The organism is Janthinobacterium silvisoli (assembly GCF_014200725.1).
Classification (GTDB): Bacteria; Pseudomonadota; Gammaproteobacteria; order Burkholderiales; family Burkholderiaceae_D; genus Janthinobacterium.
The window spans coordinates 914813-1029805 of sequence record NZ_JACHCL010000001.1; the positions used below are offsets into that span (position 1 = coordinate 914813).

General features: G+C 60.3%; 110 protein-coding genes and 2 tRNA genes (2 of these 112 only partly in view). 32 read left to right on the forward strand and 80 right to left on the reverse strand.

All coding sequences use genetic code 11. From position 1 onward, the window contains the following. The 4 genes in view from HDE75_RS04110 to HDE75_RS04125 are tightly spaced (at most 17 nt apart) and all read left to right on the forward strand, a layout consistent with a single transcriptional unit that may run on beyond the window. Window positions 1-2709, forward strand: the 3' portion of a protein-coding gene (locus tag HDE75_RS04110; protein ID WP_183676097.1) for an efflux RND transporter permease subunit. The gene continues 462 nt to the left of window position 1, outside the view; only the last 2709 of its 3171 coding nucleotides appear in the window; its start codon lies beyond the left edge, outside the window; it ends in the stop codon at window positions 2707-2709. Further along, a complete protein-coding gene (locus HDE75_RS04115; RefSeq protein WP_183676096.1) occupies window positions 2706-4139 on the forward strand; it encodes an efflux transporter outer membrane subunit in 1434 nt (477 codons plus the stop codon). Before HDE75_RS04110 ends, HDE75_RS04115 begins: the two co-directional genes overlap by 4 nt. A gap of 17 nt (window positions 4140-4156) precedes the next feature. Continuing rightward, a complete protein-coding gene (locus tag HDE75_RS04120) occupies window positions 4157-4837 on the forward strand; it encodes a winged helix-turn-helix domain-containing protein (protein WP_183676095.1) in 681 nt (226 codons plus the stop codon). After that, window positions 4830-6245, forward strand: coding sequence for a sensor histidine kinase (locus tag HDE75_RS04125; RefSeq protein WP_183676094.1), 1416 nt, complete (start codon window positions 4830-4832; stop codon window positions 6243-6245). The genes HDE75_RS04120 and HDE75_RS04125 overlap by 8 nt, the downstream gene beginning before the upstream one ends. A 6-nt stretch (window positions 6246-6251) precedes the next feature. Here the strand turns inward: HDE75_RS04125 and ispF are convergent, their stop codons facing one another. The 26 genes from ispF to HDE75_RS04255 all read right to left on the reverse strand — a co-directional run bounded on the left by ispF (window position 6252) and on the right by HDE75_RS04255 (window position 28294). Then, entirely contained in the window at window positions 6252-6746 is a 495-nt protein-coding gene (gene ispF / locus HDE75_RS04130; protein ID WP_183676093.1) for a 2-C-methyl-D-erythritol 2,4-cyclodiphosphate synthase, read from the reverse strand. A 9-nt stretch (window positions 6747-6755) separates the two neighbouring features. Then, window positions 6756-7460: a 2-C-methyl-D-erythritol 4-phosphate cytidylyltransferase gene (gene ispD, locus HDE75_RS04135; protein ID WP_183676092.1), complete on the reverse strand. Its 705-nt coding sequence runs from the start codon at window positions 7458-7460 to the stop codon at window positions 6756-6758. A gap of 8 nt (window positions 7461-7468) precedes the next feature. After that, window positions 7469-8164, reverse strand: coding sequence for a hypothetical protein (locus tag HDE75_RS04140; protein WP_260173676.1), 696 nt, complete (start codon window positions 8162-8164; stop codon window positions 7469-7471). 8 nt (window positions 8165-8172) lie between these two features. Then, on the reverse strand, window positions 8173-8730 hold the full coding sequence (locus HDE75_RS04145) for an NUDIX domain-containing protein (protein WP_183676091.1): 558 nt from the start codon (window positions 8728-8730) through the stop codon (window positions 8173-8175). A 57-nt stretch (window positions 8731-8787) separates the two neighbouring features. After that, window positions 8788-9111 (reverse strand): DUF2818 family protein, encoded by a 324-nt coding sequence (locus HDE75_RS04150; RefSeq protein WP_183676090.1) that lies wholly within the window; start codon window positions 9109-9111, stop codon window positions 8788-8790. Between the two features lie 3 nt (window positions 9112-9114). Beyond that, window positions 9115-10617 carry an NADH-quinone oxidoreductase subunit NuoN gene (nuoN, locus tag HDE75_RS04155; protein ID WP_183676089.1) on the reverse strand — a complete coding sequence of 501 codons (1503 nt, stop codon included), beginning with the start codon at window positions 10615-10617 and terminating at the stop codon, window positions 9115-9117. 17 nt (window positions 10618-10634) lie between these two features. Then, window positions 10635-12134, reverse strand: coding sequence for an NADH-quinone oxidoreductase subunit M (locus HDE75_RS04160; protein WP_183676088.1), 1500 nt, complete (start codon window positions 12132-12134; stop codon window positions 10635-10637). A 29-nt stretch (window positions 12135-12163) separates the two neighbouring features. Then, on the reverse strand, window positions 12164-14275 hold the full coding sequence (gene nuoL / locus HDE75_RS04165) for an NADH-quinone oxidoreductase subunit L (protein ID WP_183676087.1): 2112 nt from the start codon (window positions 14273-14275) through the stop codon (window positions 12164-12166). Window positions 14276-14321: 46 nt separating this feature from the next. Beyond that, window positions 14322-14627: an NADH-quinone oxidoreductase subunit NuoK gene (gene nuoK, locus HDE75_RS04170; RefSeq protein ID WP_183676647.1), complete on the reverse strand. Its 306-nt coding sequence runs from the start codon at window positions 14625-14627 to the stop codon at window positions 14322-14324. Further along, window positions 14627-15259 (reverse strand): NADH-quinone oxidoreductase subunit J, encoded by a 633-nt coding sequence (locus tag HDE75_RS04175; protein ID WP_183676086.1) that lies wholly within the window; start codon window positions 15257-15259, stop codon window positions 14627-14629. The genes nuoK and HDE75_RS04175 overlap by 1 nt, the downstream gene beginning before the upstream one ends. Window positions 15260-15325: 66 nt before the next feature. Further along, window positions 15326-15814: an NADH-quinone oxidoreductase subunit NuoI gene (nuoI, locus tag HDE75_RS04180; protein WP_010399726.1), complete on the reverse strand. Its 489-nt coding sequence runs from the start codon at window positions 15812-15814 to the stop codon at window positions 15326-15328. Between the two features lie 14 nt (window positions 15815-15828). Then, window positions 15829-16911 carry an NADH-quinone oxidoreductase subunit NuoH gene (nuoH, locus tag HDE75_RS04185; RefSeq protein ID WP_183676085.1) on the reverse strand — a complete coding sequence of 361 codons (1083 nt, stop codon included), beginning with the start codon at window positions 16909-16911 and terminating at the stop codon, window positions 15829-15831. Next, entirely contained in the window at window positions 16911-19244 is a 2334-nt protein-coding gene (nuoG, locus tag HDE75_RS04190) for an NADH-quinone oxidoreductase subunit NuoG (RefSeq protein WP_183676084.1), read from the reverse strand. Before nuoG ends, nuoH begins: the two co-directional genes overlap by 1 nt. A gap of 22 nt (window positions 19245-19266) precedes the next feature. After that, complete coding sequence (nuoF, locus tag HDE75_RS04195; protein WP_183676083.1) at window positions 19267-20562, reverse strand: NADH-quinone oxidoreductase subunit NuoF; 1296 nt, start codon at window positions 20560-20562, stop codon at window positions 19267-19269. Then, window positions 20559-21038: an NADH-quinone oxidoreductase subunit NuoE gene (gene nuoE / locus HDE75_RS04200; protein WP_183676082.1), complete on the reverse strand. Its 480-nt coding sequence runs from the start codon at window positions 21036-21038 to the stop codon at window positions 20559-20561. Before nuoE ends, nuoF begins: the two co-directional genes overlap by 4 nt. A 19-nt stretch (window positions 21039-21057) precedes the next feature. Then, entirely contained in the window at window positions 21058-22311 is a 1254-nt protein-coding gene (locus HDE75_RS04205; RefSeq protein WP_183676081.1) for an NADH-quinone oxidoreductase subunit D, read from the reverse strand. Beyond that, entirely contained in the window at window positions 22311-22904 is a 594-nt protein-coding gene (locus tag HDE75_RS04210) for an NADH-quinone oxidoreductase subunit C (RefSeq protein ID WP_183676080.1), read from the reverse strand. Before HDE75_RS04210 ends, HDE75_RS04205 begins: the two co-directional genes overlap by 1 nt. Before the next feature lie 17 nt (window positions 22905-22921). Further along, window positions 22922-23398 carry a NuoB/complex I 20 kDa subunit family protein gene (locus tag HDE75_RS04215; RefSeq protein WP_010399733.1) on the reverse strand — a complete coding sequence of 159 codons (477 nt, stop codon included), beginning with the start codon at window positions 23396-23398 and terminating at the stop codon, window positions 22922-22924. A 3-nt stretch (window positions 23399-23401) separates the two neighbouring features. Beyond that, a complete protein-coding gene (locus tag HDE75_RS04220) occupies window positions 23402-23761 on the reverse strand; it encodes an NADH-quinone oxidoreductase subunit A (protein WP_071326314.1) in 360 nt (119 codons plus the stop codon). 177 nt (window positions 23762-23938) lie between these two features. Next, a tRNA-Leu gene (locus HDE75_RS04225) sits at window positions 23939-24023 on the reverse strand. A gap of 235 nt (window positions 24024-24258) precedes the next feature. Next, complete coding sequence (secG, locus tag HDE75_RS04230; RefSeq protein ID WP_183676079.1) at window positions 24259-24666, reverse strand: preprotein translocase subunit SecG; 408 nt, start codon at window positions 24664-24666, stop codon at window positions 24259-24261. A 28-nt stretch (window positions 24667-24694) separates the two neighbouring features. Further along, on the reverse strand, window positions 24695-25453 hold the full coding sequence (tpiA, locus tag HDE75_RS04235; protein ID WP_183676078.1) for a triose-phosphate isomerase: 759 nt from the start codon (window positions 25451-25453) through the stop codon (window positions 24695-24697). A 71-nt stretch (window positions 25454-25524) separates the two neighbouring features. Further along, complete coding sequence (locus HDE75_RS04240; RefSeq protein WP_183676077.1) at window positions 25525-26505, reverse strand: NAD(P)H-quinone oxidoreductase; 981 nt, start codon at window positions 26503-26505, stop codon at window positions 25525-25527. Window positions 26506-26573: 68 nt separating this feature from the next. Continuing rightward, the gene (locus HDE75_RS04245; RefSeq protein ID WP_183676076.1) at window positions 26574-27182 is read right to left on the reverse strand and encodes a tetratricopeptide repeat protein; all 609 of its coding nucleotides are present in this window, start codon (window positions 27180-27182) and stop codon (window positions 26574-26576) included. Between the two features lie 56 nt (window positions 27183-27238). After that, window positions 27239-28000, reverse strand: a complete 762-nt coding sequence (locus HDE75_RS04250) for a GIN domain-containing protein (protein WP_183676075.1) — start codon at window positions 27998-28000, stop codon at window positions 27239-27241. Between the two features lie 87 nt (window positions 28001-28087). Next, window positions 28088-28294, reverse strand: a complete 207-nt coding sequence (locus tag HDE75_RS04255; protein ID WP_183676074.1) for a hypothetical protein — start codon at window positions 28292-28294, stop codon at window positions 28088-28090. Window positions 28295-28498: 204 nt separating this feature from the next. On the opposite strand from HDE75_RS04255, the gene HDE75_RS04260 reads away from it, so the two are divergent. Further along, entirely contained in the window at window positions 28499-29560 is a 1062-nt protein-coding gene (locus tag HDE75_RS04260) for an NAD(P)/FAD-dependent oxidoreductase (protein WP_183676073.1), read from the forward strand. A gap of 73 nt (window positions 29561-29633) precedes the next feature. Here HDE75_RS04260 and pnp read toward each other — a convergent pair whose 3' ends face one another. Next, a complete protein-coding gene (gene pnp, locus HDE75_RS04265; RefSeq protein WP_183676072.1) occupies window positions 29634-31751 on the reverse strand; it encodes a polyribonucleotide nucleotidyltransferase in 2118 nt (705 codons plus the stop codon). A 240-nt stretch (window positions 31752-31991) separates the two neighbouring features. Further along, window positions 31992-32261 carry a 30S ribosomal protein S15 gene (gene rpsO / locus HDE75_RS04270; protein ID WP_010399743.1) on the reverse strand — a complete coding sequence of 90 codons (270 nt, stop codon included), beginning with the start codon at window positions 32259-32261 and terminating at the stop codon, window positions 31992-31994. Window positions 32262-32447: 186 nt separating this feature from the next. Here rpsO and bamE point away from each other — a divergent pair, with 186 nt between their 5' ends. From bamE to HDE75_RS04285, 3 genes are all read left to right on the forward strand, one after another. Then, complete coding sequence (bamE, locus tag HDE75_RS04275) at window positions 32448-32939, forward strand: outer membrane protein assembly factor BamE domain-containing protein (protein ID WP_183676071.1); 492 nt, start codon at window positions 32448-32450, stop codon at window positions 32937-32939. 133 nt (window positions 32940-33072) lie between these two features. Then, window positions 33073-35109, forward strand: coding sequence for an Ig-like domain-containing domain (locus HDE75_RS04280; RefSeq protein ID WP_183676070.1), 2037 nt, complete (start codon window positions 33073-33075; stop codon window positions 35107-35109). Between the two features lie 168 nt (window positions 35110-35277). Beyond that, window positions 35278-37356: an Ig-like domain-containing domain gene (locus HDE75_RS04285; protein WP_183676069.1), complete on the forward strand. Its 2079-nt coding sequence runs from the start codon at window positions 35278-35280 to the stop codon at window positions 37354-37356. 39 nt (window positions 37357-37395) lie between these two features. Here HDE75_RS04285 and HDE75_RS04290 read toward each other — a convergent pair whose 3' ends face one another. The 10 genes from HDE75_RS04290 to HDE75_RS04335 all read right to left on the reverse strand — a co-directional run bounded on the left by HDE75_RS04290 (window position 37396) and on the right by HDE75_RS04335 (window position 47603). Beyond that, a complete protein-coding gene (locus HDE75_RS04290; protein WP_183676068.1) occupies window positions 37396-38940 on the reverse strand; it encodes a 2-isopropylmalate synthase in 1545 nt (514 codons plus the stop codon). A 59-nt stretch (window positions 38941-38999) separates the two neighbouring features. Beyond that, window positions 39000-39845: a CDP-diacylglycerol--serine O-phosphatidyltransferase gene (pssA, locus tag HDE75_RS04295; RefSeq protein ID WP_183676067.1), complete on the reverse strand. Its 846-nt coding sequence runs from the start codon at window positions 39843-39845 to the stop codon at window positions 39000-39002. Window positions 39846-40024: 179 nt separating this feature from the next. Continuing rightward, window positions 40025-40783 carry an SIMPL domain-containing protein gene (locus HDE75_RS04300; RefSeq protein WP_183676066.1) on the reverse strand — a complete coding sequence of 253 codons (759 nt, stop codon included), beginning with the start codon at window positions 40781-40783 and terminating at the stop codon, window positions 40025-40027. Between the two features lie 116 nt (window positions 40784-40899). Next, window positions 40900-41655, reverse strand: coding sequence for an SIMPL domain-containing protein (locus HDE75_RS04305; RefSeq protein WP_183676065.1), 756 nt, complete (start codon window positions 41653-41655; stop codon window positions 40900-40902). Between the two features lie 201 nt (window positions 41656-41856). After that, window positions 41857-43053, reverse strand: a complete 1197-nt coding sequence (locus HDE75_RS04310; protein ID WP_311735091.1) for an MFS transporter — start codon at window positions 43051-43053, stop codon at window positions 41857-41859. A gap of 288 nt (window positions 43054-43341) precedes the next feature. Beyond that, window positions 43342-43752, reverse strand: a complete 411-nt coding sequence (locus tag HDE75_RS04315) for a hypothetical protein (RefSeq protein ID WP_183676063.1) — start codon at window positions 43750-43752, stop codon at window positions 43342-43344. Then, entirely contained in the window at window positions 43745-44140 is a 396-nt protein-coding gene (locus tag HDE75_RS04320; RefSeq protein ID WP_183676062.1) for a hypothetical protein, read from the reverse strand. Before HDE75_RS04320 ends, HDE75_RS04315 begins: the two co-directional genes overlap by 8 nt. A gap of 162 nt (window positions 44141-44302) precedes the next feature. After that, entirely contained in the window at window positions 44303-45319 is a 1017-nt protein-coding gene (gene ilvC, locus HDE75_RS04325) for a ketol-acid reductoisomerase (RefSeq protein ID WP_183676061.1), read from the reverse strand. A 62-nt stretch (window positions 45320-45381) separates the two neighbouring features. Continuing rightward, window positions 45382-45873, reverse strand: coding sequence for an acetolactate synthase small subunit (ilvN, locus tag HDE75_RS04330; protein ID WP_010399754.1), 492 nt, complete (start codon window positions 45871-45873; stop codon window positions 45382-45384). 2 nt (window positions 45874-45875) lie between these two features. Beyond that, the gene (locus HDE75_RS04335) at window positions 45876-47603 is read right to left on the reverse strand and encodes an acetolactate synthase 3 catalytic subunit (protein WP_183676060.1); all 1728 of its coding nucleotides are present in this window, start codon (window positions 47601-47603) and stop codon (window positions 45876-45878) included. Window positions 47604-48101: 498 nt separating this feature from the next. On the opposite strand from HDE75_RS04335, the gene HDE75_RS04340 reads away from it, so the two are divergent. The 6 genes from HDE75_RS04340 to HDE75_RS26920 all read left to right on the forward strand — a co-directional run bounded on the left by HDE75_RS04340 (window position 48102) and on the right by HDE75_RS26920 (window position 50861). Continuing rightward, window positions 48102-48671, forward strand: coding sequence for an RNA polymerase sigma factor (locus tag HDE75_RS04340; RefSeq protein WP_183676059.1), 570 nt, complete (start codon window positions 48102-48104; stop codon window positions 48669-48671). Beyond that, window positions 48668-49072, forward strand: a complete 405-nt coding sequence (locus HDE75_RS04345) for a DUF3619 family protein (protein WP_183676058.1) — start codon at window positions 48668-48670, stop codon at window positions 49070-49072. Before HDE75_RS04340 ends, HDE75_RS04345 begins: the two co-directional genes overlap by 4 nt. Before the next feature lie 2 nt (window positions 49073-49074). Further along, window positions 49075-49845 (forward strand): DUF3106 domain-containing protein, encoded by a 771-nt coding sequence (locus HDE75_RS04350; protein WP_183676057.1) that lies wholly within the window; start codon window positions 49075-49077, stop codon window positions 49843-49845. Then, window positions 49835-50371 carry an RDD family protein gene (locus HDE75_RS04355; RefSeq protein WP_183676056.1) on the forward strand — a complete coding sequence of 179 codons (537 nt, stop codon included), beginning with the start codon at window positions 49835-49837 and terminating at the stop codon, window positions 50369-50371. The genes HDE75_RS04350 and HDE75_RS04355 overlap by 11 nt, the downstream gene beginning before the upstream one ends. 71 nt (window positions 50372-50442) lie before the next feature. Further along, complete coding sequence (locus tag HDE75_RS04360) at window positions 50443-50730, forward strand: group III truncated hemoglobin (RefSeq protein WP_311735065.1); 288 nt, start codon at window positions 50443-50445, stop codon at window positions 50728-50730. Then, the gene (locus HDE75_RS26920; RefSeq protein ID WP_311735066.1) at window positions 50712-50861 is read left to right on the forward strand and encodes a globin family protein; all 150 of its coding nucleotides are present in this window, start codon (window positions 50712-50714) and stop codon (window positions 50859-50861) included. Before HDE75_RS04360 ends, HDE75_RS26920 begins: the two co-directional genes overlap by 19 nt. Here HDE75_RS26920 and HDE75_RS04365 read toward each other — a convergent pair. The 15 genes from HDE75_RS04365 to HDE75_RS04435 form a co-directional block, all read right to left on the reverse strand. Next, window positions 50858-51616 (reverse strand): rRNA pseudouridine synthase, encoded by a 759-nt coding sequence (locus HDE75_RS04365; protein ID WP_183676055.1) that lies wholly within the window; start codon window positions 51614-51616, stop codon window positions 50858-50860. The genes HDE75_RS26920 and HDE75_RS04365 overlap by 4 nt on opposite strands. A gap of 80 nt (window positions 51617-51696) precedes the next feature. Next, window positions 51697-52614, reverse strand: coding sequence for a class I SAM-dependent methyltransferase (locus HDE75_RS04370; protein ID WP_409254901.1), 918 nt, complete (start codon window positions 52612-52614; stop codon window positions 51697-51699). Beyond that, window positions 52601-52795, reverse strand: a complete 195-nt coding sequence (gene iscX / locus HDE75_RS04375; RefSeq protein ID WP_183676054.1) for a Fe-S cluster assembly protein IscX — start codon at window positions 52793-52795, stop codon at window positions 52601-52603. Before iscX ends, HDE75_RS04370 begins: the two co-directional genes overlap by 14 nt. A gap of 13 nt (window positions 52796-52808) precedes the next feature. After that, complete coding sequence (gene fdx / locus HDE75_RS04380) at window positions 52809-53150, reverse strand: ISC system 2Fe-2S type ferredoxin (RefSeq protein WP_183676053.1); 342 nt, start codon at window positions 53148-53150, stop codon at window positions 52809-52811. A 69-nt stretch (window positions 53151-53219) separates the two neighbouring features. Continuing rightward, the gene (hscA, locus tag HDE75_RS04385; protein WP_183676052.1) at window positions 53220-55100 is read right to left on the reverse strand and encodes a Fe-S protein assembly chaperone HscA; all 1881 of its coding nucleotides are present in this window, start codon (window positions 55098-55100) and stop codon (window positions 53220-53222) included. A gap of 105 nt (window positions 55101-55205) precedes the next feature. Next, window positions 55206-55721, reverse strand: a complete 516-nt coding sequence (gene hscB / locus HDE75_RS04390; protein WP_183676051.1) for a Fe-S protein assembly co-chaperone HscB — start codon at window positions 55719-55721, stop codon at window positions 55206-55208. A gap of 67 nt (window positions 55722-55788) precedes the next feature. Beyond that, on the reverse strand, window positions 55789-56109 hold the full coding sequence (gene iscA, locus HDE75_RS04395) for an iron-sulfur cluster assembly protein IscA (RefSeq protein WP_183676050.1): 321 nt from the start codon (window positions 56107-56109) through the stop codon (window positions 55789-55791). A 53-nt stretch (window positions 56110-56162) separates the two neighbouring features. Then, the gene (gene iscU / locus HDE75_RS04400; protein WP_183676049.1) at window positions 56163-56552 is read right to left on the reverse strand and encodes a Fe-S cluster assembly scaffold IscU; all 390 of its coding nucleotides are present in this window, start codon (window positions 56550-56552) and stop codon (window positions 56163-56165) included. A 173-nt stretch (window positions 56553-56725) separates the two neighbouring features. Next, window positions 56726-57982, reverse strand: coding sequence for an IscS subfamily cysteine desulfurase (locus HDE75_RS04405; RefSeq protein ID WP_183676048.1), 1257 nt, complete (start codon window positions 57980-57982; stop codon window positions 56726-56728). A 41-nt stretch (window positions 57983-58023) separates the two neighbouring features. Beyond that, window positions 58024-58500 carry a Fe-S cluster assembly transcriptional regulator IscR gene (gene iscR, locus HDE75_RS04410; protein WP_065310626.1) on the reverse strand — a complete coding sequence of 159 codons (477 nt, stop codon included), beginning with the start codon at window positions 58498-58500 and terminating at the stop codon, window positions 58024-58026. 228 nt (window positions 58501-58728) lie between these two features. Further along, entirely contained in the window at window positions 58729-59280 is a 552-nt protein-coding gene (locus tag HDE75_RS04415; protein ID WP_183676047.1) for an NADAR family protein, read from the reverse strand. Then, window positions 59267-60079, reverse strand: a complete 813-nt coding sequence (locus HDE75_RS04420; protein ID WP_183676046.1) for a uracil-DNA glycosylase family protein — start codon at window positions 60077-60079, stop codon at window positions 59267-59269. Before HDE75_RS04420 ends, HDE75_RS04415 begins: the two co-directional genes overlap by 14 nt. A 62-nt stretch (window positions 60080-60141) precedes the next feature. Next, window positions 60142-60786, reverse strand: coding sequence for a maleylacetoacetate isomerase (maiA, locus tag HDE75_RS04425; protein ID WP_183676045.1), 645 nt, complete (start codon window positions 60784-60786; stop codon window positions 60142-60144). Between the two features lie 12 nt (window positions 60787-60798). Continuing rightward, window positions 60799-61821, reverse strand: a complete 1023-nt coding sequence (locus HDE75_RS04430) for a fumarylacetoacetate hydrolase family protein (protein ID WP_183676044.1) — start codon at window positions 61819-61821, stop codon at window positions 60799-60801. A gap of 26 nt (window positions 61822-61847) precedes the next feature. After that, the gene (locus tag HDE75_RS04435; protein ID WP_183676043.1) at window positions 61848-62375 is read right to left on the reverse strand and encodes a VOC family protein; all 528 of its coding nucleotides are present in this window, start codon (window positions 62373-62375) and stop codon (window positions 61848-61850) included. A 99-nt stretch (window positions 62376-62474) separates the two neighbouring features. On the opposite strand from HDE75_RS04435, the gene HDE75_RS04440 reads away from it, so the two are divergent. The 6 genes from HDE75_RS04440 to HDE75_RS04465 all read left to right on the forward strand — a co-directional run bounded on the left by HDE75_RS04440 (window position 62475) and on the right by HDE75_RS04465 (window position 69749). After that, window positions 62475-63410 carry a LysR family transcriptional regulator gene (locus tag HDE75_RS04440; RefSeq protein ID WP_183676042.1) on the forward strand — a complete coding sequence of 312 codons (936 nt, stop codon included), beginning with the start codon at window positions 62475-62477 and terminating at the stop codon, window positions 63408-63410. Between the two features lie 61 nt (window positions 63411-63471). After that, window positions 63472-64047: a gamma-glutamylcyclotransferase gene (locus tag HDE75_RS04445; protein WP_183676645.1), complete on the forward strand. Its 576-nt coding sequence runs from the start codon at window positions 63472-63474 to the stop codon at window positions 64045-64047. Window positions 64048-64346: 299 nt separating this feature from the next. Beyond that, a complete protein-coding gene (locus tag HDE75_RS04450) occupies window positions 64347-65333 on the forward strand; it encodes a LacI family DNA-binding transcriptional regulator (RefSeq protein ID WP_260173678.1) in 987 nt (328 codons plus the stop codon). A 51-nt stretch (window positions 65334-65384) separates the two neighbouring features. Next, entirely contained in the window at window positions 65385-67751 is a 2367-nt protein-coding gene (locus HDE75_RS04455; RefSeq protein WP_183676041.1) for a glycoside hydrolase family 65 protein, read from the forward strand. 15 nt (window positions 67752-67766) lie between these two features. Next, window positions 67767-68417, forward strand: coding sequence for a beta-phosphoglucomutase (gene pgmB / locus HDE75_RS04460; protein ID WP_183676040.1), 651 nt, complete (start codon window positions 67767-67769; stop codon window positions 68415-68417). Window positions 68418-68495: 78 nt separating this feature from the next. After that, the gene (locus HDE75_RS04465; protein WP_183676039.1) at window positions 68496-69749 is read left to right on the forward strand and encodes an MFS transporter; all 1254 of its coding nucleotides are present in this window, start codon (window positions 68496-68498) and stop codon (window positions 69747-69749) included. Between the two features lie 77 nt (window positions 69750-69826). On the opposite strand, the gene HDE75_RS04470 is transcribed toward HDE75_RS04465, so the two are convergent. From HDE75_RS04470 to HDE75_RS04480, 3 genes are all read right to left on the reverse strand, one after another. Then, on the reverse strand, window positions 69827-70969 hold the full coding sequence (locus HDE75_RS04470) for a PA0069 family radical SAM protein (RefSeq protein ID WP_183676643.1): 1143 nt from the start codon (window positions 70967-70969) through the stop codon (window positions 69827-69829). Window positions 70970-71501: 532 nt separating this feature from the next. Further along, the gene (locus HDE75_RS04475) at window positions 71502-72134 is read right to left on the reverse strand and encodes a glycoside hydrolase family 25 protein (protein WP_183676038.1); all 633 of its coding nucleotides are present in this window, start codon (window positions 72132-72134) and stop codon (window positions 71502-71504) included. 117 nt (window positions 72135-72251) lie between these two features. After that, window positions 72252-73109 (reverse strand): hypothetical protein, encoded by an 858-nt coding sequence (locus tag HDE75_RS04480; protein ID WP_183676037.1) that lies wholly within the window; start codon window positions 73107-73109, stop codon window positions 72252-72254. Window positions 73110-73391: 282 nt separating this feature from the next. Here HDE75_RS04480 and HDE75_RS04485 point away from each other — a divergent pair, with 282 nt between their 5' ends. Together HDE75_RS04485 and HDE75_RS04490 are read left to right on the forward strand one after the other, a co-directional pair. After that, window positions 73392-76595, forward strand: coding sequence for an nSTAND1 domain-containing NTPase (locus HDE75_RS04485; RefSeq protein ID WP_183676036.1), 3204 nt, complete (start codon window positions 73392-73394; stop codon window positions 76593-76595). 8 nt (window positions 76596-76603) lie between these two features. After that, window positions 76604-77041 (forward strand): hypothetical protein, encoded by a 438-nt coding sequence (locus HDE75_RS04490; protein ID WP_183676035.1) that lies wholly within the window; start codon window positions 76604-76606, stop codon window positions 77039-77041. Window positions 77042-77095: 54 nt separating this feature from the next. On the opposite strand, the gene HDE75_RS04495 is transcribed toward HDE75_RS04490, so the two are convergent. The 12 genes from HDE75_RS04495 to HDE75_RS04550 form a co-directional block, all read right to left on the reverse strand. Continuing rightward, window positions 77096-80404, reverse strand: a complete 3309-nt coding sequence (locus HDE75_RS04495) for a Vps62-related protein (RefSeq protein WP_183676034.1) — start codon at window positions 80402-80404, stop codon at window positions 77096-77098. A gap of 24 nt (window positions 80405-80428) precedes the next feature. Further along, on the reverse strand, window positions 80429-82930 hold the full coding sequence (locus HDE75_RS04500; protein ID WP_183676033.1) for a beta/gamma crystallin-related protein: 2502 nt from the start codon (window positions 82928-82930) through the stop codon (window positions 80429-80431). A 331-nt stretch (window positions 82931-83261) separates the two neighbouring features. After that, window positions 83262-83897, reverse strand: a complete 636-nt coding sequence (locus HDE75_RS04505; RefSeq protein WP_183676032.1) for a tRNA-uridine aminocarboxypropyltransferase — start codon at window positions 83895-83897, stop codon at window positions 83262-83264. A gap of 98 nt (window positions 83898-83995) precedes the next feature. Next, complete coding sequence (locus HDE75_RS04510) at window positions 83996-85687, reverse strand: methyl-accepting chemotaxis protein (RefSeq protein WP_183676031.1); 1692 nt, start codon at window positions 85685-85687, stop codon at window positions 83996-83998. A 150-nt stretch (window positions 85688-85837) separates the two neighbouring features. Then, entirely contained in the window at window positions 85838-86350 is a 513-nt protein-coding gene (locus tag HDE75_RS04515) for a lipocalin family protein (RefSeq protein WP_183676030.1), read from the reverse strand. Window positions 86351-86389: 39 nt separating this feature from the next. Beyond that, a complete protein-coding gene (tssA, locus tag HDE75_RS04520) occupies window positions 86390-87421 on the reverse strand; it encodes a type VI secretion system protein TssA (protein ID WP_183676029.1) in 1032 nt (343 codons plus the stop codon). A gap of 15 nt (window positions 87422-87436) precedes the next feature. After that, window positions 87437-90070 carry a type VI secretion system ATPase TssH gene (gene tssH / locus HDE75_RS04525; protein WP_183676028.1) on the reverse strand — a complete coding sequence of 878 codons (2634 nt, stop codon included), beginning with the start codon at window positions 90068-90070 and terminating at the stop codon, window positions 87437-87439. Continuing rightward, window positions 90067-90555, reverse strand: a complete 489-nt coding sequence (gene tssE / locus HDE75_RS04530; RefSeq protein ID WP_183676642.1) for a type VI secretion system baseplate subunit TssE — start codon at window positions 90553-90555, stop codon at window positions 90067-90069. Before tssE ends, tssH begins: the two co-directional genes overlap by 4 nt. 77 nt (window positions 90556-90632) lie before the next feature. After that, window positions 90633-91124, reverse strand: a complete 492-nt coding sequence (locus HDE75_RS04535) for an Hcp family type VI secretion system effector (RefSeq protein ID WP_034750126.1) — start codon at window positions 91122-91124, stop codon at window positions 90633-90635. Window positions 91125-91160: 36 nt separating this feature from the next. Further along, entirely contained in the window at window positions 91161-92657 is a 1497-nt protein-coding gene (gene tssC, locus HDE75_RS04540; RefSeq protein ID WP_183676027.1) for a type VI secretion system contractile sheath large subunit, read from the reverse strand. Between the two features lies 1 nt (window position 92658). Further along, window positions 92659-93168, reverse strand: coding sequence for a type VI secretion system contractile sheath small subunit (gene tssB / locus HDE75_RS04545; RefSeq protein ID WP_183676026.1), 510 nt, complete (start codon window positions 93166-93168; stop codon window positions 92659-92661). A gap of 63 nt (window positions 93169-93231) precedes the next feature. Next, the gene (locus HDE75_RS04550) at window positions 93232-93849 is read right to left on the reverse strand and encodes a tetratricopeptide repeat protein (protein WP_183676025.1); all 618 of its coding nucleotides are present in this window, start codon (window positions 93847-93849) and stop codon (window positions 93232-93234) included. 332 nt (window positions 93850-94181) lie between these two features. Here HDE75_RS04550 and tssJ point away from each other — a divergent pair, with 332 nt between their 5' ends. The 3 genes from tssJ to icmH are packed head-to-tail and all read left to right on the forward strand — an operon-like array spanning window position 94182 to window position 96900. After that, window positions 94182-94745, forward strand: a complete 564-nt coding sequence (tssJ, locus tag HDE75_RS04555; RefSeq protein ID WP_183676024.1) for a type VI secretion system lipoprotein TssJ — start codon at window positions 94182-94184, stop codon at window positions 94743-94745. Between the two features lie 38 nt (window positions 94746-94783). Next, window positions 94784-96115, forward strand: coding sequence for a type VI secretion system baseplate subunit TssK (gene tssK / locus HDE75_RS04560; RefSeq protein ID WP_183676023.1), 1332 nt, complete (start codon window positions 94784-94786; stop codon window positions 96113-96115). Next, the gene (icmH, locus tag HDE75_RS04565; protein WP_183676022.1) at window positions 96112-96900 is read left to right on the forward strand and encodes a type IVB secretion system protein IcmH/DotU; all 789 of its coding nucleotides are present in this window, start codon (window positions 96112-96114) and stop codon (window positions 96898-96900) included. Before tssK ends, icmH begins: the two co-directional genes overlap by 4 nt. Here the strand turns inward: icmH and HDE75_RS04570 are convergent, their stop codons facing one another. The 4 genes from HDE75_RS04570 to HDE75_RS04585 all read right to left on the reverse strand — a co-directional run bounded on the left by HDE75_RS04570 (window position 96901) and on the right by HDE75_RS04585 (window position 103538). Then, entirely contained in the window at window positions 96901-97683 is a 783-nt protein-coding gene (locus tag HDE75_RS04570; RefSeq protein ID WP_183676021.1) for an OmpA family protein, read from the reverse strand. Window positions 97684-97692: 9 nt separating this feature from the next. Next, complete coding sequence (tagF, locus tag HDE75_RS04575; protein WP_183676020.1) at window positions 97693-98673, reverse strand: type VI secretion system-associated protein TagF; 981 nt, start codon at window positions 98671-98673, stop codon at window positions 97693-97695. Beyond that, window positions 98670-102467: a type VI secretion system membrane subunit TssM gene (gene tssM, locus HDE75_RS04580; protein ID WP_183676019.1), complete on the reverse strand. Its 3798-nt coding sequence runs from the start codon at window positions 102465-102467 to the stop codon at window positions 98670-98672. Before tssM ends, tagF begins: the two co-directional genes overlap by 4 nt. Before the next feature lie 231 nt (window positions 102468-102698). Further along, complete coding sequence (locus HDE75_RS04585) at window positions 102699-103538, reverse strand: M15 family metallopeptidase (RefSeq protein WP_183676641.1); 840 nt, start codon at window positions 103536-103538, stop codon at window positions 102699-102701. A 147-nt stretch (window positions 103539-103685) separates the two neighbouring features. Here HDE75_RS04585 and HDE75_RS04590 point away from each other — a divergent pair, with 147 nt between their 5' ends. Beyond that, on the forward strand, window positions 103686-104372 hold the full coding sequence (locus tag HDE75_RS04590) for a hypothetical protein (RefSeq protein ID WP_183676018.1): 687 nt from the start codon (window positions 103686-103688) through the stop codon (window positions 104370-104372). Here the strand turns inward: HDE75_RS04590 and HDE75_RS04595 are convergent. Next, entirely contained in the window at window positions 104369-105172 is an 804-nt protein-coding gene (locus HDE75_RS04595; protein ID WP_183676017.1) for an alpha/beta fold hydrolase, read from the reverse strand. The two genes, HDE75_RS04590 and HDE75_RS04595, sit on opposite strands and share 4 nt — an antisense overlap. 331 nt (window positions 105173-105503) lie before the next feature. Here HDE75_RS04595 and HDE75_RS04600 point away from each other — a divergent pair, with 331 nt between their 5' ends. Beyond that, entirely contained in the window at window positions 105504-105887 is a 384-nt protein-coding gene (locus HDE75_RS04600) for a hypothetical protein (protein WP_260173680.1), read from the forward strand. Between the two features lie 188 nt (window positions 105888-106075). On the opposite strand, the gene HDE75_RS04605 is transcribed toward HDE75_RS04600, so the two are convergent. Next, window positions 106076-106151, reverse strand: a tRNA-Asn gene (locus HDE75_RS04605). Between the two features lie 93 nt (window positions 106152-106244). Then, a complete protein-coding gene (locus tag HDE75_RS04610; protein WP_183676016.1) occupies window positions 106245-106709 on the reverse strand; it encodes a MarR family winged helix-turn-helix transcriptional regulator in 465 nt (154 codons plus the stop codon). A gap of 61 nt (window positions 106710-106770) precedes the next feature. Here HDE75_RS04610 and HDE75_RS04615 point away from each other — a divergent pair, with 61 nt between their 5' ends. Then, entirely contained in the window at window positions 106771-107910 is a 1140-nt protein-coding gene (locus HDE75_RS04615; protein WP_183676015.1) for an FAD-dependent oxidoreductase, read from the forward strand. On the opposite strand, the gene HDE75_RS04620 is transcribed toward HDE75_RS04615, so the two are convergent. Next, complete coding sequence (locus HDE75_RS04620; protein ID WP_183676014.1) at window positions 107888-109189, reverse strand: NCS2 family permease; 1302 nt, start codon at window positions 109187-109189, stop codon at window positions 107888-107890. The genes HDE75_RS04615 and HDE75_RS04620 overlap by 23 nt on opposite strands. Before the next feature lie 59 nt (window positions 109190-109248). Beyond that, a complete protein-coding gene (locus HDE75_RS04625) occupies window positions 109249-109647 on the reverse strand; it encodes a GtrA family protein (RefSeq protein ID WP_183676013.1) in 399 nt (132 codons plus the stop codon). Window positions 109648-109979: 332 nt separating this feature from the next. On the opposite strand from HDE75_RS04625, the gene HDE75_RS04630 reads away from it, so the two are divergent. After that, entirely contained in the window at window positions 109980-110675 is a 696-nt protein-coding gene (locus HDE75_RS04630) for a phage tail protein (RefSeq protein WP_183676012.1), read from the forward strand. A 60-nt stretch (window positions 110676-110735) separates the two neighbouring features. On the opposite strand, the gene HDE75_RS04635 is transcribed toward HDE75_RS04630, so the two are convergent. Together HDE75_RS04635 and HDE75_RS04640 are read right to left on the reverse strand one after the other, a co-directional pair. Continuing rightward, complete coding sequence (locus tag HDE75_RS04635) at window positions 110736-111701, reverse strand: SAM-dependent methyltransferase (protein ID WP_183676011.1); 966 nt, start codon at window positions 111699-111701, stop codon at window positions 110736-110738. Between the two features lie 5 nt (window positions 111702-111706). Continuing rightward, complete coding sequence (locus HDE75_RS04640; RefSeq protein ID WP_183676010.1) at window positions 111707-112030, reverse strand: DUF6916 family protein; 324 nt, start codon at window positions 112028-112030, stop codon at window positions 111707-111709. Window positions 112031-112151: 121 nt separating this feature from the next. Here HDE75_RS04640 and HDE75_RS04645 point away from each other — a divergent pair, with 121 nt between their 5' ends. The 3 genes from HDE75_RS04645 to HDE75_RS04655 are packed head-to-tail and all read left to right on the forward strand — an operon-like array spanning window position 112152 to window position 114390. Continuing rightward, window positions 112152-112670 (forward strand): GNAT family N-acetyltransferase, encoded by a 519-nt coding sequence (locus HDE75_RS04645; protein ID WP_183676009.1) that lies wholly within the window; start codon window positions 112152-112154, stop codon window positions 112668-112670. Then, a complete protein-coding gene (locus HDE75_RS04650) occupies window positions 112667-113392 on the forward strand; it encodes an aspartyl/asparaginyl beta-hydroxylase domain-containing protein (protein WP_183676008.1) in 726 nt (241 codons plus the stop codon). Before HDE75_RS04645 ends, HDE75_RS04650 begins: the two co-directional genes overlap by 4 nt. Continuing rightward, window positions 113389-114390: a hypothetical protein gene (locus HDE75_RS04655; RefSeq protein ID WP_183676007.1), complete on the forward strand. Its 1002-nt coding sequence runs from the start codon at window positions 113389-113391 to the stop codon at window positions 114388-114390. Before HDE75_RS04650 ends, HDE75_RS04655 begins: the two co-directional genes overlap by 4 nt. Window positions 114391-114403: 13 nt before the next feature. Here the strand turns inward: HDE75_RS04655 and HDE75_RS04660 are convergent, their stop codons facing one another. Then, window positions 114404-114993, reverse strand: the 3' portion of a protein-coding gene (locus tag HDE75_RS04660; RefSeq protein WP_183676006.1) for an NAD(P)-binding oxidoreductase. 85 nt of this gene lie beyond the right edge of the window; the window shows 590 of its 675 coding nt (coding positions 86-675); the start codon falls outside the window, past its right edge — the gene reads right to left on this strand; the stop codon is at window positions 114404-114406.

Below are 114993 nucleotides of genomic sequence, written 5' to 3' on the forward strand. Positions count from 1 at the left end.
GCCAACTATGTGGCCTCGAACGTGCAAGACCCGATCAGCCGCCTGCCCGGCGTGGGCAGCCTGACACTGTTCGGTACCCAGTTCGCCATGCGCATCTGGCTCGACCCCGTCAAGCTGACCAGCTACGGCTTGACGCCGATCGACGTCAACCAGGCCATCGCTGCGCAAAACGTGCAGATTTCCGGCGGCCAGCTGGGCGGCACGCCATCCGTGCAAGGCCAGCAACTGAGCGCCACCATCAGCGAAGCAACCCTGCTGCGCACGCCGGACCAGTTCGGCCGCATCCTGCTCAAAGTGCAAGCTGACGGCTCGCGCGTGCGCCTGTCCGACGTGGCCCGCATCGCGCTGGGCCCTGAAAACTACAATGCCGACGTGCGCTACAAAGGCAAGAGCGCGTCCGCCCTGGGCATCCAGCTGGCGCCGGGCGCCAATGCGCTGGCCACCGCCGATGTGGTGCGTTCGCGCCTGGCAGAACTGTCACGCTTTTTCCCGCACGGCCTGCGCGTGGTGTACCCGAACGATGTGACGCCCTTCATCAAGGTCTCGATCGAAGAAGTGGTGAAAACCCTCATCGAAGGCATCGTGCTGGTGTTCCTGGTGATGTATCTGTTCCTGCAAAACGTGCGCGCCACCCTGATCCCGTCGATCACCGTGCCGGTGGTATTGCTGGGGACTTTCGGCATCATGTCGGCGATGGGCTTTACCATCAATACCCTGTCGATGTTCGGCCTGGTGCTGGCGATCGGCTTGCTGGTCGATGACGCCATCGTGGTGGTGGAAAACGTCGAGCGGGTGATGCACGAAGATGGCTTGGGGCCGTTCGAGGCCACGCAAAAAGCCATGGGCCAGATCAGCAGCGCGCTGATCGGCGTGGCGCTGGTGCTGTGCGCCGTGTTCGTGCCGGTGGCTTTCTCCAGCGGCACGGTGGGCGCCATCTACCGCGAATTCTCGCTCACCATCGTCGCCTCGATGCTGCTGTCGGTGTTTGTGGCGCTGACCCTGACGCCGGCCCTGTGCGCCATGCTGCTCAAGCGCCCGGACCCGGAGCACTATGAAAAAGGCGGCTTCTTTGGCTGGTTCAACCGTTCCTTCGACGCCCGCCGCGATGGCTACCTGGGCGGCGTGGCCAGCATCGTGCGCAACAAGCGCGTGTGGCTGGCGCTGTACGTGGCCATCATCGGCGTGGTGATCGCCCTGTTCCTGCATCTGCCTAGCGGCTTCCTGCCGAACGAAGACCAGGGTTATATGTTCGTGCAGGTGCAGACGCCGGCCGGCAGCACGCAGGAACATACGGGCGCCGTGCTCGATGAAGTGAGCAGCTACCTGCTGAAAAACGAGGGCGCGATGGTCGACGCCACGGTGACAATCAACGGCGCCAACTCGAACGGCCGTGGCCAGAACCTGGGCCGTTTGTTCCTGCACCTGCGTCCGTGGGATGAGCGCAAGGGCGAAAAACTGTCGGTCGCTGCCCTCAGCGCACGCGTCGCCGCCCACTACGCCAACTATCAGGGCGCCGTGATCACACCGATCGAACCACCGCCTATCCGCAGCCTGGGCTCTGCATCCGGTTTCGACTTCCAGTTGCAGGACCGCGGCAACCTGGGCCACGATGCGCTGGCCAAGGCGCGCGACCAATTGCTGGAACTGGCCCGCAAGGACCCGGACCTGCTGCAAGTGCGCTACACGGGCCTGGCCGACAATCCGACCTACAAGATCGATATCGACCATGAAAAAGCCGCTGCACTGGGCGTCTCGCTGACCGATATCGACCAGACTTTTTCGACCGCCTGGGGTTCGAAATACATCAATAACTTCTTCGACGTCGATAACCGCATCAAGCGCGTGTATGTACAAGCCGATGCGCAATACCGCATGAATCCTGACGATCTGAAACTGCTGTATGTGCGCAACAAGCAGGGCGATATGGTGCCGTTCTCGGCATTTGCCACCGCCGTCTGGTCGTGGGGCGCGCCGGCCATGCAGCGTTATAACGGCGTGGAATCGGCAGAAATCCTCGGTAAACCGGCAGTTGGCAAGAGTACCGGCCAGGCGATGGCTGCGATGGAACGGCTGGCGCAGCAATTGCCACCGGGCATAGGCTACGAGTGGAGCGGCATTTCGCTGCAGGAATCGCAAGCCGGTGCGCAAGCGCCGCTGCTGTACGGCTTGTCCATCCTGGTCGTGTTTTTGAGTCTGGCAGCGCTGTATGAGAGCTGGTCGGTGCCGCTGTCCGTGATCCTGGTGGTGCCGATTGGCGTGCTCGGTGCGCTGGGCGCGGCCAGCCTGTTCGGCATGCAGAACGATGTGTACTTCCAGGTTGGACTGTTGACCACCATCGGCCTGTCGGCCAAGAACGCGATCCTGATCGTGGAATTTGCGCGTGAATTGCAAGAGCATGGCGCTACCTCGCTGACAGCTGCCATGCAGGCCGCCAAGCTGCGTTTGCGTCCGATTATCATGACCTCGATGGCCTTCGTGCTGGGTGTGCTGCCACTGGCGCTGGCCAGCGGTGCTGGCGCGGCCAGCCAGAAAGCGCTGGGCATCGGCGTGATCGGCGGCATGATGAGCGCGACCTTCCTGGCGACCTTCATGATCCCCATGTTTTATGTATTGGTGGCAGGCAAGTCGAAAAAGACTGCCGACACCCACGGCGCACCTGCAACACCAGCCACACCGGCCGCACCAGCAGCAGAAGGAGCACATCAATGACTTATCTGAAAACCATCGCGGCCGCCGTCAGCGCCGCCCTGCTGGCTGGCTGCAGCCTGCAGGAACCGTATGTGCGTCCTGATACGACGGCCCAGCCGGCCTATCCGACCGGTAGCGCCTATCCTGGCGCTGGCGCAACAAGCAACACGACGGCAGCAGCCGACACCGGCTGGGCCGAGTTTTTAGGCGATCCTGCGCTGCGCCGCCTGGTCGGCATCGCGCTGGAAAACAACCGCGACCTGCGCGTGGCCATGCTGCGCGTGGAACAGGCCCGGGCGCAGCTGCAATTGCAGCGCGCCGCCCTGGTGCCGCAAGTGGGCCTGGCGGCCGGCAGCAGCGACAGCAAGAACAATTCGTCCAGCAGCGACGACAGCAACCGCAACCATGCACCGCTGCATACGCAAAGCGTGGCCTTGTCGGCTTCGTGGGAAGCCGATTTCTTTGGCCGTTTGCAAAGCCTGAGCGACGAAGCGCGCGAGCAATACCTGGCCACGTCCTATGCACGCCAGGCGGCGCAAATCGCACTGGTGGCGCAAGTGAGCGAGCAATACCTGAGCTTGCTGGCCGCCGGCGAACAGCTGGCCGTCAGCGATTCGACGGTAGCGGCAGCGCAGGAATCGTGGCGCATCAACAAGCTGCGCTATGACACGGGCAGCGGTTCGGAAATCGACGCCACCCTGGCGCTGGGTATCCTGCAGCAGGCGCAAGCGAACCAGACGGCGCAGACGCGCTTGAAGGCGCAGGCAGAAAACGCGCTGGTGCTGCTGCTGGGCCAACCGTTGCCGGCCGATTTGCCAGCCGCCGTACCGTTGCGCCAGCTGACCCTGATGGCCGACGTACCGGCCGGCCTGCCGTCGGATTTGCTGCTGCGCCGTCCTGACGTGCAGCAGGCCGAAGCGCAGCTGCGGGCAGAAAATGCCCATATCGGCGCGGCGCGGGCCGCCTTCTTCCCGCGCATCACCCTGACGGCAGCGGCTGGCACAGCCAGTTCCGGCCTGGGCAGCCTGTTCCAGGCCGGTTCGGGCGCCTGGACCTTTGCGCCGCAATTGCTGCTCCCCCTGTTCGACGGCGGCGCCAACCAGGCTAACCTGGACGCGGCCCGCATCGGCAAGGATATTGGCGTCGCGCAATACCAGAAAAGTGTACAGTCGGCTTTCCGCGAAGTGGCCGATGGCCTGGCTGCGCGTGGCACGTATGACAAGGAACTGGAATCACGCCAGCAGTACAGTGATACCCAGCAACGCCGTCTGGTCCTGGCCGAGTTGCGTTACAACAATGGTATCGATGATTACCTGAGCGTACTGAGCGCCAAGACTGACCTGTACAATGCGCAAACCGCGCTGGTAACGGCGCGCCTGAACCGCTGGAACAGCATGCTGGAGCTTTACCGTGCACTGGGCGGTGGCTGGCGCGAGCATAGCGCGACCTGATCAAGACGAGGCTGGCAGTGAAATTACTCTTAGTGGAAGACAACGAACGCGTTTCGCGTTTCGTCATCAAGGGCTTGAGTGAGGCGGGACACACCGTCGACCATGCCGATAATGGCCGCGACGGCATGTACCACGCCGTCAGCGCCACCTATGACGCCATCATCATGGACCGGCTGCTGCCGGGAGGCATCGATGGGCTGGTGATCGTGGAAACGCTGCGCAAGAGCGGCAACCGCGTGCCCATCTTGATCCTCAGTGCCCTCGATGGCGTGGATGACCGTATCCGCGGCTTGAAGAGCGGCGGCGACGATTATCTGATCAAGCCCTTTGCTTTTGGAGAACTGCTGGCCCGCCTCGATGCGCTGCTGCGCCGTTCGCAGGAAAAAAGCGTGGAAACGAGCTTGTCGCTGGGCGGCTTGACGATCGACCTGCTGACCCACAAGGTGATGCGGGACGGCCGCCAGCTGGCCCTGCAGCCGCGCGAATTCAAGCTGCTGGAGTATCTGCTGCGCCATGCGAACCAGGTGGTGACGCGCACCATGCTGCTGGAAAACGTGTGGGATTACCATTTCGACCCGCAAACCAATGTGATCGATGTACATATCAGCAAGCTGCGTCAAAAGATCGATGCAGGTTTCCCCACCCAGCTGCTGCGCACCGTGCGCAGCGCCGGTTACATGCTGAGCGATCATGCCTAAGCTGCCGATCAGACTGCTGCCGCGCCTGAGCCTGCCCGGCTTTTCCGCGCGCACCCTGGCCATCGGTTATGTCGCCGTCAGCCTGATCGTACTGGCCATGTTCGCCGGCCCGCTGTGGTTTAGCTGGAGCACCAATGTGGAACAGGTGCGCACGGAACTGCTGCAATCGGATACCCACCGCTTGCACCAGCTCTACCTGCGCAACGGCCCCGAAGCACTGGCAGCCGCCATCAACGCGCAAACGGGCACGTCCTACCAGGGCGTGGGCAAGCTGATGCTGCTGATCGGTCCGGATGGCAAGAAACTGGCTGGCAACCTTGATGAATGGCCCGTCAATGTTCACGGCAATAGCCAGCCCTGCGCCAAGCGCATCATGATCGATGGCCAGTATCAGAATGTGGAATTGACGAATGGCGTCTTGCCAGGCGGCTACAAGCTCTTGATTGCCAGCAGCTTGAACCGTTTTGAAAACCTGGAAGCCATATTTATCTATGGCTTGCTGGGCTGCGCCGCCACGGTACTAATGGTGGCAATACTGGGCGCCCTGCTGATACGGCGCGTGATGCTGAGCAAGGTAGACGGCATCAGCCAGACCACCACTGCCATCATCGCCGGCAAGCTGTCGCAGCGCCTGCCTGCTCCCAGCCAGGGCGACGACCTGGAAATGCTGACCTATACGGTCAATGGCATGCTGGACCAGATCGAACACCTGGTGCACAGCGTGCAGGATGTCTCGAATTCGATTGCGCACGACTTGCGCACGCCGCTGACGGAACTGCGCACCCGGCTGGAAGAGTTGACAGTCACGCGCCCGCCGGAAGCGGAAACCTATGCCGAGATCGACGCGGCCATCAACGATGTGGACCGCGTGATGGCTATCTTTAACGCCTTGCTGCGGCTGGCCGAAATCGACAGCGGCACGCGCCGCGGCGGCTTTGTGCCGGTCGACCTGGCGCGCCTGACGGCCGAAGTGGCAGAGTTCTACCTGCCGGTGGCCGAACTCAATGAAATCAGCCTGACGTTCGAACCACTCGGCATGCTGCAGACCGAAGGCGATCCGCTGCTGCTGGCCCAGGCGTTGGGCAACCTGGTGGAAAACGCGCTGAAATATGCACCGGCCCATGGCCGCATCGCCATTACGGCCCAGCGCTGCAACGAGCAATTGATACAGCTGACGGTGGCCGACAATGGCCCCGGCGTGCCCGAGCATGAACGGGCGCGCGTGGTGGAACGCTTCTACCGCAGCGACAGCAGCCGTGGCACGCCGGGCGTGGGACTGGGCCTGGCGCTGGTCTCTTCCGTGGCGCGCCTGCATTGCGGCACGCTGGAACTGCAAGACAACCGGCCGGGCCTGCGCGCGGTGCTGTACCTGAGCGTGCCGCGCCACGCCACGCCATCGCTCGCCTAAGGTAGCTTAAACCGGCAGCAGCAGTGCTACCGCCTCGGCCGCGATACCCTCTTCGCGACCCAGGTAGCCCAGCTTTTCATTGGTCTTGGCCTTGATATTGACCTGGCCGACCGCCACGCCCAGATCCTCGGCCACATTGGCGCACATGGCGGCGATATGCGGCGCCATCTTCGGGCGCTGGGCGATGATGGTGGCGTCGATATTGCCGACCACATAACCAGCTGCACGCACGCGCAGCACGGCTTCACGCAGCAGGGTGCGCGAATCGGCGCCCTTGAACTGGACGTCCGTGTCCGGGAAATGGCGGCCGATATCGCCCAGCGCGGCGGCGCCAAAGATGGCGTCGGTGATCGCGTGCAGCAGCACGTCGGCATCGGAATGGCCGAGCAAGCCCAAGTGATGGGGAATCTTCACGCCGCCGATGATCAGGTCGCGGTGTTCAACCAGCGCGTGGCAGTCGTAGCCCTGGCCGATGCGGAAGGGAAGGATGGGAGTCGTCATGGTAACTTTTCAAAAAGAATGGAGTAAATACAGTTCGGCCGCGTCTATATCGCGCGGCAAGGTGACTTTCAGGTTGCGCGGGTGGCCCTCGATGAGTTTCGGCGACAGGCCCAGCGCTTCGATCGCACTGGCGTCATCCGTGATCGCTAAAGGATCAGGCGCTTCGGACAGCGCGCGGCGCAGCAATGCATAACTGAACATTTGCGGCGTTTGCGCCAGCCACAGTCCATCGCGGGGCACGGTGGCAGCCGACAAGCTGCCCTGCCCTGCCCGTTTCACCGTATCGACCACCGGCAAGGCCAGCAAGCCACCGGCCGGGTGATCACCGGTTTCCGTGATCAGTTTCTCGATCAGCGCCGGCGTCAGGCCCGGCCGGGCTGCATCGTGCACCAGCACCTGATCGTGCTCATTGAGCTTGCCCTGCAGAACTTGCAAGGCATTCAAAATCGTTTCCATGCGCGTGGCGCCGCCGCAGCGCAAGACCGTCACGCCCGCAGCAGGCACGACGGCGTCGATCTGCTCATCATCGGCGCTGACCACCACATAGGTGTGGGTAATCCACGAACTGGCCAGAAAGGCGTCGAGCGCGTGGCGCAGCATGGGCTTACCGGCAAGCGGCAGATATTGCTTGGGACTGGCCGCCTGCATGCGCGCACCCACGCCGGCGGCGGGGATCAGCGCAAAGTAGCGCGGCGTGATCGTTACTGTTGTCATGTACTTCCTTACTTCGGAGGCGGGACTTTGCCCGCCAGAATATTCTGTATTTCGCCATTGCACGCCTTGCTCAGGCGCGCATATTCCTGTGGCGAATCGATGGCTGCTTGCAATACTTCCACCTTGCGCATTTCCGCCTTGATGTAAGGCAGCCAGCCCGTATCGATTTCACGCGCCAGGGCCGCCTTGGCCGTGCCGCCGGGCGCATACAGGGGCCGCGCCTCGAAGCGTTTCGCCAGTGCGGCGCGGACGATTTTTTCCACCCGCGGCAAATGCTCCATATAGGTTTTCATATGCCGCAGTTCATGCGCCAGTATCTCATCATATGCGCAGGTACCGGGAGCAAACTCGCGGCCGATGTAAATCATCACCGGCGCATAGCTCAGGCTCACGGCTATCTGCGGCGCCACGCATTCATAGCCACTGACGGGATCTTGCAGCATGGGACCGGCCAGTGCGATCTTGACCTGCGAATCGGTCTTGGTCAGCCCCAGCACCCAGGTGTTCGCCCGCGCCACGCCCTTCATCACGGTCAGCGCCTTGTACGGCAGATGCGTGTCGATGCTGTAGCCATTCTGCTGCGCCGTCAGCACCGAGACCGTCTTGCTGATGGTGTCTTCGCAACGGATCTGGAATGGCGTGCGCGCTGCCGCCTGTGCGCCCAATATAGGTAGCAACAGCAACAAGTAGATCAGCGCACGCATGCTCAAGCTCAGGCCGGCTGCCAGGCGCCGCTGGTGATTTTATCGAGCCAGAAGATGCCGATCACCGTCTTCACGTCGGTGATCGTGCCGTCGCGCACCCAGTCCAGCAATTGCGGCACGGTGGCCGTAAACGTTTCCAGGAATTCGCCTTCGTCGAGCTGGCGCTCACCGGCCACCAGGCCACGCGCCAGATACAGTTCCAGGTGTTCGTCAGAATAGGCGATGGCGTTGTGGATGGTGGTGACGAATTGCCAGTCGCTGGCCGTGTAGCCCGTTTCTTCCAGCAATTCTCGCTGGGCGCACGCCAGGTGGGCTTCGCCCGCATCGATCTTGCCAGCCGGAAATTCAATGAACACGCGGTCCAGCGGATAACGGAACTGGCGCTCCATCAGCACCGTGCCATCGTCCAATAGCGGCAAGATCACCACGGCGCCCGGATGCAAAATGAATTCGCGCGCCGTGATGCTGCCGTCAGGCAAAGTCACCAGGTCGCGCTGCACTTGCAGAAAACCGCCCTGGTAAACGACTTCGCCATCGACCTTGGTTTCTATCAAATTCGTATCCATGCATTTCCTCAAGTTCAATAAAAAACGGCGCCAGAGGCGCCGTTTTAAGGGATGTTGCTATCGGCGTTTGCGCAAGTATTTCATCACAAAACCGGGAAAGGCCAATACCAGGAACAAACAGCCGGTAATGGCATAAAACTCCCACGTCTGCGGGAAGCCATTGCCGATGCGCGATTCCAGCGTAAAGGCCAGTGCGCCGACGATGAAGTACAGCAGCACCATTTCCAGCAGGCGCAGGCCCAGCGGCTTGCGCCAGCCCTGCTCGGCTTGCGCCGCCTTTTTCAAGGGCACCAGGGCCAACAGCTTTTCATTAAAGAAAGGCAGATTGGCGCCCAGGATGCCCAGAACAATCACCAGCCAGCTGGAGGCGTTGACATCCATCTATCAGGACGCCAGGGTCTTGCTGATGGCCGTAGCGCAAGCTGCCAGCAGCCCTTCAGGCAACGCACCCAGTACCAGTACCAGCACGCCGTTCAGGATCAGCACGATGCGCATGTCGCCATGCACCACCAGCGGGTTGTTGTCGGTAGGCTCATCGAACCACATCATCTTGACGACGCGCAGGTAGTAGAAGGCGCCGATCAGCGAGAACAGCACGGCAGCAATCGTCAGCCAGATCTGGCCGGTAGCCAGCACCGAGGCCAGCACCGAGTACTTGGCCATGAAGCCCATCAGTGGCGGTACGCCAGCCAGCGAGAACATGAAGGCCGTCATCACCAGCGCGAACACCGGGCTGCGTTTGCCCAGGCCCTTGAAGTCGGCCAGTTCTTCTGCTTCGAAGCCGTTGCGGGCCAGCAGCATGATCACGCCAAAGGTACCCAGGGTGGTGAACACATAGGTAACGACATAGTACATGGCCGAACCGTAGGCAGCGGCAGCACCGGTGGCGTTGAGGATATTGCCTGGCATCGGAATCGTGCCAGCCATCAGGCCCAGCAGCACGAAGCCCATTTGCGCGATGGTCGAGTACGCCAGCATACGCTTCAGATTGGTTTGTGCAATCGCCGTGAAGTTACCGATCGCCAGCGACAGGACCGCCAGGATCAGCAACATCTGTTGCCAGTCGCGTGCCATTGGCAGCAAGCCTTCCACCAGCAGACGCAGGGTGATGGCGAACGCAGCCAGTTTTGGCGCTGCGCCCAGCAGCAGGGTCACGGCCGTTGGCGAACCTTGATAGACGTCAGGCACCCACATGTGGAATGGCACGACGCCCAGTTTGAAGGCCAGGCCGGCAACCAGGAACACCAGGCCGAAGACCATGATGGTGCCGTTGGCGGTACCATTTTCCAGCGCTGCGCGCACTACGCCCAGGTCCAGCGAGCCGGTGGCGCCGTACAGCATCGAGATACCGTACAACATGAAACCGGAAGCCAGCGCGCCCAGGATGAAGTACTTCATGGCCGCTTCGGTGGCCTTGGCGTTATCACGGCGCAGAGCGATCAGTGCGTACAGCGACAGCGACATCAGTTCCAGACCCAGGTAGATGATCAGGAAGCTGTTGGCCGAGATCATGATCATCTGGCCCAGCAATGCAAACAGGGCCAGCACGTAGAACTCGCCGCCCAGGTTACCCGACAGCATGGTGCGGTCGGTGGCATAGCTGCGCGAGTAGATCAGGGTCAGCGCCACGGCGCCGTAGGAGAACAGTTTCAGCAGGTGCGACATCGGGTCTGCCACGAACATATTATTGAACGTGTAGACAGTGGTGCCGGCGTTGAAGTCGCCCACTGTCAGGAAGGCGCAGCCTGCCAGGGTCAGCAGCGACAGCGCATACGTGTAGTTACGCTTCGCCGCAGGCAAGAACATATCGATCAGCAAGATGGCCGAGGTGGCAATCAGCAGAAAGATTTCCGCGTACAGCGGTACCAGATTAGGTGCATTAGTCATGTTATCGGTCTTCGTATTTAAGGCAACTTGCTGGTGGCGACATGCTGGAGCAGGTCAGCGACCGAAGTCTGCATCGTGTCGGTGAACGGGGCTGGGTACAGACCCATCACGAGCACGGCGATGGCCAGCACAGCAAGCATGAAGAATTCACGTTTGTTGACGTCGGTCAGTTCAGCCACATGCTTGTTCTTGATCTTGCCGAACACAACGCGTTTGGCCATCCACAGCGAGTAAGCCGCGCCCCAGATCAGTGCCGTTGCAGCCAGCAGACCAATCCAGAAGTTGAATTTCACCGCGCCCAAGATCACCATGAACTCGCCCACGAAACCGGAGGTCGCTGGCAAACCGCAGTTAGCCATCGAGAACAGCACGAAGAAGGCAGCAAATTTAGGCATGCGGTTCACGACACCACCGTAGTCGGCGATGTTACGGGTATGCATGCGGTCATACAGCACGCCGATGCACAGGAACATCGCGCCGGAGATAAAGCCGTGCGACACCATCTGCACGATACCGCCCTGCACCGAGATGTCGTTGAACATGAAGAAGCCCAGGGTGACAAAACCCATGTGCGCGATCGACGAATAGGCGACCAGTTTTTTCATGTCGGTTTGCACCAGGGCCACCAGGCCGATGTAGATCACGGCGATCAGCGACAAGGTGATCATGAAGCCGGACAGATAGTGCGCAGCATCAGGCGTAATTGGCAGGGAGAAACGCAGGAAGCCGTAAGCGCCCAGTTTCAGCATGATCGCGGCCAGCACAGCGGAACCACCGGTAGGCGCTTCGACGTGGACGTCTGGCAACCAGGTGTGGACCGGGAACATCGGCACCTTGACGGCAAACGCCATCAGGAAGGCCAGGAAGATGAGGATCTGTTCGTGCATCGTCAGCTTGAACGCGTGCCAGGCCAGGATATCGAAGGTGCCCGAAACGGTGCGCAGGTAGATGATGGCAACCAGGGTCAGCAGCGAACCGAAGAAGGTGTACAGGAAGAACTTGAACGAAGCGTACACGCGGTTCGAACCACCCCAGATACCGATGATGATAAACATCGGGATCAGGGTTGCTTCAAAGAAGAAGTAGAACAGCAAGCCGTCCAGCGCGCAGAACACGCCGATCATCAGGCCCGACAGGATCAAAAACGCACCCATGTACTGGGCGATGCGCTTCTCGATCACTTGCCAGGCGGAAATCACCACGATCACCGTGATGAACGCCGTCAGCGGCACGAACCACAGCGACAGGCCGTCGATACCCAGCGAGTACCAGATATTGAAGGTTTGAATCCACGGCGATTTCTCGACGAATTGCATGCCGTGTGCGGCGTTGTCGAAATGTTGGATCAGCGGCAAGGTGCACAGCATGCTGAGCACCGCGCCAGCCAGCGACAGCCAGCGGGTGAAACCCGCTTTGCTGTCACGGCCGAGAGCCAGGACCAGGACGCCGCAAATAATCGGCACCCAGATCGAGAGACTCAGGTAAGGAGGTAGGGTAGAAATCGTAGACTGCATCATGGTTCTCAGTATTCTTTTATCAGGTCAGCTTACTTGGCAGGCCAAACTGGCAGGAAATAGATCAGGAAGCCCAGCACGCCCAGGATCATCACGAATGCATAGTGATAGATGTAACCGGTTTGCAGTACCCGCGACAGCGAGGACAGCCAGCCAACCAGCTTGGCGCTACCGTTGACCAGCAGGCCATCGATCAGCTTCTTGTCACCGAAGTTCCACAGGCCGTTACCCAGCAAACGGGCACCGCCGGCGAACACAACTTCATTGAACTTGTCCATGTAGTACTTATTGTCCAGCAAGGTATGGATCGCCTTGAATTTCGCAAAGAACCAGGCCGGTACGCGCGGGTTGACCATATAGCAGTAGTAAGCAGCTACCACGCCGGACAGGGCCAGCCAGAACGGTGCAGTCGTCAGACCGTGCAGCGCCATTGCCAGCGCGCCATGGAATTCATGCGACAGCTCTTCCATTGCCGGATGGTTTTCACCGACAAAGATCACGCCCTTGAAGAAATCGCCATGCAGCATCGGGCCGATGGCCAGGTAACCGACGATCAGCGAAGGAATCGCCAGCATCACCAGTGGGAACCACACCACGAATGGCGATTCATGCGGCTTCTGGCCAGGCTCCAGACCGTGGTGCGCGTGGTCGTCTTCTTCCTCTTCTTCATGGTGGTCATCATGTGCATCACCGTGGGCGCCATGGGCAGCCTTAGGTGCATGGTGGTCGTCATGGGCGTGGGCATCATGAGCGTGACCTTGGCCGAAACGTTCCTTGCCGTGGAAGACCAGGAAATACATACGGAACGAGTAGAAGGCCGTGACGAAAACGCCAGCCAGCACGGCGAACTGGGCAAAGCCAGCACCCCAGATATGCGTTGCCTCAACAGCTTCGATGATGCTGTCCTTCGAGTAGAAACCCGAGAACAATGGCGTACCGATCAGGGCCAGCGAACCGATCAGCGAAGTGATCCAGGTAATCGGCATGTATTTACGCAAGCCACCCATGTTGCGGATGTCTTGATCATGGTGCATGCCGATGATGACCGAACCGGCGCCCAGGAACAGCAGTGCCTTGAAGAATGCGTGGGTCATCAGGTGGAACACGGCCACCGAGTAGGCGGACGAGCCCAGTGCCACGGTCATGTAGCCCAGCTGCGACAGGGTCGAGTAAGCAACCACGCGCTTGATGTCGTTCTGGATGATGCCCAGGAAACCCATGAACAGTGCCGTGATGGAACCGATCACCAGGATGAAGGACAGTGCCGTGTCGGACAATTCAAACAGCGGCGACATGCGCGAGACCATGAAGATACCGGCCGTCACCATGGTTGCGGCGTGGATCAGTGCCGAAATCGGGGTTGGGCCTTCCATCGAGTCTGGCAGCCAGACGTGCAGCGGGAATTGCGCCGATTTACCCATCGCGCCGATAAACAGGCAGATGCAGGCGACGGTCAGCAGCGCCCAGTCGGTACCTGGCAAGGTCAGCAATGCCAGTGCGTCTTTCTTGGCGAACACTTCTTGATAGTTCATGGTGCCGGCAAACGCCAGCAGCAGGCCGATGCCCAGGATGAAGCCGAAGTCGCCCACGCGGTTGACCAGGAACGCCTTCATGTTGGCCACGATGGCCGTCGGACGCTGGTACCAGAAACCGATCAGCAGGTAAGACACCAGGCCCACGGCTTCCCAACCGAAGAACAGTTGCAGGAAGTTGTTGGCCATGACCAGCATCAGCATCGAGAAGGTGAACAGCGAGATGTAGGAGAAGAAGCGGTTGTAGCCTTCGTCATCCTTCATGTAGCCGATCGTGTAGATATGCACCATCAGCGAGACGAAGGTGACCACGCACATCATCATCGCCGACAGCGAATCGATCTGGAAGCCCACTTCCATCTTCAGGGTGCCGATCGTCATCCAGTTATAGATCGTGCCATTGAATGTCGCGCCATCCACCACTGCCAGCAACGTGTGCACGGACAGGATGAATGCGATCAGTACGCCCAGGATTGTCGCGGTATGCGACGTCTTGCGACCGACCAAATTACCCAGGAACTGGGTGCCAAGCAAACCTGCAATCGCGGCACCGGCTAGCGGCGCCAGCGGTACGGCAAGAAGGAGGTTAGGGTTGAGGAGTTGCCCCGCCATGATAAACCTTAATCGTTATTATTCGAGAGATCGAGTCTGAAAAACATCAGCCTTTGAGGCTGTCCAGGTCTTCGACGTTGATGGTATCCAGATTACGGAACATCACCACCAGAATAGCCAGACCGATAGCCGACTCAGCGGCGGCAACCGTCAGGATGAAGAAAACGAAGATCTGACCGGCCGCGTCACCCAAGTAATGGGAAAACGCGATGAAATTCATATTCACCGCCAGCAGCATCAATTCGATTGCCATCAGCAATACGATGATGTTCTTGCGGTTCAGGAAAATCCCGACGATCGAGATTGCGAACAGGATCGCGCCCAGGACCAAATAATGTGTCAGCGTTAATATCATGGTGCCTCCTTGACTTCTGGCTCAGCTGCTGGACGCTCGACAACCGCATCCATCTTGATGATCTTCAGGCGGTCATTGCGCTTGACGCGCACTGCATCGCCAGGTGCGAAATGCTTGGTGTCCTTGCGTTTGCGCAGGGTCAGCGCGACAGCGGCAACGATGGCCACCAGCAGCACGACAGCAGCGATTTCAAATGCGAACACATATTTCGTGTAGATCAGCATGCCCAGTTCCTTGGTGCCGCCCAGGTTCACGCCTTCAGCCACCACGTTCGGTGCGAAGTCGCGGAAACCGTGCCACAACACAGCCGCCATTTCCAGCACGATGATCGCGCCGACGGTGGCAGCCAATGGCAGATAGCCCCAGAAGCCTTCGCGCATGCGGTCGATATTGATATCGAGCATCATGACCACGAAGAGGAACAGCACCATCACGGCGCCGACATACACCAATACCAGCACGATGGCCAGGAATTCAGCTTGCAGCAGCATCCAGATGCCTGCCGCGGAAAAGAAGGACAGTACCAAAAACAGTACTGCGTGGACCGGATTACGGGCCGTGATAACGCGCGTCGCCGCTATGATCAGAATCAGCGAGAAGGCGTAAAACAAAATTGTTTTAAAGTCCATAAAAAACCCAATAGACGTACAGATGAACGAGGGGCGCGCCGCAGCCCGTAGGCTGCGGCGCATCCATCAGCGATAAGGTGCGTCGGCGGCGCGCGCAGCGGCGATGTCATTTTCATAACGATCACCTACGGCCAGCAACATCTCTTTCGTGTAATACAAATCCCCGCGTTTCTCGCCGTGGTATTCCAGGATTTGCGTCTCGACGATCGAATCGACCGGGCAGGACTCTTCGCAGAAACCGCAGAAGATGCACTTGGTCAAATCAATATCGTAACGCGTGGTGCGGCGCGAACCGTCGTCACGCTGTTCCGATTCGATCGTGATGGCCATCGCCGGGCAAACTGCTTCGCACAGTTTGCAGGCGATGCAACGTTCTTCGCCATTCGGGTAGCGGCGCAGCGCGTGCAAGCCACGGAAACGCGGCGAGATCGGTGTCTTCTCTTCCGGGAATTGCACCGTGATCTTGCGCGAAAACATGTACTTGCCTGTCAGCGCCATGCCCTTGATCAGCTCGCCTAACAATAGGCTGCTGAAGAAATCTTTTACCTTATCCATTCGTATGCACTCTCTTACTTCCAAATATTCCAGGATGTCTGCATCCAGGCAGCGACGAAGACCAGGTAGACCAGCGTCAACGGGATAAACACTTTCCAGCCCAGGCGCATGATCTGGTCATAACGGTAGCGTGGGAAAGTACCGCGTACCCAGACGAACACCGAAACGATGAAGAATGTTTTTGCAAACAACCAGAAGAAGCCGCCGAAACCGCCCCAGAATTCCAGGAACTTGAACGGTGCGGACCAGCCGCCCAGGAACATGATCGAGCCCAGGGCGCCGATCAGGATCATGTTGGCGTATTCGGCCAGCATGAACATGGCGTAAGCCATGCCCGAGTATTCGACCATGTGGCCGGCCACGATTTCCGACTCGCCTTCGACGACGTCGAATGGATGGCGGTTGGCTTCAGCCAGGCCCGACACCAGGTAGATGACGAACATCGGCAGCAGCGGCAGCCAGTTCCACGACAGGAAGTTGACGCCTTTGTCCGCGAAGAAGCCGATTTGCTGGCCGCCCACGATATCGATGAAGTTCAGGCTGCCCGACACCATCAGCACGATCACCATCACGAAACCCATCGGGATTTCATACGAGATCATCTGTGCCGAAGCGCGCATGGCGCCCATGAACGAGTACTTCGAGTTCGAGGCCCAGCCGGCAATGATGATGCCGTAGACTTCCATCGAGGTGATTGCCAGCAACAGCAGCAAGCCGGCGTTGACGTTAGCCAACACTGCTTCCGGGCCGAACGGGACCACCGACCAGGCCGCCAGGGCCGGCATGATGGTCATGATCGGGCCGATCACGAACAGGCCCTTGGCCGACTTGGCCGGGATGATGATCTCTTTGAACAAGAGTTTCAGCGCATCGGCGATCGGTTGCAGCAAGCCCAATGGGCCCACGCGGTTAGGACCGACGCGGATCTGGATCCAGCCGATCAGCTTACGCTCCCACAAGGTAGCGTAAGCAACCAGACCCATCAGCGGCAGCAGCACGCACAGGATCTTGATCAACGTCCAGAAGAACGGCCAGGCAGCGCCCAGCAGGTCATGACCGGTACTGTTGATGACGTTTACAAATTCAGGCAGAGCCATCAGATTTTCCCCTCTGCTGTTTCAACTGTGATGTCACCGAACATGCCGCCCAGGCCAGCGGTCGAGGCATGCGCCGCCGACACTTTGACCACATTGGCTGGCAGGCCGGCGTGAATAGCCGCCACCAAAATAGCGCTGCCGGAGCCTTGCGCCACTTTGACCTTGTCGCCTGCCTTGATGCCCAGCTTGCCAGCCAGATCGGCGGACAGATGGGCTTGCGGCGCGGCGCCATCGACCGTGCGTTGCAGTGGTTCGGAACGGCGTACCAGTGCGTCAGCGAAATAGATCGGCACGTCAGCGATACGTTGCAGCGCAGGCGAAGCTGGTGCATACGTTGCCGCTTCGGCAGCGTTTTTCGCGGTGTTGGACAGCTGTGCCGACAGATCGGTCACACCGGCGCCAAAGGCTTCGTCGCGGATCGCTTCCGAGGTGTCGTAGTCGAAACCAGCCAGGCCCAGGATGTTGCCCAGTACGCGCAGCACTTTCCAGGCTGGACGGGTTTCTGCCAGCGGTTTCACGGTGCCGTTGAAACTTTGCGCGCGGCCTTCGCAGTTCACGAAAGTGCCCGAGGTTTCAGCGAATGGCGCGATCGGCAGCAAGACGTCGGCGTAATCCATGCCGTGCTTGAAGGCCGACATGGCAACCACCATTTCAGCTTTGTCCAGTGCAGCGCGGGCTGCCTGTGGATTGGCTGCGTCCAGTTCCGGCTCGGCGTGCAGCAGCACGTAAGCTTTCTTCGGGGCAGCAAATACTGGCTGTGCATTGGCACGTGGCTTGACCACCAGATGCGCGCCGACGGTGTTGGCCGCTTCGGTCAGGTAGCCCAGGGTGGCGCCAGTCTGCTCGGCGATCCATTGTGCGGCAGCGTGCAGTTGCGACGCTTGCGGGTGTTGCGTTGCCGCGTTACCCAGCAGCACGGCGCCATGGTCGCCAGCCATCAGGCTGGCGGCGATGTTGACGGCCACGTCCGAGGCGGTAATCGCTTCGAAACCATTTGGCGCAGCGATTTCTTTCGCTTTGGCAACCGCTACCACCACTTCCGACAAGGCAGCCAGCCAATCGCTTGGCGCTACGATCATCTTGTTGGCGATGGTGATCAGTTGATCATCGTCGGATGCGTGCAGGATCGACAGCTTGCCGCCGGCTTTCACCGCAGCGCGCAGGCGCGTTGCCAGCAATGGGTGGTCCTTGCGCAGGAAGGAGCCGATGACGAAGGCGCGCTTGATCTGGCCGAAGTCATTGATCGGCATGCCCAGCCATGGCTTGACGTTCGCGTCCAGCGCGAAATCGGTCTGGCGCAGGCGGAAGTCGACGTTGTCGGAACCGAGGCCGTGCGCCACTTTTTGCAGCAAGACCAGTTCTTCCACCGTCGAATGCGGCGTAGCAACGGCAGCGATAGCGTCAGCGCCATGCTCGTGCTTGATGTTTTTCAGGCCGTGGGCCACGTATTCCAGCGCGGTTTGCCAATCGACTTCTTTCCACTCATTGCCTTGTTTCAGCATAGGAGAAGTCAGGCGCTCGGCGCTGTCCAGCGCTTCGTACGAGAAACGGTCCTTGTCGGAAATCCAGCACTCGTTGACGTCTTCGTTTTCCAGCGGCAGTACGCGCTTGACCTTGCCAGCTTTCACTTGCACGATCAGGTTCGCGCCCAGGCCGTCATGCGGGCTGACCGATTTGCGGCGCGACAGTTCCCAGGTACGGGCGCTGTAGCGGAATGGCTTCGACGTCAGTGCGCCTACCGGGCACAGGTCGATCATATTGCCCGACATTTCGGAATCGACCGTCTGGCCGACGAAGGACACGATTTCGGAGTGTTCGCCACGACCGATCATACCCAGCTCCATCACGCCGGCCACTTCCTGGCCAAAACGTACGCAGCGGGTGCACTGGATGCAGCGCGCCATCTCTTGCATCGAGACCAGCGGGCCAGCTTCCTTAGGCTTGACGACGCGCTTGTCTTCCTGATAGCGCGAACCGCTGTTGCCGTAGCCGACTGCCAAGTCTTGCAACTGGCATTCGCCGCCCTGATCGCAGATAGGGCAATCAAGCGGGTGGTTAATCAACAAGAATTCCATGACCGACTTTTGCGCCTGCACAGCTTTATCGCTGGCAGAACGCACGATCATGCCGGCACTGACCGGGGTCGCGCAAGCGGGCAAAGGCTTAGGCGCCTTTTCCACTTCGACCAGGCACATGCGGCAGTTCGCTGCGATCGACAATTTCTTGTGGTAGCAGAAGTGCGGAATGTAGGTTCCCAATTTGTTGGCGGCGTCCATCACCATGCTACCAGCAGGGACTTCGACTTTTTTGCCGTCTATTTCGATTTCAACCATGGTGATCGTTACCTGACGCAGCTTAGATGTAAGCGGGCACTAAGCAATGCTTGTGCTCGATGTGATATTCAAATTCTTCACGGAAATTCTTGATGAAGGCCCGTACTGGCATAGCCGCTGCATCGCCCAGTGCGCAAATGGTGCGGCCCTGGATGTTGTCAGCGATCGAGTTGAGCATATCCAGGTCGTCTGGACGACCTTGCCCCTGCTCGATGCGATGTACCATGCGGTACATCCAGCCTGTGCCTTCACGGCAAGGCGTACACTGGCCGCACGATTCTTCAAAATAGAAGTAGGACAGGCGTTCCAGCGCCTTCACCATGCAGCGAGTTTCGTCCATCACGATGACAGCGCCCGAACCGAGCATCGAACCAGCTTTCGCGATCGAGTCGTAGTCCAGGTCGGTTTGCATCATGACGTCGCCGCGGATCACCGGAGCGGACGAACCGCCAGGGATTACGGCTTTGATTTTTTTACCACCACGCATGCCGCCTGCCAGTTCCAGCAGTTTGGCAAACGGCGTACCCAGCGGTACTTCGTAGTTGCCCGGCAATTCCACGTCGCCCGAGATCGAGAAGATCTTGGTGCCGCCATTGTTCGGCTTGCCCATGCCCAGGTATTTCTCTGGACCGATGTTCAGCACGAATGGCACGGCCGCGAAGGTTTCCGTGTTATTGATGGTGGTTGGTTTGCCGTACAGGCCAAACGAGGCAGGGAAAGGCGGCTTGAAGCGCGGCTGGCCTTTCTTGCCTTCCAGCGATTCCAGCAGCGCGGTTTCTTCGCCGCAGATGTACGCGCCATAACCATGGTGTGCGTGCAACTGGAACGAGAACTCGCTACCCATGATCTTGTCGCCCAGGAAGCCGGCGGCACGCGCCTCTTCCAGTGCATCTTCGAAACGCAGGTAGTCCTGGAAAATTTCGCCGTGGATATAGTTGTAGCCCACGGTGATGCCCATGGCATAAGCGCCAATCGCCATGCCTTCGATCAGCGCATGGGGATTGTAACGAATGATGTCGCGGTCCTTGAAAGTTCCCGGTTCGCCTTCATCTGTATTGCAGACGAGGTATTTCTGGCCCGGGAACTGGCGCGGCATGAAGCTCCACTTCAAGCCGGTAGGGAAACCCGCGCCGCCACGGCCGCGCAAGGACGAAGCCTTGAGGTCGGCGATGATCTGTTCCGGCGTGATTTTCTCTTCCAGGATACGGCGCAGGGCCGTATAGCCACCACGGTTCACATAGTCTTGCAAATGCCAGTTCTTGCCATCCAGATCCTTCAGGATCAATGGATCGATATGGCGGTTGTGGAGTGACGTCATTTCTTGAGTTCCTCCAGCATGGCGTCGATTTTCTCGTTCGACATCCAGCTGCACATGGTTTTATTACTGACCAGCAGGACAGGCGCATCGCCGCAAGCGCCCATGCACTCGCCTTCAACCAGGGTGAACTGGCCGTCAGCAGTGGTTTCGCGGAAATCGATACCGAGCTTCTGCTTCAGGTAGTCAGCGGCGCGCACGCCACCGGACAGGGCGCAAGGCAGGTTGGTGCACACGGTGATCTTGTGCTTGCCGACCGGCTTGGTGTTGTACATATTGTAGAACGTGGCCACTTCCTGCACAGCAATAGCTGGCATGCCGATATAGTCGGCGATTTCCTTCATGGTGTCCGGCGACAGCCAGCCCAGTTCATCCTGGGCGTGCGCCAGCGCGGCCATCACGGCCGACTGACGCTGGTCGCCTGGGTACTTGGCCAGCTCGCGGTCGATTTTTTTATAGCACTGCTCTGATAACAACATACTTTTTTGCCTCTCGGACTTAGCGGTCAATACTGCCGAACACGATATCTTGCGTACCAATGATGGTCACGGCGTCGGCAATCATGTGGCCACGCGCCATTTCGTCCAGCGACTGCAAGTGGGCGTAATCTGGTGCGCGCAGTTTCATGCGGTACGGCTTGTTGGCGCCATCGGACACCAGGTAAATGCCGAACTCGCCTTTCGGATGCTCGACGGCGCTGTAAGCCTCGCCTGGCGGCACGTGGAAACCTTCGGTAAACAGCTTGAAGTGGTGAATCAGCGATTCCATATTGGTCTTCATGTCGACGCGGCCCGGAGGCGCTACCTTGCGGTTGCTGGTCATGACAGGACCTGGATTATTGCGCAGCCACTCCACGCACTGCTTGATGATGCGGTTCGACTGGCGCAGCTCTTCCACGCGGACCAGGTAGCGGTCGTAGCAATCGCCGTTGGTGCCGATAGGAATGTCGAAGTCCATCAGGTCGTACACTTCGTACGGCTGTTGCTTGCGCAAGTCCCACTTCACGCCCGAACCACGCAGCATGGCGCCGGTAAAGCCCATGGCCAGCGCATCTTCCGGCGAGACCACGCCGATGCCGACAGTACGCTGTTTCCAGATACGGTTATCGGTCAGCAAGGTTTCGTATTCGTCGACATAGGTCGGGAAACGGCGCGTGAAGTCTTCGATGAAGTCCAGCAGGGAACCCTGGCGGTTTTCATTAAGCTTGGCGATGGCCTTGGCGTTGCGGATGATGGACGCCTTGTGCTGCGGCATCGAATCAGGCAGGTCGCGGTACACGCCGCCCGGACGGTAGTAGGCTGCATGCATACGCGCGCCCGAGACCGCTTCGTAGCAGTCGAACAGGTCTTCGCGGTCGCGGAAGCAGTACAGGAACGGGCCCATGGCGCCAACGTCCAGCGCATGCGCGCCCAGCCACATCAGGTGGTTCAGGACGCGGGTGATTTCATCGAACATCACGCGGATGTATTGGGCGCGCAGCGGCACTTCTACATTCAGCAGTTTTTCGATGGCCATCACGTAAGCGTGTTCATTGCACATCATCGACACATAGTCGAGACGGTCCATGTACGGCACGGATTGCAGGTAGGTCTTCTGTTCGGCCAGTTTCTCGGTAGCGCGGTGCAGCAGGCCGATATGGGGGTCGGCACGCTGGATCACTTCGCCATCGAGCTCGAGCACCAGGCGCAGCACACCGTGCGCGGCCGGATGCTGTGGCCCAAAGTTCAGGGTGTAGTTCTTAATCTCAGCCATTATTTCATCCCGTAATGTTCTTCGCGGATCACGCGCGGCACGTTTTCCCGCGGCTCGATCGTCACGGGCTGGTAAATCACGCGCTTTTGTTCCGGATCGTAACGCATCTCGACATAGCCGGAGACCGGGAAGTCCTTGCGGAACGGATGGCCGATGAAACCATAGTCGGTCAGCAGGCGGCGCAAGTCGTTATGTCCTTCGAACAGGATGCCCAGCAGGTCGAACGCTTCGCGCTCATACCAGTTGACCGCACGCCAGATGTTTACCACGGATGGCAGCAGCGGCATGTCGTCGTCCGGCGCAAATACGCGCACGCGCACGCGCCAGTTGTGCTTGACCGACAGCAGGTGCGAAACAGCCGCGAAACGCAGGCCATCCCAGGCGCCATCGCCATAAGTCGAGTAGTCCACGCCGCACAGATCGATCAATTGCTCGAAATGCAGGGTCGGGTCGTCGCGCAAGGTTTGCATCACGTCCAGGTAGTCTTCGGCCTTGACGACCAAAGTGACTTCGCCCAGCGCAACGGTCGTACTAACGCGTTCGCCCAGGGCAGTGCCGAGGGCGTTTTGCAATACTTCTAAATGTGTAGTCATAATCTGAAGCGACCCGGTTAGCGTGCGATCGTGCTGGTACGCTTGATCTTGTTCTGCAACTGCATGATGCCGTACAGCAGTGCTTCAGCTGTTGGAGGGCAGCCAGGCACATACACGTCAACGGGCACGATGCGGTCGCAACCGCGCACCACAGAGTAGGAATAATGGTAGTACCCGCCGCCATTGGCGCAGGAACCCATCGAGATAACCCAGCGCGGCTCTGCCATCTGGTCGTAGACCTTGCGCAATGCCGGCGCCATCTTGTTGCACAGGGTACCTGCAACGATCATGACGTCGGACTGGCGCGGCGACGGACGAAACACGACGCCAAAACGGTCCATATCGTAACGGGCTGCGCCCACGTGCATCATTTCAACCGCACAGCAGGCCAGACCGAACGTCATCGGGAACATTGACCCGGTACGCGCCCAGTTGATCAGCTTGTCGGCCGAGGTGGTGATGAAACCTTCGCTTAATACGCCTTCAATAGCCATGGCTTATTCCCAGTCAAGGGCACCTTTCTTCCAAATGTACCAAAATCCGACCACGAATTCGGCGATGAACACCATCATCGTGACGAAACCGGCCCAGCCCAGGTCGCGCATTGCTACGCCCCATGGGAAAAAGAATGCCGTTTCCAGATCGAACAAAATAAACAGGATTGCGACCAGATAGTAGCGCACATCGAATTTCATGCGCGCGTCTTCGAATGCTTCAAAACCACATTCGTACGGGGAGAGTTTTGCTGCGTCAGGCTTGTTAGGACCTAACAGGCGCCCCAGGAGCTGGGGAGCGATGCCGACACCGAGGCCGACAAGAATAAACAGCAGGACGGGGAAGTAATTTTCGAGGTTCACGATTGATACGCTTATGTTGAACGATCGGTTAAATGAGGACGCTGCGATCACTTGCAGCGTATTTAACGCACGATCCCAATCAAAGCTAAGACCAGGATCGAACGACACATCCTCGTAAAAAAAGCCAGCAACCTTGTACGAGCCATGGCTCGTGCGCCGTTGCTGGCTTCTGATTTCTGGTGCCGACGACGAGACTCGAACTCGTACAGCTTTCGCCACTACCCCCTCAAGATAGCGTGTCTACCAATTTCACCACGTCGGCGGTAAGGCCCGTATTCTACTCTGCTTTGCTGCTAAAGTTAATGCACAAATGCATCAAAACACAGATAAAAACGATTAATTTTTACATCTTCCAGCACGATAATGCTTTTTCCTACCGTGCTGCCAAAACATTGAGCAATAATCTGCTCGTAATGAGAATCACTCGTAATTCCCGCATGCTACGCAATACTATCGCGCCATTATCCAGCCTAATGACACTCGAATACTTGAGTTAATTACTTTGGAATCTGACCAGCCGGGGTGCTTGCTGCTGGCGCCGCTGCCGCTGGCGCGCTCGCTGCCGGAGCAACCGGTGCAGGCACCGTGGTCGGGATCGCGCCGGCGCCGGTCACAGGGGCTGGCTTGACGACCTTGTCCATCACGCCGCCGCCTACCGTGGTAGCGCGCTGATTGGCCATCAGCGACAGGGCCAGGGTGGCGCCGAAGAAGATGGCGGCAGCGACGCCGGTCGACTTCGACATGAAGTTCGACGAACCCGTTGCACCGAACAGGCTGCCAGATGCGCCGGAACCGAAGGCGGCGCCCATATCGGCACCCTTGCCATGCTGCAGCAATACCAGCGCGATAATCGACAAAGCGGACAAAACCTGTACCACGACTACCAGATTGAACATCATGTTCATTGCAATTCCATTCTTAGTTTAAAGTAATTCAATCAGCGGCGTGAATAATAGCCAGGAAATCCGCCGCCTTCAATGCTGCCCCACCGATCAACCCGCCGTCAATATCCGGCATGGCCATCAATTCTTTTGCATTCTCCGGTTTCATGCTGCCGCCGTACAAGATCTGTACGCCAGCGGCTGCCACCGCATTCTTGACTGCCAGCTGCGCGCGCAACACCTGATGAACATCTTGCGCCATCTGCGGCGTCGCCGTCTTGCCGGTGCCGATCGCCCAGACCGGCTCATAGGCCACCACCAGTTTCGCCACATCGTCGGCAGTCACGGCTGCCAGCACGGTATTCAATTGCTGCGACACTACGGCATCGGTCTGCCCTGCTTCGCGCTGTTCCAGCGTTTCGCCGACACACACGATAGGCGTGATACCGGCTGCCAGCGCGGCAACCGCCTTGGCCGCCACGCAGTCACAATTCTCGCCATGGTAGGCGCGGCGCTCGGAATGCCCAACCACCACATAGCTGCAGCCAAAATCCTGCAGCATGGCGGTCGAGACCTCTCCCGTGTACGCGCCACCGGCATGGGCGGACACATCTTGCGCCCCCCAAGCCAGGCTTGATCCTGCCAATTGCGCCTGGCACTGTGCCAGGTACGGCGCGGGCACACAGACGGCGCTGGCAGCACCATGGTCGGACAACCCAGGCAAGCCAGCCACTATTTCAGACAATAACACCGCGTTTGTGGTGCGACTGCCGTTCATCTTCCAATTTCCGACGACGAGTTTGCGACGCATAGTAGCCTAAATTCTAATAACCCGTCATTTTAACGCTACCACTGTTGCCGGTCAAACCAAGGCCCGCCGCTTCAGGCAACTTGCAACATGATCTTGCCCACATGCGTGCTTGATTCCATCAAAGCATGCGCCTCGCTGGCCTTGTCCAATGGGAAAGTCTTGTAAATGACGGGCTTGATCTTGCCTGCTTCGATCAAGGGCCAGACGGTGGCCTGTAAATGCGCGGCGATGGCGGCCTTGAAAGCAACCGAGCGGGGACGCAAAGTCGAGCCCGTCACCGTCAGACGGCGGCGCAGCAGCTGCCCCACATCCAGGGTCGCCTTGGTGCCACCCTGCACGGCGATGACGCCGATGCGGCCATCATCGGCCAGACAATCGATTTCGCGCGGCAGATAGTCACCACCAACCATGTCGAGGATCACATCCACGCCGCGGCCGTTCGTCAACTCCTTGACGACGGCAACAAAATCTTCAGTGCGGTAATTGATGCCCCGTTCGGCGCCCAGCGCTTCGCAGGCGCGCGCCTTGTCGTCGCTGCCGGCGGTGGCGAACACGCGGTGGCCCAGCGCCGCGGCCAGTTGTATTGCCGCTACGCCGATACCAGAGGTGCCGCCCTGCACCAGCAAGGTTTCACCATCGGCCAATGCGCAGCGGTCGAACACATTGCTCCAGACGGTAAAGAAATTTTCAGGCAAGGAGGCGCCTTCCAGCGCGGTCAAACCCTTTGGCAAAGGCAGGCACTGGCCGACCGGGGCCGCGCAATATTCGGCATAGCCGCCACCCTGCACCAGTGCACAGACCAGGTCGCCCAGCTTGAATGGCGTGCCGGCCAGGTCGCCATCGACGATTTCACCGGCCACTTCCAGGCCCGGCAAATCGGACGCGCCAGCTGGCGGTGCGTATTTACCCAGGCGCTGCAGCACATCGGGACGGTTGATGCCGGCCGCCTGTACCTTGATCAGCAGTTCGCCCGCCTTCAGTTGCGGCGTAGCACGCTCGCTTACCTGCAATACATCGGCGGGACCGGGCTCGGTGATGGCAACTGCACGCATAGGGGCACTCTCGCAAGGAAAAAAGCGATTGTACGCCAAGCCGCCCCACCTTGCAGCGCCCTCCCATCTTAGGCACCGCCGGTTTTCGAGGTGCGCGGCAACGGTGTGCCCGGCTTCCATTTCGCCGACAGGGCCTGGCCTTCTTCGACTTGTTCTGGCGTCATCATGCGCAACACGGCAGCACGCTGGTCGGCCGCATTCGACGAACCATTGGCAGCCGCCAGATTCCACAACATGTAGGCGATGACGATATCCTGCTGCACGCCACCCATGTGGTAGCGGTACATAAAGCCCAGCACCTGCTGTGCCTCGGCATGGTTTTGCTCGGCTGCCTTGCGGAACCAGACCACGGCCTGCTTGTGATCCTGCAAGACGGAGTTGCCCGTGTAATACATGGCGCCCACCACATACTGCGCATCAGCCTTGCCCTGGTCAGCCGCCTTGCGGTGCCAAAACATGGCTTGCTTGTAATCTTGCGGCAAACCACGTCCCATGTAATACATCAAACCCAGCAAATGCTCGGCATCGGGATTGCCCGCCTTGGCCAGCGGCAGGATTTCCTTGTAGGCCAGGCTGTAATTCTTGTTGTTGTAGGCACTGGCTCCTTCAGCGAAGCCAGCCCGCGCGCTCTGCTGTATCGCGCACAGCAGCAGTAATGCAATGATCAGTTTTTTCATCGGAGTGGGGAATGGTCTGACTACTTTTTTATTATCCTGACGAACACAGGACACCCTTACTTCCAGCTAACTTTACCCAGGCCATCAACACTGGCATCGCGATTAGCAGGCTTGCCGTAGACCACCACCGAACCGAGTCCACTCAGGTTCAGCTTGGCGCTCGCCGAGGCATTCACGGTGGCGTTGCCCAGGCCGCTCAAATCGAGGTTGACAGATTCAGCCTGAAATTGCTGCGCATTCAGGCTACCCAAACCACCAAGGCTCGCTTTGAGCAACTTGCCACGCCCACCCAGCACCACCGAACCGGCCCCCTCCAGATCGAGATCGGCGCGCTCGCTATTGCCCACCCAGAGCTGCATGCTGCCCACGCCGCCCAGGCTGGCTTTGAGCTTGCGATACTCGCCCACCATCTTGATGCTGCCCGCCCCTTCCAGCGACAGGACGATCTCGTCGCCCGTGAAACCGGTAATATCGGTGGTCCCCATGCCTTCCGAACTGAGTTCGCGCAAGTTCGGCAAGACCAGTTCGGCACGCACGGAAGAAGGGTTGATCTTGAAGCCGCGGATTTCCGTTTCTATATGCAGGGTATCGCCGCTTTGCGCCGTACTGACATCGGCAATATAACGCTTGTCGGCCGTGATGCTCAAGGAAGGCACGTTGCCCTGGCGGATGCGCAGCTCCATCACGCCGTCGAGCTTGACCCGCACCACACGGGCGTCGATGGGGCGCATTTCCAGCAAGCGGGTTTCAGCACCCGCACTGCGCAGCAAGCCAAAGGCCGCCAGGAACAGCAGTGCCAGCTGGAGTATTTTTTTCATATGACTTCCTTGGTATTTGTTTTATTCGGGCCATCGCATAGCCATTCATCGGCTACTGTAGCAGCGCCTAATCTTGCCAGCAATAAATTATGCAAAGCGGGCTTTTTCGGCAGCGCTCAGGCGCTTGGCCTTGACTACCACCACCTGCATGGCTGCCTTGGCAGAAACAGGGGCAACGTAGCTGGAATGGGCCACTTGCAAGGCCGGCGCGGCGGGCGCCATGGCGTAGCAGCTTGCGCTCAGCAGGACTGCGGCGGCAACGACGATGGCTTCCATGTTTTTAGCGACGTTCATCTTGATCTCCTCGGGTGGCTGTCAGTGGGTGCGCAATGTGTTGCGCGATGTGATCACTATAGACATGGCGCTCACTACAGGCACGCCGATTGCGATGAACTGCAATTTCAGCACCCCAGCCTACCAAAATCGGGGATAGGCGTGCATCCATCGCCCGGCAATGGCCATGTTGTACCATTGCTGGCACAACAGAACAGGAGTGACATGGCAAGCTTTTCCAATAAACGCGTGGTGGTCATCGGCGCAGGCATCGTGGGCGCGTCGCTGGCCTATCACCTGGCCAGCCAGGGCGCGCAAGTCATCGTGCTCGAAGCGGAAGGAATCGCCTCCGGCGTGACGGGCACCTCCTTCGCATGGCTCAACACCGCCCATGACGCAGCCGATCCCGTCGCCCACCTGCGCAGCGCAGCCATCGCGGAATACCACCGGCTTCAAACAGAATTGCCTGCCTTGCAAATACGCTGGAACGGCGCCCTGTCATATGGCGCCGAGGCGGGCAGCATGCCGCCAGGCACACTGGTCTCGCGCGAACAGATACGCACGCTGGAGCCGAACCTCAAGCATCCTCCCGAACAGGCCTTGCATGCCGCTGCAGAAGGCGCGCTCGATGCGGTGGCGGCAACGCATGCCCTGCTCGCTGGCGCGCAGGCGCATGGCGCACAAGTATTCACCCACACCCCTGTGGTGGACTTCCTGCTCGCGGGAACGACAGTGATGGGCGTCGAGACGGCGACAGGCATTATCGAAGCCGACATGGTGGTGCTGGCGGCAGGTACCGGCACGGCCAGACTGGCCGCCATGCTCAATGCGCCACTGCCCATCACCGCCTCCCCTGCCATCTTTATCCGCTACAAGACAGCAAATGATCTGGTAAAAGGCATACTCTCCAGCCCGCAGATGGAAGTGCGGCAAGGCGCGGATGGCTGTTTGCTGGCGGCGGAAGACTATCTGGACGACACGCCAGACAATCAGCCCGCTGCCATCGCTTTACGCACCGCCGAAGCGATCCAGGACGAACTGCATGGCGTGACGTCGATAGTGACGGAATTTGCCTGCGTGGGATGGCGGCCCATGCCTGCCGATGGCGTTCCCATCGTCGGCTACCTCCCCAACATCAGCGGCGCGTATGTATGCGCCATGCATCCCGGCGTGATCCTGGCGGCAGTCGTAGGCCGATTGGCAAGCGAAGAGATGATTACCGGCAAGCCATCGCTGGAACTGGCACCATGCCGGCCAGATCGATTCCTTAGCACCACATCTGCCTGATATAAAAAAACCGCCAGGGCTTGCGCGCTGGCGGTTTTGATTTTCAAGCGGCCAAGGCCGCCATCAAGCGAACTTAAGCGGCTGGCGCTTCGTTGCCTTCAGCTGCTTTCATCGACAGCTTCAGACGGCCGCGGTCGTCCGTTTCCAGTACTTTCACGCGGACCAGCTGGCCTTCTTTCAGGTAGTCGGCCACGGCGTTGACGCGCTCGTTGGCGATCTGGCTGATGTGCAGCAAGCCGTCCTTGCCTGGCATGACTTGCACGATGGCGCCGAAGTCCAGCAGTTTCAGCACGGTGCCTTCGTAGGTCTTGCCCACTTCGACCGATGCGGTCAGCTCTTCGATGCGGCGCTTGGCTTCCTGGCCGGCAGCAGCATCGACGGAAGCGATGGTGACCACGCCTTCGTCGCTGATGTCGATCTGGGTGCCGGTTTCTTCGGTCAGCGCGCGGATCACGGCGCCGCCCTTGCCGATCACGTCACGGATTTTTTCCGGGTTGATCTTGATGGTGATCAGACGCGGGGCGAAGTCGGACAGTTCGGTTTTGACGGTAGGCATGGCTTTTTGCATTTCGCCCAGGATGTGCTCGCGGCCTTCCTTGGCTTGCGCCAGCGCCACTTGCATGATTTCCTTGGTGATGCCCATGATCTTGATGTCCATCTGCAGCGCGGTGATACCGTTGCGGGTACCGGCTACCTTGAAGTCCATGTCGCCCAGGTGATCTTCGTCGCCCAGGATGTCGGACAGCACGGCGAACTTGCCGCCTTCCTTGATCAGGCCCATGGCGATACCGGCCACGTGCTCTTTCATCGGCACGCCAGCGTCCATCAGTGCCAGGCAGCCGCCGCACACCGACGCCATCGACGAAGAACCGTTCGACTCGGTGATTTCCGATACCAGGCGTACCGAGTAGCTGAAATCTTCTTCTGCTGGCAGGGCGGCGATCAGCGCGCGCTTGGCCAGGCGGCCATGGCCGATTTCGCGGCGTTTTGGCGTGCCGACACGGCCTGTTTCGCCAGTGGCGAATGGAGGCATGTTGTAGTGCAGCATGAACGAGTCGGTGAACTCACCCATCAGCGCATCGATCTTCTGGCTGTCACGGGCAGTGCCCAGGGTCGCCACGACCAGCGCTTGCGTTTCGCCGCGCGTGAACAGGGCCGAACCGTGGGTGCGTGGCAGCACGCTGGTGCGGATCGAGATAGGACGCACGGTGCGCGTATCGCGGCCGTCGATGCGTGGCTCGCCGTCCAGGATTTGCGTACGGACGATTTTCGCTTCGATGTCGAACAGGATGTTGTTCACTTCAGCGCTATCGATCGCCGCGCCGCCGTTGGCAGCCACTTCAGCCGTCAGGTCAGCGATCACTTCCGAGGTGGCTGCTTTCAGCTTGGCCGTACGCTCTTGCTTGTCTTTGGTTTGATACGCATCATTGATTTTCGCGTTGGCGAAATGCGCGACGCGGGCGATCAATGCTTCGTTTTTCGGCGCAGGCGCCCATTCCACTTCCGGCTTGCCGCCGTCACGCACCAGATCGTGAATCGCATCGATCACCACTTTCATCTGGTCGTGGCCGAATACGACTGCGCCCAGCATGATTTCTTCGGACAGTTGCTGCGCTTCCGATTCCACCATCAGCACGGCGGTTTCGGTACCGGCAACGACCAGGTCCATTTGCGAGGTTTTCAGTTGCTGAACGGTTGGGTTCAGGATGTACTGGCCATTGGCGTAACCCACGCGCGCGGCGCCGATAGGACCGTTGAATGGCACGCCCGATACGCACAGGGCAGCCGAAGCGCCGATCATGGCGGCGATGTCCGGATCGATTTCAGGGTTGACCGACAGCACGTGAATGATCACTTGCACTTCATTCAGGTAGCCTTCCGGGAACAGCGGACGGATAGGACGGTCGATCAGACGGGATGTCAGTGTTTCTTTTTCGGAAGGACGACCTTCACGTTTGAAAAAACCGCCCGGAATTTTACCGGCAGCATAGGTTTTCTCAACATAATCTACCGTCAAAGGGAAGAAATCCTGGCCTGGCTTGGCATCTTTGCGTGCCACTACCGTTGCCAGAACGACGGTATCTTCGATCGACACCAGCACTGCACCGGATGCCTGACGTGCGATTTCGCCCGTTTCCAGCGTCACTTGATGTTGGCCGTATTGGAAGGTTTTCGTAACTTTATTAAACATGGGGTATCCCTTTTCTATTTGCCGACAGATTTTCAGGGGCTGTCGTTCACCTCACCACAGGCGGCATGCAGATCGTTACTACCGATCATTGCCACCTTTACTACACTACTTTACTTTTCAAACATGCTATTCCACCGCGAATACTTTACTCAGTGAAACGAATTCGGAATTTCAAATGACAAAATGCCCGCGTCAGCGAACTGGCGCAGGCATTTCTGTATAAACCTTGTGCGGCAAAAATTACTTGCGCAGACCAAGTTTAGCGATCAGGTCGCGATAACGGGTAGCGTCTTTAGCCTTCAGGTAGGACAACAGGCTCTTACGACGGTTGACCATCATGATCAGGCCGCGGCGGGAGTGGTGGTCTTTCGAGTGGGCTTTGAAGTGGCCGTTCAGTTCGTTGATACGAGCGGTCAGCAGTGCAACTTGCACTTCAGGGGAGCCGGTGTCGTTTTGACCACGTGCGTTGTCCGCGATGATAGCGGCTTTGTTGATGTTTTCTACTGTCATGATAAACCTTTCACATGCGGTGCGCAGAGTCTTCACCCTATACACCGTGAACTACATTAAAAGAAATTCTGGTCAAAACTAAAAACCAGACGCGCAAGTATATCGGAAAAATGCCCTTCTGTATCCTGCCGTGCAGGCTTTTATCAGCGCATGATAGGATTTCGCCGTCTTTTAAGGAATCCAACCATGAAAACAATACTCAAATTAACAACAGTTGCCATCACTGTTATGCTGAGCGCCTGCGCCAGCTGGCGCACACCGCCGCCACAGCCGGGTGACACGCGCGCAGCCGTGGAAGCACGCCTGGGCCAGCCAAGCAATATCTACCAGCTGGCTACCGGCCCCGAACTGGAATACGCCAACGGTCCCTGGGGCCAGACCACCTTCATGGCCCGCTTCGGCCTTGATGACCGCCTGCTCTCGTATGAGCAGGTGCTCGATGCACCGGCTTTCGGACGGATCAAGATAGGCGTCACCACCCAGCAGGAGGTGCTGCATCTGCTGGGCCGGCCAACGGAAAAATCGTATCTGGCGCTCAGCAAGCTGCATGTCTGGTCTTACCGCTACAAGGAGTCAGGCGTATGGGATTCCATGATGCACGTGCACTTTGACGACGCAGGCATCGTGCGCATGATGCTCAATGGCCCCGACCCGGACAAGGAACTCAAGCGCTTTTAATTTCTGACCATACTTGCTCACATAAAAGGTGACAATGTGTGAGTTTTTATGCGGCAATCTTGTGTAAAGTCTGGCAATTAAAAAAATGACCATGTTCGTATCGGTCGCATAATCAATTGCCCCAAGGACCCTGATGCCGCATTTTCCGGAAATAGCCACCCTGCACGGCCGTCTTGGCCGCCACCTGCTTCCCATCTCAGCTGTACTGATGCTGGCCGCCTGCGGTGGCGGCGGTGGTGGCGCGGCCACGCCGCCCACCGCGCCAACGCCACCCACAAGCAGCGCCGACACGCCATTGCTGTTAAATGCCAGCAATGCCGCCATCGCACCGGTACTGGCATTCGGCACCGGCGCCACTGCGCTGGCCGCAACGCAAATGGCCATCGACTGGGCAGGACAATTTAACAGCAGTGCCACCCAGTCCAGACGCTGCAGCGGCGGCGGCACGCAAAGCGCCACATTCAGCGACGCCGATGGCAATGGCAGGGTCAGCGCCGGCGACAGGCTGAGCGTGACCTACGCCGGCTGCTACTCCAAAGAACTCGAAGGCGTTGTCGACGGCACCATGAGCGTGACGTTTACGGTTCCCAGCGGCGATCAGCAACTGGCGGGCAGCATCAGTTTTGCACCCGGCTTTGGCGACCATACCAGCATTCCTCACGAAGAGCTCACCGGCAGCCTGCGCTTTGACCATACCAGCGGCGCCGTGTCGAAACTGCTGCGCGTCCATTCCGACACGCAGCCGTTCATCATGGTCTTTTCCGATGCCAGCACCATCAAGAAAGAAACCGTCACGGCGCTGGACCTGCAGCATGAGCTGCGCATCGATACCGCACGCGCCACCACCAGCATGCGCTATCGCCTGGCCAGCGAGCTGCTCGGTGGCAGCCTTGAGGTAAGCACCGCCACGCCATGGCGCTCCTGGTTCGACACCTTGCCCGACGCGGGAGAATTGCTACTGACGGGAGCAGGCAACGGCAAGGCCAGCTTGCGCGTGCATCCGCAACCCGGATTTGGCCAGTTCAACCTCCTGCTCGGCGACACCGTCCTCACCAGCACGCCTGCCTCTGGCACCGGCTACCTGTGGAGCAGCGGCGCCTGGCTGGCGCAGAATGCCAGCCTCGACCGATATGACATCAAGTTGGATCAGTCCAGCGGATTCAAGCTGCTGATCGCACCGGACATGTCCAGGATGGCGCCAGGCGGCGCGCTGACATGGATCTACACGCGCACGCTCGATACGCCGCGTTTGCACAATGCGCTATTCAGGGGCCATGGAGGCGCTGCGGATATTGCCGCCACCGTCAGTACCAACGGCGCCATGCTGACAGTCAAGCCAGTCACTCAGCTGCTTGCCGGCGCGACCTATCAGCTCACTTCCGACAATCGCGAAGCTGACCCCATACGCGATACGGCCGGCAACGCCCTGAGGGAGCCTTTCGGCATCGTGAATGTGACGCAAAGCATCAACGCCAACATCACTACCCGGGGCGCGCCAGCCCTGCTGCTGGGTGCAAGCGCGACATTGACACTCGACGCAGGCAATTCCTCTGCCGACGGCAAGCCGGTCAGCGCTACGCGCTGGAAGCAGTTATCAGGCCCGGCATTGTTCATGGACAAGCCGGATACAGCACGCGTCACACTAAGCAGCGCCGCACCGGGCAAGGGCGTGGCCGTCATCGAGCTGGAGACAGGCAACGCCGCCGGCGAAGTGGACCGCCAGCAAATCAGCATCGACGTCTTGACCGACAGTTCGCCCACGCTGGTCTACAGCTATCGCAACAGCAAGGGGGAGTTACTGATCGACAGCAATGCCAGCACCTCCGAGCCCAGTTACGTCCGCTACCTTCCTGACACCAATACGCTCGACATCCGCTCGACCAAAGCACACCTGCGGTTCCTGGTAGGCTTGCCTGCCAACCAGCGCTGGCAAGCAGGTACCTCGCTGACCTATGGCGACGACAACCCTGACGGCGTTCAGGGCAGGCTGCTCGGCTATTACATCCTGCATGAATGCTTCAAAGAAAAAGGTAGCTTCACGGTACTCGACTTCACACTCGATGCGGCCGGCCAGCCGTCCAGGATCGCAATCGATATCGAAGATGAATGCGCAGGCGTGCGGTCGCCAGTATCGATACGCTACAACAGTGACTTGCCAGTACGGCCCTGAAGCGCTGCTGATTTTTTCAACAAAGATGCTGCAGGGCAACATTTACGGTGCTAGAATGCGATAGTTTCCACATGGAAATATTGTGTAAAGTCTACAAGCAAGAACTGGCCCATCTATAGCAATCAACTAGAAAGAGGCCACACAAATCAACCGTACCGAAAGAAAAAGATGCCGCAAGCACCGAGCCACTCCAGCCGCTTTGTTCGTCCCGCCCTGCCCCTTTCCCTGATACTGACCGCCGTACTCACCGCCTGTGGCGGTGGTGGCGGTGGCGCCAGCGACCCTGCATTTCCTGGCACGCCGCCGCCCACCACGGTGCCGCCTATCACCACACCCGTACCGCCAGCCTCGAATGCCACTACCCCGCTGCTGCTAACTAGCAACAACGCCCTGTCGGCGCCGCCGCAGGCGTTTGGCTATGGCGTCGTTGCGCTGGGCATGGCGCAAACCGTGGCCGACTGGAGCGCCGGCTTCAGCGATAGCGCCACCCTGCCCAAGGCTTGTAGCAACGGCGGCAGCCAGAGCGCCACGTTCAGCGATGCCGATGGCAGCCACAACGTCAGCGCGGGCGACAAGCTGAGCGTGACGTATGTCAACTGCTACCTGAAGGAAGTCGACGTCGTACTGGACGGCACCATCAACGTGACGTACACCACCCCGGCTAGCGGCCAGCAATTGAGCGGCAGCATCAGCTTTGCGCCAGGCTTTGCCGAAAGCAGCGGCGGCGCGCGGCAGAACCTGGACGGCAATGTGCGCTTTGACTACACGGCGGGCGACCTATCCAAGCTGCTGCACATCTATTCCGACGCGCAGCCGCTGGTCGTCTCGGTGACCGACAGCGTCAGCAAGGCGACCAGGAGCGACACGATCAGTGCGCTGGATGCACAACATGAATTGCGCATCGACACCGCGCGCGCCACCACCAGCCTGCGCTACCACCTGGCCAGCGAACTGCTGGGCGGCAGCCTGGACATCACCACCACCACGCCGTGGACCTCCTGGTTCGACACCCTGCCTGACGCGGGCGAATTGCTGCTGGCGGGCGCCAGCGATAGCAAGGCCAGCCTGCGCGTACGCCCCGTCGCCGACAGCAGCGAGCTCGACGTGATGCTGGGCGCCACTCCCTTGACCAGCATTCCGGCATCGGCTGCCAGCTATCTGTGGAGCAGCGGCGCCTGGTTGCCGCAAAATGCGGGCCTGGCCAAATACGATATCAAGCCGGCCACGCAAAGCGGCTTGTCGCTGCTGATTGCGCCCGACTTGACGAATGTTGCGCCGGCTACCGGCAGCCTGTCGTGGGTCTACTCACGCCCCCTGCAAGTTTTACCGGTGGGTAATGTGTTTTTCCGGCCGCAAGATGGCAGCTTCGGCACGATCGCAGCCAATGTCAGCTACAAGGGCGCCATCCTGATCGTGCGTCCTGTCACCCAGTTCGTGCCAGGCGTCAATTATCAACTGAGCTTTGACGATAGCGCCACCTTCCCGCTGCGCGATGCAGCAGGCAATTCCATCAGCTCGCCTTCCGGCCTGGTGCAAGTCAAGCAAAGCATCCGCGCCGTGATCGGCACCAACAATGCCGCGCCGCTGCTGCTGGGATCCGGCGCCAGCCTGATCCTCGATGCGAGCGCCTCATCGGCCAATGGCCAGCCTGTCAGCAGCATCCGCTGGCGCCAGGTCTCCGGCCCCACCTTGACGATCGACGATCCCAAGGCGGCGCGCATCACGGTAACGGGGCCAGCCAGCAGCAAGGGCGTGTCTACCATTGAGTTGCAGGTGACCAACGCCGCCGGTGAAACGGATACGCAGCAACTGGCGATCCAGGTGCTGACCGATTTCTCGCAAGCGCTGCTGTACACCTACCGCATCGGTACCGGTCCTTTGATCATTGAAAGCGACGCCAGCGCCACGGAATTCTCCTACGCGCGCTACTATTCGGACAACACGACCGAAATCATGTCCAGCCGCGAGCGCAACTTTCTCATTACCCTGCCGGCCAACCAGACCTGGCAAGCGGGTCTGACGGCAAGCTACGGCCCCGGCAACACCAGCGGCGTAACTGGCTATGGCTGGGTAGGCGACGATGATTGCAAGGGCAAGAGCACGGGCACCTTCATCGTGCGCGAATATGTGTTCGACAGCAGCACGGGCAGCCCAAGCAGCATCGCCATCGATGTGGATGACAACTGCGCCGGCGTGACCACGCAGGCGTCGATACGCTACCGTAGTAAAGTACCTGTGCGTCCATAAGCAATGCCTGCCGCAGCCACGCGCTGCCGCAGGACTTTTTCAAGGCTGAGGGTCGATACGTTCATCTTTCGCATGCAGCTTGTTGAGCGCCGCCAGATAAGCCTTGGCGGCGGCGACGATAATGTCGGCGTCCACCCCCACGCCATTGACGATGCGCCCGTCGCGCGACAGCCGCATCGTCACTTCCCCCTGCGACTGCGTGCCTGTGCTGATGGCATTGACGGAAAACAGCACCAGTTCGGCGCCACTGGCGGCCGCGCTTTCAATCGCATTGACGGTCGCATCGACCGGGCCATCACCCTGCCCCTCACAGCTGCGCTGCTCGGCGCCAAGCAGGAATACCACCGTGGCATGTGGCACCGCGCCCGTGGCTGATTGCTGCGTCAGTGAAATAAAACGGTAGTACTCACTGTCTTGCGCCTGCTCTTCTGCGCTGACGAGGGCCAGGATGTCTTCATCAAAAATCTCTGCCTTGCGGTCGGCCAGTTCCTTGAAGCGCCCGAACGCGGCGTTCACCTCCGCCTCGGACTCCAAAGAAATACCCAGTTCCTGCAAGCGCTGCTTGAAAGCATTGCGGCCCGACAGTTTGCCCAGCACGATCTTGTTGGCGGTCCAGCCCACGTCTTCGGCGCGCATGATTTCATAGGTTTCGCGGGCCTTTAAAATGCCATCCTGGTGGATGCCGGACGCGTGCGCAAACGCATTCGCGCCCACCACAGCCTTGTTCGGCTGCACGGCAAAGCCCGTGATTTGCGAGACCATTTTCGAGGCCGCCACGATCTGCGTGGTGTCGATGCCCACCGTCAAGTTGTAATAGGCGGCGCGCGTGCGTAGCGCCATCACCACCTCTTCCAGCGCCGTGTTGCCGGCCCGCTCGCCCAGGCCATTGATGGTGCACTCGATCTGGCGCGCGCCGCCTATCATGGCGCCGGCCAGGGAATTGGCCACCGCCAGGCCCAGGTCATTATGGCAATGCACCGACCAGATGGCCTTGTCGGCATTCGGGATGCGCTCGCGCAAGCGCTTGATGGTATTGCCAAACACTTCGGGTACGGCATAACCGACCGTATCGGGGAAATTGATGGTGGTGGCGCCCGCAGTGATGACTGCTTCCAGCACGCGGCACAGAAAATCTTCATCGGAGCGGCTGCCGTCTTCGGGGCTGAATTCGATGTCGTCCGTAAACTGGCGTGCATAACGTACGGCGTTTTGCGCCTGCAACAGCACTTGCTCGGGTGTCATGCGCAGCTTCATCTGCATGTGCAGCGGCGAGGTGGCGATAAAGGTGTGGATGCGCTTGCGCTCGGCGGGGGCCAGCGCTTCGGCGGCGCGGGCGATGTCGCGGTCATTGGCGCGCGACAACGAACAGATGGTGGACTCGCGCACGGCGCCGGCGATTGCCCGTATTGCCTCGAAGTCGCCTGGCGAAGCGGCTGCGAAGCCCGCCTCGATCACATCGACCTTCATGCGTTCGAGCTGGCGGGCGATGCGCAGCTTTTCTTCGCGGGTCATGGACGCGCCGGGCGATTGCTCGCCGTCGCGCAAGGTGGTGTCGAAGATGATGAGTCGGTTATTTGCATTCATGGCTGCTCCTGACTGAAGACTGGCTATGCTACCGACCCACCTTATCTGACTACTTCATCTTAATGGTCGGTCTGGATAATGCTAACGGGTTTGCCTTTGGCCATGCGCCAGAAAAACACGGCGTAGCCGGACAAGCCATACGTTACAAAGATGGGGAACAATACTTTCGGCGGATCGATCGAAATCAGCGCAAAGAACAGCGCCAGCAAAAAGACTACGATGAAGGGCACGGATTTGCGGAAGTTCACATCCTTGAAGCTGTAGAACGGTACGTTGGTGACCATCGTCAAGCCGGCGAACAGGGCAATCACCCACGACACCCAGGCCAGCTGGTTGCCCGACACTTGCAGGTCGTTCATCAGCAGGATAAAGCCGGCGATCATGGCCGCCGCCGCCGGGCTGGGCAAGCCCTGGAAGAAGCGCTTGTCGACCACTGCGATATTCGTGTTGAAGCGGGCCAGGCGCAAGGCGGCGCCGGCGCAGTACACGAAGGCGGCCAGCCAGCCCAGCTTGCCCATGCCGCGCAGCGACCATTCATAGATCACCAGCGCCGGTGCCGCGCCAAACGACACCATATCGGACAGGCTGTCGTACTGCGCGCCGAATTCGCTCTGGGTATTGGTCAGGCGGGCGATGCGGCCATCGAGGCCATCGAGGATCATGGCGATGAAGATGGCCCAGGCCGCGTGTTCGAATTTCTGGTTCATGGCCATGACGATGGCGTAGAAACCGCAAAACAGGGCAGCCGTCGTGAATGCGTTGGGCAACAGATAGATTCCCCGGCGGCGCAAGGTTTTCTTGCCCACGCCATCGGCGACCGGCTGGCGCGCGAATTTGCTGAAGCGGGAAGCTTTGGAGACTGCGGGTGTGCCGTTCTTGCCTCTACGACGGGGGAAGTTTGCCATGTTGTTCCATTTCTTGTGTACTGCCAATTAAGCGATGCCGAATGGCTGGCAGTAGCTCCGCGCCACTGCCAGACTATGCTGCCATTATAGAGGAGCTGCCGCCAAAGAAAAGCACGGCGGCGTCAAGCTGACAACATTGCACGGATATTCAAGTGCTGAGTTCAGCACTTGAATATGCCTTACTTGAACTTTACCTTCGCTACCAGGCCCATATTGAGGGTCGTTTCGCCCGGCTCGAAGCTCGGTTCCGCTACTTGCTGGCCGCCATACGCCATCGCATCGGCGCTGACAGAACGCGCAGCCATCAGCGTGGGGCGCTGGGCAAAGTTGCCCGAACCTTCGAAATCGATGGTATCGATCACGGCATCGTTCAGGTTGCGGCCCATGGCGGCGGCAATCGCAGCCACCCGCTGGTTCAGGTTTTGATACGCGGCGGCGATGCGCTGGTCATCGAGCTTGCGCACGGTGGCTGGCGCCAGGCCAAAGTTCAGCCGGTTCAGGGTCAGCACGGATTGCGCGGCCGAAACGGTTTTTGGCAAGGCCGCCAGATTGGTGGTCGTTACCTGCAGATACTGGCCCACGCGCCAGCCGGTCGGCACACGCGGCTTGGCAACGCTGCCGGCTGGCAATGGCGCCACTTCCGGGTAGACGGCATAGGTGTAATAGCCCTGGGTCTTCAGCACGGCTTGCGGGTCGGCCTGCTTGACGATGGCCACGCCCTGGTTCATTTTCTGGTTCACGCGCGAGGCGGCGGCGGCCTTGTCCTTGTCCTGCTCTTCGATGGCCAGGGTCACGGTCACCTGGTCATTCGCATGCACCACCTCACCATTCGCGGGCACGACGACCAGGGCGCCGGCAGTCGGCAGGCTCTGCGCCTGGGCGGACAGGGCCACGGTGGCAAGGGCGGCCGCAGCCAGCATCGTTTTCATGACGGTCATCTATTTCTCCTCGGATTTCTACCACATGGACGCGCATGGGGTGATGATGGCTACCCCATGGCTTTATCGAAATACTACAGCGCGGCCGCAAGGTGCGGCGCGCGGGCTTACATGAATTACTTGAATTTGACCTTGCCAACCACGCGCATGTCCAGGGTGGTTTCGCCTGGCTCGAAGCTAGGTTCGGCAACGGCGCTGTCATCCGCCATCTTGGCGCTGCGCATCATCATCGGTGCGGCAGCTGGACGGCTTTCATTGGCGTAACTGCCCGAACCTTCAAAATCGACTGTATCGAGCACGGCATCGGACACATTGCGGCCCATGGCGCGCGCGATCGAAGCGATGCGCTCGTTCAGATTTTTATAGGTGGCAGCGATACGCTGATCGTCGAGCAGACGGATAGTTTCCGGCTTCAGGCCGAAATTCAAGCCGTTCAGGGTCAGCACGCCTTGTGCGGCCGACACGGTTTTCGGCAGATTAGTCAAATTACTGGTCGTCACTTCCAGATACTGGCCCACGCGCCATGCGGTCGGCACGCGCGGCTTGGCGACAGCGCCGGCTGGCAGCGGACGCTCTTCCGGATACACAGGGTAGGTGTAATAGCCATACGATTTCAGTACGGCTTGCGGATCAGCCTGCTTGACGATGGCCAGACCCTTGTTCATCTTCTGGTTGACGCGCGAAGCGGCAGCGGCCTTGTCCTTGTCCTGCTCTTCGATGGCCAGGGTAGCGACCACCTGGTCATTGGCGTGCTTGACTTCGCCGTAGGCAGGAACCACCACCAGGGTGCCAGTCGTCGGCAGGGTTTGCGCTTGCGCGCTCAGGGCAACGGTGGCAGCGGCGGCGACAAGGACGGATTTCATGACGGTCATAGGGGTGCTCCTCGGTAATGGATAGTGATGACAGGGGCAAAGATAGAGTATTAACTCTCAGCGCTTGCCCGATAAATCTTGTCAAAGTGTGTAGATTCTACCGCCCTAACCATTCCCGTGGCGCAAATTAACAAATCGTCACAAACTGCCCTCTGCCGTCACATTTTCTCACATTTGATAACAGTGTTATTTTAAATAACATCAGTGTCCGGCGACCACACCCCCTGTTCGGCGGCCCGGCTTGAAGCTGTGAGCGCGGGCGCGCCAGGCGACACCCAGCGCCACTAACAGCAAGCCCAGCATGGCCCACGGGAACGCGGCCGCGCCGTAGCCGTCGAGCAGCATGCCGCCAGCCAGGCCACCGCCCGCAATCGCCACGTTCCAGATGGTTGCCACCATCGCTTGCGCCACATCCATGCCATCGCCGGCCGCATCGGCCGATGCCGTTTGCAACAAGGTGCCTGCTCCGCCAAAAGTCATGCCCCAGACCACCATGCTGATATAGATCACGGCGGGAGAATCCATGGCGAGGCCCAGCGCCACCACCACCAGCGCGAAGGCGGCGATGCTGCCCAGCACCATCTTGCGCAGCCAGCGGTCGATCAGCTGGCTGACCAGCCAGATGCCCGCCAGCGAGCCCATGCCATACACCAGCAGCACCAGGTCGACCCGGCTGCGCAAGCCGGACGGCGCCAGGAACGGCGCGATATAGGTGTACAGGATATTGTGCGCCAGCATCCAGGCCACAATCACGCACAGGATGGGACGCACGCCCGGCGTCATGAAGACTTGCCGTATGCTCAGGCGCTCGCCATCTTTTTGCCCCGGATAATCAGGCACGGCCAGCAGCACCCAGGCAATCAGCACCACCGCCAGGCCCGACATGATGCCAAAGATGCTGCGCCAGCCCAGCACGCCCCCCATCAAGGTGCCCAGCGGCACGCCGAGCGACAAGGCCAGGGGCGTGCCTATCATGGCGATCGCCATCGCCCTGCCCTGCTGTTCCACCGGCACCATGCGCCGCGCATAACCGGCCATCAAGCCCCAGGCCAGCCCTGCGGCCATACCGGCCAGGAAACGCGAGACCAGGGTCACGATGTAATGCGGCGACAGCGCCGTGATCGTATTGAAAACCAGAAAACCGCCCACGGCCAGCAACAGCACATGGCGCCGGCGCCAGCCGCTGGTCAGCGCCGTGAGCGGAATCGCCGTCAGGATCGAGCCGATGGCATACACGGTCACCAGTTGGCCCGTCATGACTTCGGAAATACCGAGGCCTTGCGCGATCTGCGGCAACAAGCCAGCCGGCAAGGTTTCCGTCAGGATGGCGATAAAACTGGTCATGGCCAATGCCAGCAAGCCAACCACGGGCAGGCGATTGGAATTGGAGTTGGAAATAGAAACAGGGGGAATAGAAACATCCGCAGCGCCCTGTCCAGGCACTGTGGCGGTAATACGGTCAGTCATAGGAGTCCTTCTGATTGCGCAGGCGACTAATCAACTAGCGCCTGGCGTGCTACGAAAGCGGTGATGCGCGTTGCGGTCGGCAGAAACCGAAACAGATGCAGAGTGATATGAAACTGCAAAGGAAGGGCGGAATTATATAGCAGGCAAGCGAGAAACGTGCACACAAGAAAAAGCCAGGCGCCATCAGGAACCTGGCTAGCGACGCTTATGTGCAGGAAATCAGGCCAGGCTGTCGACCGGTGCCTTGGCCGTCTTCAGCAAACCCCAGCCCAGGGCGGCCAAAGCCAGCATGACAGCGCCTCCCGTCCAGTAGCTGCTAAACATGGCCATGCTATCGGGCGGCATCAGCCTCAGGAATTCATCATTACCAAAGATGCATGCTATGGTCAACAGCATGAACGCGCTAATGGCCGCCGTCGATAACAGGACGATGCCCGTATCGCGCCGCCAGCGGGAAAATCCGCTCACGGCGAGTCCGGCCAGCATAGCGACGATTGCCAGCACCATGAAGATGGCCAGCACTAGCCATCCGCCATCGGAGGCGATATCTTTCACGAAGGCAAACATGCTGATCAGGTAAATGAATATCCCTGCAAAGAGCTTGAACACCACGCTGAAAAACTTACGCATCGTTGGCTGCTACGCGTGGGTTAAAGTAGGCATTGGTGTTCGGACGGAACAGGAAATACGCGATCACGGCAAACAATACGGCACCAGGAATCAGGGTGCTCTTCATGGGTGAGGTCGCCAGGCCGATGACCAGGCCGATCACGCTCCAGCCCACGTAGACCAGGCGTGCCCAGTTGTGCCCCTGGCGCATGGCAATACCCGCCACCAGACTCAGTGCCAGCCCGCCGTACATCATTCCATACTGCAATGCAATCGGCATCGGATTCTTGGCCATCAACTCCTGCACCAGTGGATTGCCATGGCTGTAGTAACCGGAGGCCAGCGACAGCACCGAGGTGACGATAATGAACCAGGAAATGATATTGACGGAGGTAGGACGGGTGCGCACGTGAGAGTTCCTAATGAATTTTCTAAATATAAATAATACACGTAGGAAATACTTTAGTGACATTATTTTTAGAGCAAGCTGCCCCTGCCAGCACGGCGCTATCCAGACGGACGAAAAAAAGCCGGCTAAAGCCGGCTTTCTCTTGCGAACAACTACAACTGCTTAGTTCTTCGACTGATCAACCATCTTGTTCTTGGCGATCCAAGGCATCATGGCGCGCAGTTTGGCGCCCACTTCTTCGATCTGGTGCTCGGCCGTCAGGCGGCGGCGCGAGATCAGGGTCGGCGCGCCTGCCTTGTTTTCCAGAATGAAGCTCTTTGCGTATTCGCCCGTTTGAATGTCTTTCAGGCATTGACGCATCGCATCCTTGGTAGCCGAGGTGACCACTTTCGGGCCCGTCACGTATTCGCCGTATTCGGCGTTGTTGGAGATCGAGTAATTCATGTTGGCGATGCCGCCTTCATAGATCAGGTCAACGATGAGCTTCAACTCGTGCAGGCACTCGAAGTACGCCATTTCTGGCGCGTAGCCGGCTTCGGTCAGGGTTTCGAAACCAGCCTTGATCAGTTCCACGGCGCCGCCGCACAGCACGGCCTGTTCGCCGAACAAGTCGGTTTCGGTTTCTTCGCGGAAGTTCGTTTCGATGATGCCGGCACGGCCGCCGCCATTGGCCGACGCGTAGGACAGGGCGATATCGCGGGCGATGCCCGATTTGTCCTGGTACACGGCGATCAGGTGGGGCACGCCGCCACCCTGGGTGTAGGTAGCGCGCACGGTGTGGCCTGGTGCTTTCGGCGCAACCATGATCACGTCCAGATCGGCGCGTGGCACGACCTGGCCGTAATGCACGTTAAAGCCGTGGGCGAAGGCCAGTACGGCGCCTTGCTTGGCGTGCGGGGCGATGTTTTCGTTGTAGACCTGGGCGATGTTTTCATCTGGCAGCAAGATCATGATGACGTCGGCCGCTTTCACGGCGTCATTGACTTCCGCTACTTTCAGGCCTGCTTGCTCAACCTTGTTCCACGATGCGCCACCCTTGCGCAGGCCGACGGTGACGTTGACGCCCGAATCGTTCAGGTTTTGCGCGTGCGCGTGGCCTTGCGAACCGTAGCCGATGATGGCCACGTTTTTACCCTTGATCAAGGAGAGGTCGGCGTCTTTGTCGTAAAAAACTTTCATGGTATTTCCTATCAATTTTGTGTGTACGTTGTATGGGGTGCTACTGCTGCAATGTAGGTGTCTTAGACTTTCAGGATGCGTTCGCCGCGGCCTATGCCCGAACCGCCCGTGCGGACAGTTTCCAGGATGGCGGCGCGGTCGATCGAATCGATGAAGGCGTCGAGTTTGACCTTGTTACCGGTCAGTTCAATCGTATACGTCTTTTCAGTCACATCGATGATGCGGCCACGGAAGATGTCGGCGGTGCGCTTCATTTCCTCGCGCTCCTTGCCCACGGCCCGGACCTTGATCAGCATCAACTCACGTTCGATATGCTGGCCCTCGGTCAAATCGACCACTTTCACCACCTCGATCAGGCGGTTCAAATGCTTGGTGATTTGCTCGATGATGTCATCGGAACCACTGGTGACGATCGTCATGCGCGACAGGGTCGAGTCTTCGGTCGGCGCCACCGTCAATGTTTCGATGTTGTAGCCGCGTGCCGAGAACAGGCCCACCACGCGCGACAGGGCGCCCGCTTCGTTTTCCAGCAAGACAGAAATAATATGGCGCATGATTACAAGTCCTCCGAACCGAGCATCATTTCGGACAGGCCTTTGCCGGCTTTCACCATGGGCCACACGTTTTCAGACTGGTCTGTAATAAAGTTCATGAACACCAGCCTGTCCTTCAAGCCGAACGCTTCTTTCAGGGCGCCATCGACGTCGCCCGGTTTCTCGATTTTCATGCCCACGTGGCCATACGCTTCGGCCAGTTTTTCAAAGTCGGGCAGCGAATCCATATAGGACTCGGAATAGCGCGAACCGTAATCGATCTCTTGCCACTGGCGCACCATGCCGAGGAAACGGTTGTTGAGCATGATGATCTTTGGCGTCAAGTGATACTGCTTGCAAGTCGCCAATTCCTGGATACACATCTGGATCGAGCCTTCGCCCGTGATGCAGGCTACCGTCGCGTCCGGATTGGCCATCTGCACGCCCATGGCGTACGGCAAGCCGACCCCCATAGTGCCCAGGCCGCCGGAATTGATCCAGCGGCGCGGCTTGTCGAAACGATAGTATTGCGCAGCCCACATCTGGTGCTGGCCCACGTCGGACGTAATAAATGCATCGCCCTTGGTGATCTGGAACACTTTTTCGACCACTGATTGCGGCTTGATGACCAGGTCCGAAGTCGGATATTTCAGGCAGTCGCGGCCGCGCCATTCAGCGATCTGTTTCCACCAGTTCGACAGCGCATTGACGTTGGGCTTGGCTTCCGCCGCATCGAGCTGCGCCAGGAATTCGATCAGCACATCCTTGACGTTGCCGACGATGGGAATATCGACTTTCACGCGCTTGGAAATTGACGATGGATCGATATCCACGTGAATGATCTTGCGCGGGTGCGAGGCAAAATGTTTCGGGTTGCCGATCACCCTGTCATCGAAACGGGCGCCGATGGCGATCAAGACGTCGCAGTTCTGCATCGCCATGTTCGCTTCATAGGTGCCGTGCATGCCGGGCATGCCGACAAACTGCTCGCTCGAAGCGCGGTAAGCGCCCAGGCCCATCAAAGTGTTGGTGCACGGGAAACCCAGGCGGTCGACCAGCTTGTTCAGTTCAGGGGCGGCATTGGCCAGTATCACGCCGCCGCCTGTGTAGATCATCGGCCGTTCGGCTTGCAGCAGCAATTGCACGGCCTTGCGGATCTGGCCTGAATGGCCCTTGTCGACCGGACGGTAAGAGCGCATCTCGACTTCCTTCGGATAGTCGAAATGGCATTTGTGCATGCTGATATCTTTCGGGATATCGACCAGCACGGGGCCGGGACGGCCCGTCTTGGCAATAAAGAAAGCTTTCTTGATCGTCGCCGCCAGGTCCTTGACGTCCTTCACGAGGAAGTTGTGCTTGACCACCGGGCGCGTGATGCCGACCGTATCGCATTCCTGGAAGGCATCCTGGCCAATCGCGTGGCTGGGCACCTGGCCGGAAATGACCACCATCGGGATCGAATCCATGTACGCGGTCGACAGCCCCGTGACGGCATTGGTCACGCCGGGGCCGGATGTCACGATGGCAACGCCAACCTTGTTCGAGCTGCGCGAATAGGCATCGGCAGCGTGCACGGCGGCCTGCTCGTGGCGTACCAGGATATGCTGGAATTTGTTTTGCTGAAAGATGGCGTCGTAGATGTAGAGTACGGCTCCGCCCGGATATCCAAAGACGTGCTCGACGCCCTCTTCAGCCAGACAACGCACGACAATTTCTGCGCCAGTAATCGGTATTGTTGCTTCGGTATTCATGAAACATTCCTTTCAAGGTCCATTGGAGATTGATCGGATGTTCTTTCCTGACGAAGTACGCCGTGCGCGACAGTGCTCCTGCTTCCCTTTTCATGCGGTCACGACATTTCTTTGGGCACCCATAGATACCTTACAAAACAACGCTTAACGCAACTCGTTTGGCCGGAGTTTCTGTGGCGCCTGTACGAACCTCTCGCGCTTGTGGCGCGGGTTAGAACAAACTGCCTACAAATGAAAGCGCGTCTGGCCGCTGCTGGCGTTGTGTGCCGGGTGCGACCTGACCATAGAGCTTTGGGGTGTTCAAAGCGTCCCATACGTTATCGCGTCGCACCATAACGGTCAAGGAAAATGTCATCAGCTTTTAATTTTTGCGCACTTCATATGGAAAAATCATGCGGAAACGCACATTTTTTGCTAGCATGCGCTCAGTTTATAAAAAGCATACCCGCCTTCCCTTCAGCCCACAGCACACGCAGCCGCTAGCTCGTCCCATACCGCATGGCAACAGACAAAGAATTATCCGACTTTCTAGAAAATGTCGAGCGGCGCGCTTTCAAGCAGGCCGCCTACGCGGTCCGCAAGGAAGAGTCAGCACTCGATATCGTGCAAGACGCCATGATCAAGCTGGCCGAAAAGTACGGCGACAAACCCGCCGCCGAACTGCCCATGCTGTTTCAGCGCATACTGCAGAACACCATCCTCGATTATTTCCGCCGCGAAAAGGTGCGCAACACCTGGGTCAGCCTGTTTTCAGGCATGAAACCGGCCGGGGACGAGCATGAAGATTTTGAATTACTTGATACTTACGAAGCAGAACAGGGGTCCAGCGCCGCAGAATCTTCGGCCGATCAGGTCGAACGCGCACAGATACTCGATTTGATCGATGCAGAGGTACAAAAACTGCCCGCGCGTCAACGCGAAGCGTTCCTCATGCGTTATTGGCAGGACATGGATGTGGCTGAAACAGCGGAAGCGATGGGTTGCTCCGAAGGCAGCGTGAAAACACATTGCTCAAGAGCTACGCACACGCTCGCCGAATCGCTGAAAGCCAAGGGAATAAAACTATGAATACCGACGATCTCAATTTCGCTTACAAAGTGCGCCACGCACTAAACGAAAAACTCGACGACCTGCCCGCATCGACCACCGATCGCCTGGCATTGGCACGCAAAGCGGCCTTATCGCGCAAGAAGGCGGACGCCCCCGTCAAGGTGTTGGCGCGCCAGAACGTGCTGGCCGGCATCGCCACCCATTTCTTTGCAGAACCGATGGCCTGGCTGACACGCATGAGCGTGATCATCCCGCTGCTGTTGCTGGTGGCTGGCTTGACGGGCATTTATCAGTTCGAACAGGAACAGCGCGTGGCTGAACTGGCTGAACTCGACGCCGCCGTGCTGTCGGACGAACTGCCCCTGTCCGCGTATATGGACCATGGCTTCAATGCCTACCTGACGAAACGCGAGCAATAAGCATGGCCGGTAACAGCGTACGCAAAGGCTTGCTGGCCGCCGGTATCGGCGTGGGCGCCTGCGCCCTGGCCGGTGTCGCCTGGTTCAGCAACCACTCTTCGGCACCGCCAGCGGCGCCGGTGGCCAACAGCACAGCGTCTGCGGCAGCTTCTGCCACGGCTTCTGCAAGCACCGGCAAGCCCGGCGTGCCACGCACGGCCGGCAAGGGCGGCACGGCGAAGTCCACCGACAATCCCCTGTGGGCCAATCTGTCGCATCCGCAACAGGAAGCGCTGGCGCCGCTGGCTGCTGAATGGAACAAGCTGTCGGCATTGCGCAAGCAGAAATGGCTGGACATCGCCAGCCGCTTTGCTTCCATGAAACCCGACGAGCAGGCGCGCGTACATGAACGCATGCGCGAGTGGATCAAACTTACTCCTGAGCAACGCCGCATGGTGCGTGAAAACTATGCACGCGCCAAACGCATCGATCCCGGTGAAAAAACCCTGCAATGGGAACAATACCAGCAGTTGCCGGAAGAACAAAAGAAAAAGCTGGCGGCCGAACCCGTGCCGAAAAAGCCTGCAAACAAATTGCTGCCAGCTCATCCTGGGGTGATCATGGCGCCTGCCGCGCCTATTATTAACGCGGTTGCTGCACCCATGCCAGTCAGCCCGGCTGCGGTACCAGCCTCAGCACCAGCGGCAGTGACGCCGCCGGCTGATCCGGCTGCAACCGCGCCCGTCGCGCCTCCCCCTGCTATGCCTACGCCATCGCCCACCAATGCCAAATAGCACACCAGCCGCCAGCAGCCACTCCATCCCCACGATCAAGCGCCGCCTGATTTCCATGGTGTATGAGTCGCTGCTGGCACTGGCCGTGCTGTTCCTGCCCTTCCTGCTGTTTGAACTGGCCGTGCAAGGCGCCCACACACCGTTGACCGAGCACATGCGCCAATGCCTGGCTTTCCTCGTCATGGGCGCCTATTTCATCCATCAATGGAGCCGCGAAGGCCAGACCCTGGCCATGAAGACCTGGCGTTTGAAAGTGGTGCTACCGGGCCATGCCCATGTGCCCTTGCGCATCGCCACCTACCGCTACATCCTGGCCTGGATGTGGCTGCTGCCCGCGCTGCTGGTGTCGTATGTGCTGGACTTGCAGCACTGGGCGGCCCTGTCGGCGCTGGGCGTAGGCATCCTGGCCTGGTCGGCTACGGCACTGTTCACGGGTAATGGCCAATTCTTGCACGACAAGATCCTGGGCACGCAGATCGTGCAACTGCCTGCGCCGGCCAAGAAAGCCAAAAAAGCGGCTGCCTGAGTAGAAGTTTTAGCAGGGCTTGATCTGCATCATTGAAGTACCGGGCAGACGTGGGCGATCATGACGTCACCATGCCTATCTCTCCCCTGCCCCATAGCGACCTCCACGAAACGCGGCTCGATGTCTGCACCGAAGACGAAGTCGTTCAACTGGTCCACACTTTTTATGCGGCTGCGCGCGACGACGCCATGCTGGGCCCCATCTTTGCCGCCGAGGTCAAGGATTGGGAAACCCATCTGGCGACCCTGGTCGATTTCTGGTCCGGCTTGCTGCGCGGCACCATGCGCTACCACGGCAAGCCGCTGGCGCAGCATGCGCGCATGGACAATCTCACGCCCGTTTGTTCCGCCGCTGGCTGACCCTGTTCTTTGCCACCACCGAGGGCATGGGCAACCTGGCGCTGCAGGAAAAAGCCGACGCCATCGCCCTGCGCATTGCCGAGCGACTATGGAAAAGCTTTGCCGAGCGGCATATGCAAGCGTCGCTTTAAAAGCGTTCGAAACCCAGCAGATAACGCCACTGGCCCACGGGCATGGCGCCCATCGGAATGCGGCCAATGCGCAAGCGCTTGATGGCCACCACGTCCAGGCCCACCATGCGGCACATATGGGCGATCTGGCCAGGCTGCACGTTTTTCAGGGCGAAGCGCAAGCGCGTTTCATTTTGCCAGCTGACCTTGATCGGTGGCAAAGGCTTGCCATTGAAAGGCAAGCCGTGATTGAGCAAGGCCAGGCCGTTGTCGGCAATCTTGCCCGCCACTTCCACGATAAATTCCTGCTCCACCGTTTTCGCTTCATCGACCAGCTTGCGGGCCACGCGGAAATCCTGCGTGAATACGACCAGGCCGGAACCGTTGGTTTCCAGCGGATTGGTGATCGTCAGACCGATCAGATGGCGCTTCAAAAAACGTTGCACGGCGCTGGCTGGCACGTTTTCAGGCACAAACAAGCTTTCCGGCAACAAGCAGGCCAGGGCAGGCTTGCCATCCTTGCCGATGCCCGCATTAAAACCGGCCGGTTTGTGCAGCAATATCGTCACCGGTGGCATTTCTTCCAGGGTGGCGTTGGGCAACAGCACCACTTCCTGTTTGTCGGACACGCGTGCGCCCGCCTCTTCGACCAGCTCACCATCAACCGTGACCCAGCCGCCCTCGATATACAGCTCGGCCTCGCGGCGCGAACAGGGCAAGTCTTCAGCCAGGCGCTTGGCCAGGCGAACGGTGGGCATTTCTATTGGATTGGTCATGGATGCGTAAACAGCAAGGGGAGGAGAAAGCCGGTATTGTAACCGACCCGCTCCTCCCCTCGTTTGCGATTAGCAAGGGCTTAGGCGTTTGCCTTGGCCAATTCCTCGGCAAAGAAACGGTGGCCCATTTCTTCCAGGCCCAAAGTCTGCAACACTTCCTGCAGGCGCTCGGTCGGACGCTGGCGCGGCAAGTTCTTGTAGCTGGCGATGATCAATTCATTCTTCATCGAATGCTCCCAGCCCACCAGTTCGGTCACGCTGACCTGGTAGCCATGGGCTTCCAGTTGCAAACAGCGCAGCACGTTGGTGATCTGGCTGCCAAACTCGCGCGTGTGCAGCGGGTGGCGCCACAGTTCCGTCAAGACACTCTTGCCCAGGCTCTTGCCCTTGTTCTTCTTCAGCACGGACGCCACTTCGGCCTGGCAGCACGGCACCAGCACCATGAATTTTGCCTTTTTCTTCAAGGCAAAATGGATGGCGTCATCGGTGGCAGTGTTGCACGCATGCAAGGCCGTGACGATATCGATCTGCTTGGGCAGCAAGTTCGATTCCGTCGATTCCGCCACGGACAGCGGCAGGAAAGACATGCCCGGGAAGTTGAATTTCTTCGCCAGCTCTTGCGAGCGCTGCACCAGCTCTTCGCGCGTCTCGATACCGTAGATGTGCGAGCCGTCGTTGCCGTTCTTGAAGAACAGGTCATACAGGATGAACCCAAGATAGGATTTACCTGCGCCATGGTCCACCAGGGAAACACCGGGGTGGTCCAGCTGCACTTCGCGCAGCAGCGGCTCGATGAACTGCGTCAAGTGGTATACCTGCTTGAGCTTGCGGCGGCTATCCTGGTTCATCTTGCCGTCGCGCGTCAGGATATGCAATTCCTGCAGCAAGGCGATCGACTGGCCATCCTTGATCTCGGGCATATTGCTGGCGGCCGTGATCACGTCTTTCGGTGCAGCGACCACGTTAGCGGCTGGCGCCGCCCCCTTAGCGCGCTTCATCGATCCACGCCATCTGGATTGCTTCCAGCACTTTTTCGCCGCCGCGCGTATGGTCGTCGTCGAAGCCGTCCAGGCTCACCACCCAGTTATGCAGGTCGGTGAAACGCACGCTCAACGGATCGATGTCCGGGTGCGTATCGTACAGGGCCTCGGCAATCGCCGTGATGTCGGACCATTTCATCGTCGTTGCCATATTAGTGGCTGCCTTCGCTGACCTGGTTGATCGTGTATTTCGGGATTTCAACGACGAGGTCTTCCTCGGCGACGATCGACTGGCAGGACAGGCGCGACACGGCTTCCAGGCCCCAGGCCTTGTCCAGCATGTCTTCTTCCAGTTCCGTCGCTTCGTTCAGCGAGGCGATGCCTTCGCGCACCAGCACGTGGCAAGTGGTGCAAGCGCACGATTTTTCGCAGGCGTGCTCGATGTCGATGTCGTTTTCCAGCAGGATGTCGCAGATGGACTTGCCGGCTGGCGCCTCGATCACGGCGCCGTCCGGGCACAGTTTGGCGTGAGGCAGGATAACGATTTGTGGCATGGTTTCTTCTTTCAGTCTGTCATTCGGAGCGCGCCGGCAAGCTATGCCGCGGCGCGCTGTTCTGTATTGTTAAACGACCTGGTCCAGCGATTTGCCCGTCAAGGCGGTGCGCACGCTGCGGTCCATGCGGCGCGAAGCGAAATCTTCGGTGCCGTCGGCCAGCGCCTCGATCACCCGCTTCAGAACCTGGTGATCGACGGCGCCGCTTTGCGAATCGACAATCGCCTGGCGCACCTGGGCCATCAAGCCATCGACAGCGGCGCGTTCGACCACGTCGAGCAAGGCGCCGTCTTCGTCCAGCGCAGACTGAGTCGCCAGCACGATGCGTTCCGCTTCCACCTGTTCTTCGCGCAGCGCGCGCGCCACCATGTCGACGTCAGCCGAGGTGTAGGAATCCTGCAGCATGCGCGCGATCTCGTCGTCTTCCAGGCCATAGGCCGGCTTGACGCTGATCGACGCTTCCACGCCCGAACGCAACTCACGCGCCGAGGCCGACAGCAAGCCATCTGCATCGACCTGGTACGTGATGCGGATGCGCGCGGCACCCGCCACCATCGGTGGAATGCCGCGCAGCTCAAAGCGCGCCAGGGAACGGCAATCGCTGACCAGTTCGCGCTCGCCCTGCAGCACGTGCACGGCCAGCGCCGTCTGGCCATCTTTGAAGGTCGTGAATTCCTGTGCTCTAGCGCAAGGAATCGTCGAATTGCGGGGAATGATTTTTTCCACCAGGCCGCCCATGGTTTCGATGCCCAGGGACAGCGGGATCACGTCCAGCAGCAGCCAGTCGTCGCCAGCCGCGCGGTTACCCGCCAGCAAGTTCGCCTGGATGGCCGCGCCCAGCGCCACCACTTTGTCCGGGTCGATATTCGCGTGCGGGGTGGTATGGAAATATTCGCTGACGGCGCGCTGCACGTGCGGCATGCGCGTGGCGCCACCCACCATCACCACGCCATCGACGTCATCCGCATCAACATTGGCGTCGCGCAAGGCTTTCTTGATGGCACTCATGGTTTTGACCACCAGGTGCGCCGTCATGGCGGCGAATTCTTCGGCCGTGATGCGCAAATGGATTTCTTCGCCCGAGGTGAGCTTGGCGTCGATCGTCGTTTCCGACTTGGTCGACAGCAATTCCTTGATTTCGCGTGCCTTGACCAGCAGGATGGCCGTATCTTCATCGGACAAGGGCGCCAGTTTGGCATGCTCGCTGATCCAGCAGAACAGCCTGCGGTCGAAATCGTCGCCGCCCAGGGCCGAGTCGCCACCGGTGGACAGCACTTCGAACACGCCCTTGCTCAGCTTCAAAATCGAGATGTCAAACGTGCCGCCGCCCAGGTCGTACACCGCGTACACGCCTTCGGACGCGTTATCGAGGCCGTAGGCGATGGCGGCGGCGGTCGGCTCGCTCAACAGGCGCAGCACGTTCAGGCCGGCCAGCTGGGCCGCATCCTTGGTGGCCTGGCGCTGGGCGTCGTCGAAATACGCCGGCACGGTAATCACGGCGCCGACCAGGTCATCGCCCAGCGAATCTTCCGCGCGCTGGCGCAGGGTGGCCAGGATTTGCGCCGATACTTCGACCGGGCTTTTGACGCCAGCCACGGTTTTGAGCTGCACCATGCCAGGCGTATCCTGGAAGTCATACGGCAGGTTTTCCGCGTAGGCGATGTCGGCCAGGCCACGTCCCATGAAACGCTTCACGGAAACGATGGTGTTCTTCGGGTCGGTGGTTTGCGCGGCCAGGGCCTTGTAGCCGATGTTGGCGTGGCCATTCGGCAAGTAACGCACGACGGAAGGCAGCAAGGCGCGGCCGTCTTCATCGTTGAGCACTTCGGGAATGCTGTTGCGGACGGTCGCGACCAAGGAATTGGTGGTGCCAAGATCGATGCCGACGGCCAGGCGGTGCTGGTGCGGCGCGGTCGACATGCCTGGTTCGGAGATTTGCAGAAGTGCCATTGTATTCGTGCCTCGATTAATTTTTTGCGTGATACTGCGCTTGGTACTGCGCCTGATGCCTTGAAACGGTAGCGCGCATTATAAGGCGCGGGTGAAACTCACGCTTCAGGCTTCGATGGCCTCAAAGGCGAAACGCACTTCTTCGCCGAACTTGTCGAGGAACATCAAGGCGCGCACGCTTTGCGCCGCGTTGACATAGTCTGCCGCGTCAAGCTGGGCGCCGACCTGGGCCAGCAGGGTCTTGCGTTCGCCGCGCAGCTGGCGGTCCAGTGCGTCGAGCGCCTCGGCATCCTTGCCGGCGCGCGCATCACCCAGTTCTTCGCGCCACTCCATCTGCTGCATCAAGAAGCTGACCGGCATGGCTGTGTTCGATTCCGTCTGCAAATCGACGCCATTAAGTTCGCACAGGTATTGCGCGCGCTTTTGCGGACTTTTCAGGGTTTGGTAGGCTTCATTGGCGCGCGTCGCCCATTGCATGGCCACGCGCTTTTCCGCACTGCTGGCGTTGATGAAGCGGTCGGGGTGTACCTTGCCCTGTACGTCGCGGTAGGCGGAGTCGAGTGCGCCCAGGTCCAGCGCGAATTGCGCCGGCAACTGGAATAATTCAAAGTGGTTTTGCATAATGGTCAGTGGTCGCTGTGCCTCAATCGATGAGTACAGCGGCACCGACCGGGGTCCTGCTTGCGTCTTAGATGCGGAAACTCTCGCCGCAGCCGCAGGCATCTTTTTCGTTTGGATTATGGAACTTGAAGCCTTCGTTCAAGCCTTCGCGCGCGAAATCGAGTTCCGTGCCGTCGATATACGGCAGGCTTTTCGGATCGACGAAAACTTTCACGCCGTGCGACTCGAAGACGCTGTCTTCTTCCGCCACTTCATCGACGTATTCCAGCTTGTAGGCCAGGCCCGAGCAGCCCGTGGTACGCACGCCAAAGCGCAGGCCCATGCCCTTGCCGCGACGTTCGATGTAACGGTTGATGTGCTTTGCCGCTTTTTCGGTCAGTGTAATCATGTATTTCTCCGCGCCTGCCCCGGCCTTGCGGCGCGGGGCACTCTGCCAGGGTATTAAGCCGTCGCTGGGTGACGGGTCTGGTAATCCAGCACCGCTGCCTTGATGGCGTCTTCCGCCAGGATCGAGCAGTGGATTTTCACTGGCGGCAGCGCCAGCTCTTCCGCGATCTGCGTGTTCTTGATCGCCAGCGCTTGATCCAAAGTCTTGCCCTTGACCCATTCGGTCACCAGCGAGCTCGACGCGATGGCCGAACCGCAGCCATAGGTCTTGAATTTTGCATCTTCGATCAGGCCATCGGCGCCGACCTTGATCTGCAGTTTCATCACGTCGCCGCAAGCAGGCGCGCCTACCATGCCGGTGCCGATGGTTTCATCACCCTTGTCGAAAGCGCCCACGTTGCGCGGGTTTTCGTAGTGATCGAGTACTTTGTCCGAGTAAGCCATTTTGATGCTCCTTAAATATTCTTGCAGGCCCCATTAACAAGGGCAAATTAGTAAAGTGCCTGAAAAACCGTAGCGAGCGGCAGTGATTTGTGGCCGAGAAGCGCAACTGTGCTAGAGCACAGTGAGCATCGCAGGCCGCAAAGCGCGACGCGCAGCAGGTTTGGCAGGTACTTTTAGTGGGCAGCCCATTGAATCGAATTAATATCGATGCCGTCCTTGAACATATCCCACAGCGGCGACAGTTCGCGCAGTTTGTGTACTTTCGATTTCAGCAGGTTCACGGCGAAGTCGATGTCTTCTTCGGTCGAGAAACGGCCGATGGTAAAACGGATCGAGCTGTGCGCCAGTTCGTCGCTGCGGCCCAGGGCGCGCAGCACGTACGATGGTTCCAGGCTGGCCGAAGTGCAGGCCGAACCGGACGACACGGCGATATCCTTGATCGCCATGATCAGCGACTCGCCTTCAACGTAGTTAAAGCTCACGTTCAGGTTGTGCGGCACGCGGTGATCCATGTCGCCATTGATGTAGACTTCTTCGATCTCTTGCAAGCCCTTGGCCAGGCGGTCGCGCAAAGCCTTGATGCGGCCAATTTCGCTATCCATTTCTTCTTTTGCCAGGCGGAAAGCTTCACCCATGCCAACGATCTGGTGCGTAGGCAAGGTGCCCGAACGCAGGCCGCGCTCATGGCCACCGCCGTGCATTTGCGCTTCCAGTCGCACGCGTGGCTTGCGGCAGACGTACAAGGCGCCCACGCCTTTCGGGCCGTAGGTTTTGTGCGCGGTAAAGGTCATCAGGTCGACCTTGGTCTTTTGCAGGTCGATCACGATCTTGCCGGTTGCCTGGGCAGCGTCGCAATGGAAGATGATGCCTTTCGAGCGGCAGAAAGTGCCGATCTCGTCGATCGGCTGGATCACGCCGATTTCATTGTTCACCAGCATGACGGAGACCAGGATGGTGTCCGGACGCACGGCGGCGGCCAGTTGCTCGACCGTGATCAAGCCATTGTCTTGCGGTTCCAGATAAGTCGCTTCGAAGCCGATGCGTTCCAGTTCGCGCACCGTGTCCAGCACCGATTTATGTTCGGTCTTGACGGTGATAATGTGCTTGCCCTTGGTTTTGTAGAATTGTGCCGCGCCCTTGATGGCCAGGTTGTTGCTTTCCGTTGCGCCGGAGGTCCAGATGATTTCACGCGGGTCGGCATTGACCAGCGCGGCCACGTGGCCGCGTGCTTCTTCCACGGCTTTTTCCGCGGTCCAGCCGTACATGTGGCTGCGCGATGCCGGATTGCCGAACTGCTCGCGCAGGTAAGGAATCATTTTGTCGGCGACGCGTGGATCGATCGGCGTGGTGGCCGAGTAATCCATGTAGATCGGGAAATGCGGCGCCGTTTCAAAGTGCACCTGGCCTACGTTTTTTTCTGGGGCGTTCATCAATAACTCCTGCAATCAGCAACTGGTATCTTGTGTTGTTCTTATCCGAGGGCGGCGTGGTTACGGTGCATCACCATCACGCTTTGCTCGGCATTCTTTTGTCTCTGCTGGTCGACCAGGTCCTGCAAGGACACAGAATCCAGATAATCGACCATTTTTTCGTTGAGTGTGGACCACAGCTCATGCGTCATGCAGCGCGCACCGGTGGCCGCGTCGGCGCCATGGCAATGTTCCTTGCCGCCGCACTGCGTAGCGTCCAGCGGCTCGTCGACAGCGATGATGATGTCGGCCACCGTCACCTTGTCGGCGCGGCGCGCCAGGCTGTAACCGCCACCGGGACCGCGGATCGATTCGACAATCTCATGGCGGCGCAGCTTGCCGAACAGCTGTTCCAGGTAGGACAGGGAAATCGACTGGCGCTGGCTGATGCCGGACAATGTGACCGGTCCCTTGCCCTGGCGCAGGGCAAGATCGATCATCGCTGTCACGGCAAAACGGCCTTTTGTGGTCAGACGCATACATCCTCGGCTCAACTGGTTTAAAATATTGCGGTTTTTCAACTTTCAACCAGTCTTCGCTTTCGCGATCTAAAAGACCGAGTAGTTGAATGAATTAGTCAAGTATAACAAATTCGGCGGGGTTTGTCAGAGAGCCCCTCGATGACCACAAGGCTGGCAAGGGCTTAGCAGGCCGCGCAGAAGGCGGCGGCCTCAGGAAAACAACATTCGGGGAAATCGCCGGCGTTTTTAGCCACGCAGCGCAGTGCGCACCTTCATCAGTTCAAAGCCCAGCAAGTTCAAACCATCCCAGCTATCCGGGTCGGCAATGCGCGGATTATCCGACGCCAGGCCCACGCCCCAGATGCGGTCGACCGGGCTGGCCTCCACGATGATGCGCTCTCCGGTACCCAGCAAGAACTTGCGCAGGGCCGGCCTTTGCGAAAACTTGGCGAAGTTGCCATCAAAGACGATGCCGGCGCGTGCTTCCGCCCACACCCTGGCGTCGAAATTGGCCACTTCGCGCCCCAGCTTTTTCACTTCCGATGGCCGCTCGGCCGCCACGATGCGCGCCTGTACGGCCGTGTCGCCAAATAAAGCGGCTTTTTGCGCCATCATGTAATGCTCGGCGGTGGCGTAGGTCACGCCGGACAGGCTGAAGGGCGAAGGAAACCATTGGCTGAAGCAACTTTTATCGGCCACTTGCGACTGGGCCGGGGTATGGCCCCAGAAATACAGATAATCGGGCACACCGCCATCGGCCAGCCAGGCTTTCAGTTCTTCAACATTACGAATTTGCATAATCCTCGGACTTCCGTAGCAACTGCATGGGGCCAAACAGCGCCTGCATGTCGCTATTGTCAATAAAAGACAGATTATACGGATGTTCGGCTGCCACCTGCGGCAGGCGGGCCGCCACCGGCAAGCGCCTGACTTGCTCGGCAATCTTGCCCCACAATACTAACTGCGGCAGCGCCGCGCCTTCCTGGCCTGCCAGCGCTTCCAGCACCACTTGCAGGAAAGGCAGCCAGCCGCGCGCATCCTGTACGGGCGGCACGTGGGAACGAAAGACCAGGGCAGCATTGAGCAGCAAAAAACCCTGCTGTGTCAGCTTGTGCTGCAAGTCGGGCAAGGTCTGTATCATGCCGCTGCCGGGCAAAAGCGCGGCGGCGGCCACCGGCGCCATCGCCGCGCCCGAGGTTGCACCGGTTTGCAACTGGCCATCGGCCACCAGCAGCATCTTCATGAAGTTGCGCAGCGAGGTGGCGCGGTTGACCGGTTTCGACAGGCCCGTCGCCGACCACAAGCTGCCTACGGCGCCATCCATGAAACACACGCCGGTGGCGCTTTCGGCGCGCGGATACGGCCCCTCGCCCACCAGCACCTGGCGCACCTGGTCCAGCGGCAAGGCAAATGCGGCAAACAGGCGGCCCTGCGTGGGCAAATAATCATCGATTGCCAGCGCAGGCAAATAGGCGGGGTCGGCGGCCATCACGGCTTGCAAGCCGCGCAGCAAGGTGGGACGCCAGGAAACATGGGCCAGGGCCAGCGCATCGGTGATGCTGGCAGGAACAATTTGAACAGCGGAAGAAACGGTCATGGTGCTCGCGGTAAATTATGCAGGCGCAGATTGTAGCGCACCATGAGACCGTTTTTTACTCTCTATTCAGCGTCCGGCTGCTGCGACGGGTGGGCGGCGGCAAAGGCTGGCAAGCTGTTGCAATGGGCAACAATGCGCACGATGTAAGGATACGGGCTCATATCGATCTCGAAGCGCTCGGCGTTGTACACCAGCGGCGCCAGGCAGCAATCGGCGATCGTTGCTGCATCGCCATGGCAGAATACGCCATCGCCAGTCTCCCGCGCCAGCAGCGCTTCCACGCTGGCCAGCCCTTCGCGCATCCAGTGGCGATACCATTCCAGCTTGACCTCTTCAGACAAGCCCAGATCGCGTTTGATATATTTCAAGACGCGCAAATTGGTCAGCGGATGGGTGTCGCCCGCGATCAGCATGGCCAGCGCCCGCACTGTGGCGCGTCCCGGCGCATCGGGTGGCAGCAGCGGCGTAGCAGCATGTGTTTCATCGAGGTATTCCATGATCGCCAGCGATTGCGTCAGGACGACCCCGTCATCATCGAGCGAAGGCACCAGCGCCGCTGGATTGATATCACGATAGGCAGGCAACAATTGCTCGCCGCCATTGCGCAGCAGATGCACGGGGATGCTGTCGTAAGCAATCCCCTTCAGGTTCAAAGCGATGCGCAAGCGATAGGAGGCCGAACTGCGAAAGTAGGTGTACAGCTTCATGGCGGCCTCCTGTCAATTGCGGCCAGCGTACCGCACCACGGTTTGTTCGATGCAACCGAAGATGCTGGCGCCCGCGCTATCGCGCATATCGATGCGCACCGTGTCACCGAATTTCAGGAAACCCGTTTTCGGCGCGCCGTGCTCGATGGTTTCATACATGCGCACTTCGGCCAGGCAGCAATAACCGACGCCGCCATGGGCTATGCTGGAACCGAACAGCCCGCCCTGCTTGTTCGACACCGTGCCAGAGCCGATGATGGTGCCGGCGGCCAGTTCACGCGTCCTGGCGGCATGGGCAACCAGTTGCGCAAAATTGAAAGTCATGTCCTCGCCCGCATTCGGCTTGCCGAACGGTTGCTGATTCAAGTCCACCAGCAGCGGCAGGTGCAGCTTGCTATCGACCCAGTCCGTACCCAATTCGTCGGGCGTGACGGCGACCGGCGAAAACGCGCTGGCAGGCTTGGACTGGAAGAAACCGAAACCTTTCGCCAGTTCACCGGGGATCAAATTGCGCAAGGAAACGTCATTGACCAGCATCAACAAACGGATCGACCTGGCCGCCGCCTCGACACCAGCGCCCATGGCCACGTCACCCGTGATCACGGCCACTTCCGCTTCCAGGTCGATGCCCCACTCTTCCGACAAGGCAAAGATGGGGTCGCGCGGGCCGACAAAACTGTCCGAACCGCCCTGGTACATCAGCGGATCGGTGTAGAACGAGGCCGGCACTTCCGCGTTGCGCGCCTTGCGCACCAGTTCCACGTGGTTGATATAGGCCGAGCCATCGGCCCACTGGTAGGCGCGCGGCAACGGTGAATGGCACAGGCTGGCATCAAACGGCTGGGCGCCAGTCACCTGGCCCGCATTCAGCGCTGCGTAGACTTGTTCCAGCCGGGGTGCGATGGCTTCCCAGTCATCGAGAGCCGCTTGCAGGGTGGGCGCGATGGCGGCCGCACTTATATAGTGAGACAAGTCGCGGCTGACGACGATCAGGGCGCCGTCGCGGCGGCCGTTTTTCAGGGTGGCAAGTTTCATGGCATTCCTTGTTTTTCGATCAGCAGTTATTCAGGCGCATGCATCCAGGCAGCGTGCTTGGGCGCGCGGCGCGTTTGCGACCATTCTTCCAGCATCTCCCATTTGACGGCATCCAGTTTGGCCATCATTTCCGGCGTACCAACATTGGCGGCCAGTTCCAGGCGGTGGCCGTTGGGGTCGAAGAAATAAATCGACTGGAAAATGGTGTGATTGACGGGGCCCAACACGTCGATGCCGGCCGCTACCAGGCGTTCCTTGGCGGCCAGCAACTCTTCCATGCTGCCCACTTCCAGCGCCAGGTGCTGCACCCAGGCGGGGGTATTGCGGTCGCGGTCCATGGCCGGCTGGGTTGGCAATTCAAAGAAGGCCAGCACATTGCCGTGGCCGGCGTCGAGGAAAACGTGCATATAAGGATCGGGCGCCTTGGTCGACGGCACCTGGTCTTCGGCGATCGCCAGCACGAAATTCATGTTCAGGTGCTTGACGTACCACTCGACGGTTTGCTTGGCGTCGATGCAGCGGTAAGCGACGTGATGGATTTGCTTGATGTTCATATGCTGTCTCCGGTTGGTCCGTTCTGATTTTCCAGCATTAGAATTCAGTTCGAACTATCATACAAACAATATTTATCCATTCATTTATCGGATTTCCTGATGAGTCCCAGTTTACGCCAGATGCGCGCCTTCGTGGCGCTGGCCAAGACCGGCAGCTTTACGCTGGCGGCCGATTACCTGCACGTCACGCAGTCTGCCTTGAGCGGCTTGATCAAGGAACTCGAAAGCGTGCTGGGCTTGCGCGTGGTCGAGCGCAGCACGCGCAAGGTGCAACTGTCCGACCTCGGCCGCGAACTGTATCCGCTGTTTGAAAAGATGATCGAAGACCTGGATGGGGCCATGGCCGGTATCGCCCAGCGCAAGGCCTTGAAGACGGGCTTGGTGCGCATTGCCGCACCGCAAATGATGTCGTGCACCTTGCTGCCCGAAGTGATCGCCGCCTACCGCGAGGTATATCCCGAGGTACAGCTGCGGCTGGTAGATTGCCCGGTGGAAAACGTATCTGGCCGCGTCTTCAGCGGCGAAGTCGATCTCGGCATCGGCCCCGAGCGCGATGCGACGGCGGAAATTGCCGCCCAAGTGCTGTTTGAAATGCCTTTCGTGCTGGTGTTTCCCGAACAGCACCCGCTGCAGCACAAGGAGCGGGTAACCTGGGCCGACCTGAAAGACCATCCCTTCATTTCGCTGCAAGGCCAGTTCACGGAACGCTTGCTGCGCGATGTCTCCCTCAAACCGCATAACGAAGTCACCTTCATGACTACGGCGCTGGCCATGGTCAGCGCCGGACTGGGCGTGACCGTCTGCCTGCCGTATGCCGAAGCCATGGTCAAGCTGTACCGGCTGCAGATGCGCGCCTTGCACGAACCGGAATTGACGCGGCGCTTTTTCGTCTATACCAAGACAGGCAGGTCGCTATCGCCTGCCGCCGACAGCTTTATCGCCTTCCTGTTCCAGTTCGTCGAGACGCACGAATGGAATCTCAGCAGCGTACGGTTAGGGGCCGGGACCGAACAGAAACTTGTGAGCCTTCTATAATGGCGTGTCCCCGATCAATATAGCCGCCATGACCCAGCCAGACCCAGCCTCTTTATCCGACATCGACGCCGCCACCATCGCCATCAACCAGCGCATGAACAAGTTCGACGGCCATGCACAAGTGTGGCTGTTCGGCTATGGCTCGCTGATCTACAAGGCCGATTTTCCCTACATCGAGCGCCGCCCCGCCAGCATCAGCGGCTGGACCCGGCGCTTCTGGCAAGGTTCGCACGACCACCGCGGCACGCCGATGGCGCCGGGCCGGGTCGCCACCATCGTGCCGCAGGCAGGCGCCGTCTGCGACGGCATGGCTTACCTGATTACGCCCGAAGTCTTCGCCCACCTCGACCATCGCGAAAAAAACGGCTATCTGCGCCTGTCGACAGCCATCACGTTTGACGATGGCAGCAGCACCGAAGGCCTGGTGTATATCGCCAATGAAGAAAACGCGGCTTTTCTGGGGGCCGCCTCCGAACTGGACATCGCCCGCCAGATCGCCCGCTCGGCCGGCCCCAGCGGCCCGAACAGCGAATACCTGCTGCACCTGGCCCGTGCCCTGCGCGAACTGGGCAAGACTGACCCGCATGTGTTTGCCATCGAGCAGCATCTGGCGCAGCTGGCAGCAGAACACTCCTGAACTTCCGGCAGCCGTCGCCTTAACGCGAAAAAATTTTCAACTGCAAATTGACATCGATATCAATTTGGATGATGATATCGATGTCATTGCGTGATGATGGATCTGAAAATAGCTCATCATGCAGGCATCAGTGATGCAGAATCTTGCTAAGATCATCAATTCTGCAGACCTTAAAACAAAAAATGATATCGATATCATTGTCGAGACAAACTAACAAAAAGCTATCGCCATGCGCTTATCTGCCACCCTAGTTGCACCTGCTCATCCCTTTCCCATGCCTACTCGCCAGGAATATCGCCATGCGTAAAAGCGATTCCGGCCTGACCATGGAAGACCTGGCCCGTCTGGCCGGTGTTTCCAAGATTACCGTCTCGCGCGCACTGCGCGACAGCCCTCTGGTGACGCCAGAGAAACGGACCAAGATCCGCCAGATTGCCCAGGAACAGGGTTACCTGTTGAACGTGAGCGCGCGCAATCTGCGCATGCGCCGCAGTTATTCGGTGGCCGTGGTCGTCGAGATGGCGCCGGACAAGAACCGGCCCATGTCCGGCCCCTACCCGCTGGAATTACTGGGCGGTATCACACAGGAACTGACCGCAGCTGGCTATAGCGTGGTGCTGACATCGAAGCAATTAATGAACACGGCGCCAGTACAGGGCGCGGACGGCTTGATCCTGTTGGGCCAGGGTTCGCACAACGAAGCCGTGCATTTCCTGCAAAAAGCCGGCTTGCCGCTGGTGGTCTGGGGCGCACAAGAGGCTGGCTCCGACTACATCGTGGTCGGCAGCGATAACCGCAATGGCGGCGCCAGCGCTGCCGGGCGTTTGTTGGAACAGGGCCGAAAACAAGTCATTTTCCTGGGCGACGTCGACCACGCCGAGATGCGCGAGCGTTGCGCCGGCTTTATCGATGCGGCCCATGGCCAGGCCAAGGTACATATCGTGCGCCCGAAAGCGTTCACCTTCGAAGCGGGCTTCGACAGCGTGATGGCGCTGCTCAATAAAAACGGCGCCATCTACGACGGCCTGTTTGCCGTCAGCGACCTGCTGGCCATGGGCGCGATCCGCGCGCTCACTGAAAAAGGCTTGCGCGTGCCGGAAGATATTTCCGTGATCGGCTACGACAACACGCCTAGCGCCGCCAGCTTCATGCCGCCACTGAGCAGCGTGCACCAGTATCTGCATGACGGTGGCGTGCTGCTAGCCCGCAAGATGCTGGGCCTGATCGACGGCGAAAAAGTCACATCAGAAATGTTGCCAACGACCTTGATGGTGCGCCAGACCTGAGCCCTATCGTCCCAGCTGTCCCTCTTTTAATTACAAACACTAGCTGTTTTCATGTTCAACCGAACGCAAAAGGAATACACCGTGGTCTCGTCTGCCAAACCTCAACACACCTACCCGCTCGATGCCTGGAGCATCCGTGAAACATCGTTTGATACGCAATCGCATTTTCTCGACGAAACCCTGTTTGCGCTGGGCAATGGCTATATCGGCTTGCGCGGCAGCTATGAAGATGGCTACAGCGGACCGGCAAACACCACGCTCGACGGCAGCTACCTGAACGGTTTCTACGAATCCGAAACCATCCACTATCCGGAAACGGCCTACGGCCTGGCCAAGACCAATCAGTTCATGCTCAACGTGCCCAACGGCAAAGGCATCAGCCTGTGGATAGACGACGAGCGTTTCGACTTGCTGCACGGCACGGTAGAACAATACGAGCGCAGCCTGGACTTCCGCACCGGCGTGCTGCTGCGCAAGGTGTTATGGACCTCCAGCAAGGGCCAGCGCATCTCCATCGTCAGCCGCCGCGTGGTGTGCTTCGAGCACAAGCATTTGTACGCCATCGAATACACGGTTACGCCGCTCAATTTCTCCGGCAAGCTGCGGCTGGTCGCCAGCCTCGACGGCGCCGTCAAGAATATCGAAGCAGGCGACGATCCCCGCATCGGCTCGGCCGTTTCCGGCCCGGCATTGCAACTGGTCGACAGCCAGCAGGAAGACGATTTCTCGGCCCTGCTGCACCACACCAGCAACAGCGGCTTCGCGCTGGTCAGCGCCACCGCAAGCAAACTGGACTATTCGGGTACGCATACGCTGCGCTTGCTGAAAAACGGCCAGCGCCTGGAGCAATCCTACGAAGTGCAAGCGACCGAGGGACTAGCCATCCGCCTGACCAAGTTCGGCAGCTATTTCTCGTCGCGCGACTATCCTGCCAAGGAGTTGATGTACCGCAGCCGCGATACGCTGGCCCAGGCGCAAGCGACCGGTTTTGCCGAGCTGCTGCTGGAGCAGGAACAATACCTGGCCAATTTCTGGCAGCAAGCCGACGTGGAAATCGCCGGTGACGACGCCCTGCAACAAGGCATCCATTTCAACCAGTTCCATTTGCTGCAATCGGTCGGGCGCGACGGCAAGACCAATATCTCGGCCAAGGGCGTCACCGGTGAAGGGTATGAAGGCCACTATTTCTGGGATACGGAAATCTATATCTTCCCGTTCTTCCTGTACAGCAAGCCCGAAATCGCCAAAAAACTGCTGGAATACCGCTACGCCGGCCTGGAGCAGGCACGTCAACGTGCCCGCCAGATGTCGCACGAGCGCGGCGCCCTGTATCCATGGCGCACGATTGCGGGCGAGGAATGCTCGGCCTACTTCCCGGCCGGCACCGCGCAATACCATATCAATGCCGACATCGCCTATTCGATCAAGCTGTACTTTGAAGCCACCGGCGACCAGGATTACCTGGTCAACTTCGGCGCTGAAATCCTGATGGAAACGGCCCGCATCTGGCTGGGCATCGGCAGCTACGACCGCGAAGGACGCTTCTGCATCAACCAGGTGACGGGACCGGACGAATACACGGCACTGGTCAATAATAACTATTACACCAACGCCATGGCGCGTTTGCACCTGAACTTCGCCGCCGACGTGGCCGAGCGCATTGCAGCAAAGCAACCGGAGCAATTCTCCCGCATCGCCGCCCTGATGGCATTGGACAATGCCGAACCGGCCGCATGGCGCCGCGCCGCGCAGCTGATGAACCTGCCATATGATGCCGCGCTGCAAATCCACGCCCAGGACGACAGTTTCCTGTCCAAGAAAGTATGGGATTTCGCCAACACGCCGAAAGAAAAATACCCGCTGCTGCTGAACTATCACCCGATGGTGATCTACCGTCATCAAGTGTGCAAACAGGCCGATGTGGTGCTGGCCTTGTTGCTGCTGAGCGATGAGTTCTCAAAGGAAGACAAGAAACGCGATTTCGATTACTACGAACCGCTGACGACACACGATTCCTCGCTGTCATCTTGCATCTACAGCATCATCGCGTCCGAAATCGGCTACCACGAGCAAGCTTACGATTTCTTCATGGAAACCGCGCGCCTGGACCTGGACAATACCCATGGCAACACCCACTACGGCGTGCACACGGCCGCCATGGCCGGCACCTGGATGGGCGTGGCCTACGGTTTTGCTGGCATGCGCGTCGTCAAAGGCGCACTGCGCTTCGCCCCTACCCTGCCGACCCAGTGGCAGCACTACACCTTCAAGATCCATTTCCAGGGTGCGCTGCTGGAAGTGCGGGTCGAACCGGGCCGCACCGAATACCGTTTGCTGCAAGGCGAAACGCTGCGCCTGTCGCACCGTGGCGAAGAAATCACATTGACATTGTCTGCGCCAGTGAAGTCACTCGCTTAAACCAAGGAAAACAACATGTCTCATACCCGTTTCAAAGCCGTCATCTTCGATCTCGACGGCGTCATCACCGACACCGCCCACTACCATTTCCTGGCCTGGAAACGGCTGGCCGATAGCCAGGGCGTGCCATTCGACGCCGCCTTCAATGAACACCTGAAGGGCATAGACCGCATGGGATCGCTGGACCTGATCCTGGCGTCGTCAGCCAGGCAGTACACGGCGGCCGAAAAACTGGCGCTGGCCGATGAAAAGAATTTGCATTACCAGCAACTGATCGAAACGATGTCGGCCGACAACCTGCTGCCCGGTGCGGCGCAGGCGCTGGCGACGGTGCGCGCGGCCGGCTTGAAAATCGGCCTGGCCTCGGTCAGCAAGAATGCCTTCACGGTGCTCGAGCGGCTCGGCATCACGGGCGCCTTCGATTACGTGGTCGATGCGGCGCGCATCGCCAGGGGCAAGCCGGACCCGGAGATTTTCTTGAAAGCTGCATCCGAACTGGGCGTGGCGCCCGCCGATTGCCTCGGCGTGGAAGACGCGGTAGCCGGTGTGGCGGCGATCAAGGCGGCCGGCATGTATGCACTGGGCATCGGCTTGCCGGAAGTGCTGACCCAGGCCGACCTGGTGATCCCGGGGCTGGACCAGTTCGACCTGCAGCGCTACCAGTAGCACGCAGGCGTACCGCGCCAAATAAAACCAACAATAAAACAATAACAAAAACCCAAATGACCAAGCTACGGAGACACCGTGAAAAACAAACGCATATTCTGCATCCTGCTGCTGATCTATTTCGTCTTCGCCATCCTGCTCAACAGTGTCGGGACGGTAATTTTGCAAGTCATCGGCAACTATGGTGTCAGCAAGGCCAGCGCCAGCGTGCTGGAAGGATTCAAGGATTTGCCGATCGCCATCGTGTCTTTCGTGCTGGCCTCCTTCCTGCCGCGTATCGGCTATAAAAAAGCCATACTGGCCGGCTTGGCCATCGTCACCGCTGCCTGCGTCGCGATGCCATTGCTGCCCTCCTTTTTGACCACCAAGATGCTGTTTTTATGCACCGGCGTAGCGTTCGCGCTGGTCAAGGTATCGGTGTATTCGACCGTGGGCCTGATCAGCAAGGACCGCCGTCAGCACGCCAGCACCATGAATACGCTGGAAGGGTTTTTTATGGTCGGCGTGCTCAGCGCCTACTGGCTGTTCGGCCACTTCATCGATTCGGGCGACCCGAAATCGCATAGCTGGCTGCAAGTGTACTGGGTGCTGGCAGCCTTGTGCGCGCTGACCTTTTTGCTGGTGCTGGCCACGCCGTTTGACGAACGGGGTGCGCAATTGCCGGCCGGACGCAGCATCGCCCAGGACTTCGCCGCCATGCTCAAGCTGTTCTTCAAGCCGCTGGTATGCGTGTTCGTGCTGACCGCCTTCCTGTACGTGCTGATCGAGCAAAGCGTGGGCACATGGTTGCCGACCTTCAACAATGAAATCCTCAAGCTGCCCACCGCGATGAGCGTGGAAGTGACCAGTATTTTTGCCGCCTGCCTGGCGCTGGGACGTCTGTCGGCCGGCGTGCTGATGCGCAAGATCAACTGGTACCCGGTCATGAACGGCTGCGTCATCGGCATGGCGGCGATGGTGCTGCTGGCGCTGCCACTGACCCACGACGTGGTGCTCGACCCGCACGTAACATGGGCCACTGCGCCGCTGGCAACTTTCCTGTTCCCCCTGATCGGCCTGTTCATGGCGCCTATCTACCCGGGCATCAACTCAGTCATGCTCAGCTCCCTGCCCAAGAACCAGCACTCGTCCATGACCGGCTTGCTGGTGATATTCTCGGCCCTGGGCGGCACCACCGGTTCGCTGATCACCGGCTATGTGTTCGGCAACTTTAGCGGCCATTTCGCGTTTTACCTGACCCTGGTACCGATCACCATCGTGCTGGTCACCTTGTTCTTCTTTAAAAGAGCAGTCGAAGATAGTCCGGAAGTGTTGCCGGAACTGGCGCATTAAACAAATCACCACGCTGTCATATGCCAGACCTGTCAGGCATATGACAGCAGCGCTGGCTACGCTGCCTGCGTCTGCAGTCAAAACAAACTCAGCTGCCCTTCGCTGGCGCTCCTCGCCTTCGCCCCCAGCGGCGGCACCACCAGCGGGCGCCGGAACTGGGTACTGTCGAGCTGCTTGAAGCGGCCGCCCTTGCCGTGCAGCCCCAGCCGGTGCACCGCCTTTTCAAAGCGCTGGCGTATCAAGTCAGCCCAAATGCCTTCCCCCTGCATGCGCGCGCCAAAAGTACTGTCATAATCCTTGCCGCCACGCATCTCCCTCACCCGGTTCATGACGCGCTGTGCCCGCTCGGGGAAATGCGTTTGCAGCCATTGCTGGAATAGCGGGTTCACTTCCCAGGGCAAGCGCAGCACCACGTAATGGGCGTGGATGGCGCCTGCGTCGCGCACGGCCTCCAGCAACTTTTCAATTTCCGGTTCCGTGACGAAAGGGATGATGGGCGCGATGCTGACACCGACCGGAATGCCCGCGTCCGTCAAGGTGCGGATGGTGCGCAGCCGCCGCGCCGGGGCGGCCGCACGCGGCTCCAGAGTACGGGAAATCGCCGGGTCCAGCGTGGTCATGGTGATGGCGACAGCCGCCAGGCGCTTGGCCGCCATCGGCGCCAGCAAATCGATATCGCGTTCGATCAAAGACGACTTGGTGATCAGCGCCACCGGATGCGCGCATTCGTCCAGCACTTCCAGCACCCTGCGCGTCAGCCGCCATTCACGCTCGCACGGCTGGTAGGCATCCGTATTGACGCCCAGCGCAATCGGTTCGGGGACATAGCCTGGCTTGGCCAGCTCGCGCCGCAACAGCTCGGGCGCGTTCTCCTTGGCGAAAATCTTGCTTTCAAAATCGAGCCCGGGCGACAGGCCCAGATAGCTATGGGTCGGCCTGGCGAAGCAATAAATACAGCCATGCTCACATCCACGGTATGGATTCAAGGAAACATTGAACGGCAAATCAGGAGATTGATTGCGCGTCAGGATGGTACGTGCCTGCTCGGCCGTGACTTGCGTCTTCCAGGCCGCCGCTCCTGGCTCCGGCTCTTGTCCATCGTCGTCCGGCACACCCCAGCCATCGTCGAACCCGTCACGTGCATGCACTTCGTAGCGCCCTTGCAGGTTGGATACGGCACCACGCCCCTTGCGCGCCTTCAGCGATGGTGGCGGCAACATGACTTGCCCGGCATCGTAGTCATCGTGCTCTGGAAGGGATGCGTTCATGAAAGGCCTCATATACTGTATATACATACAGTATACTATGCCGTTGCAAAGGCAAGATCAAGGGCTGTCCTTCAACTTCTTTCGGCTTGCGCCATGACATAACTCAACTGCTGCGCCACTATCGAATGGCATCCAGGCCCAACACGCCGCGCCAAGGTCGCTAGCTGATCCGGCTTTCCTGTGCTTGCCGACATGAGCATCGCCGTGCTCCTTATTTTTGCGCATCGAATTGCCAATAGAGTGTTTGTTGCTGCCTGATGAACCGGCGCAGGCCGGCACGCCCGGCTGGCGGCATGTTCATTTGCATCCGATAGAACATGTCCGGGATTAATGCCGGTTTCTGCGCGAAATAGGCGTCGATGCCGGGAGCGGCGCACTGGTCAGCAAAGGGCTGCCGCGATCAAGGTGATGGCAAGCTGCGATCCGCCCCATGGCGACGAGCAGCAGTACAAGAGCTGGAAATGCGATGCGCATACAAGTGTCCTTATTTCAGCGCCAGCGAACGCAGCGCTTCGGGATCAGCACTATGAAAATAACTGAGGTCGTACTGTCCTTTCAGGCCCTCGACGACGCCGCTCTCGCTGTACTGCCAGAACGTATGCTGCTGCCATCCATCTGGCAGGCGCGGCTGATCCGCACGGTAGCTGGCGACCCATAGCGGGTTGTCAGCGAACGCCTTGGGGTTGCCCAGCTGCTGCCAGAAGCTCGCCCGGGTATAGATGATGGGTGGTGCGCCCAGGCGCGCCTGCATCGCCTGCGTCCAGTTTTTCACCATCTCCAGATACGACGCGTTGCAGGCCCGGTCCCAGGCACCGTCATAAAAGGGGTTATCTTCGACGTCGATCACCGGAGGCAAATCGCCTTTGCCAATCCCCAGCGATTCGACCAGGCTCTTCATCAGTGCGATCTGCGCCGCCTCCGTCTTGCTGGCGCGAATGAAATGGTAGACGCCGCAGACAAGTCCGGCCGCTCTCGCGGCGCGCAGGTTGTCCAGCGCGGCGCTATCTGCACGGTCGCCGTAGGCGGCGCGGATGAAGCAAAACGAGATGCCCGCCTGCTTGACCTTGGCCCAGTCGATTTTTCCGCTGCCCTGGTAGATATCGATACCCTGTAACATGGTGTACTCCTGATTGGTGAAAAGTGGCGCCGCCTGGCGATCCGGGGGCCGTGAACCACGGCATGCAAGACGGTCGAAGTGTAGCGGCCTTGTTTCATCGGCATCAGTAACACACCGTTACAGCGATGGCGTATCACAAACAGGTGGGCTGGCGCGGGAAAAATATATCTGCAATTGCACACATACATCAGCGGCAAGCTGCTCCTGCAGCAAGATGGTGACTGGCCCCTGGAGATCGAACTGCCACGACCAGGCAATGCAGGCCGCCCAGGCATCGACCAGCCGGAAACTGGCACGCACCCGGGCATGCTCGATGCGCACGCTACCTTCCAGCCAGTACCTGATGTTGTTGGGCGGCCGCGACGTCCCATCTGCTGACTCCGCCCCCGAAAAAGTGTGGGGCACGATACGGCTGCCGAATGCGCGGAACAGGAGGTCGCTCAATTCCTCGCTCACCCCCTGCGAAAACCAGTGCGACGCCGGATCAGCCGCGATGGCGCGGACCGATTTCAACGCAAGCATGTAGCTCTGTCCGGCCAGGGTAGCGCAGCCATCCGGCCGGTGAATGTGCGGCACGTAGCCGCCGACGGGAATCGAGAAGATGACGCCGGCGTGCCTGCCGTCCCCCGCATAATAGAGACGCAGCCGCTCGCGCAGGCGCCCCACCTGCACCCGGACGATGGGGTCGTCGGCAGGGTCGTAGAGCGCCGGATTGCGGTTGAATACCTCCACCCCAATCACATATTCCTTGAAGTTTTGCGCCGCGCACGCCAACCGGCGCTCGACCAGGAATTGCAGCAGGCGGCACATGCGGTGCGCCCTGGTGAACACGGCGCTGCCCAGCAGCCGCTCCAGCGCGGCCATGATTTCCGATCTCGGAATAGTCGCCTGCGGTGCAGTAACCGTGGCCGTGACCGCGTCAAAACAGGCTTGATCGGTCCCCGTGAGCAATGTGGAAAATGTATTAATGATCATACTCCCTGTCGTTACTTATATTAAATAAATATGGCTGAATACATAATTCTTGTAAAAATTACCTGACTCGGGATAGACTCTATATCCAATGCATTTTGGAAACCTTACGGATACCTTCCCATTCTTAAGTTCATGTTTTAAAAGAGATTTTCTTGCCGATATGGGTATGAGACTCGCTTTTCACCCTTCTACGGAAATAGCGGCGCCATGGGTAATACAGCATTTCGCTTTGCGGATTGGTACGTCGACCCACTGACAAATCAGATCTCGCGCGATACCGAAATGCGGCGTCTCGAGCCGCGCGTCATGGATGTGTTGGTCACGCTGTGCGGACGGGCCAATATGGTAGTGAGCGCCGAGGAACTGCTGCGGGAGGTGTGGGGCAGTACCGTCTATAGCGACAATCCGGTGCACAAGACCATTACCCAGTTGCGTGCGCAGTTGGGCGACAACAGCAAGGTTCCGGTATATATCGAAACGATCCGCAAGCGCGGCTACCGCACTATCGGCGAGGTGGTGCGGCAAGCAGCCGATGCCGGCGTGGCGGCCAATCCGGCGCTGGCGGGACGCTCACCGTTTCGCGGACTGCAGGCTTTCGATGAAAACGATGCGGCGATCTTCTTTGGGCGTCGAGATGCCACAGAGCAACTGCGACAGACAGTCATCTCCCAGTCGCGCGCCGGGCGGGCGCTGGTCGTGGTGCTGGGCCCCAGCGGCGCCGGCAAGACCTCCCTGGTGCGGGCCGGACTCCTGCCATCGCTGGCGCGTCCCGTAGCCGCCGGTGGCATCGCGATGGTGTCATCGGTGACACTGGACATGGCCGATGTGGGCGGGCAGGAACTGCTGCTTGCCCTCGCCAGCAGCCTGCTCGACTGGCAGTTGGGCGAGAACCCCTGCTTTCCCGGCGCCAGCGGTGATTCGCTGGCGGGCCGCCTGCGCGACGGCCTGGAAACCCTGCTCGACGAGCTGCAGGTAACACTGGGCGCCGGATCGGCGCCTGGCTCCCACCTGCTGCTTTTCGTCGACCGGCTGGAGGCGATTTTTTCCCTTGCCCGTGTGAGCGACGCCCAGCGTGAGCAATTCTTCCTGACGCTGGACAGGCTGGCGCGCAGCAGTCACATCATCGTTATCATTGCCTGCCGCAACGATTTTTATCCCAGCATCGCGCGCTTTCCGCTGCTCATCGCAGACAAGTCGCGCGGCGGCCATTTCGACGTCACGCCACCGGCCGCGGCCGACATTGCGCAAATGATCCGGCTGCCGGCACAGGCTGCGGGACTTTCTTTCGGTATCGATCCCCACAGCCACGCGCGCCTGGACGACTTGCTATGCCAGAGCGCGTCCGGTAGCCCGGATGCGCTGCCCCTGCTGCAATACACGCTGCAGGAGCTGTACCGTTTGCGCACCGGCGACGGCGAACTGCGCTGCGACGCCTTCCATCACCTGGGCGGCATCGAAGGGGCGATCGGCCAACGCGCCGAGGAAGTAATAAGCGCATTGACCGAAGCCCAGCGGGCGGCGCTGCCGCGCGTGCTATCAATGCTGGTTACCTTGTCGGCCGGCGACGATACATTGGCCAGCTGGCGCGCGCCGCGCTCGGCGCTGCGTTCGGCCGGCGAGCGCGAACTGGTCGATGCGCTGGTGGAACACCGCCTGTTCGTTAGCGAACTGGTCGGCGACGAATCGGGTTTCGGTCTCGCCCACGAAGCCCTGCTGCGGCGCTGGCCCCGCGTCACGTCCTGGATCAGCGAGCACCGCGAGCTGCTCCGGACACGCGGCCGTATCGCCTTGTTGACGCGCCGCTGGCTGGCCGAAAAGAGGTCAGCAGATTTACTGCTGCCACGCGGCAAACAGCTCGACGAGGCGCTCGGCCTGCTCCAGTCGGGCGTGGTGACACTGTCCGCCGACGAAACCGACTTGATCCAGGTCTCTGCCCATAAGGCCCGCTGGCGCGATCGCATCCGCGCCGGCGTCATCGTGGTCATCGTCGGGCTGGCCGTGCTCGCTGGCGGCCTGGGTGTCAGCGCCGTGGCCGCAAAAAAAATCGCCGAGCGCCGCGGCACCCAGGCAGAAGGATTGATGGGTTTCATGCTGGGAGACTTTGCCGACAAGCTGCGGCCCATAGGACGCCTGGACCTGCTCGACAGCGTTAGCGCCAAGGCGCTCGAGTATCTCGCCAGTTCGGATAGTGCCCAGCTCAACAATACATCGCTGACCCACCGTGCCAAGGCGCTGGAAGTGATCGGCGAAGTACGCATCGCCCGTGGCGACCCGCGCGCGGCAATGGAGGCGCTGGAAGCGGCGCAGGCTATCCTGCTGCAGCAGTTGGTGGCCTTGCCACGCGATGGTGAGATATTGAAGCAGCTCGGCAACAATGCCTTTTGGCAGGGACAGATCCGCCTCAACCAGAACGATTACGCGCAGGCCGAGCACCTGTTCGGCCAATACCTGTACTACAGCGACCGGCGCTATGCACTCGCCCCCGACGATGTCGATGCCTGGATCGAACAATCCTACGCCCACAACAATCTGGGCACCGTGGCCTTGAAACGCAAACTGCCGCGCTTGGCGGCGGCCGAGTTCCTGCTGTCGGTGGACTTGAAGATGCGGGCGCTGGAAAAGCGGCCGGCAGACAAGACACTGGCCGTGGAACTGGCCGACAGTCTGTCCTGGGTGGGCGCAACCAAGGAAACGGCGGGCGAACTGGCGGCGGCGCTGGCACTGTATCAAAGGGAGTTATCGATCGCCCAGGCGCTGCATGCGGGGTCGCCCCAGGATGCGCTGTGGGCCAACCGGCAGGCGCGGGCGCTGCAGCATCTGGCCGGATTGAAACTGGCCCTCGGCAAAGCCAGCGAGGCGGCCAATGACCTGGCCCGCGCGCAAGAAATCCTGAACCAGCTGATCGCCAAAGAACCCAGCAACCGTACCTGGCAATGGAATCTGGCACTGAGCGAACTGCAACTGCTGCGCATCGCGTCATACCACGATGCCGGTGCGACCTTGCCGGCGTTACGGGAGGTCAGCGGGAAACTGGCGGAACTGACCGCGCTCGACCCGAAGCGGGCCGACTGGGCGCGCCTGGACGCCATCGGCCGGCAACTCACGGCCGTCGCCCTGCTGGCCAGGCACCAGGCCGGGGCGGCGAAGGCGGCGGTCGAGGAGGCCGTAGTCCGGCTCGACAGACTACTCGACAAGAACCTGGCCGACAGCCACACCCGCGAGACGCTGGCCGCCACGCTGCTGACGCTGGCGGAAATTGAAGCGGCGTCCGGCGCCACTGGCGCCGCGCATGCGGCCTGTGCCCGTGCGGCCGGCTTGCTTGAAACAGAGGCTTCCGGAAGCGCCGACTTCCGGATACTGGACCCCTGGCTGAAGTCCCAACACTGCCTGGGCAAGGATGACCAGGCGGCTGCAGCCAGGGCGACGTTGTCACACATCGGCTACAACGAGCACACATTTAAGCTTTATCTGTCCAACACCAAATAAGGAAACATATGAAGCCGGATCCAAAACCACCTTTTGACTTTTACAATACCACGTTGATAAATGTTTTAGTCACGGTAATCTGCGTGCAACCCGGTACCGGTAATGCCGGAAAGAACAAGGAGTATGAGGTGGAATGCGACGACCTCCATGTCCGTCATCGCAACACGATCATCAATTTTCGCCTGGTGCCGCCGACCCCGCACCACATCATCTTCACTGGCGTCACGCCCGACTACCCGGCCGAGTTCAGCCCGGCCAGCGTGTCCGTCGACCGCAAGATGATCACCTTTAGCGACCTTAACAGTAAAAAGGACAATATAAATATCTTCCTTGAGTTCGCCCTCGTCTCCAAGGATAACGAATTTCAGGACACATTCAGCCATGATCCGCAAGTTGGCAACGATCCGGTGGTGCTGGAACCGCCACACGCCGCCCAGCTGGAATAACATGGCAGTCAAGGCCTGCTCTGCGGAGCCGGCCTTGACTTCACTGGCGCGGCCCTATTCCTGGCCGAACCAGTTGCCCTTGAATTTGATCGCCTGCGGTCCCGCGCTGTTGCCCTCCCCACCCAGAACCTTCTTGTCGATCAGTATTTCCGCAGCCGCCTCGGACAAGGCGCCAAAGAACGGCGTCGACCCGACCACCGGCCCCAGCACCTTGCGGATGACATTGCTGATATCGGCCCGCGAGAAATCGAAATAGCGGCCCCAGCGCCATGGCATCTGCAGCCACAGCGGCTCCAGCGGCGCGTCGTGCGCCAGGAAACCCGCCGACACCAGCCGGCTGCGCCCCGGATCGCCAAAATTGATGCGTTTGCCCTGATCGCAATGATTGATCAGGCCGATAGCCCATATACCGCCACTGCGGTCATTCGACAGATTGTCACCCGCCGTCGAATAGAAGGCATGGCCATGACGCGAGGTATACAACACCAGGCGCCTGGTGGCGGCGTCGCGCTCGAGCGAGGCGATATCCTTCCAATCGCCACTGTCGTGCGCGGACAGGAACAGCTTGACCGGCTTGCCGGTGTCGTTGTCGATGCGGACCAGGAAATGCTCCCAGTCGCCTTCGTGCACGCCCAGTGGCGCCAGGTCGATGCGGCGGTTCAGGCCCGGGGTATCGAGTTTCAGCATGCCGGCACCATTATAGGGACAGAATATCCAGAAAATGAGATCGGTGGCGTTTTCCGCCGGCAAGAACTTGGCGTGCACGTACAACGGCCCATCGTCTGGATGCCCCGGTAACAGGCTCTTGTAGTCGGCCTCGTCGATTTTCAGCACGTAGTCGCTGTCGTGCTTGGGATTATCCGGGGCCGAGCGCGGCAAAATCGCCAGGGCATCGGACCGCACGTCGCCGCTGGCAGCATCCCACAGCGTTCCCGGCGGCATCTGCCACACGCCCCGCATTTCATTCCACAGGCCGACACGCCGCAGGAAAATATCGACCGTCGACGAGAAGTATTCCTCGTCGCTGGCAAAATAGACCACCGGCGCGGCGGCGTCGATGGCCACGTTCAGTTCGGCAAGTGTCATCGGATCCTCATCCCACACTGCACACTGCGGTATTTCCTCGACCGCCGCGGCACTGCCTGGCGTGGCGATGCGGCGCAGTTCCAGCGCTCCGCCCGGGGTGATGGCCAGCATGTCGAGCGCGGCGCCGACCGGATTGCCCAGCAGGGCTACCTTGTCCAGCCCGCCGGAGACCAGGTACGGCTGCCCCCAAGGTTCGCCGGCCTTGCGCGTGACGACATACAGCGCCTGACTGGCGTCCACATAGGCCACATGGCTGGCGCCTGGCGCGGCCCCGACCCATACGATAGCGGCGCCGTCCACATTGGCGATACGTTCCGGGGCGTCGGCCTTCGCCCGGTACACGGCCAGGCCATTGCCGGCCACGTACACGTCGGGGACGTCCGGGTCGCTTCCCGGCGCCAGGCGGAAACTGCTCACTGCCGCCGGCAAACCGGTGTACGACACGTTGATGGTCTTGCCGAAGGCGTCCTCGAACGAGGTAAAGGTCAAGGCGCTATCGTTGTTTACCTGGTACAAAGTCCAGATGCCCGGCCGGCGGAAGGTGCCCAGCGCATAGCCGCGCACGCTATTCGCATCCTCGGGGATACGCAGCGTCTTCCACGCTGCCGGCGCAGCGGCGGCGTCGAAATAATAGCTGTTGGTGATGCCGGCAACAGCGGCCCCGACCAACACCAGCAGCGAAGCACCGCCGCCGGCCGGCGCGAAGGAAATCTGCGAAACCACCGTGCCGGCTGGCGCTCCCGTCCGCGCCGGAAGCTTGCCGATGGCGTCAATCCAGCCATTGTCATCGAGCGCGTTGGACAGGCCGGTGGCAACGAATACCGTGCTGATCGCCACTCCGCGGCGTGGCGCCATGGCGAAGGCGAGCGCGATCGAGCCGTCGGCCGCCTGCTGGACATCCAAACCCTGAACATGGCCATGCCTGGGCGCCGGCAATACCGCACTGAGCGCCAACTGACGCCAGGACTGGCCAGTACGGCGGAACAGATACAGCTGCCGGTTCGATCCGATAGCGAAGACCAGCGGCGAACCGGCGGCGTCGCGCACCGCGAACATTGGCTGTGCCGCGTCAACAGGCGCTGCGCAAGCATCGCTGCGATAGCCGCTGGCAACGATCCCCTTGAAATTATTGTTGATGAGGTCGTTGACGGACTGGTTGTCCAGCTGGCTTCGCTGCAACCAATGGGCGAGGTCTCGTGGCGGCGTGGCGTCATAGCGCTGCAACATGGCGTCATGGGCGCGCGCGATTCTGGCTGAGGCGTCGAGCTTGGCAATCTCGCCATGCCTCATCAGCTCCTGTGCCAACACCACCACGCCGTCGCCCGGGGTGGCCTGCGACGCCAGTACGCCGCCCCAGTGCTTGCGCTCTTCCGGGGTCGCCTCGCGGCGCAACGCGATACGCGCCATGCGGCTGGCGATCCGCAGTTGTTCCGCGCTGGCCGGCACGTTGGTCCCCAATGGTGCGGGCGCCGGGGCGGGCGCGACGACGTTACTGACCACGATGGACGAGACGAGGTCGTTAAAGCCGTCGTCCAGCATCGGCGTGTCGGCAGTAATCAGCTTGCTACGGCCCTGGAAACCGGCATGTTCGTACAGCGTCGCGCTCCAGCCTGCAGGCACCCTGAGCGAGCTGATAGTGTCATTGCCCACTGCAGCCAGCGCGGCCATGTCGTAACGCCCAGGCTGCAAAGCCTGGGTTGTACCGCTGAAATTACCGTCGGCATACACCATGACTGCGCCACCGCTGGCCGAAGGGGCGCTGACCGTGATGGACGACACCTGGTCATTGAAGGCCTCGCCCAGCATGGTGATATCGGCGGTGACGATCTGGCTGCGGCCCTGGAAGCCGGCATGCTCATACAGTGTCACGCGCCAGCCCGCCGGTACTCTGAGCGAGCTGATGGTGTCATTGCCTACGCCACCCAGTGCCCCCATGTCGTAACTGCCCGGCGCCAGTGTCTGGCTCTTGCCGCTGAAATTGGCGTCGGCATACACGCTCACCACACCGGCGCTTGCGGCGGCGTCGCTGACCGTGATGGACGAAACGAGGTCGTTGAAGCCATCGCCGAGCATGGGCGTATCGGCCGTGATGACTTTGCTGCGCCCCTGGAAGCCGGCGTGCTCGAACAGGGTCACACTCCAGCCGTCGGGCACCTTGATCGAACTGATCGTATCGTTGCCGACGACGCGCAGCGCATCCATGTCATAACGGCCCGGCGCCAGCGCCTGGCTTGTTCCTGCGTAATTGCCTTCGGCATATACAGTAATAGTAGTCATGATGATTTCTTTCAATGGCGGCGGTTAGCTGGCTGATTTGTAGGCAAAATCGATTTCGATGTCACCGTCCGTATTCATCAGCATGTTCTTGTAAAAGAACTGCGAATGCGCCGGCATCACAATGCGGGTCGAGGCCGCATCCATGATCGGACTGGTGGCAGCGATCAATTGCGTCACGACACCCTGGTCGATACTGGACAGCCCGGCCGCGTTGTCACGCCAGTCGTCGCTGACGCCATGCAGTCCCAGCAGGTCGGTAAAGAAATCAGCAACCGAGTAAACCCCGCCGGTGCCGCTTTCTTTAACCGGCTCGGCGGCTTTGGAGCTGTGTGTGATCGTGATCTTGCCATCCGTGCCCGCGATGAATTGCAGCCGGATAGACCACCTCAAGGTGGCTCTTGCCCAGCCCTTGCCCATATAGACGTTGTTCTTAAACGGAAAATCCTGATTCACCTGGTCCCACTCGTAGCGCATCAGCGAGCCAGCGATATCGAGCGTGAGGCGCGAGGCGCCCGCCGTATCCGGTTGCATGGACACATCCACATTGAACTTCAGTTCCTGTTCGGACTCGCGGTCATGGGAATTAAAACCGCTTTCATGCCATGCCAGTCTGACGTGGTCGGCATAGGTCCATCCGGTGGCGCTGGGGACAAAGCGGGCACGCTGCCCTTTCGGCGCACCGCTGACGCCGGACTTGCTATTGATGGCGGCCTCAGCGTTCCGGTCGCGGCGGGCATTCAGATAATCCGGCAACTTGTTGACGGCGTTCTCGAAGGGCTCGATTAACAGCGGCTTCAGGTAACGCTTGAAGAACAGGTCGCGTGCGATGATGCCCTTGCCGTCGATATCATTGCTCAGCACCAGATTGCGATGGAACGAGCCGGCATCGGCGGCATACAGCGCGGGATTGTCGGTGATCTTGCGGTCACCCGTGACCAACAGGAAATTGAGGGTGCTGAGTCCTGCCTTGCTCTTGTCGTTATCGCCCGCCGGGTGCTCATAGGCATGCGTAGACAGATTGGCGCCGGTTGGCTCGAACACCGCCTTGATCTCTGCCGGCGGCGCCAGGCGCGTTACCGGATAGCCAAGGATGAATGGATTATCCGCCCCCTGGTGGCTCTTGATCCACGAACCCACCATGGTGGCGAAGTTCTGTTGCAGGAAACTGTTCGTGGTATTAATCGACGATAACACCGTGTTGTAGTTCGCCATATCCGAGTTCTGGAAGTCCAGGAAAATACTCTGGATGCTGAACATGGTGGAATCGAACTGGGTCAAAATCTTCAGAATTTCCGGCGGAACCTTGCCATCGCCGCCGGTCAGATGTTCGTGCGCAATCTGGCCAATGTTGAGCTTGACGTTAAAGGCCAGCTTCCAACCCGCGATGGGTTCCTTGACGACGATAGCCTTGGCGCCAAAACCAGAGTAGTAGCTGACATTGCCACCGCTAAAACTGATCATCAGGCGCGCTTCATGGGCGTTGCCCGTATCGAACTCTACCGTCGGCGGGGCGATGGTTGCGCGGTCGGCGTCGCTGCCGCCGATCTGCAAGCCATCCCGTCCCAAGTCGCCTATTTGCACATCGCTCGGGATCAGTTTGCACGACTGCAGCCATGCCAGCTGGGAATTGACGGTATTCTGAGTAATCGCCCATACCATGTCAAAACCCGTCAGGGTGGCCGAGGGCGTAACCGGTTCCAGCGCTGCGGCAAGCACCGGCGCAGCTACCGCCACATTACTGACCACCAGCGAAGAGGCCAGGTCGTTGAAGCCGTCGCCGAGCATCGGCGTGTCTGCCGTCACGACTTTGCTGCGGCCCTGGAAGCCGGCGTGTTCGTATAATGTCACGCTCCAGCCTGCCGGCACCTGGATCGAACTGATCGTATCGTTGCCGACGATGTCCAGCGCGGTCATATCGTAGCGGCCCGGCGACAGTACCTGCCGGTTGCCGCTGTAATTACCATCAGAAAAAACAGCCGCCAGCGGCGCCGCACCGCCCGTGTTCTCGACGACAATCGAGGACGCGAGATCATTAAAACCGTCGTCCAGCATGACCGTGTCGGCGGCGATCCGTTTGCTTCTGCCCTGGAAACCGGCATGTTCGTACAAGGTTACGCTCCAGCCAGCCGGAATTTTCAGCGAACTGATGGCATCGTTGCCGACGGTTCCCAACGCGGCCATATCGTAGCGTCCCGGCTGCAGCACCTGGTTTTTACCGCTGAAATTAGCGTCGGCATAAACGGTCACGGCGCCCGCGCCCTTCGTCACCGGTTCGCTGACCACGATGGATGACACGACGTCGTTGAAACCACCATCCAGCATTGGCGTATCGCTGGTGACCACCTTGCTGCGCCCCTGGAAGCCGGCGTGCTCGTACAGGGTGACGCTCCAGCCGTCAGGTACCTTGAGCGAACTGATGGCGTCATTGCCGACGACACCGAGCTGGTCCATGTCATACCTTCCCTGGGACAATATCTGATTCTTGCCAGAATAATTCGAATCTGCGTACACAGTAATGCTCGTCATGATGGCTTCCTTAGTGTGGATTGAATACTGGGTAGTCGCGATCGAGGATCGTGGACGTGCAGCTCCCACAGATGGGCGGATGCGATCGGGACCGCTGTCCTCACCGGTGGTCCCGCGCACAGGATCGTCGTCGAGACACGACAGTAGGCCAATGAGACAAAACAGAACAGTATCTTGCGGTATCAGCCAGATACATTGACAAGCTCAGGCAAAGTCAGAAACACGCCACTCCTATACGCCACTCTTCGGCGCTAATGCCTGTTTTTTTGATGCGCACCTTTTTTATTCCAGCTTGGGAAGAGGCACGTCGAGCAATGTATGGTCACGCCTTTCAACGGCCTTGCGGCATGACATAGCTCAACTGCTGCGCCACAAAACCATCAAACGCAGTGATCAGGGGAACAAAGCGGCTTACCTCATGCTCCAACTGCATCAGGGCATAACACGTCGCTTCCAGAGTCGATAACTGATCCGGCGCATGGGACTTGCGGATCAGATAGTGCGAGGCGGGCGTATCGCGCAGGGGCAAACGCGGCAAGCGCTGCAGTTCAGGATTGAGATAGAGCATCTTGCGGCTCTTGCGCCAGGTGGCGTCCAGCACCACCAGCCGTAATTGCGACAGGTCGGCCAGGAGGGAAGGTTCGAGCGCGGGCGGTGGCGCGATGCCCAGCGAGCGGTCGCCGGGGGTATCGGGATACAGCAAGACGTTGTGCTTGCCGGCTAACAAGGTAGCAAGTTCGTCGGGAGCGAAACTTTCGCCGGTCAGCAAACGGCTGTTGGGCAGGCTCAGGTGCAGCAAACGGGCGCTGCCTTTGGCGTTGTGCACTTCCAGCGGATGCTGCAGTATCAGTACTTCGACCGTGTTTGGTACGGCAGCTACCCAGCGGCAAATGCAGCTGGAAATGGCGCGCAGGCATGCCGGGCAGCGTGCACGTTTATTTTGGTCGGGGGTAATGCTGGTGGTCATGGCAGGGCGGGCGCAGTGTTTTCAAGCCGCGATTGTAGCGCCCGCGCCATGCCGGGGTGGCGGTATCTGTCGTTTAAATTGTCGTTTAAATCGGCCGATTAAAACTCTTCCCACTCGTCATTGCCGGAAGCGACTGGCGCTTTGGCCTTGCGGACACGGGCCACGTCGAGCTTCGTCACCGTTGCCTGGCGAGCAGCCACGGCAGGCCGGGCAGGTGCAGGCCGTGCGATGCGCTGGACTGGTGGCTGCGCGGCGTCGAGCTTGAACAAGCCGACCACATCGGCAAGGCGCGCCGACTGTTCCTGCATCGCTTCCGCAGCCGCAGCGGCCTGCTCGACGAGGGCCGCGTTTTGCTGCGTCACCTGGTCCATCTGGCCTATGGCCTGGTTGACTTGTTCGATACCAGCCCGCTGCTCGTCGCTGGCGTCCGTGATCTCGTTCATGATTTGCGTCACGTGATTGATACTTTGTACGATCTCGGCCATGGTGCGGCCCGCCTTGTCCACCAGTTGCGAGCCCGTCTCGACCTTCTGCACGGAATCGTTGATCAAATCCTTGATTTCCCTGGCGGCCGCTGCGGAGCGCTGCGCCAGGTTGCGCACTTCGGAAGCGACCACGGCGAAGCCACGCCCCTGCTCGCCCGCGCGCGCCGCCTCGACGGCCGCGTTCAACGCCAGGATATTGGTCTGGAAGGCGATCGCGTCGATCACGCTGATGATGTCGACGATCTTGCGCGAGGAATCATTGATCGAACCCATGGTGCTGACCACGTCCGACACCACCGCGCCACCACGGCTGGCGATGCTCGATGCATCGATAGCCAGCTGGTTGGCGCTACGGGCGTTCTCGGCATTGCGTATGACGGTGGAAGTCAGTTCTTCCATGGACGAGGCCGTTTCTTCCAGCGAACTGGCCTGCTCTTCCGTGCGCGAAGACAAGTCCATATTGCCGGCGGCAATTTCACCCGACGCCGTGCTGATGGAATCAGTGCCAGCGCGCACCTGGCCCACGATACTGACCAGTTTATCGTTCATGTTTTTCAGCGCATGCATCAGTTGCCCCGTTTCATCGCGGCTTTGCACCTCGATCTGGCTGGTCAAATCACCCGTCGCCACCGCTTCAGCCACTTGCACGGCCCGCGTGATGGGGCGCGTGATCGAGCGCGTGATCCAGTAGGCGCAGGCGATGCCCAGCAAAATGGCCGCCACGCCCAGCGAAACCAGCAGCAAGCGGCCGCTTTCGTAGCGGACACGGATCTGTTCGGCGGTCACGTCCAGCAAGCGCGTTTCCAGCGCGGCCAGCTTGTTCAGGGCGCCCAGATACACATCGCGCTTGAGCGCCATGTCGCCATCGAACAGTTGCTTGCCCAGCGCCAGGTCGCCCGCGCTCTTGGCCTTGAAGACGTTCTTGCGCACCTCGGTATACGCCTTGCGCGCAGCCAGGACTTCCTGATACAAGGCCCTTTCTGCCCCATTCAGCTGGCTTTTACCGATATCGTCCTGGATTTCCGTCGCCCTCGCGGATGAGGCCGTCATTTCTTTTTCGAATTGTTTTTGATCTTCGGGATCGGTGACTTTCCAGGCGGCCACGGTACGCGCCGCATTGACTTCGATCACTTTGGTCCACTCGCTGATCAGGCGCTCATTGCGCACCTTGACGGTGATCAGCTCATCCGTTTCCCGGCTGGCGCCCTGCATCTGCATGATGCCAACCACGGTGAGGGTAATCAGGAGCAACAATACAGCGGCAAAACCACCGCCCAGGCGCACGCCAATCTTGAGGTTTTTCATCTGCGTGATCCCTATCTGAAAGAAAGAAACAAAAACGCCATAGGGCAAAAACTGCCCTGCAGTCGATTGTGAGCGCATCAGATAGGCATTGCAAGAAAGTGCATGCAGAAAAGCAACAGGGTGGAAGGCCGGCTGGGCAAACCACCACATTTAGTTTTGGTTGACGTAAATCAGCTTTGAGGTATCGAAGCCCAGGCTTTGCGCCTTGGCGATCAGGCGCTGCTGCAGGGCAGCATCCATGGTGGGCGTGCGCGACAGCAGCCAGAAGTAGGATTTATTGGGACCACTGATCATGGAATAGCTGTAGTCCTGCTGGTCCAGGTCGAACACGATGTAGGAGCCATAAAAGGGGCCGAAAAACGAGACTTTGAGGTAGCCGACATCTTTCTTGTCGACAAAATACGCCTTGCCTTCTGCCTCTTTCCAGGTTTTATTGCCATCGTTACAACCACGGTTGACCACCTTCAGGCCGCCATCCTGGCGCACGCTGTAATCGGCCGTCACATGGCTCAGTCCCCGTTCGAAGGAGTGGTCGAGGCGCGCAATTTCATACCACTTGCCCAGATACTTGGTGGTATTGAAATTGTCGACCGGATGGATATTGTCGGGCCGGCCCACGCAGCCGCCCAGTAAAACCAGACTCAGGAACAGCAGTTTTTTCACGATTTTCTCCAAGCTTGCTTGACTGGCAATTATAGAGGATCAATCCTGTCCGCTGGCCGTCCCCAGCATTTCATCGAGTTGCGCCAGGGTGCCCTGGTCCTTGACGACGGCGCGCAGCCACACATGCAGCGGCATCTCACCCCAGCTGGCGGCTTTGTCGGCCAGGTAGGCGACAGGGCTGTGCGGCTCGGTACGGCGGAAAAAGTCTGCCACCTGGCGCAACTGGGCCAGCGCCTGGTGCCGCTGCACGATAGCGCTGCCATTGTCGATCGCTGGCGCGGCGCCAGGCACAGCACCAGGCAGCTCGGTACCCGGCAACAAGGGGGAAATGAAATGGATGGCGTTTTCCAGCGCTTCGCGGGCGGCGCGAAAGCTCGGACCGTCGGTCCCCAGGCGCGCATCGACGCAGCGTTCCAGTGCCAGCAAGGACTGCATGCAGTAGCGCGCATCAGCCAGCAAGCCATCGGTGTAGGCGCGCGTATTGCGCTGGCGCGCCGTCTCCATCTGCGCCAGGGTCACGCCTTCGTCGTGGCGCGCCTCGCCCCAGCCTTCCGACACGGCTTGCGCCTGGCTTGTGGCGCGCTGGCGGGCGACATCAAAATCCTGCAGCGAAAACTGGCCCTCGCTGCCTTGAGCACCATCGGTCAGCGGTATCTCGCGCACCAGTTGCGGCGTGCGCGTCAACAGCCAGAACAGATTGCCGATGCGCTGTTCCTGGTCGCCTTCTTCGGCCAGCGGAAACAGGCCATCCCAGTATTGCTCGCACAGGCCGGCCAGCAGCGCGTAGCCATCGCCCAGCCCACGGAAGTGGCGCGTACGCGCATGCGCTTCGGCCAGCCAGACCGCCACGCGCAAATCCTTGCTGTGCGAAGCGATCAACTGTTCGCAGCGCGTGGCCACGAAGGGCCAGTCGGCCTCCTTCAACGCCACCACCCATTCACCCTGGTCCAGGCTGGGATCATCGTGCTGGCGCGCGCGGGCGACCGCGTCCAGCTCCTGACTGAAACTGATATCCTCGCCGCAGGGATGCACGGCGCTGACGGGCAACAGCAACTGATCGAGATTGAACATGGATTCTCCACTAGCTTATTTGATCGTGTATTTGAACTGGCCCGATTTATTGGCACTCACGCGGATGCTGGCAATCGGCTCGCCACCTGCCATGCGCGCCAGCACCGCCTCGGCGATCTCGGGCAGCACGCTGCCGTTGAGGATCTGGTCGACGTTGCGGGCGCCCGAATCGACTTCAGTGCAGCGCGCCAGCACCGCCTCAACCAGGGCATCATCGTGGCTGAACTGCGCCTGGTGATTGCGCGCGATGCGCTGGCCGATATGCGCCAGTTTCAGGACGATGATGCGGGCCAGCACTGCATCGTTCAAGGGATAAAACGGCAGCACCTTCAGGCGCCCCAGCAAGGCCGGTTTGAAGTGCTTGACCAGTTGCGGGCGCACCAGTTCTTCCAGTGCCTGCGGCGTGGGCAGGCTATCGGCCGGCTGGTTCAGACAGGCAGCCATCATCGCCGCAGAGCCGAGGTTCGAGGTGGCGATGATGATGGTGTTGCGAAAATCGATTTCACGTCCTTCGGCGTCATCGAGCACGCCCTTGTCGAACACCTGGAAAAACAGTTCGAGTACATCGGGATGGGCTTTTTCCGCTTCGTCCAGCAGCACCACGCTATACGGCTGGCGGCGCACGGCTTCGGTCAGCACGCCACCCTCGCCATAACCGACATAACCGGGCGGCGAGCCTTTCAGGCCGGCCACGCTGTGCGCTTCCTGGTATTCACTCATGTTAATCGTGATCAGCTTGCGCTCGCCACCGTAAAGCAGGTCGGCCAGCGCCAGCGCCGTCTCTGTCTTGCCGGTGCCCGATGGCCCGGTAAACAAAAACACGGCTTGCGGCTTGTTCGGATCATCGAGGCTGGCGCGCGCCGTGCGCACGCGCTGCGCGATCGCGTCCGCCACGTGTTCCTGCCCCAGAATACGGGCACGCAAGGCAGTGTCCAGCGTTTGCACGGTGCGTATATCGTCCTTGACCATCTTGCCCAGCGGAATACCGGTCCAGCCGGCGACGATGGCCGCCACGACCTGCGCATCGACTTCCAGCGGCGCCAGTGGCGACTCGCCCTGCAAGGTGGCAAGTTCTTCTTTCAGCGCCAGCAAACGGGCGGCACTGCCCTCGCCCGGGCGCTCATGCTGCAAGCCGGTGCGCAAGGCGGCGATTTGCGCCACCAGCGCCTTTTCATGTTCCCAGCGCTGCGCCAGCGCCGCCACCGTAGCCTGCCCCTGTTCACGCTCGCCGCGCAGCACGGCCAGCCGGGCTGCGGCACCACGGCTGCCTCCATCAAGCTGCTCGCGTTCCAGCGCGGCGATTTCCGTGCCTAATCTTTCAAGCTGGCGGCTGGCGTTTTCCAGCTGGCCCGGTGTGGCGCTCTGGCCCAGCGCCACCTTGGCGCAGGCCGTATCAAGCACGCTGATGGCTTTGTCGGGCAACTGGCGTCCGCTGATATAGCGGTGCGACAAACGCACTGCATCGGTGACGGCTTCGTCGCGTACGCGCAGGTTGAAATGGCGTTCCATCAGCGGCGCCATGGCGCGCAGCATGGCGCAGGCGATTTCTTCGCTGGGCTCCTCCACCTTGACGACCTGGAAGCGGCGCGCCAGGGCCGCATCCTTTTCAAAATACTTTTTGTATTCGCTCCAGGTAGTGGCGGCGATGGTACGCAGCGCACCGCGCGCCAGCGCAGGCTTCAGCAGATTGGCGGCATCGTTCTGCCCCGCCTGGCCACCCGCGCCTATCATCGTGTGCGCCTCGTCGATGAAGAGGATGATGGCATGCGGGCTTTTCGCCACTTCATCGATCACGTTCTTCAGCCGGCTTTCAAACTCGCCCTTGACGCTGGCGCCGGCCTGCAGCAAACCCATGTCCAGCGTGTGGATGTGCGCACCCTGCAGCACTTCGGGCACATCGCCGGCGGCGATGCGCAGGGCCAGCCCCTCCACCACGGCCGTCTTGCCCACGCCCGCCTCGCCAGTGAGGATGGGATTGTTCTGGCGCCGGCGCAGCAAAATATCGACCGCCTGGCGGATTTCATTTTCGCGGCCGATCACGGGATCAAGCTTGCCATCGCGCGCCAGCTGCGTCAGGTCGGTGGTGAACTGGTCCAGCGCCGGCGTTTTCGCTGCCAGCACCGTGAGACCATCGACCGGCGCGGTCGATGCTTCCGGCGCGGCCGGCGTATCCTCGCCAGATCCTGCCGTCAGCTTGTCGGGAAAATGCTTCAGCTGTTCCACACTGAAGCGCGCAAACAGTTTGGAACTGCGGTAGGCGAGCTGCGACAGTTCCGGCTCCGTCAACAGCGCCAGCAACACATGGCGGCTGCGGATGGCTGCCGGTTGCGATGCGCCCAGCGAGGCGATCAGCCAGGCGTGCTCGAACAGCAGCGGCAGATGGGGAGAGAACACGGGCGTGCGCGCGCTGCCCGTCTTGAAGCTGCCGATCTCGCGGCGCAAGTCCGCTTCCAGCGCGGACAGGCTGATTTCGCTGCGGCGCGCGATCACGACGAAGTCGCTGCGCTCCTGTTCCAGCAAGGCCAGGAACAGGTGTTCCAGGTCGACTTCATACTGGCCCAGTCCCACGCAGATGGCGGCGGCGCGCGTGGCGGCCGTGCGTAGGGTGTCATTCAATTTGGCGATCAGGGTCTTGAGATTGGCGCTCATGCAGAAACTCCCTTGCGGTTGATCGAATAGCGTAGCGACGATGGCTGCAGCACGGCGTCGAAATTGACCGCTACACAGGCGGGGAAAACAGCCAGGGTGCCGCTGATGACAAAGCTGATGCGGTTGACCGAGCCAGCTTCACGCTCCAGGCGCGCGCGCACATTGCGCAGGCGCGGCTCGTGGCGCTCGATGGCGGCCTTCAGCGAAGCGCAGATGCGGGCGCGGTCATCGCTGCTGGACAAGCACATGCCGGCAAAATCGATCAGGCCATAATTGATGATGGACGCGGCGCATTCGGGATAGTCGTCGAGCGCGCCGGCCGGCAGCGCCACGCGCGTGTTGAGCAATTCTTCCAGGTCGCGCGCCACCGCATCCTTCATCTGTTCGAGCGACAGCCGCGCCACCACACCGGCCTGTCCAGCGCCTCCCGCCAAGGCGCCCTCGCCCATCAGGCGGTCAAACAATCCGGGAACATATGTCGGCAAATTCGCCTGCATGCGTGCCTCCTCAAAAAAAAGACGCGGCGCGCCAGGACCAGGCCCTGGCGCGCCGCGCCGCAACATCAAGCCACGCGGTTGGCGGCCAGGTCCCAGCCGCCCGAGGTATTGCCACCGGCGCCGCCCGTCACTTTTTGCTGCGTATATTTCCACTTCACTTTCGAGAATTTGAAGCCCACATGCTCGCCCAGGATGTCGCCTTCTTCCACGTTGGGCGTGACGGCGCCGATCAGCACATTCTCGATCTCGATTTCAAAATACTTGACGCGCTCGCCCTGACCATCGGCACGCATGAATTCAAAGCGCGCCTTGGGGATGGTCTTGCCGGCCGAGCAGGTCTGCAGCAGCACCGGCGAAGCCAGGTCGGCCAGCTTCGAGATCACGATATCCTTGTGCTCGCAGCGTTCGGCCGTATGGCCGCCACCCGTCGATGCTGTGGCCGATTTTGGCTGCTCCACACTCCAGCTGACCGATTTGCACTCGATCCAGTCCTTGTGCTTGTCATCGGTCGATTCGCCCTTGATACCGTCTATCTGCAGATATACATCGATTGCCATATTGTGCTCCTCTGGTTGAAAGATGATCCCGGTGGATCAGGAATTGGTCGACTTCGGCAACTCCGCGACCAGTCGGAGCGAAACGGATAATTCATCGAGCTGGAAATGCGGCCGCAAAAAGGACACGGCGCGGTACACGCCGGGCCGTCCCGGCACTTCCTGCACCTGCACCGATGCTTCGCGCAGCGGGAACTGGGCCTTCTGTTCCTGGCTGGCGTTATCGTCAAGCAGTACGTAGGTCATCAGCCAGCGGTTCAAGAAGTCCTCCACGTTCGATGCGGCGGCAAAGCTGCCGATCTTGTCGCGCATCATGGCCTTCATGTAGTGGGCGATGCGCGAAACGGCAAAGATGTATTGCAGCTGCGACGACAGCACCGCGTTCGCATTGGCCGCCTCGCTGTTGTATTTTCGGCTCTTTTGCGCCGACTGCGCGCCGAAGAAGGCCGCATACGACGTGTTCTTGCAGTGCACCAGCGAGATGAAGCCCAGGTCGGACAGCTCCTTTTCGCGCCGGTCGGTAATCGCCACTTCGGCCGGACACTTCAGCGCCACGTCCCCCTCGTCCGTCTTGAAGGTATGCGTGGGCAGGTCGTCCACCAGCCCGCCGCCTTCCACGCCACGAATGGCGGCGCACCAGCCATAGTCGGCAAACGCGCGCGTCAGCTTGCTGCCGAAAGCATAGGCGGCGTTACACCACAGGTACTTGTGATGATCGCTGCCATCGACTTCCTCGACAAAGTTGAAGCCTTCCACGGTGGTGCCGTCGACCGGATTGAATGGCAGGCGGCCGAGGAAACGGGGCAAGGTCAGGCCCACGTAGCGCGAGTCTTCCGATTCGCGGAAAGCCTTCCATTTCGCATATTCGATGGTGTCGAACACCTTCGCCAGGTCGCGCGGCTTGCCCAGGTCGCCATAGGTCTCCAGGCCAAACAGTTCCGGTGCGGCCGAAGCGATGAACGGCGCATGGGCGGCGGCGGCGATATGCGACATCTGCTCGGCGAAATACATGTCTTCAGGCTGGCGAGAGATGGCAAAGTCGCCCAGCAGCGCCGCAAACGGGGCGCCGCCGAAAGTACCGAATTCTTCTTCGTAGATCTTCTTGAACATGCAGCTCTGGTCGAACTCCAGCGCGGCCTGGAAGTCCTTTACCAGTTCGCGCTTGGTGGCGTTGAACATGCGGATCTGCAGGTGCGTGCCGGTATCGGAATTGCGCACCAGGTAGTTCAAACCGGTCCAGCTCTGTTCCAGTTGCTGGAACGGCGCCGCATGCATCACTTCACTGAGCTGCGCGGAAATGAGCCGGTCGATTTCCGCCACGCGCGCGTCCAGCGTGGCAGACAGGCTGTTCGACATCAGCACCGTGCCATCGAGTACCTGCGCCACCAGTTCGGAAATCAGGTCGCGGGCGCGCGCATGTTCCGCGCCGGACTTGGCGACCCGGCTTTGTTCGACGATCTGGTCCAGCAAATCCGTCGTGGTGGAGCCGACAGCGGCGGCTGGCGCGGCTGCATTCACTTCTGCCTGGGCGTTCATCTTAATCCTCCTGCGCAGGCAGCAAAGGCTGCAAGGTGGCCAGGCTGTCGGTGTTATTGAGCACTTCCGTCAGCAGGTCTTCCAGTTTGTCGTTACCGGCCAGCTTGTTGCGCAAGTCGGCCAGCTTGGTGCGCGCCTCCAGCAGTTTGCGCAGCGGTTCGACTTGCTGTACCACCGATTCAGGACGGAAGTCGCTCATCGAGCGGAAGTGCAGCTCCACCGGAAAATTGCCGCCCGCTGCGCTGAGGCGGTTCTGCACGGCAAAGCGCGCTACCGGCTCGACGCCAGCGAGCACTTCATCGAAGTTTTCCTTGTCGATGGCGACGAACTTGCGGTCTTTCAGGCGCTTCTTCTCGCTGTCCGGATTGCCGCCAAAGTCGCCCAGCACGCCTACCACGAAGGGCAGTTCCTTGTTTTCAATGGCGTCGCCGATCTCGACGTCATAGGTCATTTGCACGCGCGGCGCGCGCACCTTTTGCAAGCGCTTCTGGACACTGTCGGCCTTGGCCATGTCGTTTCCTTCGCAGAGTAGTTAGAGAAGGCGCCGCATGGGCGCCAGACAAACAGCCGCCGCTTATTTCAGGCCGCTGAAGGGATCAGCCGCCCCCTGTGCGGGCGCCCCTTTTGCCGCCGGCGTAGCCGCGGCACCTGCCGGACGCTTGGCCGCCGGTGCTGCCGGCCGCTTCGCCGATGGCAGCAAGACTTCCTCGCCGATGCTCGCGCGCAGCAGCTTGGCCAGCTCCTGCGCCTCCGACCGCAGCGAGCCATTCAGATTGTTTTGCCGCGACAGGTCGGCCAGCGCCTTGCCAGACAGGCGCAAGCCACTGACGGCGACGATGCTGTTGGCGACCTTGTCATCGGGATCACGCTCCAGTACTTCCAGCGCATCGACGATCGCGTCGCCGTAGTGGGCGCGGTCAAACTTCATCTGCGCCATCTGCAGCCATGGCGCCTTATCCGATGGATACGCCGTGCCACCACCTTTGAGCAAGACCAGCGCCTTGTCGTACTGGCCAGCCCTGGCCGCAGCATCGGCTTCGCTCAGCATTTGTGCCAGGGTGGGCACGGGAGCAGGCTTGGGCGCCGGCTTCTCGGGCGTGGCGCAGGCAGCCAACACCAGCGCGCTGGCCACACAGGCAAGCTTGGGGAACATCCGTATCAGGACTCGGGTGGGGCGGGTGACTGGCTTCATCTGCACATTCCTTCACGTGGAGGACGCTACCGCTGGGAAAGATGGGCGGCGCCGTGGTGAGGGCCATTATTAACTGCGCTGATTTTTGCCAAGTTGAGGATGATCAGCAAAGAGGAAGTTCAACTCAGCAGTGAAAATTAAACATGGGAAACCTGATCTGGCGCAGTAATAACAGGGATCACAGGCAGCTTTTGCGTCAGCGCAAGTAGCTTGCAGTGGCATACGATTAAATGGCAACACGACTTTCTTTCCGCAAAGGCCAAGCCGCCATGCCTGCTTATCAACCTTCCCGCTGGCGCACCTGCACCGCAATTTTGCTCACTCATTTGCTAATGCCCTTGCTCACGGCCTTGCTGCTGGCCGGCTGCGCGGGCGGCGCCATCGGCAGCCTGGCCAGCACAGCGCTGCAGATGGCGGGCATCAGCAAACCACCGCCGCCACCGGAACTGCCGGACGCGCAAAAACGACCGCGCACGGTGAGCATTCGCCTGCATGCGGGCCAGCGCCTGAACACGGATCCGCAAGGCCGGCCGCTGGCGCTGGTGGCGCGCATTTACAAACTGCGCCAGAAGACCACTTTCGAACAAACGCCGTATGACAGTTTTCTCGATGCAGAAAAAGAAAAGCAGGCGCTGGGCGCCGACCTGATGGAAGTGAAGGAAGTGCTGCTGGTGCCAGGCCAGCGCTACGAGATCGAGGAAAAGGTCAGCAAGGAAGCGTATTTCATCGGCGTGGTGGCGCTGTTCCGCGCACCGGCCCCGCAGCGCTGGCGCGCCACATTCGGCGCGGCCGAAGCGGAACGCAGCGGCATCACGCTGGGCCTGCATGCCTGCGCCATCAGCACGGCCGGCAGCCCGGACGGCGGCGCCGCATTATCGGCAGTGCGCTGCGAATAACAGTGGTCTACAACAAGCAGTTATCCAGGGAGAACAAGATGAGCATGGCAGCGAAAGTCCTGTGGGGCGAGGGCCTGTTTTTACGGCCCCAGCATTTCCAGCGCCAGGATCAATATCACGAAGCGCGGCTGCACCATACGGCTAGCGCCCTGCATCCTTATCTGTGGGGCGTAGCGCACATGGAATGGGATACGGAAGCGTTCAAGACCAACACCTTGCGCCTGAACGCGCTGTCGGCGATTTTCCGCGACGGCGAAGTATTCGATGCAGCCGGCGACGGCGCACCCGGCGGCGACACCCTGCCGCCAGCGGTGGACTTGTCGGCGCTGCCGCCGGCGCTGCAGGAAGTGACGTATTACGCGGCGCTGCCGGCCGTCAACCGCGAAGGCGCCAACTACTCGCTGCAAAATTTTCCCGAGGGTGGCGACACACCAGCCAATACCCGCTTTGTGCATGCCCTGCGCGCCACGCCCGACCTGTTTACCGATTCAGCCGTAGCCGACGTGGCCTACCTGAAAAAAAACCTGCGCCTGATTCCCGACAGCGAAGCGCGCGGCTCCTACGATTGCCTGCCGCTGATCGCGCTGCGGCGCACGGTGTCGGGCGGCTTCGAAGCCGTGCCGTCCTTCATGCCGCCGATCCTGGCGATCGCCGGCGCACCGCGCCTGCATGGCTTGCTCGAGCGGCTGCTCGATGCGCTGCAAGCGAAGGTCGATGCACTGCATGGCCATCACCGCGAACCGAGCCGCAACGTGATCGAATTCCGTTCGGGCGACGTGTCCTCATTCTGGCTGCTGCATACGATCAGCACGGCAGCCGCCGCGCTGATGCACTATGTGCGCCACCCTGCGCTGCATCCCGAGCGCCTGTACGAAGCGCTGCTGGCGCTGGCGGGCGGACTGCTCAGCTACTCCAGGCATTACACGCTGGCCAGCCTGCCCGCCTACGACCATGGACAGCCGGGCCCCTGCTTCGCCGCCATCGACAGCATCATCCGCGAACTGGTCGACACGGTGATCTCGTCCAAATATTTTTCCATCGCCCTGCTTGAGGACAAACCCTCGTACCACCTGGGCAAACTCGATTCGGGCAAGATCGACCAGTACACCACCCTGTACCTGGCCATTCGCGCAGCCATACCAGCCATCGAACTGGTGGACATCGTGCCCGTGCGCGTAAAAGTGGGCGCGCCGGAAGACGTGGACAAATGCGTGCTGTCGGCCATGCCCGTGCGGCCCGACACCTATTATTTTGCGATTGAAAACCGCGGCGTGCTGTATGAGCAGATGCTCAAGGCGCAATCGATCTCGGTGTATGTCCCGGCCGGCATCCGCGACCTGCAGCTTGAACTGATCGCGGTGACAGCATGAGCCAGCTCATCGAACGGCGCGCCGCGCCATCGCTGCTGGGCGGGCGCGGCGCCCCTACCAACGCAGGCGCCACGCGCCAGACCGGCAGCGCCCTGCTGGACCTGATGCATGAAGGCTTTTATATGCTCTTCATGCTCAAGCATGGCTCGGCGCCCGGCGACGAGCAGGGCTTCATGGACAGGATCACGGCCTTCCTCGAAGACTTCAGCCGCGAAGCAAAGAAGAGCCGCGCCGACGGCGACGATATCGAGGCTGCCAAATATGCGTTTTGCGCAGCCGTCGATGAAATCATCCTGGCCTCGCCCTTCACCATCCGCAAGCAGTGGGAACGGCGTCCGCTACAGTTGCTGATCTTTGGCGACCAGCTGGCTGGCGAGCACTTCTTCGACCGCCTCGACGCCCTGCGCGGCAAGGGTGCCATGCGGGTGCAGGCGCTGCAGGTGTTTCATATGTGCCTGCTGCTGGGTTTCCAGGGAAAGTACGCCAGCGAGGGCAGTGAAAAGCTCAGCTACCTGACTGGCCGCCTGGGCGACGAGATCGCCCATATCAAGGGCAAGAGCCGTGGCTTCGCGCCGCGCGCCGAGCGCCCCGACCAGGTGGTCAACAAGCGCCGCAGCGATGTGCCGCTGTGGGCGCTCACCAGCGTGTTTGCCCTGCTGGCCATCTGCGCCTACCTGGGCTTGAAAACCCATTTGACGGCCGGCACGCAAACTACCCTGGCGGGCTATGCCGACCTGGTCAAGCTGGCGCCCAGCCCGGCGCATCTGACCATCACGCTACCGTGATTATTGTGCAATCCTGAACTCGATGCGCCGGTTACGCGCCCGGCCATCGGCGGTGGTGTTAGCCGCCACCGGACGGTCCGGCCCCTGGCCCGACGCGACCAGCATTTCCGGCTTGATCCCCTTGGTGGCCAGGTAAGTGCGCACGGCTTCGGCGCGCGCCTGGCTCAGGGCCAGGTTGCTGGCCCGCAGACCCGTATTGTCCGTGTGGCCGATTACTTCCACCTTGCGCTCCTTGAGCTTTTGCATCACGGCCGCCATCTCGTCGAGGATGGCCAGCCCTGCCGGCGTGATGCTGGCCTGGCCAACATCAAATTCGACAATGCGCTTGTCCAGCGCCGTGTCCAGCAGCCCCTGCTCCGACGCGCTCACGCGCAAGCCGTTGTTGACGACGTAGGTGGGATTGAGGCTGGTGGCGATGTCGCTGGCGATCTGCTGGCGCTGGAACTCGTTGGCCACCTCGCCGCGCACGCTGACGTTACTGCCGGCGATACTGATCTGGCCGCGCGAAATCAGCTTCAGGTTGGGCGTGATCAGCTTTTGCACATAAGCATTCCAGTTGGCCGGCACGGCCACATTGCCGATGGTGATCTGGTCGACCACCCGTTCAACGCCATACAACTCGCGCAGGCGCGCCAGCACGGCCGCCTTGGCCACTTCATCGGCCAGGGTGCCCGTCACCAGGATTTGCCCCGGCAAGGGCGTGACGGGCGCAGGCGCCTGGTTCTGCGCCTGGGCCGGGGTCAGGGGAAAAGACAGGAGCAAGGGTAGCAGCAACGATTTCATGATGGTCTTTCAGGCAAAGGCGTCGGAAAACATGGCGCAGGCCGAGCGCAGCGACAGCTGCTCCTGCTGCAAACACGATGACAAACGGCGCAGGGCCGCATCCTGCTCCAGCTGGCCATCGACCCAGTCCAGCTGGTCGAACACGATCAGCCGTTCACCGGCCGCCTGCGGATCGATCAGCGCACGCAAGGTATGCGGATCGGCGCCGCAAAAACCGATCACCAGCACCGGCGCTTCATCGACATGGGCGAAAAACAGCGCCAGCTCGAATTCGGCCTGACGCAGGAAGGGTGCGACCAGGTGCAGCCAGAAACTGGCCACCACTTCGCGCTGCTGTTCATCGCGTGGCAGCGGCAGCACCAGGCTTTTTTCCAGGCGCGGACGGCCGCTGCGGCGCACCGGGCGCAGCAGCAGTCCCAATCCCAGCAGCAGTTCGCGTACCGTCACGGGAAAGGCCGGTGATGCCAGCATCACTTGCAGTTCGCGCACCGTATGCGTTTGCAAAAAACCGGCCAGCTGCGCCGCGTGGCAGGCGGCGCCGGGGGAGATTTCCACCACGTTGCCAGCCAGCGCCAGCAATGCCGGTCCCGGCTCGGCGCTGGCCAGGATGCCGGCCGACAGGCGTTCGCAACTGCTCCACAAAGGCGCCAGCACCAGCGGACTGCAAGCGACAAAGGCCTCGGCGTCATCGATTTCCAGCGCGCTCATGGCCATAAAAGGAAAGCGGCGCTGCGACTGGTCGCTGCTCGCTTCGAGGCGGCCGGCGATGGCGCGCCGGCTGCGCGTGCCGACAAAGGCGAAACGCAGCGGCGGCAAGGCGTCGTAATTGAGCTTCCAGCGCGGCGCGGCCGTCAGCGCATTCATGACCTGCGCCAGCCAGTCGTCCAGCAGCTGCACCAGCGCATGGTTGTCTGCCGCCTTGATGAAATCACCGCGCGCGGGGATCTTGCCGAAATAAGCGAGGCGCACCTGCTGCGGCGGGCGCGTCATTTCGCCTCCCCAGGCGCGACGGCGGCGATGGCCGGCGCAGGCAAAGGTACGGGTGCAGGCGCAGCAACGCCGCCGACGATGGTTTCCGGCAGCTTCATGCCGCGAAAGCCCTGTTCCTGCACCGCGGTGTCGGCGCCCACCCCCGTCGTCTCGGCGCTGCTGGTAATTTTCAAATCCAGCGCCACGACCACCTCGCCGCGCGACCAGCGCAATTCAAACACGCCGCCGTCCTTGCGCTTCTTGACTGCCGCATCGATCATGCGCTTCAAGCCAAACTGGCCCGGCTCGTTGAACAGTTCGACCGTGCGCCCGTCAAAGGTGACGGCGCTGATCCTGGCCCCCGCCGCGCCCTGCGCACTTGGATGTACCATATTCGTCCACTGCGCCGGCGTGTTGCGGTAACGTAGCTGCTGGCCGTCGACTTCCACAGTGTATTCCAGCGTGCCTGGCGCCGGCGACGGCAGTATTTGAAACACCGTTTGCGCGCCGCCAGAGGTGGCCGCCACACCGCCCGCGCCCAGCGGCGCGATCCAGGCTGGAAAACGCGCCACCATCTGCGGCGACAGATTGATGCCCATGTCGGCCCAGGTGCGCGGCGCCAGCATGTCGCCGCGCCGCACCACCAGCGGGCCCATCGAGGTCGTGACGAATTTCGCCACCAGCCCTTCCGGACCGAAGAACTGGCCGATCTCCAGGTTGCTGGCCTCGATGCGCGCCGTGGGTGCAAACGGATATTTGTTTGCCAGTGTACGCTGGAACGGCTCATACACTTGCGCCGTCCAGGTCTTGTTTACTTCCAGTTCGGCTGGCGCCACGATGACGGCAAAGGTCTGCGTCAAAGGGCGCACCAGGATCGGACGGATGGCCAGTTTTTGCGCGTCGCTCATGCCCGTCAACATCTGCTCGTCGACCAGTTTCAAGGCATCGGCCAGTTCCGAGCCGGCGCCTTCCAGCGTCTGCTGCATGAACTGCTTGGCGCCCGGCCCTGCATCACCCTGATTCTTCAGCTGGTTCAAACGGCTGCGCAGTTTCGACAGCGCTTCCAGGTAGGCACGCATCAAGGAGGCGTCTTTGTCCTGCGCCGCCACCAGCTTGCCCACGCCGGCAAATTCGCGGCCAACCGGTCCCATGGGTTTATCCAGGCGGGCCGGATCGAGCTGCGCGTTCAGGCCGGGATTGGCGGTCAGCTGCGATGGCGCGCGGCGCAGCACCGTTTCCTTGAACCAGGCGATGATGCCCCGCTCGGCCTTGCGCAGTTCCGCATTCTGCAGGGCCGGATTATCCCATGAGGTTTCCTGGTATATCGTCGTCAGCAGTTTGGCGATCGGCGACGATTGCGGGTCGCCCAGCCGGTTCATCGCCAGCACCGCGCCGTCAAAACCTTTCAGGTCGGCGATGGCCACGCCCTGCACGAACTTTTGCCATTCGCGCGCATAGTCGGCCTTGTACAGCGCCACCAGATTTTTCTCGATCTGCTCAGGACTGCCTTCCAGCGTCAGGTCGTCGGTGGAAGCGCTTTTCAAGACCCAGTCGGCGCTTTGCAGTTCGCGGTTGGCGGCGTCGCGGAAGGCATTCTCGACAAATTTTTCCCAGGCCTGGCGGGTAAAGGCGCCGGATACCGCATGGCTGCCCGCCAGCAGCGCCTGGTCCTGTTCGCCGACGATGCGCGCCACCGTCACGCCGGGAAACCGCGTCGATGCGCGTGCCTTGATGTCGGCGTACACGCGCTCGCGGGCGGGCATGCCGCGCACCACCCGGCGCAGGTTTTCGCGCGCCTGGTCGACCAGCGCCAGCTTTTGCGTGATGCGCGGCCACGATGGGTCGCTCACCTGCGCCAGGTAAAACGTCATCAGCCGCTCGGCGCTGCGTATCATCTGCTCGCGCGGCATGGCGCCCCGGTTGCCCTCCAGCCAGCCGCGCCAGAAACGCGTCATCTGGTCGTTCAGATGGCTGCTTTCGGCATGCGTTTTATCGGCCAGCATCAGATAGGTTTTCAGCGCATTGTAGGCGTCTTCCACGTTGGTCGGCGACGCTGCCTGATACGTCGCTCCCGCAGATGGACGCGCCGCCTCGGGCGTGCGCGAAGCCGGCTGCAATTGCTCGGCGCTGCCATTCATTTCCGCCAGCAAGCCTTCCAGTCCGGCCACCACCGGTTCGAGCATCACATGGCGGACGCCGTTGAAATACTCTTCGCGCAGCTTGCGCTCCAGCAAATTGCCTTGATACAGGCCCATGCGCAAGGACCAGGGGCGTTGCGTGCGGTAGGCTTCCAGCTGCTCGATGCGGTCTTGCAGGATCTCGAGTGCTTCCAGCCGCGATTGCAGGTCCAGGCGCTGGTCTTGCAGGCGCACCACCTTGTTCAGGTCAGCCTCGACATTGGCCACCAGTTGCCGGTTGCCCAGGTAAGACCAGCTCCAGGCGCCCAGGCTGCCACCCAAGGCCAGGGTGGCGGCGAAAAACACCGCATACTTGAAGCGTTGCTTGGCCGGACTGGCATAGTTGGCCACCAGATACTTGTCGGCAAAGATCACCTTGCGGAACAGATCCAGCAAAAAGTAACCATGCTGGCGCCGGCTGACCGCTGCCGGTGCTGGCGCAAAAGCCAGGTCGAAACGGCGCGCCACCTGCTGCGACGAAGCGCTGACCGGCTCGCCTTCCTGTAAAGCGCTGGTCAGATAAAAGCCACGGAACACGGGCTGGAACTGGAAAGGATTTTCTTCAAACAAGGTCGCGATGAAGATGCGCAGCGAGTTCTTGATGGCGGCAAATTCGAGCGGAAAAGTAAACACGCCGGGCGCCATGGTCGTGCGTTGCCGGTGCGCCATGTTTGCCAGGCTCAGTTCCGTCAAGCCATCGTGCAACTCGTCGAAACTCTGGTCAAAAAACGTCAGCAATTGCTGCGTGGGCAGCTTGCGCTGATAGGGCATGGTAGCGCCCCAGGCACGCTCGCGTTCGCTACGCTCGGCATCCGCAAAGAATTCCGTAAAGCCGGCGATCAGGTCCGCCTTGGTGAAGACGATATACAGCGGCGCGAACACTTCCAGGCGCTCGATCACATCCTGCACGCGCTTGCGCAAGCTGCGCGCCAGTTGCATGCCGGCTTCGGGGTCGCCGCTCAGTTCGGCAATGCTGACGGCAACGATAATGCCGTTGATCGGCGCCTTGCGCCGGTATTTTTTCAGCAGGTCGAGAAAGCCGAACCACTCGCCACGGTGTTCGTCGACCACCGAATAGCGGCCCGCCGTGTCGAGCACGATGCCATCGGTGGTGAAAAACCAGTCGCAGTTGCGGGTACCGCCCACGCCTTGCACGATCTTGCCGTCAGCGAAGGGAAATTGCAGGCCCGAATGCAAAATCGCACTGCTCTTGCCGGCAGCCGGGTTGCCGATAATCATATACCACGGCAATTCATACAGGGCTGCCGCGCCTGACTTCAAGCCCAGCTTGGAACTTTTGATGGTCTCGATGGCTTCCAGCATGCCGGCACGCAAGGTGTCGAGTTCACCATGCTGCGCCTGCCTGGTATGCTGGGCTTCGGCAGCATTGGCGGCGGCGATTTCAGCCTGGTTCAAGATGGCCTGGCCCAGCGCCTGCGCATCGCGCCGCGCCCGGCGACGCTGCAGCAGCCAAAAAACCAGCCAGGCCAGCAGCGCCAGCAGCAACAAGGCCAGCGCCCAGACCAGGGCCACTTCCAGCAGCTCGGCGCCCAGGTAGAGGGACAGGGCCAGCGCCACGAAAGCAAGGATGGTCAGATGGCGGCTATCAGTGAGGAAATTCCAGATTCGTCGCAGCATGGTAGTCCCAGGTAAAGGTCGGGATAGGGAATTAACCGCCTTGCAATAGCGGACCCGGCCCATGCTGACAGCAATAAAGCACGTGTTTCTTGACTTGCAACAAGCATCGGGGACACGCTAAAAACGCTGGCCCGGCCGTGATTGACGCGGCGCAAGCATGGGGCTGCCAACAGAAAAGACCACCATGGCGCGGGCTAGAATGGCTGGCACAGCACAGACTTGAGAAGCAGATTATTTACCCAGCACGCCAGGCTGGCGCAGCTCCGTATGGCCGAAATCCATCATGGCCCAGCGCCCTCCCCAGCGCAAGCCCACCGATTCGGCCGTCACGCCATATAGATGGTAACCGCGCATGGCCCAGGCATTTTTTTCAGAAATGATGAGTTTTCCTTCGTGCATGAAAGCGCAATCGGCCGCCAAGCCGTACTGGTGATAGCTTTGAAAAGCCTTCGCATTCGTCACCTGCGGTCCGGCTGCGGCCAGCAAGTTTTGCCGCCCGGGACTGCGGTAACCTTCCAGCAGCACCATGTCGTAGCCGTGCATTTCTTTCATGATCTTGAACACCAGCAGCAAACGCTGGGCGTAATCATGGTCGAGCAATTGCCAGTTGCGGCTGGCGCCATCGAGCATGGGACGCAGCTGCGTCACTTCCGCTGTCGTAAAAAACAGCGGCGGCAAGGTGGGCGGCGGCACCAGCTGTTCGCCCCGCAGCAAGTCGCTGACCTGCTCGTTAATAGCGTGCTGCTGGTCGGTATAGCCGCGCAAGGCGATGCGGTCGCCGGACAGCCAGGCCAGCAGTGGTGGAATGATGATCAGCAAGGCGCCGGCCAGCGACAGCCAGCGGTGCTGCAGCAGCAAACGCCAGCCCTGGAGCAGGCCGCTGCCCGTGTCGCGCTGCAAGCGCTGCCATTGCGCACCACCGCCATGCTGCAAGCGTTGCGCGCGCCGCTGCACACGCCAGCCCAGGTTGACCATCGCTTGCAGCAGCAGGGCGCGGCCGGCTAGAAACAGCAATAGCCAGCAAGCGAAACATGCCAGCAGGAAGTACATCAGGACCAGGGCGATGAACATGGGACGCTCCGTGTGGGGACTGGCGCGATGGCGGTGCATCATGAGGGAGCCAGCAGCATTGCTGTCTGGTATCACGCAATCGTAGGCGCGGACGCGGCAGTCAGGCGCGGTATACATCAAGCTTCGATTCAATCCGGAGGTACTATTGTGTCTGCATCGAAATCCACGGATGGACATCCATCCGGTCCCGACCTGCTGGGCAAACCATCCGCCGCAGCCGAGGGCCACCGCATCCTGTCGCAGCTCGAGCATGGCGTGGCGCCGTCCGCCATCGCTGCGCCGCCAGGCCGACGACCTGCCTGGCGGCGTCCGACGGGCGCCGCGCTGTGCGTGCTGCTGGCAACAGCGCTTACCCTGTCCCTGCTGTCCACACACACCGGGGAAGAGACCGGGCCAGCCGCCGCAGCGCCGCTAATCGCCCCGGTGCAAGCGACCGTGCATGTTTCCGCACATGCGCCACCTGCTATCCCCGCCACGGCTACGGCCACCATCGTCAACGTGGTAACACCCGCCACGCCAGCGTCCATCGCCGTGCCTGCCGTAAAGGCGGCCGAACGCAAGACAGTGATCCCGGAACGCAAGGGGGCCACTGTCAAGCCCGCGTCTATGGGCAACAGCGATAACGACGTGGCCTTGCTGGCGGCGATGGTGGCCCATGCTCACCGGCAAGATGCTGGACCTGCGGAGCCGTTGCGCGACATAGTGGTGCGCAAGGAAGAAGAGGAAACTGTCAGCCTGCTGCAGCGCTGCAAGCAGCTGGGTCTGATAGAAGGCATGCTGTGCCGCTCGCGCATCTGCTCAGGACGCTGGGACAGCGATCCCGCCTGCCATTAAGACGGCGATGGCGATCGGGATAGATGCGGCGCCGCATCCATGCGGCCCTGCAAGAAACCCTGCATCAGCGCCAGCAAGGCTTGCGGCTGTTCCTGGTGCGGCGTGTGGCCGCATTGCTCGACCATCGCGGGCACGGCGTTCAAGGCTTGCGCCACGATGGACTCGACTTGTGCCGCACTACCGTACTGGTCTTCGCTGCCCTGCACTACCAGCGCCGGACATTCGATCGATGGCAGCAGGTATTCGATATTCCAGAAGCGGAAACCATAGCTGAGCCAGGTATCGGACCATGCCTTGAAAATCGCTTGCGTCTTGTCGCCATGGTATGTGGCGAGTGCGCGCAGCTTGCCTGCATCAAACGCCAGCCCGGCCTCGCGGATGCCATCGAGTGTCATGCCTTCCACAAAGACATGCGCCGCCTCGGTAATGATGCCGCGCAAGCGTGGCGCTTGCTGCGCCGCATAAATCAGCGCGATGCTGCCGCCGTCGGAATGACCGATTACAAAATGGTCTTGCCCCGGTATCAGCCACTCCAGCACTTGCGGCAATTCGCGTAGCGCGTAATCGTGCAGATAATGGAGCTGGCGGCGCCCCGGCAACGGTGAAGACAAGCCATAACCAAGCCTGTCATACAGCAAGCCGCGGCAGCCCGTGGCCTGGCACAGCTGGGCAGGAAAATCCTTCCACATGGCGCAGCAACCGAGGCCTTCATGCAAAAATACCAGACAGGGCTTGGCCGGATCGCCGTCGATCAACTCGTAATAGATATCGTCTTCGGCGCTCAGGTTCAGTATCGGCATAGGCTCTGGCTACATGGGCTGGATCGACAGGACAGGCTTATCTATTGTGCCATTTTCCTGAAACCTGTGCCTGCCTCGACGATAAAAATAGCCTACCGGAAAATGCATCGCGTGCGGCTTGCAGCATCTTTGCGCAAGCACAAATGAGCACCGTTTTTCGTTAGCGCCACACGCCCTTTCCGCCAGGTGCGCGCCTAGAATGAGACTCCTTGCAGATAGCGCAAGCGGCTTCCTTATCAGCCGGGACGCGACACCAGCCGTCGCCATTCCGATAGGGCGTCCCGTCGCGGACGATCTGCGCGGCGTCCACACTATCGATCAGGAGTACATCATGGAAATGAAAGTAGAAAACAAGGGCAGTGATCAGGAGCAGGAAGTCAACGAGCAACCACTGGAACAGGAAGGCAAAAGCGCGAAAGGCGCTGGTGCAGCAGCAGGCGCAAACCTGAGCGCCGCGTCCTTTACCACGTATTACACGTGGACTGCCAACGGCGTGATCCATCCGGTGAATTTTGTCAACGCCAACGTGAAAGCGAACTCGCGCGTCTTCGTCAACATCAGCGAATACAGCACGGATGCGCAGCACCGCTTTATCGGCGCCGCCCGCATGGCGGTATACAACATCGCACCGTATGACGGCGGCTTCCTGGCCTGGGTAGAAATCTCCTGGGGCAGCCCGCTGCACGTCCGCTTCGACGTCTTCGTCGATCCCTGATACGGGGACCAGACGGCATAGCAGTCAGCGGCGGCATGCCTGAGAAAGGCTGCGCTGGCTTGGTGCATTGCCGTATGCGTATCGATGGAATTGGCAGACCATGCGCACCCAAAAAACCGTGCGCAAAAAACAAAAGGGCCACGTGCTACCACGCGGCCCTTGCTGTTTTTACTGCTGACTACTTGTTCTGGCTCCCCGACCTGGACTCGAACCAGGGACCTGCGGATTAACAGTCCGTCGCTCTACCAACTGAGCTATCAGGGAAGTGAGGCCGAATTATATACGCCCATAATTAAGCTGTCCAGATGCAATCACTATTGCAGCAAAAAACCTAAGGCTGATGGCGCTCACACAAACTCAAGCGGCCTCGCCAGACATCACATTCGCAATCACCCGTCCCAGCAGGCTGACCAGTTGATCGATTTCTGCCGGCTCGAAACCAGCCAGCGCTTCCCGATTGCCCTGGAACAGGATCTCGCGCGCGGGGGCCAGCAAGGCGGTGGCGGATTCTGACAAGGAAATCAGGCTGCTCCTGCCATCGGCAGGGTCCGGTTCGCGGTGGATCAAGCCGTCGCGCTCCATGCGGGCGAGCAATTGCGCCATCGATGGCTGCTCCACGCCTGCGATGCGAGCCAGCTCCTTTTGCGACAACTGCGCGCCATCCTTCAAGGCCACGAAGACAGGCAACTGGCCGATCGCCAGTCCCAAGCCCTTCAAGCGGGCATCGGATAGCCGCGCCAGCGCCCTGGCCGCCTGGGAAATCAGCTTCGACGCCACGAACTCGGTTTCCCGGGACTCCAGTCGTATCGGTAAATTTTTCATTTGCATTGGCACCTATGTATATGCATAATATCCTATATATTAACCCATAGGACTGCATATCATGCAAAACGCTCTCTCTATCGCCATCCTCGGTGGCGGCCCTGGCGGCCTGACTCTCGCCCGTATCCTGCACCTGCACGGCATCAAGGCAACGGTATTCGAGCGCGATACCCACGCACTGGCGCGGCCGCAAGGCGGTTCGCTGGACATGCATCCCGAGACAGGGCAGCGGGCCCTGCAACTGGCCGGCTTGCATGACGCGTTTCAAGCCCTGGCCCGTTATGGCGACCAGGGCAACCGGGCTTACGCGCCCGACGGTGCGCTGCTGTTCGACGATGCAAACCTCGACGGTGACACACCCGAGATCGACCGCAGCCAGCTGCGCCAGATCCTGCTCAACGCCCTGCCATCGGGCTGCGTGCGCTGGGACCAGAAAGTGGAAGCGCTACGCCCCTTGCCCGATGGCCGCCATGCGCTTGTCAGCGCAGGCGTCGAGGACGAGGCTTTCGACCTGGTAGTGGGCGCCGACGGCGCGTCCTCCATCGTGCGGCCACTCGTCTCCAGCGCCCAGCCGGCCTACGAAGGCGTGACCATTTTCGAATTGGGCATCGATGATATCGACCAGCGATATCCTGCGCTGGCGGCCCTGAGCGGCCATGGCAAGATGTTTGTAAAGGGAAGCAACACCTTGCTGGCGGCCCAGCGCAACAGCAACGCGCATGTGCGCCTGTATGCCGCCATCCGCATGCCGCTGGACGCCGTGCGCTCGCATTCCATCACCTCGCCAGACACCAGAAGGTGGCTGGCCAGCACCTTTGCCGGCTATGCGGCGCCCTTTCGCGAGCTGATCGAAGTAGCTACTTTACTGGCCGTGCGGCCCATGCTGGCGCTACCGGTGGGGCACCGCTGGGCCAACCAGCCGGGCCTTACCCTGATCGGCGATGCGGCGCATCTGATGTCGCCGTTTGGCGGCGAAGGGGCGAATGGCGCCATGGCGGACGCCGCCGACCTGGCCCTGCTGCTGGCGCGCGGCGGCGAATGGCGCGAGGCCGTGCTGGCTTATGAAACGATGATGTTTCCCCGCGCCGAGGCAGCCGCCTTCGGCGCCGGGCAAGGCTTGCGCGGCGCCGTCGCAGCAGACCAGCCCGCACATATTGCCCGGCATATGCAGCAGGGCATCAGCCCTCGCCCAGATAAATGAACTTGAACAGGAAGATGGCGGCAATGATGTAAGCCACGGCGGAAACTTGCTTGCCCTTGCCCGTCAGCAGCTTGAGCACGGCGTAGGTGATGAAACCGAAGGCTACGCCACTGGCCACGGAATAGGTGAAGGGCATCATCAGGGCCGTGATGGCGGCCGGGATACTTTCCGTGCTGTCGTCCCAGTCGATGAAGGTCAGTTCGCGCAGCATCAGGCATGCCACGTACAGCAGCGCGGGCGCCGTCGCGTACGGCGGCACCGTGTGCGCCAGCGGCGCGAAAAACAGGCTGCCCAGGAACAGGATGGCGACGGCAACGGCCGTCAAACCCGTGCGCCCCCCCGCTTGCACACCAGCAGCACTTTCCACGAAGGCCGTGGTGCTGGACGTGCCCAGGCAGGCGCCAGCGGCGATCGCCGTGCTGTCGGCCAGCAAGGCCTTGTTCAGGCGCTCCATCTTGCCGTCTTTCAGCAAGCCGGCCCGGTTGGCCACGCCCATCAGGGTGCCCGTCGCATCGAACAATTCAACCAGGAAAAACACCAGTACCACGTTGACGATGCCGAACGACAAGGCGCCCATGATGTCGAGCTTGAACAGGGTCGGTGCTATGGCCGGTGGCGCCGAGACAACGCCGATGAAGTGATTGCCGCCAAAGAAAAAGCTGGCCACGGTAATGGTCAGGATGCCGATCAGAATAGCGCCCGGCACTTTCAGCCGGTCGAGTGCGACGATGATGAAAAAGCCGATGATGGCCAGCAGGGGCGCCGGCTGGTGCAAGTCGCCCAGGGCAATGATGGTGGCCGGATTGGATACCACCACGCCCGCGCTTTTCAGGGAAATGATCGCCAGAAATAGCCCGATACCCACCGTGATGGCCGTGCGCAAGGCAGGCGGGATGCTGTTGATGATCATCTCGCGTATCTTGAACAGGCTGACCAGGATGAACAGGCAGCCGGAAATGAAGACGGCGCCCAGCGCCACTTCCCAGCTCATGCCCATGCCCTTGACCACCGTGTACGAAAAGTAGGCGTTCAAGCCCATGCCCGGCGCCAGCGCAATCGGGTAGTTCGCGTACAGGCCCATGATCAGGGTGCCGATGGCAGCGGCCACGCAGGTGGCGACGAACACGGCATCCTTGGGCATGCCTGCGTCGCCAAGGATGCTCGGGTTGACGAAGATGATGTAGGCCATCGTCAGGAAGGTGGTCAGGCCGGCCAGCAGCTCGGTACGCACATTGGTACCGTTGTCCTTCAGTTTGAAATAGCGTTCCAGGAACTGCATGAGGTAGCCCTTGTTGGTTGATACGGTTGAGTACGTACTGAGTGTTTGCCGAGGTGTGCTTACTTCGGCACGCTGGCAGGCTTGAAGGCCCACCAGCGGCTGCCGGCGAAATTCCAGACCAGGCCGATGCCCGTGGCCAGCACCTGCGCCAGCCAGTAATACCAGCCAGCCTGGTGCACCAGCAGCCACATCAAACCCGTATTGATGCACCAGCCTATGCCCAGCAAGGTGAAATATTTGGAGGCCGCCTCGCCATGCCCCTTGTCGCTCTTGAAGGTAAAGAAGTAATTGAGCACATAGTTCACCAGCGACCCCAGGATATACCCCAGGCCGGAAACAACGGCGGCGCTGATACCGATCCATTCGACGCCGCCCCACAGCACGGTATATTGAACGGCGGTACCGGAAGCGCCAACGGCGGCGAAACGCAAAAATTGGTGATGCAGGGAATGAGACATAAACTCTCTAAATGACAGGGACGAGATTCCAGTGAGAATGAAAAATGGCTACGATTGCTCGTAACCATTTTTCAGCCTGCATTTTACTGCAAGTTGCGCCGAACGCATCCGTCGGCCTCGAATCACCGCTTCCCACCAGCCGCTCCAGCCGGGCCCGGCACGAACCGTTGCGTATTGAACGCAAGCGCGCAAACTCGCTTATTACAGGGTGAAGTTTTTATAAAATTAACTTACTATAAATGCGCTGCATCAGAAGAAAAAATCCTGTCAGCATCCAGACAAATGGGTGCGGACAACATCGAGACAGACACCAAACTTGAAAGGCATTTATCATGGATATGTTTTTAGGTTCAATTATCGCCGTGGGCTTCAGCTTCCCTCCACGTGGCTGGATGGCCTGCAATGGCCAGCTGTTGCCAGTCAATCAGAACGCCGCCCTGTTTGCCCTGCTGGGCACGCAATACGGCGGCGATGGCGTGAACACCTTCGGCTTGCCTGATTTGCGCGGCCGGCTACCGCTGGGCAACAGCCAAGGGCTGGCTGGCCGTATCGCCGTCACCAATGGCGCCACGGGCGGCACCGTGGCTTACACCGGCTCGCCGACCGGCACAGGCACGATCACGAGCAGCCTGACCCTCGCCAATCTGCCAGCCCATACCCACAGCGCGACCTTCACCGCGTCTGGCGGTACCGGATCAACCGTCGCCATCAAGGTCAGCACCGATGTCGGCACCTCGCCCACCCCATCCACCACCAGTTACCTGGCGGCGGGCAAGTCATCCGCGGCGGCCATTCCCTACCCCTACCGTCCGGACATCGGCAACGGCAGTACCACCCTGGCTGCGGACATGGCCACGATCACCGGTGGCGGATCCGGCGGCACGGTAGCGGTCGGCAGTACCGGTACCGGCTCCCCGCTGAACATACCTGTCACCGTGACGACCCCCCTGAACATACCGACCGTCACGCCGTATCAAGGCGTGCTGTATATCATCTGCGTCGAAGGTCTGTTCCCGAGCCGGAATTAATTTTTACTGAGCGTCACTACCGGCAAGTGCACCCGCCAGTCCGGCGGGGTACTTGTCACGTCACTTTGCGTGAAAAGCCAGTCCCGGCTCGCTGCCGAGCCGGTAATAAAACTGCAGCAAGCGGCCCGGCTGCAAATTGGGCTTGCCCGGCAAGGCCAACGGCAAATTCAAGCTGCAATCGTAATCGCCGAGCACGATGCTGCCATGTACGCGGATACGCGTCAGCAAGCGCGGCGGCTGGTCCAGCACATCAGGCAGGCGGATACTCGCGCCAGGCAGGTGGCTACCTTCTTCCCGTTGCCAGGCCAGCATAGATGCTGCATCGAGCGTAAACACCACGCCCCAGTCGATGCACGGTTCTGCCGGACTGCGCCGCGCCAGGCCCAGATGCACCGTCACGGCGGCCGGCACCAGCGCCGCCGCCTGCGCCTGCACGGCCAAGTTGCGCATGATGGCCACTTGCGGTTCCTTGCCCAGGGCGGTATTCATGGTTTCACTGACGATCACGTCCGGCGTATTATCCGCAGCAATCCGGTAAGCGGCCGCATCGGTGCAAATAAAATCGCTGACATGCTCCGTAAAACCCAGTTTGGCGACCAGCGCACGCGCAGCGTCGAGTGCTTCCTGATGCACCTCGATCATGGAAAACTGCAATTGACGCGGACTGAAGAGCGCCATCAGTGGCAAGGCCAGCAGGGCGTAGGGACCGCAACCGGCGTACAGCACGCGCACGGGCCGCTCGTCGTGCAAGCGTTCACTTACGGCTTGCGCCAGCCCCTGGATGAAGGCGGCACTGCGCAAGGGCTCGCGCGCACACAAGGCTGCTTGCACAGGCGAAATTGCCGAACCGCTGGGCAAGATGCTTTCGCCCTCCGTCATGTGCTGCGTGCCATCGATCAACAAGCTGGAATGGCGCTCGACCAGGCGACGCAACTGCTGCGCCTCGCCAGCCAGCATGGCCGGCGTGCGCTGCGGATCGGCAATCACGCGCGCCAGCCCGCTCAGCTCAGCGAGCTCATCGTGCATGGCGCTCACGAAAAATTGACCTGGTAGCGCTGGCGGCCGGCATCTTCATCCCTGGCGGGAAATGCTGGCGCAATCGGCCACAGATACCATTCCAGATGCCCCAGTTGCGAATGCTCCAGCCGGTACGTCCCCGCTTCCAGCAGCACTTGCTCCGGGCCGCTGAGTATCAGCGACAAGGGCGTGCGGAACTGCTCGGGCAAACCACGGCGCGGCAATTCCTGCGCCTCGTCCAGGATCAAAGGCAAGGTGCCGGCCGAGGTGTGGGCAATAAATTCGCTGCGCAGGCAGGGCTGCAACTGCGCTAGCGTGATGACTAAACTGGCATTCATGACGGCATCCTGTGAAATGATTGCAAAAAAGGGCAAGTACGTGTCAATATTGGCAGCATAACAAATACCGGGGGCGCCGTTAAGCACTCTCGATACGCTCAAAAAACGAGACGGAACATAGATGAACAGCTCATCCCCTATTCCAGCTACAGCACTGGCCGCACTGCCGGCCCCTTACCAGTTGCGCGAACAGCGCGCAGGAGAGGATGACGGGTTCGCCGCCGAACTCTACCGCTCCACACGCGACGACTTGCGGCAGATGCCCGGCGACTCTGCCTTCGTCGAACAACTGATGGCCATGCAGCAGCGCGCGCAAATCACCGGCTATCAATACACGTATCCCCAGGCGTCTTATCTGGTGCTGCAACGTGCAGGCAGGCCTGTCGGCAGGCTGGTGATCCACCGCGAAAACGCCGTGCTGCGCCTGGTCGATATCGCCATCCTGCCCGAAGCGCAGCGCCAGGGAGCAGCCCTTGCAGTACTCACCTGCCTGCAGACGCTGGCAAGAAACCACCAGCTGCGCATCGAACTGGCCGTCGGCAAGGGCAACCTGGCGGCACGCGGCCTGTACCAGCGGATGGGATTTCGCCTGTGCAGCGAAGATGCACTGCAAGAGCAACTGTCCTGGAGCGCAGCATGAACACACAAAGCAGCGCATCCAGCACCTGGCTGCAATTGCCTTTGACCTTCGATGTGGCCCGCATGCGGCAAGAAAGCGCCCAGTTCGCCGCCAGCGACTGGATCGCGCACTTCAATGCGCGCGCTTATGAACAGGGCTGGAGCTGCGTGCCGCTACGCTCGGCCGGTGGCGAGGCTGGCCACATCATTCCGCTCGATGGTGCTCAGTACAGCGACACGCCACACCTGGCGCGCTGTCCGTACCTGCGCGACGTCATCGCCAGCTTTCAATGCGGAACCAGCGCCGTGCGCCTGATGTCCCTGGCGCCAGGCGCGATCATCCGCGCGCACCGCGACGCCGGCACGGCGCTGATGGATGGCTTGACGCGCATACACATCCCGATCCAGACTTCGCCGCAAGTGCTGTTCAGCATCGATGGCGAGAGCGTCCACTTCACGGCTGGCCACGCCTGGTATATGGATGCCAGTTGCCTGCATGCGGTGGAAAACCGGGGTACGGCGCCACGCATTCACCTGGTCGTCGATTGCCTCACCAACGAATGGCTGGAAAACCTGTTCGCCCGCGCCGGCTTCGTGCCGAAAACGGGAGCCAGATATGGCGACCCAAGCATCAACGAGGGCAATGTGCAGGCCGTCATCGCGCAGTTGCGCAGCTCGCCCGCACCCGCCATGCAAGCCATGGCCGACCGTCTGGCAACCTTGGCCCAGGGCACGGACACATGAACGTGCCGCATGGTTTTTCCCTGCAAGAACGCCTGATGAACAAGGGGACTGCAGTACCCTGGCAGAGCGGCATGGACATGCGCTGCTGGTATCCGGTGAGCGTGGATGCGGGCAAGGACGCCATCGCCATGTGCTGGCGCGACATGGGAAATACGCGCTTTAGCGATTCCTTCTTTGAAAACACCCTGGCCCGCCAGCCGCGTGAAGAACGCCGCGTCTGCCGCACGCCGCTATCGGCACTAGCCCAGCTGGAAGATAGCCTGGCGCCCGCCGCCTTTTTTTTCCATATCTCGCGCTGCGGTTCGACCCTGCTGACGCAAATGCTGGCAACGCTGCCGCACTGCGTGGTGATGTCCGAGCCGCCCATCATCGACTCGCTGCTGCGCCTGCACCACGACAGCAGCGCCATCGACAGCATCGCCCTGCTGCGCCTGGCCATGCTGGCCATGGGCCAGCGCCGCTTTGGCCACGAAGCGCATTACGTGATCAAGTTCGATTGCTGGCACATCCACAGTCTGGACTTGATCCGGCAGGCGTTTCCCGGCACGCCCTGTTTCTTCCTCTACCGCGAACCGCAAGCCGTGCTGGCATCCCACCAGCGCCAGCGCGGTCCGCAAATGGTGCCCGGCATGCTACACCCGGCCCTGCTGCCGCTACCCGAGCATGCACTCGCACCCGGCGACCTGGACGGCTACGCCGGTCTGGTGCTGGCCAGCCTGTACGAGACCGCCCACCGTCATGCGGCGGCCGGCAAGCTGGCACTGATCAACTACAGCCAGTTGCCAGGCATCGTCTTCAGCGAACTGCTGGAGCGGCTGGGCATCAAGCCCACGGCCGAACAACTGCAAACGATGCGCGAGCGCAGCGGCCGGCATGCGAAATACGGCACGGCGTTCAACGGTGACCTGCAAGCGCCAGCTGGCTGCCGTCTGCCGGCCATCGCCGCACAGCTTCAGCCTGGCTACCTGGCGCTGGAAGCGCTGCGCGCGGCACCTTAATAGGGTCAAGTACTTACGCGTCCACAGTCAGCCAGGCGGGCACAGGCCCAGCCTGATCCGCAAAAACATCCCAGACACTGGCCGCTGGTGCATGATCGGCCGCATCGATCAGCGCCCGCGCCAGCTTGCCGCGCTTTATATGGCGCCGCATATCGAGCCGCAGTCCAGGCGGACGCAGCGCTGGCGCTGCTGCTGTCGCCAGCGTATCGCTACCATCCTGCAGCCGGGGTGCGCGGCAGATCACATAACCGAGTCCGCTCGCCATCAAGGCCTGCTCGCGCCTAATGATGTTGTCGCGCATGCCCGGCTTCATCGCATTTAACAGCCACCACACCCAGGACGCACGCTGCGGGCCAATCACCGACAGCAGCACAAACCGTTTCGCTCCCCCTTCTTTAGCGGCAGCTATCGCATTGATGCACCCCTCATACATGACGGCCCGGACTTGCTCGCGCGTCAGCTTCTTGCCATGGATATCCACGGTATAAAACACCGCGTCAAAGTCACCGGCAAGCGCGTCTGTCATCGCCTTGGCATCCGTCACGTCGGCCGCATACGGCTCCACCGTCGCGCTCCCCGGCAGTGGGTTGCGGGAAATCGCCC

Coding starts and splice junctions, on each gene's coding strand:
- HDE75_RS04355 (WP_183676056.1), top strand. CDS start 49,835: ATGCCAAATAGCACACCAGCCGCCAGCAGCCACTCCATCCCCACGATC.
- HDE75_RS04160 (WP_183676088.1), bottom strand. CDS start 12,134: ATGATGCAGTCTACGATTTCTACCCTACCTCCTTACCTGAGTCTCTCG.
- tssB (WP_183676026.1), bottom strand. CDS start 93,168: ATGGCCAAGGCCGACAGTGTCCAGAAGCGCTTGCAAAAGGTGCGCGCG.
- HDE75_RS04430 (WP_183676044.1), bottom strand. CDS start 61,821: ATGAAACTTGCCACCCTGAAAAACGGCCGCCGCGACGGCGCCCTGATC.
- HDE75_RS04570 (WP_183676021.1), bottom strand. CDS start 97,683: ATGAAATCGTTGCTGCTACCCTTGCTCCTGTCTTTTCCCCTGACCCCG.
- HDE75_RS04490 (WP_183676035.1), top strand. CDS start 76,604: ATGAAGCCGGATCCAAAACCACCTTTTGACTTTTACAATACCACGTTG.
- ilvN (WP_010399754.1), bottom strand. CDS start 45,873: ATGCGCCATATTATTTCTGTCTTGCTGGAAAACGAAGCGGGCGCCCTG.
- nuoL (WP_183676087.1), bottom strand. CDS start 14,275: ATGGCGGGGCAACTCCTCAACCCTAACCTCCTTCTTGCCGTACCGCTG.
- HDE75_RS04365 (WP_183676055.1), bottom strand. CDS start 51,616: ATGACCAATCCAATAGAAATGCCCACCGTTCGCCTGGCCAAGCGCCTG.
- HDE75_RS04595 (WP_183676017.1), bottom strand. CDS start 105,172: ATGCCGATACTGAACCTGAGCGCCGAAGACGATATCTATTACGAGTTG.
- icmH (WP_183676022.1), top strand. CDS start 96,112: ATGAGCCAGCTCATCGAACGGCGCGCCGCGCCATCGCTGCTGGGCGGG.
- HDE75_RS04615 (WP_183676015.1), top strand. CDS start 106,771: ATGCAAAACGCTCTCTCTATCGCCATCCTCGGTGGCGGCCCTGGCGGC.
- HDE75_RS04250 (WP_183676075.1), bottom strand. CDS start 28,000: ATGAAAAAAATACTCCAGCTGGCACTGCTGTTCCTGGCGGCCTTTGGC.
- iscA (WP_183676050.1), bottom strand. CDS start 56,109: ATGATTACACTGACCGAAAAAGCGGCAAAGCACATCAACCGTTACATC.
- tssC (WP_183676027.1), bottom strand. CDS start 92,657: ATGAACGCCCAGGCAGAAGTGAATGCAGCCGCGCCAGCCGCCGCTGTC.
- HDE75_RS04470 (WP_183676643.1), bottom strand. CDS start 70,969: ATGTTGCCGCCACCATCGCTGAAGGCGCGCAAGGGGCGTGGTGCCGTA.
- HDE75_RS04600 (WP_260173680.1), top strand. CDS start 105,504: ATGGAAATGAAAGTAGAAAACAAGGGCAGTGATCAGGAGCAGGAAGTC.
- HDE75_RS04280 (WP_183676070.1), top strand. CDS start 33,073: ATGCCGCATTTTCCGGAAATAGCCACCCTGCACGGCCGTCTTGGCCGC.
- pssA (WP_183676067.1), bottom strand. CDS start 39,845: ATGGCAAACTTCCCCCGTCGTAGAGGCAAGAACGGCACACCCGCAGTC.
- HDE75_RS04345 (WP_183676058.1), top strand. CDS start 48,668: ATGAATACCGACGATCTCAATTTCGCTTACAAAGTGCGCCACGCACTA.
- HDE75_RS04475 (WP_183676038.1), bottom strand. CDS start 72,134: ATGTTACAGGGTATCGATATCTACCAGGGCAGCGGAAAAATCGACTGG.
- HDE75_RS04495 (WP_183676034.1), bottom strand. CDS start 80,404: ATGACTACTATTACTGTATATGCCGAAGGCAATTACGCAGGAACAAGC.
- iscR (WP_065310626.1), bottom strand. CDS start 58,500: ATGCGTCTGACCACAAAAGGCCGTTTTGCCGTGACAGCGATGATCGAT.
- HDE75_RS04650 (WP_183676008.1), top strand. CDS start 112,667: ATGAACACACAAAGCAGCGCATCCAGCACCTGGCTGCAATTGCCTTTG.
- HDE75_RS04415 (WP_183676047.1), bottom strand. CDS start 59,280: ATGCAAATTCGTAATGTTGAAGAACTGAAAGCCTGGCTGGCCGATGGC.
- HDE75_RS04350 (WP_183676057.1), top strand. CDS start 49,075: ATGGCCGGTAACAGCGTACGCAAAGGCTTGCTGGCCGCCGGTATCGGC.
- HDE75_RS04255 (WP_183676074.1), bottom strand. CDS start 28,294: ATGAACGTCGCTAAAAACATGGAAGCCATCGTCGTTGCCGCCGCAGTC.
- tssH (WP_183676028.1), bottom strand. CDS start 90,070: ATGAGCGCCAATCTCAAGACCCTGATCGCCAAATTGAATGACACCCTA.
- hscA (WP_183676052.1), bottom strand. CDS start 55,100: ATGGCACTTCTGCAAATCTCCGAACCAGGCATGTCGACCGCGCCGCAC.
- HDE75_RS04210 (WP_183676080.1), bottom strand. CDS start 22,904: ATGACTACACATTTAGAAGTATTGCAAAACGCCCTCGGCACTGCCCTG.
- HDE75_RS04550 (WP_183676025.1), bottom strand. CDS start 93,849: ATGAAGCCAGTCACCCGCCCCACCCGAGTCCTGATACGGATGTTCCCC.
- tssJ (WP_183676024.1), top strand. CDS start 94,182: ATGCCCTTGCTCACGGCCTTGCTGCTGGCCGGCTGCGCGGGCGGCGCC.
- HDE75_RS04125 (WP_183676094.1), top strand. CDS start 4,830: ATGCCTAAGCTGCCGATCAGACTGCTGCCGCGCCTGAGCCTGCCCGGC.
- HDE75_RS04340 (WP_183676059.1), top strand. CDS start 48,102: ATGGCAACAGACAAAGAATTATCCGACTTTCTAGAAAATGTCGAGCGG.
- HDE75_RS04290 (WP_183676068.1), bottom strand. CDS start 38,940: ATGAATGCAAATAACCGACTCATCATCTTCGACACCACCTTGCGCGAC.
- nuoG (WP_183676084.1), bottom strand. CDS start 19,244: ATGGTTGAAATCGAAATAGACGGCAAAAAAGTCGAAGTCCCTGCTGGT.
- HDE75_RS04300 (WP_183676066.1), bottom strand. CDS start 40,783: ATGACCGTCATGAAAACGATGCTGGCTGCGGCCGCCCTTGCCACCGTG.
- secG (WP_183676079.1), bottom strand. CDS start 24,666: ATGAACATGATGTTCAATCTGGTAGTCGTGGTACAGGTTTTGTCCGCT.
- HDE75_RS04485 (WP_183676036.1), top strand. CDS start 73,392: ATGCGGCGTCTCGAGCCGCGCGTCATGGATGTGTTGGTCACGCTGTGC.
- HDE75_RS04625 (WP_183676013.1), bottom strand. CDS start 109,647: ATGTCTCATTCCCTGCATCACCAATTTTTGCGTTTCGCCGCCGTTGGC.
- tagF (WP_183676020.1), bottom strand. CDS start 98,673: ATGACGCGCCCGCCGCAGCAGGTGCGCCTCGCTTATTTCGGCAAGATC.
- HDE75_RS04435 (WP_183676043.1), bottom strand. CDS start 62,375: ATGAACATCAAGCAAATCCATCACGTCGCTTACCGCTGCATCGACGCC.
- HDE75_RS04480 (WP_183676037.1), bottom strand. CDS start 73,109: ATGATCATTAATACATTTTCCACATTGCTCACGGGGACCGATCAAGCC.
- fdx (WP_183676053.1), bottom strand. CDS start 53,150: ATGCCACAAATCGTTATCCTGCCTCACGCCAAACTGTGCCCGGACGGC.
- HDE75_RS04640 (WP_183676010.1), bottom strand. CDS start 112,030: ATGAATGCCAGTTTAGTCATCACGCTAGCGCAGTTGCAGCCCTGCCTG.
- HDE75_RS04315 (WP_183676063.1), bottom strand. CDS start 43,752: ATGCGTAAGTTTTTCAGCGTGGTGTTCAAGCTCTTTGCAGGGATATTC.
- tpiA (WP_183676078.1), bottom strand. CDS start 25,453: ATGCGTCGCAAACTCGTCGTCGGAAATTGGAAGATGAACGGCAGTCGC.
- HDE75_RS04240 (WP_183676077.1), bottom strand. CDS start 26,505: ATGCGTGCAGTTGCCATCACCGAGCCCGGTCCCGCCGATGTATTGCAG.
- ilvC (WP_183676061.1), bottom strand. CDS start 45,319: ATGAAAGTTTTTTACGACAAAGACGCCGACCTCTCCTTGATCAAGGGT.
- tssK (WP_183676023.1), top strand. CDS start 94,784: ATGAGCATGGCAGCGAAAGTCCTGTGGGGCGAGGGCCTGTTTTTACGG.
- HDE75_RS04205 (WP_183676081.1), bottom strand. CDS start 22,311: ATGGCTGAGATTAAGAACTACACCCTGAACTTTGGGCCACAGCATCCG.
- HDE75_RS04335 (WP_183676060.1), bottom strand. CDS start 47,603: ATGAATACCGAAGCAACAATACCGATTACTGGCGCAGAAATTGTCGTG.
- HDE75_RS04175 (WP_183676086.1), bottom strand. CDS start 15,259: ATGGACTTTAAAACAATTTTGTTTTACGCCTTCTCGCTGATTCTGATC.
- maiA (WP_183676045.1), bottom strand. CDS start 60,786: ATGAAGCTGTACACCTACTTTCGCAGTTCGGCCTCCTATCGCTTGCGC.
- HDE75_RS04535 (WP_034750126.1), bottom strand. CDS start 91,124: ATGGCAATCGATGTATATCTGCAGATAGACGGTATCAAGGGCGAATCG.
- HDE75_RS04510 (WP_183676031.1), bottom strand. CDS start 85,687: ATGAAAAACCTCAAGATTGGCGTGCGCCTGGGCGGTGGTTTTGCCGCT.
- HDE75_RS04505 (WP_183676032.1), bottom strand. CDS start 83,897: ATGACCACCAGCATTACCCCCGACCAAAATAAACGTGCACGCTGCCCG.
- HDE75_RS04645 (WP_183676009.1), top strand. CDS start 112,152: ATGAACAGCTCATCCCCTATTCCAGCTACAGCACTGGCCGCACTGCCG.
- nuoN (WP_183676089.1), bottom strand. CDS start 10,617: ATGACTAATGCACCTAATCTGGTACCGCTGTACGCGGAAATCTTTCTG.
- iscU (WP_183676049.1), bottom strand. CDS start 56,552: ATGGCTTACTCGGACAAAGTACTCGATCACTACGAAAACCCGCGCAAC.
- HDE75_RS04215 (WP_010399733.1), bottom strand. CDS start 23,398: ATGGCTATTGAAGGCGTATTAAGCGAAGGTTTCATCACCACCTCGGCC.
- HDE75_RS04620 (WP_183676014.1), bottom strand. CDS start 109,189: ATGCAGTTCCTGGAACGCTATTTCAAACTGAAGGACAACGGTACCAAT.
- bamE (WP_183676071.1), top strand. CDS start 32,448: ATGAAAACAATACTCAAATTAACAACAGTTGCCATCACTGTTATGCTG.
- HDE75_RS04260 (WP_183676073.1), top strand. CDS start 28,499: ATGGCAAGCTTTTCCAATAAACGCGTGGTGGTCATCGGCGCAGGCATC.
- nuoI (WP_010399726.1), bottom strand. CDS start 15,814: ATGGATAAGGTAAAAGATTTCTTCAGCAGCCTATTGTTAGGCGAGCTG.
- HDE75_RS04245 (WP_183676076.1), bottom strand. CDS start 27,182: ATGAAAAAACTGATCATTGCATTACTGCTGCTGTGCGCGATACAGCAG.
- pgmB (WP_183676040.1), top strand. CDS start 67,767: ATGTCTCATACCCGTTTCAAAGCCGTCATCTTCGATCTCGACGGCGTC.
- tssA (WP_183676029.1), bottom strand. CDS start 87,421: ATGTTCAATCTCGATCAGTTGCTGTTGCCCGTCAGCGCCGTGCATCCC.
- HDE75_RS04500 (WP_183676033.1), bottom strand. CDS start 82,930: ATGACGAGCATTACTGTGTACGCAGATTCGAATTATTCTGGCAAGAAT.
- HDE75_RS04420 (WP_183676046.1), bottom strand. CDS start 60,079: ATGACCGTTTCTTCCGCTGTTCAAATTGTTCCTGCCAGCATCACCGAT.
- HDE75_RS04150 (WP_183676090.1), bottom strand. CDS start 9,111: ATGGATGTCAACGCCTCCAGCTGGCTGGTGATTGTTCTGGGCATCCTG.
- HDE75_RS04655 (WP_183676007.1), top strand. CDS start 113,389: ATGAACGTGCCGCATGGTTTTTCCCTGCAAGAACGCCTGATGAACAAG.
- iscX (WP_183676054.1), bottom strand. CDS start 52,795: ATGAAATGGTCCGACATCACGGCGATTGCCGAGGCCCTGTACGATACG.
- nuoE (WP_183676082.1), bottom strand. CDS start 21,038: ATGTTGTTATCAGAGCAGTGCTATAAAAAAATCGACCGCGAGCTGGCC.
- rpsO (WP_010399743.1), bottom strand. CDS start 32,261: ATGACAGTAGAAAACATCAACAAAGCCGCTATCATCGCGGACAACGCA.
- HDE75_RS04360 (WP_311735065.1), top strand. CDS start 50,443: ATGCCTATCTCTCCCCTGCCCCATAGCGACCTCCACGAAACGCGGCTC.
- pnp (WP_183676072.1), bottom strand. CDS start 31,751: ATGTTTAATAAAGTTACGAAAACCTTCCAATACGGCCAACATCAAGTG.
- nuoF (WP_183676083.1), bottom strand. CDS start 20,562: ATGACGTCACTCCACAACCGCCATATCGATCCATTGATCCTGAAGGAT.
- HDE75_RS04405 (WP_183676048.1), bottom strand. CDS start 57,982: ATGAACGCCCCAGAAAAAAACGTAGGCCAGGTGCACTTTGAAACGGCG.
- ispD (WP_183676092.1), bottom strand. CDS start 7,460: ATGACAACAGTAACGATCACGCCGCGCTACTTTGCGCTGATCCCCGCC.
- tssM (WP_183676019.1), bottom strand. CDS start 102,467: ATGCTGCGACGAATCTGGAATTTCCTCACTGATAGCCGCCATCTGACC.
- HDE75_RS04455 (WP_183676041.1), top strand. CDS start 65,385: ATGTTCAACCGAACGCAAAAGGAATACACCGTGGTCTCGTCTGCCAAA.
- HDE75_RS04610 (WP_183676016.1), bottom strand. CDS start 106,709: ATGAAAAATTTACCGATACGACTGGAGTCCCGGGAAACCGAGTTCGTG.
- HDE75_RS04115 (WP_183676096.1), top strand. CDS start 2,706: ATGACTTATCTGAAAACCATCGCGGCCGCCGTCAGCGCCGCCCTGCTG.
- HDE75_RS04305 (WP_183676065.1), bottom strand. CDS start 41,655: ATGACCGTCATGAAATCCGTCCTTGTCGCCGCCGCTGCCACCGTTGCC.
- HDE75_RS04630 (WP_183676012.1), top strand. CDS start 109,980: ATGGATATGTTTTTAGGTTCAATTATCGCCGTGGGCTTCAGCTTCCCT.
- ispF (WP_183676093.1), bottom strand. CDS start 6,746: ATGACGACTCCCATCCTTCCCTTCCGCATCGGCCAGGGCTACGACTGC.
- nuoH (WP_183676085.1), bottom strand. CDS start 16,911: ATGGCTCTGCCTGAATTTGTAAACGTCATCAACAGTACCGGTCATGAC.
- HDE75_RS04635 (WP_183676011.1), bottom strand. CDS start 111,701: ATGCACGATGAGCTCGCTGAGCTGAGCGGGCTGGCGCGCGTGATTGCC.
- HDE75_RS04450 (WP_260173678.1), top strand. CDS start 64,347: ATGCGTAAAAGCGATTCCGGCCTGACCATGGAAGACCTGGCCCGTCTG.
- hscB (WP_183676051.1), bottom strand. CDS start 55,721: ATGCAAAACCACTTTGAATTATTCCAGTTGCCGGCGCAATTCGCGCTG.
- HDE75_RS04370 (WP_409254901.1), bottom strand. CDS start 52,614: ATGAAGCGCGCTAAGGGGGCGGCGCCAGCCGCTAACGTGGTCGCTGCA.
- HDE75_RS04285 (WP_183676069.1), top strand. CDS start 35,278: ATGCCGCAAGCACCGAGCCACTCCAGCCGCTTTGTTCGTCCCGCCCTG.
- HDE75_RS04140 (WP_260173676.1), bottom strand. CDS start 8,164: ATGCGTGCGCTGATCTACTTGTTGCTGTTGCTACCTATATTGGGCGCA.
- HDE75_RS04145 (WP_183676091.1), bottom strand. CDS start 8,730: ATGGATACGAATTTGATAGAAACCAAGGTCGATGGCGAAGTCGTTTAC.
- HDE75_RS04585 (WP_183676641.1), bottom strand. CDS start 103,538: ATGTTCATCGCCCTGGTCCTGATGTACTTCCTGCTGGCATGTTTCGCT.
- HDE75_RS04440 (WP_183676042.1), top strand. CDS start 62,475: ATGAGTCCCAGTTTACGCCAGATGCGCGCCTTCGTGGCGCTGGCCAAG.